Here is a 113809-nt window from a genome sequence, read left to right as displayed (position 1 = left end):
ACGGCGTGACGGCCACGGTCGCCCCGTCCGGTGCGTCCCGGGTCGCTCGGCTGGTCACCGACGGGCTCGATCCCAAGACCTGGATCATCGCCGACAGCGTGCTCATCGGCTGGCACACCGGCCGCCTCGCGGGGGTCGGATGGGGGCTGCTCGGCTGCCTGTTCGCCGCGGGCATCCCGCTGGCCTTCATCACGTACGGGATCCGCCGGGGCCGTTGGGCCGACCGGCACGTCGGGTCGCGGCCGCAGCGCCTTCTCGTGATGGCCTTCGCCAGCGCCTCGGTCGCCACCGGCACCGTGCTGCTGTGGGCCCTCGGCGCGCCCCGGACGATGATCGCGCTGATCGCGGCGATGCTGGTCACCCTGGCGGCCCTCCTCGCCGTCACCCCCGCGTGGAAGATCAGCGTGCACGCGGGCGTGTCCTGCGGGAGCGTGGCCATGCTCGCCATGACCTACGGGTCCTGGGTGCTCCTCGCCTGCCCGGTGGTCGCCGTCGTCGCCTGGTCCCGGGTGGAGCTCCGCGACCACACCCCCGCCCAGGTCCTCGCGGGCGCCGCGATGGGCGGAGCCGTCGCGGCCGCCACGTTCGCCCTGGCCCGGTAAGGGGCGGGGCACGCAGGTGCTCCGGAGAGGGCGTCCTGATCGGATCGGTTCGCAGCGGTCGGGTGCGGCGGGGCGTGCGCTGTCAGGGTGGGAGTCAAAGGAGGCCTCGTGATCTCTGCACTGAACCGGCTGGTCGATCTCGTCGAGGAGAACCTCGCCGAGGAACCCGACGTCCAAGGGCTGGCGGGGGCGCTCGGCACGACCGAGTACCACCTGCGCAGGATGTTCTCGTCCTTGGCCGGCATGCCGCTGTCGGAGTACGTGCGGCGGCGGCGCATGACCGTTGCCGCCGCCGACGTCGTCCGCGGCGACGTGGATCTGCTGGGCATCGCGGTCCGGCACGGATACGGCTCGGGCGAAGCGTTCGGACGGGCGTTCCGCGCGGTCCACGGTGCCGGGCCCGGTGAAGTGCGGCGTACCGGAGGCCCCTTGCGCACACAACCACGGCTCAGGTTCCGCCTGACCGTCGAAGGGAGCACCCCCATGGACACCCGCCTCGTCAGCCGACCCGCGTTCCGGCTCGTCGGACACGCCACCCGCGTCCCGCTCATCCACCAGGGCATCAACCCGCACATCCAGGAGCACATCGCGGCGCTGCCGCCGGAGGAGCACCTGCGGCTGAAGGCCCTGGGCGACACCCAACCGGAGGGCCTGCTCCAGGTCTCCGACGGCGTGGATCCCGATGCCACGGAGGGCAGCGAACTGACCTACCTGCACGGGGTCGCCCTCGGCCGGGACACGCCGGCCCCGGACGGCCTCGACGCCATCGAGGTGCCGGGCGGGACGTGGGCGGTCTTCCGTACGAGCGGACCGCACCCGCAGGCCCTGCAGACGACCTGGGCGGCGACCGCCACCGACTGGTTCCCCTCCAACCCGTGGCGGCTGCGACCGGGTCCCTCGATCATCGCCACCCTGGAGCGCGCGGCCGACTTCAGCACCGCCACCTGCGAGCTGTGGCTGCCCGTCGAACCGGCGTAGCGCCCGCGCCCGCCGGCGTCCGGCGTCCGGCGTCCGGCCGAAGAGGTTCGACGACGCCGAGCCGGGGGGGTAATCGGTGGTTCGGCGCCGGGGGCGTGGCCTACCGTGACGCGATGGTGCGCGTGCGTGAGATGGAAGAGGGCGACATCGAGGCCGTCTCGGCGGTCCGGGTCCGTGGCTGGCAGGCGGCGTACGCCGGCATCGTCCCCCGGAGCTACCTGGACGCGATGACGGTCGAGGACGACGCCGACCGGCGGCGGCAGTGGTTGCGCCACCCCGGGCGCGAGTCCCGGGACCTCGTGGCGATCGGCGACCGCGGTCCGGTGGGGTGGGTCTGCTTCGGGCCGTCCCGGGACGAGGGGTCCGGCGCGACGGGGCGGGGGCGGGGGCGGGCGGGTGAGGTCTACGCGCTGTACGTGGCGCCGGAACTGATCGGCACGGGCATCGGCCGCGAGCTCCTCGGCGAGGCCCACACCGCGATGACGGACCGGGGCTTCGAGACGTCGGCCCTGTGGGTCCTCCAGGACAACCTCCGGGCCCGGCGTTTCTACGAACGGGCCGGGTACCGGGCCGACGGCGCGACACAGGACGACGTCTACGACGACGTCACCCTCTCCGAGCTCCGCTACCGGCGGGGGCTCTGACGGCGTGTTCGAGTACCACGGCTGGATCAGCGTCCAGGAGAGCGCCGGCGCGGACGACAGCGACGACGGGGACGTCCTTCTCGGCCGGATCGCCGAGACCGTCGGGGCCCGGATCAGGGAGATGGACCGTCCCGGTCTGCTCGACCTGCGGTGGATGAACGGCGAGCTGTTCCTCCACCTCGGCGGCTTCCGCAACCACCGCGACCCGGAGGTCCTGGAGCTCTTCGGCGAGGTCGGCCGTCTGGCACCCGGTTCGTACGGGGTGATGCACGTGCGCGATGACGAGGACCCCGGTCGCGAGAACGAGGTCCGTGTCCTGCGGATGGTCCGGGGGAGGGTGCACGAGGACGTGGAGCCGGCGCTGTCGCCGTGCATCCCCGTGCTGGAGGACCCCTACCCGGGATAGAGGGGGCCGGGGCGGTCCGCGTCCCGTCCGCCGGTCCTCGGCGAAGCCGCCGAGCCAGGCCCGCGGGCCGGGCCGATTCGGGCCGATGGGCACGCGGTCTCGCCAGGAGCGGATGGGGGGCGGCAGAATCGGGCTCCGGCAGGGACGAGGGGACGGGCATCGGCATGGCATTCGGCAGAAACGCAGGCGGCGTTGACGTGGGTACGGAGGTTCCCGTGCTCCCCGGGGCGCCGCTGCTCGGATCGCTCCACGACCTGAAGTCGGACTCCCTCGGCACCTACCTGCGGGCGCAGCAGCGGCGCGGTGACGTCGTACGGGTCTCGGCCGGGCCGCCCGGCATACGGGCCGATCTGTACTGCGTGTTCTCCCCCGAGGGCGTGCAGCAGGTGCTCGCCTCCCAGGCGTCCAACTTCCGCAAGGACAACGCCTTCTACCAGGAGGTCCGGGACTCCTTCGGCAACGGGCTGCTGACCAGCCAGGACGAGGACTATCTGCGCCAGCGCCGGCTCGTGCAGCCGCTGTTCACGCGGCGCCGGGTGGACGGGTACGCCGGGGCCGTCACCGCCGAGACCGCGTCGGTCGTCGCCGCCTGGGAGGAGGCCGTGGACGGCGTCGTCGACGTCTCCGACGAGATGACGCACCTCGCGCTGCGTGCGGTCGCCCGGATCCTCTTCGGCACCGACGTCGAGTCCACCGCCGACGTCGTGGCCCGCTGCTTCCCGGTGATCACCGACTACGTGCTGCGCCGCGGCTACTCCCCCGCCAACATCCCGCGCCACTGGCCGACCCCGGGCAACCGGCGGGCGGCCGCCGCGATGGACGAGCTGTACGGGGCATGCGACCAGATCATCGGTCAGCGTCGGCGGGCCGGCGCTGACGTCCGGGACGCCCCGGACGAAGACGCCGCCTCCGCCTCCGGCGAGGACCTGCTGACGCTGCTGGCCGCCGCCCGGAGCACGGACGACGGGGAGTTCGACGCCGCCGAGCTCCGCGACCAGGTGCTGATCTTCCTGCTCGCCGGGCACGAGACGACCGCCACCTCCCTCTGCTTCGCCCTGCACCTGCTGTCCCGCCACCCCGAGCAGCAGGACCGGGCCCGCGAGGAGATCACCCGCGTCCTGGGCGACCGTACGCCGCAGGCCTGCGACCTGGACCGGCTCCCGTACCTCTCGCAGGTGGTCAAGGAGGCCATGCGGCTGTATCCGGCGGCCCCGGTCATCGGCCGCAAGGCAGTCGCCGCCACCCGGATCGGGGAGCACGCCATCCCCGCGGGTGCGGACGTGATCCTGGCTCCCTGGGTGACGCACCGCCACCCGGAGCACTGGCCCGACCCGGACCGCTTCGATCCGGATCGCTTCACCCCGGAGGCGGAGGCCGGGCGGCCGCGCTACGCGTGGTTCCCCTTCGGCGGCGGCCCGCGCGCCTGCATCGGGCAGCACTTCTCGATGCTGGAGTCGGTGATCGCGCTGGCGATGATCCTGCGGGCGTACTCGTTCGAGGCGGTGGACACGGAGGTACCGGTCGGCGCGGGAATCACCCTGCGGACGGAGGGTCCGGCGCGCTGCCGGGTCCGTCGCTTGGACCGGTAGCCGCCGCCCGGCCATCATGGCCGGATGGACGAGGAGATTCCGGGCCGCCTGTCCCCGTACGTACGCAGGCCGAGGCGCGCGTCCCTGCCCGGCTCGCCCGCCCCGCTGCCGCTGCGGCGCCGGATCGGCGGCTTCTTCGTCCTCCGCTTCCTGACCGCGCTGCCCGACGACCTGGCCGACGCCGTGGCCGCGCTGCTCGATCCCTTCGAACGGGCCGCCCGTCTGGCCGGGCGGCTCGTCCACGGCCCGGCCCTGCGCGGCGGCCGGACGAGCGCGGCCGGCCGCTTCGCCCTGGCCCTGCACGGCTTCCACTGGACGCACTGGCAGGCCGAGACCGACGGGCCCGGGGGCATGTTCACCGCCCGGCGCGGCGACGGCCCCGGGGCCGCGGGCACGGTCACCGCCCGGCCCCCGTGGGGCCGCGGCGACCCGGCCCGCGGATCGCACACCGCCGCCTGCAGGCTGCGCCGGGTACCCCGGCTGCGCCGCAGGGCGGCCCGGGTGGACCTGGTCTTCGCCGACGGCTCGTGGCTGGCCCTGCGGATGAACACGCGGGCCGACGCGGCCCGGCTGCGCGCCGCGCTCGGGCCCGCGCGGAGTACGGCCGTGCCGGGCACGGCACCGTCACCGTCACCGTCACGGGCACCCTCACCGTCACCGTCACCGTCACGGGCCTCCGCGACCGAGCCCGAGCCCGACCCGGATATTGGGGTGCGGGCCGGCCGGGGCACGCAATAGGGTCGATGCCCGTGGAACCACTCAATGAGAAACAGATCCGCGCATCCTTCGTGAACTGCACCAAGGGCGAGGCGGCGCGCATGCGCCTGCCCCTCGACTTCGCCGAGCTGCCCTGGGAGGACCTGGATTTCCTCGGCTGGGTGGACCCGGGCGCGCCGCTGCGCGCCCATCTGGTGCTGCCCCGGGACGAGGGCGCGCTGGGTATCTCCCTGCGCGTACCGTCCGTGGGCCGCACCAGCGCCGTGAAGTCCAGCCTGTGCCAGATCTGCCTGACGGGCCACGCCTCCTCCGGCGTCACCCTGCTCGCCGCGCCGCTGGCGGGCGCCCGCGGCCGCGAGGGCAACACGGTCGGCACGTACGTCTGCGCGGACCTGGCGTGCTCCCTGTACGTACGCGGCAAGCGGCAGCCGAAGCTGCGTGCCGGCCGGCAGGAGGAGTCGCTGACCGTGGACGAGCGCGTCGCCCGCATGGAGGCCAACCTGAACGGCTTCGTGTCCCGCGTCACCGGCGTCACGGTGTCCTGAACCGTTCACACCACTCCCCGCGGTCGACGGCTCAGATGCGGTCGGCCGCCGGTGTGTGGTTGCCCTGGAGGCGTTCGAGGTCGGAGGGGCGGACCTGGATGACGAACAGCGCGATCGCCGCCCCGACCAGGGTGAACAGGGCCGCCACCACGAAGGCCGTGCTGATGCCCGAGGTCAGCACCAGGTCGCCCCACGGCTTCGGGAGCTGTCCGGTGCGTTCGAAGAAGGCCTTCTGCACGGGGCCCGCCGTGGCGAGGAAGTCCGGCACCTGTTCCTTGGCCTCGTTGCGGCTGGCCGTGCCGTAGACGGTCACCAGGATCGACAGGCCGAGCGAGCCGCCCACCTGCTGCATCGTGTTCAGTAGTCCGGACGCCGCTCCCGACTCCCGGTCGGCCACGTTGGACAGGGCCATCAGCGTCAGTGAGACGAACTGCAGGCCCATGCCGAGGGCGAAGAACAGCATCGGGCCGAGGATGCTGCCGAGGTAGGTTGAGTGGACGTCGATCTGGGTCAGCCAGGCCAGTCCGATCGCCGAGGACAAAGCGCCGCAGACCATGAACGGTTTGGGCCCGAACTTCGGCAGGAGTTTCGCGGTGAGGCCCGCGCCCACCGCGATCACCGCGCTGACGGGCAGGAAGGCGAGGCCGGCCTGGATCGGGCTGAAGCCGAGCACGATCTGCACGAAGAGCGTCAGGAAGAAGAACATGCCGAAGATCGCGCAGGCGAGCATGAGCATGATCCCGTAGGTCCCGGCCCGGTTGCGGTCGGCGAACATGTGCAGTGGGGTGATCGGCTGCGGCGAGCGCCGCTCGTTGAAGACGAACAGCGTCAGCAGGACGACGGCGGCACCGAACGAGCCGAGCGTGACCGGGTCGCGCCAGCCCTCCTGGGAGGCCCGGATGAAGCCGTAGACGAGCGCGACCATGCCCAGGGTGGACAGCAGCGCGCCGGCGAAGTCGAAGTGTCCGGGGTGGCGTTCGGACTCGCGCAGGACCTTCGAGGCCAGTACGGCGATGACCAGCGCGATGGGGACGTTGACGAAGAGGACCCAGCGCCAGTCGAGCCACTCGACGAGGATGCCGCCGGCGAGGAGTCCGATCGCGCCGCCGGCCGCCGAGACCCCGGCGAACACGCCGAACGCCCGGTTGCGGGCGGGGCCTTCGCGGAAGGTGGTGGTGATCAGCGCGAGGGAGGTCGGCGAGGCGATGGCGCCGCCGACGCCCTGGAGGGCTCGTGCGGCCATCAACTGGCCCTCGTTCTGGGCGAGCCCGCCGAGGAGCGAGGCCACGCCGAAGAGCAGGACGCCGAAGATGAAGACGCGTTTGCGGCCGAGGATGTCGCCGGTGCGGCCGCCGAGGAGCAGCAGGCCGCCGAAGGCGAGGGTGTAGGCGTTGACGACCCAGGAGAGGCTCTCGGTCGAGAAGTTCAGCGCGGTCTGGATGTGCGGCAGGGCGATGTTCACGATCGTGATGTCGAGAACCACCATGAGTTGGCAGGATGCGATGACGAACAGGGCGAGTCCGTTGCCGCTTCCTCGGACCGTGCCGTCCTTGCCGTCGGTCCGTTTGCTGCTCGGCGTTGCGTTCGGGTCCACCCTCCCGACGCTAAGCCCGCACCCCTGGGGTCACCACTCGAACGGCCTAGTGGTGGTGACATTTCACATGTCACACTACGATCATGGATGACTTCCTCAGGCTCTCCGCGAGCACGGCCCGATTCACCTACGGCGCCCCGCGGGCACTGTCCTTCGGGGACGACGGCCGGCTGCTCTGGTTCCTCCGGTCGACCGGAGGAACCGACGCCTTCGACAGCCTCTGGGTGCTCGATACCACCACCGGCGCAGAGATCCGGCTTGCCGACCCCCGCGAGCTGTGCCCCGAGCCCGGCCCCCTCCCCACCGCCGAGCGACGGCTGCGCGAGCGGACCCGGCTCGTCGCCGCCGGGATCGGCTCCTACGCCCTCTCCGGCGACGGGCGCCGCGCCGCCTTCGCGCTGTACGGACGGCTCTTCGAGGTCACCGCCGACGGCCCCGGAACCCTCAGGGAGATCCCCGCCGCCGGCCCCGCCCTGGACCCGCGGCCCGACCGCGACGGCTCACGCACCGCGTACGTCGCCGACGACGCCCTGTACGTCGCCCCGGGCGGCCGGGTGAGCCCTGACGACGGAGCCCGCTGGGGCCTGGCCGAATTCGCCGCCGCCGAGGAGCTCGGCCGCTCCCGGGGCCACTGGTGGTCCCCCGACGGGATCGCCCTGCTCGCCGCCCGCGTCGACGAATCGGCCCTGCAGCGCCGGTGGTTCGCCGACCCCGCCCACCCCGAGCTGCCGGCCGAGGACTTCGCCTACCCGGAGGCGGGCGGCCCCAACGCCGAGGTGCAGCTGTGGGTGCTCGGCGAAGCCCCGGTACGGATCGAGTGGGACGCCGAGAACTACCCCTACGTCTCCGACGCGGGCTGGGACTCGGCCGAGGAGATCCTGCTGACGGTCCAGGACCGGCTCCAGCGCACCGTGCTGCTGCTCTCCGCCGACCCGGCCACCGGCCGCACCCGGGAGCTGTCCCGCACCACGCACCCCCAGTGGGTGGACCCCCTGGTCACCGGCACCCCGGCGCGCCTGCCCGACGGGCGGATGCTGACCTCGGCCGACACCCCCGGCGGGGCCGCCCGCGCCCTCGCCGTGGACGGGGCCCTGCTCACGGGGGACGACGTCCAGATCCGCGGGGTGGCCGGGGTCCACGGAGACCGGCTGCTGGTCGAGGCCGCACTGCGCGACCCGGCCGAGCAGCAGGTGCTGCTGCTGGACACCGCCACCGGGGAGGCGACCCCGCTCGCGGACGGGCCCGGCGTCCACAGCGTGACCGCCTCGGCCGGGTACCTGCTGCTGACCTCCGCCGACGCGGACGGTGTGCGGCGCGTCGTACACACCCCCGACGGGCGGGAGCTGGCCCCCGCGGACCTGTCGCAGCCGCTGCCGTACCGGGTGGCTCCGGTCTTGGAGCGGGTCACCGAGCACGGCGTCCCCACCGCGCTCGTGCTGCCCCGCGGGCACGTCCCCGGGCGCAAGCTGCCCGTCCTGATGGACAGTTACGGCGGCCCCGGCGCCCAGGACATCACCGCCGACCCCCGCCGCTGGCAGCACCGCCAGTGGTGGGCCGATCAGGGCTTCGCGGTGGTGACCGTCGACAACCGCGGCACCGCGCACGTCTCGCCCGCCCACACCCACGCCATGTACCGGGGCTTCTCCGAGGTCACCCTGGACGACCAGGTCGCGGCGCTGCACGCGCTGGCCCGGCGCCACGGCGACCTCGACCTCGGCCGGGTCGGCATCCGCGGCTGGTCCTACGGGGGCTACCTGTCGGCGATGGCCGTGCTGCGCCGCCCCGACGTCTTCCACGCCGCGGCCGCCGGGGCCGCGCCGACCGACTTCCGGCACTACGACACCGCGTACACCGAGCGCTACCTGGGCCTGCCGCAGGAGCACCCGGACGTCTACGAACGGGACTCGCTGCTGCCCGACGCCCCGAAGCTGTCCCGGCCGCTGCTGCTCGTCACCGGCCTCGCCGACGACAACGTCCACCCCTCGCACACCCTGCGCCTGTCCCAGGCCCTGACGGACGCGGGCCGTCCCCACCAGCTGCTGGCCCTCCCGGGCGTGACCCACATGACCCCGGGCGGTACCCGCGAGAAGATCATGGCCCTGGAACTCGACTTCTTCCGCCGCGAACTCGCCTGAGGGTGTTGCGCCACGACCTCGGCCGTGACGGCCGGACACACGGACGGGGCCGACGGCTGCAGCCGTCGGCCCCGTCACTCGGCAGTGGGGATCAGCAGGTACCGGCCGGGCGTTCCCGGACCACCAGGTCGGTGGAGCCGGTCGTCGCGTCCAGCCAGGCGACCTGGCGGCCCGTACCGGCCGCCGGGTAGTTCTGCTCACCGCGGTTGCAGGACACCCGTTCGCGGCGGGAGCCGTCGGTGGTCAGCTGCCACAGCTTCGGCAGCGACTCGTTGCGGTACCGCGTGTCGGGCGTCCGGGCGACCAGGGTCAGCGCGTCCTGTGAGACCGTCAGGTCGGAAGCCATGAACGCGCCCGGCTTCTGCTCGCTGCTGACGATGAAGGCGCCGCGGCCGTCCAGGCCGGCGCTGACGACCGACATCAGACCGCCGTCGCTCTCGTCGCTGTCCGCCAGCCAGAACACGTTCTTGCCGTTGATGCCGGTCTGGCCCATGCTCACCGGCTCGTCCAGCTGTTCGGTCAGGACCGCCTTGCCGGTGGCCAGGTCGACGACCTCCACGCCCAGCCGGTACGCGTCGCCCTGCGGGTACAGCTTCGCGTAGGCGATCCTGTTGTCGCTGATGGAGGGCAGAGCGGTCAGCGTGTTCCACTTCTTCCCGTCGGTGAAGACGGGCGCCTTGTCCGTGGGCCGCATGTAGCCGACATGCCGGCCGCCGAGGATGTCGTACTCCTCGAACACGACCGTGTTCTTCTCCACCCGCAGGCCCGCGACGCCCGTCGTCGAGCTGTGGAGCGTCTTGACCGGGCCGCCCGCCACCGGACGGGAGAGCACGTCGACCGAGGCCGGGCCGTACGCCGTCCACACCACCGTCTTGCCGTCCGTCGCCGGGGCGGTGTGGTAGCGGCCGTCGTTGGGGCTGATCACCTTCGGCGCACCCTTGCCGTCCAGGCGGCCGGCGTAGACCGAGTAGGGCTCGGAGCCGTCGTCGTTGGACTTCGAGGCGGTCCACCAGCCGCCGCCCGCGCCCACCCCGGAGTCCGTGGTGTTCAGCGCCCCGAAAAGGGTGTCGCTGTCGACGCCGAGGGCCTGCTCCCAGCCCGGGACGATGCCGTGGGCGTTGAAGGACCGCTTGACGGTGTTCTGCTGGGCGGAGGTCGCGCCCAGCGCCTTGGCCGCGGCGAGCACCGCGCCCCGGGCCTCGGTGAACCCGTCGATCGGCGTCATGTACTCGGTGACGGCCTTGTAGACGATCTTGTCGGCGAGTTCCCCGCCGAGGTCCTCGCGCATGTCCCACAGCGCGCCGGAGAAGATCGTCGAGTTCAGGTGGACGCCGCCGTTGTCGGTGGCGAACGACACGCCCAGGAAGCTCTTCGACGTGGTGGCCCCGTCGTTGAGGTCGCGCAGCGCGCAGTCGGCGGCGGCCTTCGTGCGGCACAGGTCCTCGCCGATCAGGCCCGCGGCCGGATCGCCCATCGGGGTGCCGCTCGCGGTGACGTCGATGGCGTTGCCGAAGTAGTCGGCCAGGGCCTCGTTCAGGGCGCCGGACTGGCCCGCGTAGACCAGGTTCGCCGTGTGCTCGATGACCCCGTGGGTCATCTCGTGGCCCACGACGTCGGTGTCGGCGGACATCGGCTTGAACTCGTCGTCGCCGTTGCCGTACACCATCTTGGTGCCGTCCCAGAACGCGTTGGCGTAGGGCAGGCCGTAATAGGTCACGCCGACCAGGGAGTTGACCGACCCTCCGGCCCCGTCGAGGCTGTCGCGCCCGAAGTTCTTCTTGTAGAAGTCGTAGACCTGGCCCGCGTTCCAGTGGGCGTCCACGGCCCCCGAGTCCGTCGCCGCCGCGCCGAAGGTGGTGTTCGGGGAGGAGAACATGGTGATGCCCGAAGGCCACTTGCCCGCCGTCTCCGACACCGACTTGCCCCGGGCGTCCCACGTGGACAGCAGGCTCTTCGATGAGGCGCGCATCCGGCCCGCGTCCGCGAGGAGGTAGTTCCCCGCCGCAGGGTCGTAGGCGATGTCCAGCGAGGCCGCGGCGCCGCCGAGCCGGGCGCCGGAACCGGTCTCGGGGACCAGGTTCGGGGGAGCGGCGGGCGGGCCGTCCGCCGTCGCACCCTCCGCGGGCCGACCGGCCGTCCCCGTGGCGGCCTTCGGGGCCGCCAGCGTCTTCAGCGCGCTGTACTGCAGCGCCGGGTAACCCGAGCGGGCGTCCACGTACACCTCGTCCAGAACCGGTGCGCCGGTGCCGGGGGCGGTGCCGCGCACGGTGACGCGGTAGGCGAGCACCCCGCCGCCCTTGGGCAGGACGACGAGCCCCTTGGCCTCACCGGTCATGCCGGTGGCCGCCGGATCGCCCGACTCCGACCGGGGCGCCTGGCTCTTGTCGAGGGTGACCCCCAGCCGGCGGGCCGTGGCGGCGACCGCGCGGCGGACCGCGACGTCCTCGGCGACCTGGGGGGTGACGTCGGTCTTCAGGGCCGTGAAGTAGTGCCCCGAGGTGCCGGTGACCACGCGCTTGCCGTCCTGCTTCTGCATGCGCACGACGTACTGGCCGCCCAGGACGTCGACTCCGCGGTGCTTCTGCTGCAGCCGGACCGTCTCGTCCTTGGACCCGGTGGCAGTCGCCGACAGGGTGGCGAGATCGCTGCCCGCCCGCGGGATCTTGTAGCGGCTCTTGTTGGCCGCGAGGTGCTTGCGGGCCGCGTCGGCCGGGGCGGCCTTGGCGTCCACGGACTCCCGTATGCCCTCGACGAGCACCGGGGTCGCGGTGTCCTGGCCGGGCAGGATGTTCGAGGGGCCGGGGTCCGCGGCCCACGCCGGCGACGCCTGCAAGGTCATTGCGGCGGCCAGCAGAACCGCGATTCCTCCGGCGGATCGGAGCTCTTTCCGCCATATCCGTCGTGCGGTCGGGGTCGGAGCCGACGAACCTGCGCTGTACTTGGGCAAGGGTTCTCCTCAACCATGAGTGCCTGGTGCGTTGCTGTGAGTCGCCGCCATGCAAGCGCCGCAGGCGGCCCGCGGCCAGAGCCGAGAGCCCCTCAGAAGTGGCCATGCACAGTTGTGGGGGCCCTGTGAAGGCGGTCAAAATCCCCGGCATGATCGAAACCGACCCGCACGACCGGACTCCGGCCCGCTCACAGGAAGACAGCGGGGTGACGACCCGCACGGCCGCCGGCCCGGCCACCGCGCCAGTCGTCGGCTCGGCCCCCGGCCAGCCCGTCGATCCGGCCGCCGATCCGGCCGCCGTACTGCGCATCCTCATCCAGCGCCGACAGGCCCTCCTGCACCGCGAATCGGTGGAGCTGAGGTCCCTGCGCACCTACGCCGACCGGCTGGCCCACGAGCTGCCGCCGACGCCCTCCTTACCCCCCGGACCCCCGGCCGGCGTAGAGGTCCTCACCGGCACCGAAGCCGTCACGGCCCGCCTCGACACCATGCTCGACTCCGCCGAGACGGAAGTACTCGTCCTCAACCGCAGCGCGCTGGCGGCGTCCCGGTCCGCGGGAGCGGGCAAGGCCGGCGACGCGGGGGAAGCGGGCGCCGACTGCATACGCCGTCTGCTGGCCCGCGGCGTCGCCGTACGGACCGTCACCGACCGGCGCGGCACCGACTTCCCCGCATGGGCCCGGGAACTGACCGCCCTGACCCGCCTCGGCCTCCAGGCTCGGATCGGACAGCATCTGCCCACCGGGCTCGTCGTCGTGGACCGGCGCACCTGCCTGCTGCCCACACCGCCCTCGCACGACGCAGGAGCCGACGGAGCGGCCCTGGTCTTCGGTGACTCCCTGCTGCACCGCGCCGCACTACCGCTGTTCGAGTCACTGTGGGCACGCGCCACCCCCGTCGGCAGCCCCGGCAGCCCCCTCAGCGCGGAGCAGGGGGAACTCCTCGGGCTGCTCGCTTCCGGCCTGAAGGACGAGACCATCGCCCGCCGACTCGGCGTACACGTGCACACCGCCCGCCGCCGGATTACCCGCATGCTGGAGGAACTCGACGCCGACACCCGCTTCCAGGCCGGAGTCCAGGCCGCCATCCGCGGCTGGCTGCAACCCCACCCCGCCGACCCCCAGGGCGCGCCCCGGCCGGCCGGGGCGAACTGACGGGCGGCCAGGAGGCGTCCCGCGACCGGCGCCGGACCCCGCGCGGCCCTGGCCGCCCCACCGGCGGGGCGGTCAGGGCCGCGGTGCGAACACCATGCGCGCCAGGGCGGTCAGGGCCAGAGCGGCGACCGGCGCGTACCACCAGCGCCGCAGCCGGCCCGTGTTCACACCAGCCGCCGTCGCCGCGAGGGCCAGCAGCTCGACCGCCAGCCCGAGCCCCGCCATCAGCCGCACGGTGCCCGTCACCGTGCGGTCCCAGGGCCCTTCGGAGTGGGTGAGCAGCGCGCTCAGCACGAAGAACCCCGCCAACGCGTGCAGCCCCAGCGGCACGGCCGCCCACACGGCCGTCGCCACCGGACGGCGCCGGGTGGGCGCCGGTGTCCCTGGTATCTCCTGCTCGGTCATGCGACGCCCGCCCCGTTCCGGCTCCACCCGTGGTCCTTCGCCACAGTGTCGCGCCCTCGGCGGCGGTCGGGGGACCCGGGGGCGATCGTGTCGTCCCCGGGTCCCCCTCTTCCCGTGATCCCCGTCAGTCACCCGGGAAGTGGCACGCCACCTCTCGCGAGGCGGCAAGACGCAGCAGCGGACGCTCCGTTCGGCAGATCTCCTGGGCCTTGAAGCAGCGGGGGTGGAAGCTGCAGCCCGGAGGTGGAGCGGCCGGGCTCGGCGGGTCGCCGAGCAGCACGATCCGCTCCCGCCGCCGCTCCGCCGCCGGATCCGGCAGCGGTACGGCGGACAACAGCGCCCGGGTGTAGGGGTGCTGGGGGTTCTCGTACAGGGACTCCTTGTCCCCGATCTCGACGATCCGGCCGAGGTACATGACGGCGACCCGGTCGCTGACCCGCTTGACCACCGACAGGTCGTGCGCGATGAACACGTAGGCGAGGCCCAGTTCCGCGCGCAGCCGCTCCATCAGGTTGACGATCTGGGCCTGGACGGAGACGTCGAGCGCGGACACCGGCTCGTCGGCGACGATCAGCCGCGGGCTGGTGGCCAGCGAGCGGGCGATGCCGATGCGCTGGGCCTGGCCGCCGGAGAACTCGTGCGGGTAGCGGTCGATGTGTTCGGGGATCAGCCCGACGAGCTCCATCAGCTCGGCGGCGCGGCGCCGGGCGTCCCCCGCGCCCATGCCCTGGACCAGCAGCGGTTCGGAGATGATCCGGGCCACGGTCTGGCGGGGGTTGAGCGAGGAGTGCGGGTCCTGGAAGACCATCTGGATGTTCCCCCGCAGCGGGCGCAGGGCCCCCTGCGACATGCGGCTGATGTCCTCGCCCTCGAAGGAGATCCGGCCGGAGGTGGGCTGCAGCAGCCGTACGAGCATCCGCCCGGTGGTGGACTTCCCGCAGCCCGACTCCCCGACCAGGCCGAGGGTCCGGCCGGCCGCCAGGTCGAAGGAGACCCCGTCGACGGCGCGCACGGGCGCCCCCCGGCGCCCGGTCGCGGATCGCCGGCCGGGGAAGGTCATGGTGAGGTCCTGTACGGACAGCAGCGGTGCGGTGGTCCGCTTCGTCGGGTCGGTCGTGGTCCCGGTCATCGGGCCGCCTCCTCTACGGCGCGGGCCCCGGCGTAGTGGCAGGCCACGGTCCGTCCGGGTCCGTCCCCGTAGGCGGCCGGCTCCGGCCGCTCGCCCGTGCAGCGTTCGGCCGCCCGGGGGCAGCGCGGTGAGAAGGCGCAGCCGGGGGCCGGTGCGAGGAGCGACGGCGGGGAGCCGGGGATGAAGGGCAGGGGTTCGTCGTCGGCGGTGTCGAGGCGGGGCAGCGAGTCGAGCAGCCCCCGGGTGTAGGGGTGGGCAGGGTCGGCGAAGAGCGCGTCGACGGGGGCCTGTTCGGCGGCGCGGCCCCCGTACATGACCAGGACCTCGTGGGCGACGCGGGCGACGACGCCCAGGTCGTGGGTGATCATCACGACGCCGAGTCCGCGTTCCTGCTGGAGTTTCGCGATCAGTTCGAGGATCTGGGCCTGCACGGTGACGTCCAGGGCGGTGGTCGGTTCGTCGGCGATCAGCAGGTCGGGCTCGCAGGCCAGGGCCATGGCGATCATCGCGCGCTGGCGCATGCCGCCGGAGAACTGGTGCGGGTACTCCCCCGCCCGGCGCGCCGGTTCCGGGATGCCGACCTCGCCGAGCATGTCGACGGCGCGTTTGCGCGCGGCGGCCCGCCCGGCCTTGAAGTGCACCCTGAAGTGCTCGGCGATCTGCTCGCCGACGGTGTAGTAGGGGTGCAGGCTGGAGAGCGGGTCCTGGAAGATCATGGCCATCCGGCGGCCGCGGACCTTCCCGAGCTCGCGTTCGCTCAGGCCGATGAGCGGTCGTCCGGCGAGGGCGACGGTGCCGCCGACCTCGACGGCGCCGCGGTGCAGGCCCATGACGGCGAGCGAGGTGACGGACTTGCCGGAGCCGGATTCGCCGACGATGCCGAGGGTGCGGCCGGCTTCGACGGTGAAGCCGACGGAGTCGACGGCCCGGACGGCGCCCCGAGGGGTGGTGAAGGTGACGCGCAGGTCGCGTACTTCGAGGAGCGGGGCAGTGGTGGTCGTCATCAGTACCTCACTCTCGGGTCGATGACGGCGTACAGGAGGTCGACGACGAGGTTGGCGACGACGATGAAGAAGGCCGCGAGGAGGGTGACGCCGAGGACCACGGGCTGGTCGGAGTTGACGAGGGCGCCGTAGAAGAGGCGTCCGATGCCCGGGAGTCCGAAGATCGACTCGGTGATGACGGCGCCGGCGAGCAGCCCGCCGAGGTCGATGCCGAAGATGGTCAGGATCGGTGTCATCCCGGAGCGCAGGCCGTGTTTGACGACGACCGTCCGCTCGGGCATGCCCTTGGCGCGGGCGGTGCGGATGTAGGGCTCGGCCATCGCCTCGATCATCGAACCCCGGCTCTGGCGCGCGTACATGGCGGCGTAGAGCAGTGCGAGCGCGGTCCAGGGCAGGAGCAGGTTCGAGGCCCAGCCGAGCGGGTTGTCGGTGAAGGCCTGGTAGGTGGGGTAGGGCAGCAGTCCGGCGATGCGGATGACGCCGTAGATGAGCATCACCGAGGTGAAGTACACGGGCAGGGAGGCGGCGGCGACGGCGCCGACCATCAGGGCTTTGTCGGTGGCGGTGTCCTTGCGCAGGGCGGCGGTGACCCCGGCGCCGAGGCCGAGGAGCAGCCACAGCACGGCGGCTCCGAGGGCGAGGGAGGCGGAGACCGGGAGGCGGTCCATGAGCAGGTCCCACACGGGCAGGGAGCTCTCGTAGGAGTAGCCCAGGCAGGGGAAGTCGCAGGCGACGGCGTACTGGCCGGTGCCGAGGGTGCGGCCGGTGAAGATGCCGGTCAGGAAGTCGGCGAACTGCTTCCACAGGGGCTGGTCGAGGCCCAGGTGGAGGCGTACGTCGGCCAGTCGTTCGGCGCTGCAGGTCTTGCCGCAGGCGGCCGCGGCCGGGTCGGCGGGCAGGACGTAGAAGATGACGAAGGTGACGGCCGCGATGGCGAGGAGCACGCCGGCGAGGGCGAGCAGCCGGCGGGCGAGGTAGAGGATCACGTGCGGCCGCCCCTCGGGTCGAGGATGTCGCGCAGCGCGTCGCCGAGCAGGGTGAAGGCGAGCACGGCGAGGAAGAGGAAGACGCTGGGGATGACGAAGTACATGGGGTCGGTCTCGTAGTAGGCGACGGACTCGGCGATCATCTGGCCCCAGGAGGGGGTGGGCGGGCGGACGCCGACGCCGAGGTAGCTGAGGGCGGCCTCGGTGCTGATCATTCCGGGGATGAGCAGGGTGGTGTAGGCGATGACCGGGCCCGCGACGCCCGGCAGGATCTCGCGGGTGAGGATCCGCCAGGGGCCGGCGCCGCCGACGCGGGCGGCGTCGACGTACTCGCGGTGTTTGAGGGAGAGGGTCTGGCCGCGGACCACGCGGGCGATGCCGGGCCAGCCGAAGACGCCGATGACGGCGGTCATGAGGACGAGCCGGTTGACGTCCTTGGCCACGGACAGCATGGCGATCATGAAGATCAGGGAGGGGAAGGACATGGTCAGGTCCATGAGCCGGGACAGGGCCGCGTCGGTGCGGCCGCCGAAGTAGCCGGCGGCGATTCCGGCGGCGGTGCCGGCGAGGACCACGATGGCGGTGGCGGCGAAGGCGATCAGGAGGGAGACCTGCGCGCCGTGGACGACGCGGGCGAACAGGTCGCGGCCGGTGACGGGTTCCACGCCGAGCCAGTGCTCGGGGCTGATCCCGCCGAGGGCGCCGATGGGCTGGCCGCCGAGGTACGGGTCGACGGCGCTCTTGTCGAACTCGTGCGGGGACCAGCCGCCGAGCGCGCCCAGCCAGGGGGCGGTGACGGCCATCAGGGCGAAGAGGACGACGATGCAGAGGCTGACGCGGACGGCCGGGCGGCGGCCCAGTTCCCGCCGGGCGAGCTGCCAGGGACTGCTGCCGGGCGCCGCCGCGGGTGTGGCCGCGGCGGCGTCGGGGGCCGGTGCTGTGGTGGTCATGGGGTCGGGGCTCCGAGTTCCCTCAGCCCTGGCTCTTCGAGGGGTCCTTCAGGCCGACGGTGGCGTAGTCGATGGTGCCGGTCCACACGGGGTGGCCGAAGGCTCCCGCGATGTTCGTGCCGACGAGGAGCGGCTTGCGCTCCAGCAGGAGCGGGACGTTGGGGGACTTGGCCATCAGGGTCGCGTCGAGGTCGATCCAGGCCTGGTTGGCCTGCTTGGCGTCGGCCATGGCGTTGATCTCGTCGATGCGCTTGATGACGTCCTCGTCGCGGAACTGGCTGTAGTTGCCCTGGTTGCCCTTCGGCTTGATGGTGCGTCCGTCGAAGACGAAGGGGATCCAGGTGGAGCCGGAGGGGTAGTCGGGGCACCAGCCGCTGAGGGTCATGTCGGGGGTGGTGGACAGGTCGCCGATCACGTCGTAGTAGGCGCCCGGGTCGACGGTGTCGATGACGACCTCGATGCCCGCGCGGGACAGGCCCTGCTGGATGGCCTCGGCCTTGCCCTTGTCGCCGGTGGAGACGGAGAGGGAGACCTTCAGGGTCTCCTTGCCGGCGGCCTTGAGGAGTTCCTTGGCCTTGGCCGGGTCGCCGGCCGGGGGGATCTTCAGGGTGTCGGCCTGCTTGCCGCCGGAGAGGGCCGGGGGCAGGTAGGCGGTGGCGATCTCGTTGAGGGCCGGTCCGCCGCCCGCGGTGACGACGGCCTCCTTGTCGACGGCGTACTGCATGGCCTCGCGGACCTTGGGGTCGTCGAAGGGGGCGCGTGAGTTGTTCAGGTGGAGCATCTCGGTGCAGCCCTGGGACTCGGCGAGCAGCCGGGACTTGACCTCGGGCTTGGGCAGCACCTTGGGGGCGCTCTCGGGGCGCATGTCGGCGTACTGCACGGTGGAGGCGTCGGCGCCGTCGCCGGCGATGATCCGGTCGTCGATCTGGCCGCCCTTGAGGCCCATGACGACCACGAACTTGTCCGGGTAGGCCTTGCGGACGGTGTCGGTGCCCGGGTCCCAGTGCTCGTTGCGGACGAGGACGAGCTTCTTGTCGCGGTCGTAGGACTCGATCTTGTACGGGCCGGAGGAGAACGGGCGGGCGTCGTACTGGGTGCCCTTCTCCTGGGACTGGGGCACGGGGGCGAAGGTCGGCAGCGTGGCGGTGGCGGAGAACTCGGCGACGGGTCGCTTCAGTTCGAAGACGATCGTGCGGTCGTCCGGGGTCTTGACGGAGTCGAGGTGCTGCCCCTGGAGGGGCCCCTTGTAGCCCTCGGTGCCGGCCAGGTACTGGGCGGCGTAGTCGGGGCCGCCTGTGAGGTCGGGGGCGAAGGAGCGCTCGACGTTGTACTTGATGTCCTGGGCCTTCACCGGGGTGCCGTCCTCGTACTTCACGCCCTCCTTGAGGGTGAAGGTCCAGGTGCGGCCGCCGTTGGAGGGGGTGCCGAGGTCGGTGGCGAGGTCGGGTACCAGCTCGCTTCCGGCCTTGCCGGGCTCGGCCTTGAAGGTGACGAGCGTGCGGTAGAGCAGGCGGGTGCCGAAGTCCATGGTCGGCATGACCCAGTTGCGGGCGGGGTCGAGGTGCGCGAAGTCCTGGTTGGACAGGACGGTGAGGGTGCCGCCCTTGACCGGGGTGCCGCCGAGGACCTTGCCGTCGTTGGCGGCGGCCGGGTTCTCGGCGCCGGCGCCGTTCGAGCCCTTCTTGGTCCCGGAGCAGCCCGAGGCGCCGAGTGCGAGTGCGGCCACCAGGGCGGTGGCGAGGGCGAGTTGGGTGCGCTTGGTCATGGGTCACTCCAGGGAAGGGCACGCTCAGCGGCTCTACGATGTGACCGGTAACATAGTAATGTGAAATTGCACTGACAAGGGGTTGGGTCCCCCGTTATCCAGCCGTGTCCAACGCCCCTACGCCGTCCCGGGAGATCGCCGCTCGGCGATCTCGTGGAGTTCCTCCTGCGTGAGGGCGATCCCGAACACCTCGCGCAGGGTGGCGTCCAGGGCCTCGGGGGCGATCTCCTCGGTGGTGCTCGTCCCGTCGGGGAGGGTGGTGACGAGCGTCAGGTCGTCCAGACTGCGGTGGGCGGCCGGGGTCATGCGCTGCGCGAAGAGCCGGCGGACGAACGGGGAGCGCGCGTTGGTGCCCACGAAGTGGCTGCCTACGACGTAGTCGATCGGGTACTGGGCGGTGAGGGTGAAGGTGTGCCGGTCGATCCACGGGGTCCGCACCCGCCCGGGGACGTCGTCCGGCCCGGACGGGCCGGGTGAGGTCTGGTACAGCCACCACTGGTCGATGCCGTGGGCGCCGGGGCGCCGTTCCAGCCGGTGGCGCCAGCCGTCGTACGCGGTGTGGGCCCCGTGGGCGAGTTCGATCGGCCCGAGCGGACCGGCCCCGAAGCCGACGTCGCACAGCCACTCGCGCTCGTCGTCGCGGGCGGTCACGGCGAGCAGGCCGTGGGTGGCGGGGAGGACCTTGGGCGCGCCGAGGCTGACCCGCCCGATCATCCCGGTGACGTGGAACCCGATCCTCTCGACCGCGGCGGCGAAGAGGAGGACGTGCTCGAAGCAGTAGCCGCCGCGGCGGTCGCGGACGAGGCGGGCCTCGACGGAGGGCAGGTCGAGCGGCAGGTCCCGGCCGAGGACGGCGTGGATGTTCTCGAAGGGGATGCCGGTGGTGTGGGCGCGCTGGAGGCCGCGCAGGACGGCAAGGGTCGGCTCACGCGGGCCGTCGTACCCGATCCGGGCCAGATAGGCGCCGAGGTCGAGCAGCCCGCCGGACCACCGGTCGGGCCGGTGGTCGGTGGGGCTGGGGCCGGGCGCGGGCGGAAGGTTCATGGTCCCAGCCTGCTACCTCGACCCGCCTTGAGGTCAAGCCGGCATGCGGGCCCCCGGGTACGGCCTCGGGCGGCACGTCCGTGGCGAGCTCGCGGTGCCGGGCCGCGCTGGCCCGGCACACGCACAGGAAACGGCGCGCGCGAAGGAAACGGCGCGCGGGAGACGGTTATCAAGAGAGTGCTGGGGGAAGCTCCTCGCACGCGTCTGACCTGCACACTCGACCCCACCACCAGCCCTCGTGGGGCCACGCGGTCCACGCCGGGTCCACTGCGACCAGCACGGGCGCGATCGCACCGTCCCCAGCAGCCCTACAGGTGAAGCTCAGAGATCCTGCTGAGCAAGAGGTTGGTCTGCTGCTCCATGAGGCCGGCGCGTTCTCGGCTCAGCTCCTCAAACTGCCCATGAGCCGCCGCATTCCGGAGTCCCCCAACTTGCTCAAGATCCTTCGCTTCCTGCTTGGTGATCAGCTCCTCCCGACGGAGAAGCTGCGAGTACGTGCTGAGCGAGGGGCGCTCGGGCAGTTCAAGCCCGCGGGCCTCAATCAGCGCCCGCAGTGCGCTTTCCAATGCTGCACCGCACAGCACGATGGCCGCAGCAGGATGGGTCTGCTTGTCACTCAGTAGCCGCCGCACCTGGCCCATCATGTCCGTGCTGATCAGGCCGACCTCCGACCAAGCGCGAGCACCCACGATTTCGCTGACGCCCGCTTCCACCTGGCGAACCCAGGTGAGCAGGACATCACCGACGGCGCGAGCTCCCGACTCAGTGGACTGGTTATCTCCCTTGCTTTGGTACACCTCAGCAGCACGGGAGGTCCAGAAGCTGTCCTCACCGGCGTACTGGCGCAGAAACTCCATGCCCGCGAACGCGTTCGCCATCCGGGCAGGAAGCTCCTGATGGTCCGATATCTGCCACCAGCCCCGACCGTCCCCGTTCCGACCGGGCTTCCACACCAGACCTTCTTGCAACGTCTGGGCGAGTGAGCGAGCGTACGAGAGGACCTGCTCCTGATTGGGCATATCAACTCCGACTGCAGCGATGGAACTCTCAAGCATCGCTGCCGAAGGTTACGTGGGCATACGGTTTGAGAGTTACAGGAGACTGTCGGTATGGCCAAGGAGTACCGAGTAGGGATCGTATGCACCGATAGGGGCCAGCACGCACGAGTCCGTCTGACGATGGCCCGACGCGAAGCTGATGGCAGACATGGGATGACCCATGCCTTCAGATACTTCGCGTCACCTATGCGGGACGCCGGGCCTGGGTCCATGATGGGTCGCAGTTCATACGTCTTCAGGTGCCCAGCATGCCCGCGCACGCCCCAGGTTGAAGCGACAAGGTGGTGGCAGCTCGTAGACGAGATGCGAGCTGCGGGCTTCACCGAGTTGGACGTCTCGTTGCTACCATGAGTCTGCTGCCGTATGGCTAGGGCAGTCCCTGGGCGAGGACGGGGTCACTTTCCAGTCACGTACGTGACGTTCGCCGCAAGCCCGCTCATCCGGTGGGTAGCTTCAAGCTGCCTCCGGAGACTTCATGCACGGCTTCCTCCTCGACATCCTCGCCAACCTGGCTGCAAGCACGGTCACAACCATCTGCATCCTGACGAGTCGAAACGCACGCGCCCGGTGGCGTGGGCGCCGCAACCAGGAGGACAACAGCGACTCCTGCTAGTTCGGTGATGGTCAGACCCCTCCACCAGTGAGTGGCGTCTTGGCATCAACAGCCCTCGTCCGACGCATCGGACGAGGGCTGTTCCTAGCATTCCTCCAAGGGCACTGCCGACGCTGCTCATCGCCCCATCCCTCCGCGCATCCCGCACCATTTTCGTCACTGTGACGCGAATTTGCTTGAATGTAGGTGCCGTTCAGCCTGGCTCTGCGATGCTGGTGGTCGATCGAGAGGGGCCGCAGAGATGCAGTGGAAGATCCACGGGGAACGTCCGATCTATGAGAACCCATGGGTGAACCTGTGGCTCACCGATGTCGAGACGCCGGACGGGCACCGCTGGGAACACCACGTCGTCAAGCTGCGCCACTTGGCCGTGGCCGCCGTGATCAACGACCGGCAAGAGGTCCTGATGATGTGGCGCCACCGCTTCATCACGGACGCATGGGCTTGGGAACTGCCCATGGGCTTGGTCGAGGCGGACGAGACCCCCGGCGAGGCTGCCGCCCGTGAAGTCCTCGAAGAGACCGGCTGGCGTCCCGGCCCGATGAAGCCGCTGATCTACGCCGAACCGGCGAACGGCATCACGGACTCCCAGCACCACCTGTTCCGCGCCGGCGGCGCCACGTACGACGGGCCGCCGACCGAGAAGAACGAGTCGGACCGGATCGAGTGGATTCCCCTGGCGAACATCCGGGGCATGATCGACCGCCGCGAGATCGTCAGCAGCGGCTCCCTCGTCGGCCTGCTCTACGTCCTGATGGACGAAGGGGTTCGCTGACCCTGTGGGGGAAGCATCACTCGTAGGCGTGCCTCGAAGGCGACTGCGGCCGGCACCTCGCGATACGGCGCAAGCTGCTCGTAGAACTCGCGAAGGTGCCCGGTCACCCGCTCGGACGACACGGCTGCCGCAGGCACCAGTGCCTCAATCGCCGTCTGGCAGGCCTGGTCGAGCTTGCCCCGCTGGAGCTGCGTACGGGCCAGCCAGAAGGCATGGAACGCCCTACCCCGCTGGTTCGCGGGGTCCTCCCGCTCCAGCGCGTCCGCGATCAACGGTTCGGCCATCACTGCCTCGCCGAGGCGGCCGTGCGCGATCCCCGTGTCCACGATGAGCTTCGGCTCGTCGAAGTACGCCACCCATGCCGGGTCCGGGTCGTCCGTCTTGATCCGGCCGTACTGGCTGTGGGCCTCCGCGATCGCGGTGTGGGTCGCTGTCCGGTCGCCCAAGGTCGCGTGGGCGAACGCCTCACGCATGGCCAGCATGGCCCGGACTCTCGGCGTCGTGCCGATGGCCGCTCGGGCCTGGTCTTGGGCGGCAGACACCAGTGCAAGCGCGTCCGCCGGCTTGTCCTGGTAGGTCGCTTGCAGGCTCATGCACGCCAGCACGTTGGCCATAAACGGGTGGTCGTCAATCTGTCGGGCCAGTTGCAGAGCCTCCGAAAAGTATGTGCGGGCCTGGTGGTACTGCCGGGCGTCGAAATACGTCCACCCGGTCAACCGCGCCAGCTCCGCCGCGACGCCGTACAGGCCCTGCTGTATCGGCGCCGGCCGCTGATCCTTCAGTAGCCCCTCGACATATCGCAGCTGGCCGACGACAGCAGGCCGGAGTGTTTCACCCCCGTGCTCGTCGTCGCGACGCCAGTAGTCCTCGATCGAAGAACGCAGGGCGTGCAGCGTGGATGGGCTCGGGTTCGTCCCGGCGGCCAGGGCCAGGATGCTGTCCACCTCCACGCTTGGTAAGGCGCTGAGGGGCTTCGGCTCAACGGCCACGTGACCGAACTCCGGCTGCTCCGGCTGGGCCACGGACAAGACAGCCGGCGTCTCCCACGTGCGACGTGCGAGCCCGAGCATGTGCCCCGGGATGCGCAACCCATCGGCAATCCGCTCGATCACGTCCATGTGGACGAGCTGCCGCTGTCCCGCGATCACCTCTCCCACCCGGCTCGGCGTCAGCTCGCACTGCCGCGCGATCATCGACGGGTAGATACCTGCCCGAGTCTTGACCAGGCGAAAGACCCTCGCGAAGTCGCGCACGCGGCACGCGTCGATCATCTCGGGCTCGGTGAGCAGACTTGCTGGCAGTTCCTTCGTACGACGCGTCTCGGGCATCAGGCACGCTCCGGAGGAAGACTACGGATCGCTTCAAGGTCTCAACCGAGCGTGATGTTACCCAAGTTGGGTAATCCGCTGGACCTTTCTGGCTCGTCGTCCTGATCGCGATCCTTCTGGACATGGCGAAGCGACCGAGGACGACCGCCTTGAACGATTCGGCGGGCACTCCCGACACACAGCGAACGGCCCTTGGGGAGACCCCTGACCTGGGCATAGAGCCCCGCGTCCTGATGAGCATCCGGGTATCGCGGGACTCGGGCCGGACGTGGTCGCCGAGCACGCGGGTCCTGGAAGGCGACCCGTTCGACATCCTCTCCAACCCCGGCCGCTACCCCCCGTGCGAATGCCCCCGCTGCGGCGGTACCGCGTCGTCGGTCCGTGCCCTTCAGCCGGCATCCATCGCGCCGGGGTCGGCGTAGTGGCCGCCTTCCAACGTTGAAAGCTCCCTTGGAACGGAATTCCCGGGTACGTGGTCGAGCTCCGCGGGGCTGGCGCCAACAGCTCGCCGTGCTCCTCTACGCCGCCGTCGTCACCATCCTGGTGGTCACCCTGGCCATCGCCGGTGATCCCGGCCACTGAGTGGCAACCGGCTTCCGGCACGAATTCCGCACTCGCTCAGCGCGTGGCCTCACGCCACCCCCTCTCCTCACCGGCCCGAAATCAACCGCGCTGGTGAGGCACGCCCCATCGGGGCTGGGCCGGCACCCGTCGGCCCTTGACTTCCAGGAAATGGAGACACACATGACAGCACAGAAGGAAGACCTCCTGATTGGAGTCGAGAGCCTGATCAAGGTCCAGGACCGCTTCACCGCTGCGGCGGCGGAGTCCGACTCCACCGGTACCTCCGCGGGTGATGACGGTGAGAACCGCGACGGCCTGAACCTCCCGCAGGAGTAGCACCTCCACAGCACCAACCCGGGGGCCCGTCTTTCACGACGGGCCCCCGGGCCCTCACGCCATGACGCCGACCGGAGGAACACGTGGACCACCACTTCGTCACAGCACTGGAAAAGGCCCTCGGCTGGGACGGGCCCGGTGCACTCGGAGCCGGTTTCGCCCGGGGAACGATCGGGGACCTCGAGCTGCTCGATCGCCTGCTCAACCCTAGGAAGCTGCTGGACCTGGTGATGCGCCGCAGCGTCACTACCCCCCAGTTCCGCATCTTCCAAGACGGGGCCGAACTGCACCCCGGCCTCTACATCCAGCCCTCCGTCACCCGGCGGGGGCAGGCCATCCCCATGGCCGACATGCGCCGCGTCGGCGGGCTGATGCGCGAGGGCTGCACCATGGTCTTGGACGAGGTCGACTTCTTCGATCCGGTCATGGAAGCCACCTGCCGGGCGCTCCAGTGGTGGGTCCGCGAGCTGGTGCAGGTGAACGCCTACCTGACCACCCAGGACGCCAGTGGCTTCAAACTCCACTGGGACGACCACGACACCGTCATCGTCCAGCTCGCCGGCCGCAAGAGCTGGGAAGTCCGCGGTACCTCGCGCAAGGTTCCGATGTACCGCGACGCCGCCCCCAACGCCGAGCCCAGCGGGGAGATCGTGTGGCAGGGCGTCATGGAGCCCGGCGATGTGATGCACATCCCCCGCGGCTTCTGGCACCAGGCCACTCGCGACGACCAGGGCGACGGCTACAGCCTTCACGCCACCTTCGGCATCGTGAAGCGCGTCGGCGTGAACTGGTTGGCTTGGCTCGCCGACCAGGCCCGCACGCAGGAGCTGTTCCGGTACGACCTGGGTCGTTGGAACTCCCCCGGCCAGTGGGAGGGACAGCAGCGGCTCCTGACCGACGCCGTCGCGGAGCTGGCTGCGAAGCTGACTCCGCAGGACTTCTTCGATGCCCGCGAGCGGGAGCGTCTGGCCGCCCGGCACGTGCCGGCCACCGGTCTGTTCGGCAAGGCCGTGGCCGTCGTGTGCGTCACCGACTTCGAGCCCGTGATCGAGAAGCACCACGACACCGTGGACGTGCTCGCCGCCGGCAAGCGACTCACGTTCGCCGGCAAGGCGTACTCCGCCCTGGCCCTGCTGCTGAGCGGCCACCCCGTCGACATCGCCGACGCCGCCGAGAAGACCGGTGTGGACGTGGACCAGCTCGCCGAGATCCTGCTGAAGGAGGAACTGTGCACGGAGCTGACCCCCGCCTTGTCCTCGGCCTACACCGGTCTCGTCACCACCGCGACCTCCTGACGGCCGCACTCGACCTCGGCGTCACAGCCCTGGACACCGCTGCTTCCTACTTCGGTTCTCGCTCGCACCTGGCACTGGCCGAGACGGCCGCCGACCTGCTGCCGAAGTTCTCCCTCTCCACGAAGGTGGGCTTCTTCCCCAGCGCCGGAGGTGCTGAGCACTCGCTTGATCCCGTCCGGCTGCGGCTGGCCGTCGAGCGGGCGGCCAAGGAACTCGGCAGGGAGCCTGACACCGTGTTCCTCCACAACCCCGAACGGAGCCTTGCGGGTCTGTCTCCTGCCAATGGCCACGCCCTCCTCGGCCATGCCTGCACCGCCCTGGCCAGCGCTGCCCGCGACGGTCTGTGCCGCGTCTGGGGCGTGGCCTCCTGGGACACCCGGCCGCTCGGCAGGGTCCGTGTGGAGGGCCTGCCGCCTCCGGACGTCCTCATGGTCCGGGCCGGTCTCCTCGTGGGCATCGACCTCCTCAACGCCACCACCGTCCTGCGCACCGCATGGCAGGCAGGCGAGACCTGGGGCATGAGCCCCTTCGGCGGCGGTCACAGGCAGGTGTGGGAGGACTTCGACCCGCGCCCGTTCCTCCGACCGCCCCACGACGACTTGTCCCGCGTGCAGGCGGCATTCCGGACCGCGTTCCACCTGCCCAGCGCCTCCGCAGTGGCGGTCGGTACTGACGACCCCGGGCACCTGGCCCAGTTGGTCCAGGCGCTGGGCGCGGAGGTGGACACCGCCGCCGTCAGTCAGTACTTGCGGGCTCTCCATGGACACCGTCAGAGCTGAAGCTCGGCCACCAGGCGCTCGGCCTCCTTCCGGGCCGGCGCCAGCAGCGGGTCCTCCTCGTACGCGTAGGGTCCGACGATCTTCGACAGGAAGAACAGCGACATCAGCTTCCCGTCCCGGCTCTCCAGGTCCGCACGCCGCTCCTGGCGGACGCGGTCAGCGAGCCCCGGGACGGCAAGCGCGTTGCCCCACAGCGTTGCGGCGTCCAGGCCCCGGGGCGCCATGCCCCAGTCCTCCCAGTCGATGAGGCAGAACTGCGGGCCCATCACGTTGGCCCAGGTCAGATCCGCATGCGCCGGAGCCCACCGCTCGATCCGCATATCCGCCACCCCGGGGAAGACCGCTCCGAGGGTCTGGGTCACCTGCTCCTGCGTGATCGTCACCGTGTCGGGCGTCGCGATCCGCGGTGTCTGCTGTGAGGCAAGCGCGTCCAGGGAGGCGTTCAGTGCATCCCACCACTCGTCCGGCAGGCCCGGATCTTCGAGCACCAGGGCGCCCTTGCCGACAGACCGCGATGCGATCAGCTCCAGCTCATCCGCGCGCCACATCACCGGCTCGCCCGGCTCTCGCCACGCCAGGCCTCGGTACCACTCGGGCATCGCGACGCCTTGCAGCACGGCGGCGGCCTCGGTCCCGTTCCAGCCCTGCGGGCCGATCCGCTCGAATCCCCGCCGCTCGATACGCACCCACGTCCCCCGCTCCGTACGGCCCCCAAGGGAACGGCGCTTGCGAATGAGCGTCTGCCGGTCCAGTCGCACGTGGAGGGCCTCTTCCACACGCTCCAATACGTCGTCCACCGGTTGACGGCGCAGATCCACCTGGGCAGCTACGGGCAGGGTCCCCTTCATCACGACCTCCTCGGCGAACGAATGACCGTAGCAGGAAGCGGAAACGGGGTGAGGCAGGAACACATGGCGAAGGGGCGCCCCCGGTCGGGACACCCCTTCCGATCAACGCGTTGTCCGACCTGGTGCGGCGGGTGGGAGATTCGGACCCACGGTGGCTCGCGCCGCGACGGGCTAGCGGACCGGGCCCAGGCCGCCCGGGGTGCGGCCCACCGGTTCGTCGCGGCCCTGGGCCCAGAGGGAGCGGACGTGGCCCAGGTGGCGCTGCATGCAGGCCTCCGCCGCCTTCGCGTCGCCGCTGATCATCAGGTCCAGCAGCTCCAGGTGCTCCTCGGCGGAGGAGACCAGCTTGCCCGCCTCGTCCAGGCCGGTCAGCCCGTACAGGCGGGAGCGCTTGCGCAGGTCGCCCACGGTCTCCACGAGCCGTTCGTTGCCCGCGAGGCCCAGCAGCGTGAGGTGGAAGCGGCGGTCGGCCTCCAGGTAGCCGATGAGGTTGTGCTCGCGGGCGCTGGTGACGATCTCCTGCGCGATGGGGCGCAGTTCCTCCAGCTGCTCGGCCGTGGCCGTCTTCGTGATCCGGCCGATGGTCGGCACCTCGATCATGGTGCGCAGCTCGGTGTACTGGTCGAGGTCGCGCTCGCTGACCTCGGTGATCCGGAAGCCCTTGTTGCGCACCGGCTCGACCAGGCCCTCCCGTGCCAGGTCGAGCATGGCCTCGCGCACCGGGGTTGCCGACACGCCGAGTTCGGCCGCGAGGCCGGGGGCGGAGTAGACGCTGCCGGGGCGCAGCTCACCCGCTATCAGAGCGGCTCGGAGGGCGTGGCCGACCTGGTCGCGGAGTCGTTCCTGGGCCTTGATGAGACTGTGCTGCTTCAGGTCACCCATTGCGTTTCCTCCGAGACCCTTTTCACCTGCCGACGAGCAGAGCAACAGCGTACAATGTCACGTTGCGCTGCTCACACCTCAGCGGTCGGCCTCGTACAGCGCGACCGCCACGGCAAGATCTTCCCAGGCCATGCCCACACTCTTGAAGAGCTGTGGACAACCCCGCTCGCCTCCCGCCGGCAGCCGTCCGGCGACCAGGTCCGCGAGCGTGCCCGTGATGTGCCCCGCCCCGATGGCCCCCTCCGCCTCCGGGACGAGCAGGTCGCCGGCCTCCCGCAGCGCCGCCGCACGCGACTCCACGTACACCGCCGCGCGTCGCACGAGGGCGGTGTCGGTCTCCCGGGCGGTCGGCTCGTGCGATCCGACGGCCACGACCACCGCGTCCGACCGCACCAGCCGCCCGTCGAAGAGCGGTTCCCGGGCCGTGGTGCAGCAGATGACGAGGTCGGCCTCGGCCACGTCCGCGGGGGTGCCGGTCCGGGCGGCCGGCACCCCCAGGGTGCGCGCGTGCGCGGCGAGCCGCCCGGCTCGCGCACCGTTGCGGGCGACCACCACGACCTCGGCCAACTCCCGCTCCGCCAACGCTGCTTGCAGGTGCCCGTACGCCTGCGGTCCGGAGCCGAAGAGCACCATTCGGGGCGGCCGCCCGGCCGGCGCCAGGTGGCGCAGTGCGAGGGCGGAGACCGCCGGTGTGCGCAGGGCGGTCAGGGCCGCGCCGTCGAGCAGGGCCAGCGGTCGCAGGCTGGGGCCGTCCAGCAGGAGGTAGGAGCCGGTGATCCGGGGCAGCCCGCGGGCCGGGTTCCCCGGTGCGACCCCGGCGATCTTCACCCCCGCGTACGCCCCGGACGCGGCCGGCATCAGCAGCAGTTCGCCGTCGCCGGCCACGTCGATCGCGGAGCGCGGCGGGCAGCCCTCCGGGTCGAGGCCGCCGCGCAGGGCGGCGGCCAGGGCGTCGGCGGCCGCGGCCGGGCCGAGCGCCGCCGCCATGGCCGCGGCACCGAACTGGGGTATGCCCGTCACAGCAGGAACCCCGTGCCGAGGGCGTCGTACGGGTCCACGGAGAAGGCGTGTTCACCGGTGCGGTGGGCGCTGCCGGTGACCTCGGTGACCCCGCCGTCCAGCATCCGGCCGGTGAACACGGTGCCGGTGACGGACTCGCTCAGCAGGTCCTCGCCCGGGCCGAGCCGTCCGTCCTCCGCGAGCAGCGCCAGCCGCGTCGAGGTGCCGGAGCCGCAGGGCGAGCGGTCGACCTGCCCGTCGGCGAAGACGGTCACGTTGCGCTGGTGCGGCCCGAACGGGGTGTCGGGCAGCTCCTCGTGGAGGATCACCCCGTAGACCCCGGACAGCAGCGGGCCGTCGGGGTGCCAGGTGGCGGGATGGGTGGCGAGCGCGGCCCGGATCTCCTGCCCGGCACGCACCAGCTCGGGCAGTGCGGTGCGCGAGACCTCCAGGCCGAGGTCGCGGGCGCGGACGGAGGCGTAGCAGGCGCCGGCGTGCGCGATGTCCACCTCGGCCAGCCCGAGCGAGGTGGCGACGGGCACCTTGCGGGCGCCGACCCGGGCCGGCACGTTGCGGAAGGTGATCCCGGTGGTGCGGCCCCCGCCGCGGTGGACGGTGGCCGTGACCCGCCCGGACGGTACGTCGATCCGCACCGGGGCGTCCCCGTCGTCCGGGGCGGGGACCCGGCCGCTGTCGACCGCCCAGGCCCCGAGGGCCATGGCGCCGTGGCCGCAGGCTGTCGAGTAGCCGTCCTTGTGCCAGAACAGCACGCCGAAGTGGGCCCCGTCGTCGTCGGCGGGGACCACGAACCCGCCGTACATCCCGGCGTGTCCGCGCGGCTCCTGCACGAGCATCCGCCGTACGTCGTCCAGCGCGCCCCGGCGCGGCGCGGTCCCCGATCCGCCCGGGCCGATGGCGGTGGCGCAGCGCTCGGCGACGGTGTCCCCCGGGGCGGGAGGCATGCCCGCGCCGGCGGTGTCGACGATCCGGAAGGGCTCGCCGGCGGTGTGGTAGTCCACCGTTCGGACGGTGATCACAGGAGGAAGCCTCCGGGGAAGGGGTCGGACGGGTCGAGGAAGTACTGCGCGGTGCCGGTGATCCAGGCCCGGCCGGTGACGGTCGGCACCACGGCGGGCAGGCCGCCGACGGTGGTCCGCTCGACGAGCCGGCCGGTGAACTCGGTCCCGATGAAGGACTCGTTGACGAAGTCGGCGCCGAGTTCGAGGAGGCCGCGGGCGTGCAGCTGGGCCATCCGCGCGCTGGTGCCCGTACCGCAGGGCGAGCGGTCGAACCAGCCGGGGTGGATCGCCATGGCGTGCCGGGAGCGGCGGGCGTCGGAGCCGGGCGCGGCGAGGTAGACGTGCTTGACCCCGGCGATGGAGGGGTTCTCGGGGTGGACGGGCCGGTCCGGGCCGGCGTTGATCGCGTCCATGACGGCCAGCCCGGCGGCGAGCAGGTCGTCCTTGCGGGAGCGGTCGAAGGGCAGCCCGAGGGCCTCCAGTTCGACGAAGGCGTAGAAGTTGCCGCCGTAGGCGAGGTCGTAGGCGACCGTGCCATGGCCGGGCACGTCGGCCTTGAGGTCCAGGCCGACGCTGAAGGAGGGGACGTTGGTGAGGGTGACGGCGGTCGCCGCCCCGTCCTCCACCCGCACGTCGACGCTCACCAGCCCGGCGGGGGTGTCGAGCCGGACGGTGGTGACCGGCTCGACGACGGGCACCATGCCCGTCTCGACGAGCACGGTCGCCACCCCGATGGTGCCGTGCCCGCACATGGGCAGCAGGCCCGACACCTCGATGTAGAGGACGCCGTAGTCCGCGTCGGGCCGGGTCGGGGGCTGCAGGATGGCGCCGCTCATCGCGGAGTGCCCCCGCGGCTCGTACATCAGCAGGGTCCGTACGTGGTCCATGTGCTCGATGAAGTGGAGCCGCTTCTCGGCCATGGTGGCGCCGGGGACCACCCCGACTCCCCCGGTGACGACCCGGGTCGGCATGCCCTCGGTGTGCGAGTCCACCGCGTGGTAGACGTGGCGCGTACGCATCAGGCGTCCCTTCCGGCTGGTTAGTTGAGGCCCTCGGCCAGGGCCTTCTCGGTGGCGGCGCGGACGGCGGCCTCGGTGTCGCCGGTGAGCGGGAAGCGCGGCGGGCGGGTGGCGCCGCCGGGGCGGCCGGCCAGGTCCATGGAGAGCTTGATGGCCTGGACGAACTCGGTCTTGGAGTCCCAGCGCAGCAGGGAGTGCAGGGACTTGTAGAGCGGCAGCGCGGTGTCGAGGTCGCCGGCGACGGCCGCCCGGTAGAGGGTGGCGCAGGACCGCGGCAGGGCGTTGGGGTAGCCGGCGATCCAGCCGACGGCGCCCGCGAGGGCGAGTTCGAGGAGGACGTCGTCGGCGCCGATGAGCAGGTCGAGGCCCGGGGCGAGCTCGGCGATCTCGTAGGCGCGGCGCACGTCCCCGCTGAACTCCTTCACGGCGACGATGGACCCGTCGGCGTGCAGCCGGGCGAGCAGGGAGGGGACCAGGTCCACCTTGGTGTCGATGGGGTTGTTGTACGCGACGACGGGCAGCCCGGCGCGCGCGACCTCGGCGTAGTGGGCGCGTACGGTCTCCTCGTCCGCGCGGAAGGCGTTGGGCGGCAGCAGGAGGACGGAGCCGGCGCCCGCCTCGGCGGCCTGCTCGGCCCAGCGGCGGGCCTCGGCGCTGCCGTAGGCGGCGACGCCGGGCATCACGCGGGCGCCGTCGCCGGCGGCCTCGACGGCGGTACGCACGACCCGCGCCCGCTCCTCGTCGGTGAGGGTCTGGTACTCCCCGAGGGAGCCGTTGGGGACCACGCCGTCGCAGCCGTTGGCGATCAGCCAGGCCACGTGCTCGGCGTAGGCGTCGTGGTCGACGGAGAGGTCCTCGCGCAGGGGGAGCGCGGTGGCGACCATGATTCCGTGCCAGGGACGGGTGCGGGGCGCGGGGGTGTGCGCGTTGGTCATGAGAGGCTCCCTAGTGTGGTGTGTGACATTTTACTAGTGGGTGTGGCGCGGCCACAAGGGCCGGGACACCCCTGATCAGCGGTCGGTGGCGGGAAGTTCGGCGAGGTGGCTCAGCGGAACCGGGCAGGAGAAGGGCCGCCGGTCCGCCGCGGGCTCCCGTCCGGCGAGGGCGGCGACGGCCGGTCCGCACATCCGGCCCTGGCACCAGCCCATCCCGGCCCGGGTGAGGAGTTTGACGGTCCGGGCGTCCCGCGCCCCCAGATCCTCGGCCGCCTCGCGGATCCGGCCGGCCGGAACCTCCTCGCAGCGGCACACGACGGCGTCGTCGCGCAGCCAGCCGGTCCAGCCCTCGCCGGGGCGGTGGGCGGCGCCCATGGCGTCGGCGAAGGCGCGCAGCCGCGCGCGGCGGCGGGCGAGGCGGGTGACGCGGCGGTCGGCGCCCGGGGCCGGGTCCGGCTGCCCGGGGCGCAGCGCGGCGGCCACCGAGTGCGCGGCCAGCTCGCCCTCGGTCAGGGCCAGTCGGGCGCCGCCGATGCCGCCGGTCTCCCCCGCGGACCAGATGCCAGGGACGGTGGTGCGCTGTCCGGCGTCCACCTCCAGGGCGACCGTGCCGTCGGGGGCGGACCGGGTGGCGCAGCCGAGTCCGGTGGCGAGTTCGAGCTGGGGCACCAGCCCGTGGCCGACGGCCAGTGCGTCGCAGGGGATCCGGCGGGCGGTGCCGGGCAGCGGGCGCCAGTCGCGGTCGAGCCGGGCCACGGTGACGGCCTCGATCCGGCCGGTTCCGTGGGCCTCCGTGACGGCGTGGCGGGTCAGCAGCCGGACGTGGTGCCGGGCCAGGGCCCCGCCGTGGACGGCCGCCTCGACGAGCTTGCCGGGGTTGCGCAGCAGGACGGGCACCCGGCCCGCGTACGCGGTGTAGGCGGCGGCCTCCACCACGGCGGGCACGGCGGCTCCGGCGGCGGCCAGCGACCCGGCCACCGCCAGCAGCAGCGGACCGCTCCCGGCGACCACCACGCGCTTGCCCGGCAGCACCAGTCCGCCCTTGAGCATGGCCTGCGCCCCGCCGGCCCCGACCACCCCGGGCAGGGTCCAGCCGGGGAAGGGCAGCTGGCGCTCGTAGGAGCCGGTGGCGATGAGCACGGCGCGGGCCGTGACGAGCGCGGCCCGCTCGTCGGGGGCGTGGCCGGCGACGGCGTGCAGGGTCCACTCCGCGGCGGGCGCGGCATGCCCGCCGTCCGTCCCGGCCGCCTCGCCCGGGACGACCGTCCACACGTGGTGGAGCGGCAGGTACGTGATCCGGCCCGCCGCTTCGTGGGCGCGCAGGGCGGCCTCGCGGGTCGCGAACTCGGCCCAGCCGTGGTGCAGGGCCTCGGGGCGGGCCGCGCCCAGGCCGGGCGCGGGGTGGCGGTAGTACTGCCCGCCGGGGCGGTCGCCCGCGTCGAGGACGGCGACCCGGAGCCCCAGCCCGGCGGCGGTGACAGCCGCGGCCAGCCCGGCCGGCCCGGCCCCGACGACGGCCAGGTCGACCGGCCCCGCCCCGGCGGCCGGCGGCTGCGGGGGGCTGGGCCGTCCCGTGGAGCGGGGCGGCTCGGCGGGGTCAGACGGCGAGGTCGGCATGGCCTGTTCCCTCCTGGGTGGTGACGGCGTCGCCCGGCCGGGCGGGGACCAGGCAGGCGCGCTGGTTCGGCCGGCCGTTGACGGTGACGAGGCAGTCGTAGCAGCTGCCGATCCCGCAGAAGGCCCCGCGCGGCGCGCCGCCCTCGCGGGTGGTGCGCCAGGCGAGGACTCCGGCGCCCCAGAGGACCGCGGCGACGCTCTGGCCCTCCTGCGCGGGCAGTTCACGGCCGTCGAAGTCGACCGTGAAGCGGGACTGCGGGCTGCCGCCCACCAGGGAGCGGGGGCTGCGCATCAGTGGTGCTCCTCGGGGGTGTCGGCGGGGGCGGGTCCGCTGCCGAAGCGGTCCGGGCGGAAGGGGTGCGCGGGCAGTGGGGGTTCGGCCCCCGTCAGGGCGGCGGCGATCATGAGCCCGGTGGCGGGGGCGAGGCCGATGCCCGCGCCCTCGTGGCCGCAGGCGTGCAGCAGCCCGGGGCGGCGGGGGTCGGGGCCGATCGCCGGGAGGTGGTCGGGCAGGTAGGGGCGGAAGCCGTGGTAGGTGCGCAGGACCCGTACGTCGGACAGTACGGGGAAGAGCGCCGCCGCCTGGGAGGCCAGCCGGCGCAGGGCCTCCGTCGAGAGGGAGCGGTCGAAGCCGACCCGTTCGCGGGTGGCGCCGATCAGGACCGGCCCCGCGGGGGTGCCCTCGACCACGGCCGAGGACTGCAGGGCGGCGGAGCCGCTGGCGACGTCCGCGATGTAGTCGGCGGCGTAGACCTTGTGCCGGACCACCCTCGGCAGCGGTTCGGTCACCAGGACGAAGCCGCGGCGCGGGAGGACGGGCAGGTCCGTGCCGGCGAGCCGGGCGATGTGCCCGCCCCAGGTGCCGGCCGCGTTGACCACGGCGGGGGCCAGGAGTTCGCGGCGGGCGGTGCGGACCCCTCGTACGGCGCCCCGGTCCAGCAGGACCTCCGTCACCTCCTCGCCGAGGTACGTCTCGGCACCGGAGGCGGCCAGCAGGCGGGCTGCGGCCTGCGCCGGCTGGACCTGGGCGTCCTGCGGGTAGTGGAATCCCCCCGCGAGACCCGGGGCCAGGTGCGGCTCCAGGTCGTGCAGGGCATGCGCGGGCACCTCGACCGCGTCCACGCCGGCCGCGCGCTGGCCCTCGGCGAAGATCCGCAGGGCCTTCACGGTGGCCTCGTCCGGCGCGACGACGAGCCCGCCCTTGGGCTCGTACTCGACCTCCCGCGGGAGGACCGCGGCCAGTTCGGTCCAGAGCCGTGCGGAGAGCAGGGCGAGGTCGAGCTCGGGGCCCGCCTCCTTGTCGGAGACGAGCAGGTTGCCTTCGCCGGCGCCGGTGGTGCCGCCCGCGACGGGTCCGCGGTCGACCACGGCCACGGAGAGTCCGGCGCGGGCCGCGTAGTGGGCGCAGGCCGCTCCGACGACGCCGGCGCCGATGATCACGGCGTCCAGGGAGTGTCTCTTGAGCACGACAGTAATATGTCACATTCTTTAGTGCCTGCCCAGACCGGCCCTGCGCCCTCCTCAGGCGCAGGGCCGGTCCGGTGCCCGTCAGCTGCGCAGCGGCCCTTCACAGCTGTAACTCGATGTCGCCGCGACCTTGTTGCTCCAGATCTCCGGCGGACCGAAGGAGCAGTTCATGTCGGCGAGGTTGTTGGAGGCGGCGCCCGCCCGGTCGAGGATGAAGTAATCGACCGTCTCCGACATGTCCTTGAAGTTCTGGTCGTCGCTGCGCCAGTTCTTCAGGTTCGCGGTGATCCGGCCCGTACAGGTGAAGCGGCGCTTGCCGGGGTCGCCGTTCTCCACACAGTCCGGGGTGTTGTAGGTGGCCGTGGCGAAGGCCGACTTCACCGGGGCGAGCGCCGCGTCACGCAGCTGCTCGTTGGGGGTGAAGGCGGTGTTCGGCACGAAGAGCTGGTCGACCTTGGCGATCTGCGCGGTCAGGAAGCGGTCGTAGTCGCGCTGGAGGTAGGTGTCCGCGCCCAGCCGGTGGCGCCAGGCGTCGTACGCCGCCACGTCGTTGTTGCGCAGGTGGGTGTACATCTCGCGCAGCAGCGAGGGCTTCTCGGTCCACAGGAACTCGAAGAAGGTGCCTGCGTAGCTGTAGAAGCGGAAGCCGTCGCCTTCGTAGGTGGCGTTCAGCAGCTGCTCGACGGTCATGCGCGGGCCGCCGCCGGCCGTGTCGCTGATGATGGACTTCACGAGGGACTTGCGGACGGCGATGCCGTTGTCGCGGGTGGCGCCGTCGAAGAACTCGGCCGTGCCCTCGTCCATGGCGGTGGTGCGGTCGCCCTCGTACCAGGGGCCCTGGCCGAAGAAGCCGGGGACGGCGAAGCGGCCGTTGAGGTAGTGCGTGTACTCGTGGCGGAAGAGCTCCTCGAGGGTGAGGGAGGAGTCCTGCGGGACCCGGCGCTGGTAGGTGTAGAAAGTGGCGCCGTTCTCGATGTAGATGCCGCCGTTGTTGGTGTCGTAGCCCGTCAGGATCGGGTGGTAGTTGACGTAGTCGGCACGGGAGCCGTAGAGCACGATGTTCAGCGTGGCGTTGGGGTCGCCCGCGAGCGGCTGGTCGGTGCCGAGGACGCGGTGGTACTGGGCCTTGACCTGCTTGCTCGCATAGTAGAGCTGGTCGACGGTGGCCCGGTCCAGGCCGGTGCGGACCTTGATGGCGCCGTTGTCGTAGGTGTAGGTGTAGGGGAAGAGCTGCTTCTCGATGTCCTCCTTGCACACCCCGTACGGCTTGCACGCCTCGTAGAAGTTGAGCCAGGAGACGACCTTGGCCCACGGCTCGCTGCCGTCGCCGAAGCCGGCCTTCAGCGGCCCGAGCATCGCACCGAGGTCGGCGACGACCTGGTCGCGCAGGCCCTGGACCTGGCCGAAGCGGGCGTACTCGCTGAGCGCGTCGCGCACCACCCAGGCGTTGCCCGCGCCCTTGAGGTGCGTGTACGTGGCGAAGTCCTTGAAGGCGGCGCGGTAGGCGGGGTCGGCGGCCACGGCGGCGTGGAAGGCGGTGTCCTGGTTGCCCGGGTAGACGCCGAGGTAGTTGGTGGAGAGCGCGGCCAGCACGGCGCCCGCCCAGGCGGGGTCGAGGTGGGTGGCCGGGTGGGCCGGGTCCATCGTGGCCAGGACCTTCTTCACCAGGCCGAGCTGGTGCTGGCGCAGGCCGGGGCCGGCGGCGTAGAGGGCCTCGCGCAGGGTGCGGGCGTTGGTGGGGGTGACGTCGAAGCTCCGGGCCGCGTTGCCGTAGTCGTCGATGGCCTTGCGTATCGCGGCGGTGGTCGGGGCGTCGGTGACGTCGATCTCGTCGCGTGAGAAGTCGTGGTAGGCGACGGCGTGCAGGTAGGTGAACATCTCCTCCAGGTGGGAGGAGTTGCGGCCGTCGTGGGCCGCCGCCAGGGCGGATATCCGGCGGGACACGGCCTGCACGTGCGCGTCCGACATCACCGGGGCCAGGCGGGCGTCCCAGGTCCAGATCAGGCCGCGCAGGCAGCCGTCGGCCGTGACGGCCTGGTCGGCGAGGAAGTCGGCGAACTGCTCGGGCGTGAGGTTCGCGATCCCGTCGAGGGTGCAGGGTACGCCCGCGGCGACGCTCTTCGCGGTCGGGGCCGACGTGGCCGCCCTGCCGCGCTTCTCCAGCTCCTGGGCGGGCGCGCTGGCGGGGGCCGCGCCGGGGACCTGGCCGGAGAGGTTCAGGCCGCCCGGGGCCGGGGCGGGGGCGGGGGCGTTGTCCTTCGCGTCGGCGAAGCGGTCGACCTCGTCGAACGGGTTCCCCGTGGGGCCGTGGGCCGCGGCGGCGGGTGCGGCGGCCTGGGCGCCGGTGAACGCGGCGGGAGCCGCGGACTCGGCGGCCTGCGTGGTGCCCTGCGCCGCGGTGGCGAGGAGGGTCACCGCCACGGCGGAGGCGAGGAGGGAAGAGCGCACAGCTCTGTGCTTGAGCACCGAGAACTCCTGTTCGGAGAGGGTGAGGTGGGGGGTGGTGCGTGAACTGCCCTGCGTCACGCGGCGTTTGACGGGGATTAACGTGCCGCGGTGTGAGCTGTAACATAGTAATGTGAAATTGCACTGACAAGACCTATGCGCCCACCAGTTCGCGTCTTCCGTGAAGGAGCCCCCGTGACCGACTCCCCCGCCCGCCTCAACACGGGCAGCCACGACCGCCCGGTGTCACCGGAGTTGTCCCGGTTCATGGCGGGCGACTGGGCCGCCTCCCCGCTGCCCGCCTCCGCACGGGTCGCGGCCCACGGCGTCACCCCGGCCCGCCGGGCCCGGCTCTCGGCCCGCTTCCAGGGCGAGCGGCTGATCGTCCCGGCCGGCGAGCTGAAGGTCCGCTCCAACGACTGCGACCACCGGTTCCGCCCGCACAGCGCGTACGCCTGGCTGACCGGCCTCACCGGCGAGGACCAGGCCGGCCACGTCCTGGTCCTGGAGCCGTCGGGCCCGTACGCCCACGAGGCCGTGCTGTACCTGCGCCCCCGCTCACCGCGGGCGGACGGGGACGGGGAGTTCTACCGGGACCGCCGCTACGGGGAGTTCTGGGTGGGCCGCCGCCCGGACCTGGCCGAGGCGGAACGCCTCACCGGCATCCGCTGCGCACACCTGGACTCCCTCGGCGCGCCGGAGGGGCGGCACGCGGCCACCGACGCGGAACTCGCCGCAGCCCTCTCGGAGTTGCGCCTCGTCAAGGACGCCTGGGAGGTCGAGCAGCTCCAGCTGGCCGTCGACCACACGGCGGCGGGCTTCGAGGACGTCGTACGCGCCCTGCCGCGCGCGCTGGCACACCCGCGCGGGGAGCGCTGGATCGAGGGGGTCTTCGGCCTGCGCGCCCGGGCCGAGGGCAACGGCACGGGCTACGAGACGATCGCCGCGTCGGGCGCCCACGCGTGCACCCTGCACTGGATCCGCAACGACGGCCGACTGAACGGGAACGAGCTGCTCCTCCTGGACGCGGGCGTGGAGACGGACACCCTCTACACCGCGGACATCACCCGCACCCTCCCGCTGTCCGGCCGCTTCTCATCCGTCCAGCGACAGGTCTACGAACTGGTGCTGGCCGCCCAGGAGGCGGGCATCGCGGCACTGCGCCCGGGAGCGAGCTTCGGGGACTTCCACCGGGCCGGGATGCGGGTGATCGCCGAAGGCCTGGCGGAATGGGGCGTCCTGAAGAACGCGGAGGGCGACCTGCACCGGCGGTACACGCTGTGCAGCAGCGGGCACATGCTCGGCCTCGACGTGCACGACTGCGCGAAGGCGCGGGCGGAGACCTACCTGGACGGGGTTCTGGAGGAGGGCCAGGTCCTGACGGTGGAGCCCGGCCTGTACCTCCAGCCCGACGACGAGACCCTTCCGGCCGAACTGCGGGGCATCGGCGTCCGCATCGAGGACGACCTGGTGATCACCGCGGACGGCGCCCGCCTGATGTCGGGCGCCCTGCCGCGCACGGTCGCAGGCATCGAGGACTGGATGGCCCGCCTGCTGGAGGGCAGTCACGCCTGAACCAGTGGCGCGCGCACCAGTGGGGTGTACTGGTGGTACACCCCACTGGTGCGTACCATGGTCGCATGCCACTTCCCCGTTTCGACCGCCTGCCCGCCGAGCGCCGGGAGCACATCCTGGGAGTCGCGCGGCGGCACTTCGCCGAACACGGCGCCGAAGGCGCCTCCTACAACAAGATCATCGAGGCTGCCGGGGTCTCCAAGACCGCCGTCTACCACTACTTCGACGGCCGGGAGGACCTGCTCAACGCCGTCCTCGACGGGGTCCAGGACCGTCTGCTCAACGCCCTCGGGCCCTGGACACCGGCCCGCGACGAGGACGACTTCGAAGCCCGGTTCGCCGCCGGCTCCACCGCCCTCGCCACCCACCTGGGCGGCCACCCCGAGGACCTGGCCCTCGCCGACGCAGCCATCGGCCGCACCTCCGGCGGCCCCTGGCTCGACTGGTTCGGCGCCCTGGTCGCCGACGGCCGCCGGATCGGGCTGATCCGTACCGACGTGGACCCCTCGCTGATGGTCGCGGTGACCGCGGCGGTCATCCGCGCGGCCGACGCCTGGGCCCTGGCCCGTATGGCGACCGCCCCCGACCCGGGTGATCCGTCGGGGCAGCTGTGGACCCTGCTGCGCGGCCTGTGGGGCACGGCGCCGACCGGACAGGAGCCCGACCATGCGCTCTGACCTGAGGATCTCCTGGGAGATACCGGCCACCCCGCCCGGCCTCGCCGGACGCCTGGAACGGTTCATGGGTCCGGGGAAGTCCCGCTCCGAGAACGTGGTGGAAGCCATCGGCCTCGTCGGCTGCGCGCTGCTCCTGGCCGCCGGAGTGTGGAACTCGGGGGCGGCGCGCGACTGGTCCACCGCCCAACTCGCCGTGGTGGCCCTGACCGGACTCGACCTGATCGGCGGGGTGCTGACCAACGCCACCAACGCCGCCAAGCGCTGGTACCACCGGCCCGACCCCGCGGCCCGGCGCGCGCGGCTGCTGTTCGTCTCCGCGCACCTGGTCCACCTCGCCGCGATGGGGCTGTTCGTCCTGGACGGCGACCTCGACTGGACGCTGGGCAACGCCGCGCTGCTCCTCGGCGGGGCTGTGGCCGTGGAGTTCGCGCCGGTCCGGCTGCGGCGGCCGGTGGCGATGGCCGTGCTGATGGCGGCCGTCCTGGTCAACCTGTTCTGGCTGCCGGTGGCCACCGCACTCGCCTGGTTCGCCCCGCTGTTCTTCCTCAAGCTGCTCGTCTGCCACCTCGTACCGGAGGCTCCGCTGGAGGAGAGGCGCGATGCCTGAGGCCTCCTGGCGGATCGTCACCGACCCCGATCCGGTCGCCTGCGCCGACCTGCTGGCCGCCGCGTTCGCCCGGGAGCCCGCCGTCTCCTGGATCTGCGGCGACTCGGCCTCCGCGCGCAGCCGCTGGTTCCGCAGCACCCTGCGCACCCACGCCCGCCTCGCCGGTGCCGGTGCCGGTCGGGTCGCGCTCGTGGATCCGGACGGCCGCCTCCTGGCGGTGGCCGTCCTCACCCCGCCGGGCGCGGCTCCGTCGGCCGCGGGCCAGGCCGCGTGGGCGGCCCGGACGGCCCTGCTCTGCGGGCCCCGCGCGCTCGGCCGGACGCTGCGGTACCTGCGCGCCACCGAGGGCGGCGCGCCGCCGGGGGCCGGGACGCTGGAGTTCATCGGCGTCCACCCGGACCTGACCGGCCGCGGAGCCGGCCGCGCCCTCCTCGACCACGTCCTCGCCACCGCGCACGGCCACTACCTGACCACGGCGGACCCGTCGAACGTCCCCCTGTACCGCCACTTCGGCTACACCCCCCTGCGCGAAACCCGGCTGGGCCCGCTGACCATCACCTCGATGACGCGCGCACGACCCCGCTGACCGTGCGGCACGGGCACGCCGCATGCGTGCCGGGAGGGCCCGGAGGATACTGGCCGGTGGAGGACGGCCCGGGCCCCGCGAGACTCCGACAGGAGGAGAACGCCATGGGCACTCTGCGCCTGACCCGCCTGGCGTGCGCCGTCATCTGTGCCGTTCCGGCGGCGCTGATGGCCGGCCCCGGCCCTGCTGCCGCCGTGCCGGCGAAGCAGGCGAGCTTCAGCGAAGTGGTCAAACCCTCGGACTCCATCACCATCCCCGCACTGGCCTGTCCGACGGGGGCGTACCTGGAGAGCACCCACCACGCACCGGGGCGGCTCGTCCCGCCGGGCGTGCAGGTGAGCGAGGCGGGCGGGGTCGGCGTCACGATAGGTGAGGCGGTCTGGGAGAGACTGCCCACCGGCACGTACGCCACCGGCACCCGCCCGGGCACGGCCACGAACTGGGACCCCACCGCGTCGCACGAGGTGACGGTGACCCTGCGCTGCACCACCGACCTGCAGCAGGCCGCCCGCGAAAGCGGGCGTCTGGGCCCGCGCGGCTGACCCCTCCGCTCCCGCGGGGGCAGCGGTTCCCCTGGCGGGGGGGGGCTGGGCAGATCCGGGCGCGGTGCCGTACCCCTCGCGGGGAGCCGGGCCGGATCCGGGCGCGGTGCGGGTTCCCTCGCGGGGCGGCGGGTCGGGGTGCGGGCGCGGTGCCGTACCCCTCGCGGGGAGCCGGGCCGGGATTTTCGGTCGCGGTGCCACATCCCCTCGCGGTGTGGCGGGGCGGGATCCGGGCTCGGTGCGGGCGGGTCGCGGTGCCGCCGAGGGGTATCTCCTCGGCTCGCGCGTGCGAGGGGTTCGTTCTGTGCGGGGTGGTTGCGCGCTCGTCCTGCGGGGACACCCCTCCCCGTCCCCACTCCAGCAGTACGAGCCCGGTTCCGGGGAGCCATCCGCACCCGGCCCGGAGCCCGCAGTACGGGCAGGTCCCCAGAGGTGGCGAAGCACCGGCGTGGGGTGGGGACACGGCGGAGTGTCCCCGCAGGACGAGCGCGCGACCCGAGCCGCCTGGCCGCGACGCACCAGGACGCGCCGAGCCGAGGAGATACTCCGGCGGGGCACCACCCCATCTGTTCCATCCCGCCCCCTGTATCCCGGCCACCCCGGCGGAAGCCCAACCCTGCCATCCCGCCCCGCCGGTACTCGGTCGCCCCCGGCGGGAGCCGAAGGGCCGGACCGTCCCGCCGAGCAACCCGGCCACCCCGGCGGAAGCCCAACCGTGCCATCCCGCCCCGGCGGGAGCCGAAGGGCCGGACCGGCCCGCGGCAACCGGCCGCCCCGGCGGGAGCCGAGCCGCTGGGGGACCGTTACGGGAGGACCGCTACTCCGTCCAGTTCGACCAGCGCCGCCTCGTCCCAGAGGCGGACCGCGCCGATGACGGCCATCGCCGGGTAGTCGCGGCCCGCCAGCCTCCGCCAGATGCGGCCCAGTTCGGCCGCATGGATCCGGTACGCGGCCACGTCGACCGCGTACACCGTCACCCGGGCCAGGTCCGCCGGCGCGCCGCCCGCCGCGGCCAGCGCCGACAGCAGATTGGCCAGGGCCGTCTCGAACTGCTCCGGCAGGGTCTCCCCCACCACCTTGCCCGCGCCGTCGAGCGCCGTCTGCCCCGCCAGGAACACCAGCCGCGAGCCCGTGGCCACCACCGCGTGCGAGAAGCCCGTCGCGGGCGACAACTCCGCCGGGTTGACCCGCCGGAGGCTCATCGCCCGGCCTCCAACGCCCCGTACAGCTCCTTCGCGATGATCGTGCGCTGCACCTCGCTCGCCCCCTCGTAGATCCGCGGCGCCCGCACCTCCCGGTAGAGGTGCTCCAGCAGGTGGCCCCGCCGGAGGGCGACCGCTCCGTGCAGTTGGACCGCGTGGTCCACCACGTACTGGGCCGTCTCCGTGGCCAGCAGCTTCGCCATCGCCGCGCGCCGCGGCACGTCCGCCGCGCCCCGGTCGTAGGCCCCGGCCGCCGCGTACACGAGCAGCCGGGCCGCCTCGGTGCGGGTGGCCATCTCGGCCACCCGGTGCGCCACCGCCTGGAGGTCGCTCAGCGTTCCGCCGAACGCCGTACGGCCCGCCGTGTGGTCGAGCGTCGCGTCCAGCGCGGCCCGGGCCATGCCCACCGCGAACGCCCCGACGCTGGGCCGGAAGAGGTTCAGGGTGTCCATCGCGACGCGGAAGCCCCGCCCCGGCTCGCCGAGCAGGTCGCGCGGTCCGACCGGGACCCCGTCGAAGCGGAGGGACCCGATGGGGTGCGGGGAGAGCATGTCCAGCGGTTCGCCGGTGAGGCCCTCGCGGTCCGCCGGGACCAGGAAGGCCGACACCCCCTTCGCTCCCGGCCCTTCACCCGTCCGGGCGAACACGGTGTAGAAATCCGCCTCGGGGGCGTTGGAGATCCAGCACTTCTCGCCGCTGAGCCGCCATCCGCCCGCCGGATCGGGGACCGCGGCCAGCGCCAGCGCCGCCGCGTCCGAGCCCGCCCCCGGCTCGCTCAGCGCGAAGGCGGCCACGGCCCGCCCCGCCCGCACCTGCGGCAGCCACCGCTCCTTCTGCGCCTCGCTGCCCGCCCGCAGCACCGGATAGGCCCCCAGCCCCTGGAGGGCCAGCGCGGTCTCGGCCTCCGTGCACCCGTAGGCCAGGGACTCCCGCAGCAGGCACAGTTCCAGCGCGCCCGAGGCGAACACCCTCTCCAGCAGCCCCAGCTCACCCAGGGCCAGCAGCAGCGGCCGGTTGACCCGGCCCGGTTCCCCCTTCTCCGCCAGCGGCCTCAGCCGTTCGGCCGACAGTGCGCGCAACCGCCCGCACCACTCCTCCTGGTCCATCCCGAGCGCGAATCCGGTCATCCGAATGTCCCCGCATCTATCGCGTCCTGTTGACTGCCGTCACCATCACGATACGCTCCAAGGAGTACCTCCCGGCGGCCGCCGGGAGAAACGACCGCACGGCCGGCCCCACCCCACTCCGGACCGCTGCAAGGGGGGCGAACCCGCCTTGGAACTCAGGCCTTCCGCTCACATCGACACCTTCGCCCGCGACCGTCTGCCACCTGCGGAAGCCTGGCCGGAGCTCCTCTTCGATCTGCCCGAACTGGCCTATCCGGACCGGCTGAACTGCGGCGCCGAGCTGCTCGACGCCACCATCGCCCGGTTCGGCCCCGAGGGCGCCGACCGCCCGGCCTTCCGCGACGGCTCCGGCGAGGTGTGGACGTACGGCGGGCTGCGCGACCGCGTGGACCGCCTCGCCCACGTGCTCACCGCCGACCTCGGCGTCGTCCCCGGCAACCGGGTGCTCCTGCGCGGCCCCACCGGCCCCTGGCTCGCCGCCTGCTGGCTGGCGGTCATGAAGGCGGGCGCGGTGGCCGTCACCGTGCTGCCCCAGCAGCGCGCGCAGGAGCTGGCGACGGTGTGCGAGATGGCCGAGGTGCGGCACGCCGTGTGCCACGCGGACGTGCTGGACGACCTCGTGAAGGCCGAGGTGCCGGGACTGCGGATCACCGCCTACGGCGGCGCCGGCCCGGACGACCTGCTCCGGCTGACGGAAGCGCACGAGGGGAAGCCCTTCCCCGCCGCCGCGACCTCCGCCGACGACGTCGCCCTGATCGCCTTCACCTCCGGCACCACCGGGCGGCCCAAGGGCTGCATGCACTTCCACCGCGACCTGCTGGCCGTCGCCGACACCTTCTCCCGCCACGTGCTGCGGCCCCGCCCGGACGACGTGTTCGCGGGCAGCCCGCCGCTCGGCTTCACCTTCGGCCTGGGCGGCCTCGTCGTCTTCCCGCTGCGCGCCGGCGCGTCCGCGCTGCTGCTGGAGGACGCGGTGCCCCGCCGGCTGCTGCCCGCGCTCGCGCAGCACCGGGTGACGGTGCTGTTCACCGCGCCCACCGCCTACCGGACGATGCTGGACGCCCTCGGCCCGTACGACGTGGGCATGTACGACCTGTCCGCACTGCGGCGCTGCGTCTCGGCCGGGGAGAACCTGCCCGCCGCCACCTGGCAGGCCTGGTACGAGCGCACCGGCCTGCGCATCATCAACGGCATCGGGGCGACCGAGCTGCTGCACATCTTCATCTCCGCCGCCGACGAGGACATCCGCCCCGGCACGACCGGCCGGGTGGTGCCGGGCTGGGAGGCCCGCGTCGTGGACCGGGCCGGTCGGCCGGTCGCGGACGGCGAGCCGGGGCTGTTGGCCGTGCGCGGGCCGGTGGGCTGCCGCTACCTGGCCGATGCCCGGCAGGCGGAGTACGTACGGGACGGCTGGAACCTGACCGGCGACACCTACGTGCGCGATCCGGACGGCTACTTCCGCTACGTCGCCCGGGCCGACGACATGATCGTCTCCGCCGGCTACAACATCGCGGGCCCGGAGGTGGAGGAGGCCCTGCTGCGCCACCCGGACGTGGTGGAGGCGGCGGTGGTGGGCCGCCCGGACGAGCGACGCGGGCAGGTCGTCGTGGCGTACACCGTCCCCCGCGAGGGAGCGGTCCTGACGGAGGAGGCGCTGCGCACCTTCATGCGGGCGGAACTGGCCCCGCACAAGTGCCCGCGCTCCTTCGTCTTCCTGCCGGCGCTCCCGCGGACCGCCACGGGCAAGCTCCAGCGCTTCCGACTGCGCGATCAAGGAGCGGGGCCGGCCGGTCCGAGCGCCTAGAGTGAAGCCGTGGTCGAGCAGCACACTCCGCGATCCCTGATCGTCACGTTCTACGGAGCCTACGGGCGGGCCTTCGAGGGCCCGGTCCCGGTGTCCGCGCTGGTGCGCCTGCTGGGCGCGGCCGGGGTCGACGCCCCGTCGGTCCGCTCGTCGGTGTCCCGGCTGAAGCGGCGCGGCTTCCTGCTGCCCGCACGCGCCGCGGACGGCGCGGCGGCGTACGAGCTCTCCGGCGAGGCGCGCCGGCTCCTGGACGACGGCGACCGCCGCATCTACGGCGGCCCGCAGTCGTCGGACGAGTGGCTGGTGGCGGTGTTCTCCGTGCCCGAGCAGGAGCGGGCCAAGCGGCACCTGCTGCGCTCCCGGCTGGCCGGCCTCGGCTTCGGCGCGGTGGCGCCGGGGGTGTGGATCGCCCCGGCCCGCCTCGCGGAGGAGACCGCGCACACGCTGGAGCGGCTGCACCTGACGCCGTACGTGGAGCTGTTCCGCGGCAGCCATCTCGGCTTCGCGCCGGGCGCCGAGGCGGTGGCCCGCTGGTGGGACTTGGCCGCGCTGGCCAAGCAGCACGAGGAGTTCCTCGATCTGCACGAGCCGGCCCTGCGCGCCCTCCAGTCGGGCCCCATGCCGACGCCGGAGGAGGCCTACCGCGGCTACCTTCTCGCGCTGGACAGCTGGCGCCGCCTGCCCTACGCCGATCCGGGCCTGCCGCGCGAGCTGCTCCCGGCGGGCTGGCCGGGCGACCGGTCCGCGGCCGTCTTCGCCGAACTCCACGCCCGGCTGCGGGACATCGGGGCGGAGTTCGTGGAACTGTAGCGGTACCCCGGCCCCTGCGGGGTTGCCCGGTGGCTGTGCCTTTCGGCCTGCCCGCCTGGGCGGGGGTGTTGTGCCCGGCCGTGCCTCGTGGGGAGTGGGGGCGTGCAGGGAGGTCCCCGCAGGACGAGCGCGCAACCGTGGCCGTACTGCTGGACCGCGGCCGTACGGCGCGAGCCGAGGAGACCTCCCGGAGGGACCCCACGGTGTACCCGTCGCTGCGGCCCCCGGTCGGGTGGACCGGCCCGTCGGGCTCGGCCGTCGGCCGGTGCTCGGTCCCGGTGGCTGCAGCCTTGCCGACGGGAAGGGGGCGGCCCGAAATGACGGTGCGGGTGGTGGCTCCGCCGCGGCAGGATGAGCCATGACCTGGACCTTCACTTCCGACCTGGCCGCCTACCGGGCCGCGGCGGGCCCGGCCGTGGCCGCGCGGCCCGTTCCCAACACCCTGCTGCTGAGCGTCGCCGACGCACTGGAGCGGCGCGGGCTGCACGCCTTCGGGCCCGCGGCCCCCGTCTTCGGCTGGTGGACCGGGCCCGACGGCGCCGTCGCCGGCGCACTGGTGTGCACCCCGCCGCACCCGCTGCAGCTCGGCGCACTGCCCGGGGAAGCGGTCGGCGCGCTGGCCCGCGCGCTCACCACCGAGCCGCTGCTGGCCGGGCTCGGGGGGATCAACGCCCGCCGCCCGGACGCGGAGGCGCTGGCCCTGGCCTGGGGTCGGCCCACGGTCGTCGCCGAGGAGCACCGGCTGTACCGGCTGGCCGCACTGGTCGCCCCGCAGCCCGCCCCCGCCGGCCGGGCGCGGGCCGCCACCGAGGCCGACCTGCCGCTGCTGGTCGGCTGGCTGGAGGCGTTCCACACGGAGGTGGAGATCCCGGCCGGCCCCTCGGAGGCCCAGGTGCGCGACCGGCTCTCGTACGGGGGTTTCCTGGTGTGGGAGGACGGCGGCGTCCCCGTCTCACTGGCCGCCTTCTCCCGTCCGATCGGGTCCGCCTCCCGCATCGGGCCCGTCTACACTCCGCCCGGGTTCCGGGGCCGCGGGTACGCCGCCGCGGTCACGCACGCGGCGAGCGAGGCGGCGTACGCGGCCGGCGCCGCGGAGGTCGTCCTCTTCACCGACCTGGCCAACCCGACGAGCAACCGCGTCTACCTGCGGCTGGGCTACCGGCCGGTGGAGGACCGGGCCCGGATCGTCCCCGCCTGAACGGTCCGTGGCGGGAGTATCAGCCGCGGCCCGTCGGGGGTTTGCGGCTGCCGGCGCGGTAGGGGGTGGGCCAGGGGGCTGCCGGGCCCTCGTAGGACTGGTCGGCGGCCGCGTGCAGGGTCCAGTGGGGGTCGTAGAGGTGGGGGCGGCCGAGGGCGCACAGGTCCGCCCGGCCGGCCAGCAGCAGGGAGTTGACGTCGTCCCAGGAGGAGATGGCACCGACGGCGATGACGGGGACGCCGAGCGCGTTGCGGATCCGGTCCGCGTACGGGGTCTGGTACGAGCGCCCGTACTCGGGGGCCTCGTCCGCGACGACCTGGCCGGTGGAGACGTCGATGGCGTCGGCGCCGCGGGCGGCGAACGCGGCGGCGATCTCCACCGCCTCCTCGGGCGAGGTGCCGCCCGGTGCCCAGTCGGTGGCCGACAGGCGCACGGTCATGGGCCGGTCCTCGGGCCAGACCGCGCGGACGGCGTCGAAGACCTCCAGCGGGAAGCGCAGGCGGTTCTCCAGGGAGCCTCCGTAGGCGTCGCCGCGGTGGTTGGTCAGCGGCGAGAGGAAGCCGGAGAGCAGGTAGCCGTGGGCGCAGTGCAGTTCGAGCAGGTCGAAGCCGCTGTCGGCGGCGCGTACGGCGGCCGCTGCGAAGTCGGAGCGCAGTGCGGCCAGGTCCGCACGCTCCAGGGCACGCGGGAACGCGGAGACGCCCGGCCGGTAGGGCAGGGCCGAGGCGGCCACCAGCGGCCAGTTGCCGTGCGGGAGGGGGTCGTCCATGCCCTCCCACATGACCTTGGTCGAGCCCTTGCGGCCGGCGTGGCCGAGCTGGACCCCGAGGGCTGCGCCGGGTGCCGAGGTGTGGACGAAGTCGGCGATGCGCCGCCAGGCGTCGGCCTGCTCCTGGGTGTAGAGGCCCGCGCAGCCGGGGGTGATGCGGCCCTCTGCGCTGACGCAGACCATTTCGGTCATCACCAGGCCGGCTCCGCCGAGGGCCCGTGCGCCGAGGTGGACGAGGTGGAAGTCGCCGGGCAGGCCTTCTTCGGCCGAGTACATGTCCATGGGCGAGACGACGACCCGGTTGCGCAGGGTCAGGCCGCGCAGGGTGAGCGGGGTGAACATGGGCGGGGTGGCCTCGTCCGGGCAGCCGAAGTCCCGTTCGACGGCGCGGGTGAACCGCTCGTCGCGCAGCCGCAGGTTGTCGTGCGTGACGCGGCGGCTGCGGGTGAGGAGGTTGAAGGCGAACTGGCGGGCGGGCTGGTCGACGTATCCGGCGAGCTCCTCGAACCAGCGGCTGCTGGCGGCCGCGGCCCGCTGGGTGCTGGCGACGGCGGGCCGGCGGGCCGCCTCGTACGCGGCGAGGGCGGCCGGTACGTCCCCTTCGGCGCCGTCCACCGCTTCGGCGAGGGCGAGGGCGTCCTCGACCGCGAGTTTGGTGCCGGAGCCGATGGAGAAGTGGGCGGTGTGCGCGGCGTCGCCGACGAGCGCCACGTTGCCGTGGGACCAGTGCTCGTTGACGACGGTGCGGAACTGCGTCCAGGCGGAGCGGTTGCCGTGCAGCGGCCGGCCGCGCAGGGCCTCGCTGAAGATCTTGGCGCAGCGGGCCGCCGATTCGTCCTCGTCGCAGAGGTCGAGACCGGCAGCCCGCCAGACCTCCTCGCGCATCTCCACGATGACGGTGGAGGCGTCGGCCGCGTAGGGGTAGGCGTGCAGTTGCATGACGCCGTGCTCGGTCTCCGCGATCTCGAAGCGGAAGGCCTCGAAGGCGAAGTCGGCGGCGAGCCAGATGTAGCGGCAGCGGCCCGCGGTGAGGGTGGGCCGGTAGTGCTCGGCGTCGGCCTCGCGGATCGCGCTGTGCACGCCGTCCGCCGCGACCACCAGGTCGTGGGAGGCGCGCAGGTCGGCGACGTCCGGGGCCTCGGTGCGGAAGCGGAGCCGGACGCCGAGTCCGGCGCAGCGCTCGTGCAGGACCTCCAGCAGCCGGCGTCGCCCGATGGCGGCGAAGCCGTGGCCGCCGGAGGTCAGCAGCCGTCCCCGGTGCACGACGTCGACGTCGTCCCAGCGTACGAACTCCGCGCTCAGGGCGGCGTGGACGACGGTGTCCGCGCGTTCGATGCCGCCGAGGGTCTCGTCGGAGAGCACGACGCCGAAGCCGAAGGTGTCGTTGGGGGCGTTGCGTTCCCACACCTCCACGGCGTGGCCCCGGCGGGCCAGCAGTGCGGCGGCGTACAGCCCTCCCGGTCCGCCTCCGACGACGGCGACCCGCAATGCGCTGCCGAGGGGCATGGCGCTACCTGCCCTTCCACTCCGGCGGCCGCTTCCCGGTGAAGGCCGCGTGGAACTCCGCGTAGTCCTGGCCGTTCATGAGCAGGGCCTGGGTGGCCGCGTCCAGCTCGACGGACGCCGCGAGCGGCATGTCGAGTTCGGCGGTGAGCAGCGCCTTGGTCTGCGCGTGGGCGAGGGAGGGGCCCGCGGCCAGGCGGGCGGCGAGTTCGCCGGCCCGTACATGGGCCTTGCCCTCCTCGGTGAGCTCGCTGAGCAGCCCGATCCGCTCGGCCTCGGGTGCCTGGACGGGCTCGCCGAGCATCAGCAGGCGGGTGGCGTGGCCGAGGCCGACGACGCGGGGCAGCAGGTAGGCGGCGCCCATGTCGCCGCCGGAGAGGCCGACGCGGGTGAAGAGGAAGGCGAAGCGTGCGGTGGGGTCGGCGATCCGGAAGTCGGCGGCGAGCGCGAGGACGGCGCCGGCTCCGGCGGCCACCCCGTGCACGGCGGCGATCACCGGGAAGGGGCATTCGCGGATCGCGCGGACGACCTGCCCGGTCATCCGGTTGAAGTCCAGGAGCTGGGCGGTGTCCATGGCGAGGGTGGCGCCGATGATCTCGTCGACGTCTCCGCCGGAGCAGAAGCCGCGGCCCTCGCCGCCCAGGACGAGGGCGCGCACGGAACGCTCGCGGGACAGTTCGGCGAGGAGATCGCGCAGGTCGGCGTAGGCGCCGAAGGTGAGCGCGTTGATCTTCTCGGGGCGGTCGAAGGTGACGGTGGCGACGCCGTCCTGCCGGGTGACCCGGAGATGGTGCCACCGTTCGGTCGCTGGTGTGGAACCGGTGAAGGGGCTCACAGGACCGACGTTATCACCAGATCGTGACTACCGTCAGAGAAACGCGAGAGACGGGACCTCGGTCCCCCCGTACCGACTGCGGGGTGCCCTACGGGATCGAATTTCGACTCCGTATCGTTGAAAGAGGCAGTTCCCCCCCATGCCCGGACATCCCATGCCCCTCACGCACCCCCGGCGCGAGCCGGCCGGCACGGACCCCGCGCGCGAGTCCCCGGCCCGGCCCCCCGACGCGATGCGGCCCATCACGGAGAGGAAGATCCCGCAGTGCCCGAAAACCCCGCCTGGCGGATCACCCTGCCCCACTCGGCGGCCGCAGTACCCCTCGCCCGCGCCCTCGTCCGCACGGCGCTGGCCGATGCCGACGCGCCCGCCGACAGCGACACGGCGGAGCTGCTGACCGCGGAACTGGTCGCCAACGCCGTCGAGCACACCCCCGCCTGCGACCCCATCGAGCTCGTCGTGGAGCTCCTGGCGAACGGCTGCCAGGTCGAGGTCCACGACGGCGACCCGCAGCCGCTCGGCGAGCTGGCGGCCGGCCCGGACGACGCCCACCCCGACCCCTGGCAGGAGCACGGACGCGGCCTGCTGCTCATCCGGACGCTGAGCTCCACCTGCGGCCACCGCCGCACGCCGCACGGCAAGGCGGTCTGGTTCACCCTGCCCTCGCGGCGGCTCCTGCCGGCCGACGCCTGAAGCCCGGCCCCTCGTACGGCTACGCGTCGGCGGGGCCGGGACGGCCGAGCGTGGCGACGAGCACGGCCTTGATGGTGTGCAGCCGGTTCTCGGCCTCGTCGAAGACGACGGAGTGCTCCGACTCGAACACCTCGTCCGTCACCTCCAGCGAGTCGAGGCCGTGCCGGTCGTGGATCTCCCGGGCCACCTTGGTGCCCAGGTCGTGGAAGGCCGGCAGGCAGTGCATGAACTTCACGTCCGGGTTCCCGGTGGCCCGCAGCACGTCCATGGTGACGGCGTACGGCGACAGCGCCGCGATCCGCTCGTCCCAGATCTCCTTGGGCTCCCCCATGGACACCCATACGTCGGTGACCACGAAGTCGGCCTGGGCGACCCCCTCGGCGACCTCCTCGGTCAGGGTGATGCGCGCGCCGCTGTCCGCCGCGAGCCTGCGCGCCTCGGCCACCACGTGCTCGGCGGGCCAGTAGCTCCTGGGCGCGACGATCCGTACGTCCATGCCCAGCAGGGCGCCGGTCACGAGGTAGGAGTTGCCCATGTTGAAGCGGGCGTCACCGAGGTACGCGAAGGCGATCCGGTGCAGCGGCTCGGCGCTGTGCTCGGTCATCGTGAGGACGTCGGCCAGCATCTGGGTGGGGTGCCAGTCGTCGGTCAGGCCGTTGAAGACCGGCACGCCGGAGTGCGCGGCGAGCTCCTCGACGGCCTCCTGGCTGTCACCCCGGTACTCGATCCCGTCGAACATCCGGCCCAGCACGCGGGCGGTGTCCCGGACCGACTCCTTGTGGCCCATCTGGGAGCCGGCCGGGTCGAGATAGACGGTGTGGGCACCCTGGTCCGCTGCGGCGACCTCGAAGGCGCAGCGGGTGCGCGTCGAGGTCTTCTCGAAGATCAGCGCGATGTTCCTGCCCCGGAGCAGACGCTGCTCGACCCCGGCCTTCTTGGCCGCCTTCAGGTCGGCGGCGAGCTCGACCAGGCCGCGGAACTCGGCGGCCGTGAAGTCCAGCTCCTTGAGAAAACTGCGGCCTTTGAGGTCGGGGGCCATGGGGTCGCTCCAGCGTCACGGTGACAGGGGATGCTGGAAGTCTATACGACACTCTGCATTGATATACAGAGTGGCGGTGTGACGTCTCCCGGTCCGGCCGCGGGCCTGCCTGCTCAGACGGCGTCCCGCTCCACCGGGCAGCTCATACAGCGCGGGCCGCCCCGGCCCCGCCCCAGCTCGCTGCCCGGGATCTCGATCACCTCGAGGCCCTGCTTGCGCAGGTGCGTATTGGTGGTCACGTTCCGCTCGTAGGCGACGACCACCCCCGGCTCGACGGCGAGCACGTTGCACCCGTCGTCCCACTGCTCGCGCTGCGCCGAGTGCACGTCCTGGGTGGCGGTCAGCACCCGGATCGAGTCGAGCGAGAGTGCCGCGGCGATGGCCCGGTGCATGTGCTCGGCGGGATGGTCGGTCACCTTCAGCTCGTTGCCCCCGTCACCCGGCTCGATCGTGTAGGAGGGGAGCATGCCGAGCCCCGCGTACTGAGTGAACGTATCTCCGTCGACCATCGTCATCACCGTGTCCAGGTGCATGAAGGCCCGGTGCTTCGGCATGTCGAGGGCCACGATGGACGTCGCCGACCCGGCGGCGAACAGGCCCCGCGCCAGCATCTCCACCGCCTGCGGCGTGGTCCGCTCGCTCATCCCGATCAGCACCGCGCCGTTGCCGATGACCAGGACGTCCCCTCCCTCGATCGTCGAGGGGTAGTCCGCCTGCCCCTGCGACCAGTAGTGGAAGGCGCCGGACGTGGTGAAGAGCGGGTGGTGTCGGTAGATCGCCTCGAAGTGGACGGTCTCGCGCTGCCGGGCGGGCCAGCGCATCGCGTTGATCGACACCCCGTCGTAGATCCAGGCGGAGGTGTCGCGGGTGAAGAGGTGGTTGGGCAGCGGCCCCAGCAGGAAGTCGTCCAGGTCCAGGGCGTGGAAGCGCACGGACACCGGCTCGGTGTGCCGCTCCAGGAACTCCCGCTTGGTCATCCCGCCGACCAGCGCCTCGGCCAGCTCCGCCGAGGCCAGGCCGTCGAAGGCCGACCGCAGGTGGTCGGTGGCGAGCGGGCCGTATTCCTTCTCGTCGAACACCCGGTCCAGTACGAGGCGCCTGGCCTCCGGGATCCCCAGGACCTCGCACAGCAGGTCCCCGAAGAGGTGGACCTCCACGCCCCGGTCCCGCAGCACGTCCGCGAAGCCGTCGTGCTCCTGACGGGCCCTGCGCACCCACAGCACGTCGTCGAAGAGGAGCGCGTCCTTGTTGCCGGGTGTGAGCCGCTTCAGCTCCAGGTCGGGCCGGTGGAGGATGACGCGGCGAAGCCGCCCGGTCTCGGAGTCGACATGGAATCCCATGCCGTACACGTTCGCAGACCGGGCGGCCTTTTGAGGTGGCGTCGGCTCAGCGGGGCAGGGCCACACCGAGAAGTGCTTCCGGCGCTCCCGTGATCTCCGGCGTGAGCAGGCCCAGCTTGGGCGTGGTCAGGTTCGGCAGCCCGGAGTTGGACGCGTCCGGCATCGTGAGCGGGGAGCCGAGGACCGCGCCCGGGGTACGGGTGCGCACAGTGGTGGACGGCGACTCCAGGGATCCCTGGCCGTCCGTCTCCGGCTTGCCCGCCAGGTTCGGCAGGGGGGAGGTGACCAGGGTCTCGCCGAGCTCGGCGGCGATCGGGACCGCCGGGAGCAGCGGCGTGGGCAGCATGTCCCCCTTGTGCATGCGGGGAGCCTCGGGCGCTCCGACGACCGGCAGCGGCACCGCGGTGGCGATCCGCGGGACGTCCAGGCCCGTCGTGGTCTCCACACCTTCGAGCGGCACACCCACCGGCACCCCGTCTGCCACGGCCGGGGTGGCCACGCCGGCCGCGGCCATACAGGTCAAGAGCGCCGCAATGCTTCCGCGCGCGGTCATCTTCATAGGTGATGTTCCGTCCTTCCAGGGTCACGGTCGTTCCGCTGCTCTGGATGAACGATCCCGCCGGTGGGTTTCCCGGAGTTCTCCGCGAAAGTTCCCCCATACGACCTAATTCGAGGCCGTACGGGGGCTCCGCCTTTACGCCGCGGCCGTCTCTGCGACAGCCGTCGTGGCCGTCACAGCCGCGGGTCGACCGGCTCGGACTCCAGCGCGAGGACCGCGAAGACCGGCTCGTGGACCCGCCACAGCGGCTCGTCGGCCGCCAGCCGGTCCAGCGCCTCCAGTCCGAGCGCGTACTCCCGCAGCGCGAGCGAGCGCTTGTGCCCGAGGAATCGCTCCCGCAGGCGCTCCAGCTGCTCCGGACGCGTGTACTCCGGGCCGTAGATGATGCGCAGGTACTCCCGTCCGCGCACCTTCACCCCGGGCTGGACCAGCCGGCCCTTGCCGTCCCGGGCGTAGGCCCGGAGCGGCTTGACGACCATGCCCTCGCCGCCGGCCGCCGTCAGCTCCAGCCACCAGTCGGTGCCCGCCCGTACGGAGTCCTCGTCCCCGGTGTCCACCAGGATCCGCCCGGTGCGGCGCAGCAGGCCGGTGCCGCCCGGGGTGCCCGGGTCGTCGGCCTCGACCAGCCGGTCCAGCCAGGCCAGCTGCTGGTCGTGGGGGACGGCTGCCAGCGACCTCCCGGCCGCGGCCAGCAGCTGGAACGGCGCGAACCGTACGCCCTCCAGCCCGTCGGTGCTCCAGCAGTAGCGGCGGTAGGCCTCGGTGAAGGCCGCCGCGTCGGCGGCCCGGCCGCGCTGGCGCTCCAGCAGGGCGCCGGTGTCGACGCCGCGGGCGGTCGCCGCCTCCAGGGCGCCGACGGCATCCGGGAAGACGGCGCGCGAGGCGGCGCCCACGGCCGCGTACTGGTTGCGCAGCAGGCCGCCCGACTTCAGCGACCAGGGCAGGAGTTCCCCGTCGAGCAGCACCCAGTCCGTGCCCAGCTCCTCCCAGAGCCCGGCGCCGGTGACCGCCGCGCGCAGCCGCGCCAGTACCTCCTCGGTGACCTCGGCGTCGCGGAAGAAGGGCCGTCCGGTGCGCGTGTAGACGGAACCGGTCGGACCGTCCACGCCGAACCGCTCGCGGGCGGCGTCGGCGTCCTTGCAGACCAGGACGGTGGCGCGGGAGCCCATGTGCTTCTCCTCGCACACCACCCGGTCGATGCCGTCCTTGCGGTACTGGGCGAAGGCCTCGGCCGGGTGCTCCAGGTAGCCGTCCTCGCGGGAGGTCGCGGTCGGCGCCATGGTCGGCGGCAGGTACGGGACCAGCCGCGGGTCGACGGCGAAACGGCTCATGACCTCCAGGGCCGCGGCCGCGTTCTCCTCGCGGACGCCCACGTTGCCCAGGTGCCTGGTCTCCACGACCCGGCGCCCGTGCACGTCGGCCAGGTCCAGCGGGCGCCCGTCCTGCCCGCCCGGCGCCTCGGTGACGAGCGGCTTGACCGGCTCGTACCAGACCTTCTCGGCCGGTATGTCGACGAGTTCGCGCTCGGGCCAGCGCAGGGCGGTCATGCGGCCGCCGAAGACGGCGCCGGTGTCGAGGCAGATCGTGTTGTTGATCCAGGTGGTGTCCGGGACGGGGGTGTGGCCGTAGACCACGACGGCCTTGCCGCGGTAGTCCTCGGCCCACGGGTAGCGCACGGGCAGGCCGAACTCGTCGGTCTCGCCGGTGGTCTCCCCGTACAGGGCGTGCGAGCGGACCCGGCCGGAGGTGCGGCCGTGGTACTTCTCGGGCAGGCCGGCGTGGCAGACCACCAGCTTCCCGCCGTCGAGGACGTAGTGGCTGACGAGGCCGCGGATGAACTCCCGCACCTCCTCGACGAACTCCTGCGGCTCGTGGGAGAGCTGCTCGATCGTCTCGGCGAGGCCGTGGGTCTGCTGGACCTTGGAGCCCTTGAGGTAGCGGCCGAGCTTGTTCTCGTGGTTCCCGGGCACGCACAGGGCGTTGCCGGACTTGACCATGCCCATCACGCGGCGCAGGACGCCCGGGCTGTCGGGGCCGCGGTCGACGAGGTCGCCGACGAAGACGGCCGTGCGGCCCTCGGGGTGGACGCCGTCCTCGTAGCCGAGCTTGCCGAGCAGGGTCTCCAGCTCGGAGGAACAGCCGTGGATGTCACCGACGATGTCGAAGGGGCCGGTGAGGTGGGTGAGGTCGTTGAACCGCTTCTCCAGGACGACCTCGGCGGCCTCGGCCTCCTCGACGGAGCGCAGCACGTGCACCTTGCGGAAGCCCTCGCGCTCCAGGCCGCGCAGGGAGCGGCGCAGGTCGCGGCGGTGCCGCTGGATGACCGCGCGGGGCAGGCCGGCCCGCTCGGGGCGGGCCGCGTTGCGCTCGGCGCAGACCTGTTCGGGCATGTCCAGGACGATGGCGATGGGCAGGACGTCGTGCTCGCGGGCGAGCGCGACGAGCTGCCGGCGGGCGTCGGCCTGCACGCTGGTCGCGTCGACGACGGTCAGGCGGCCTGCGGCGAGGCGCTTGCCGGCGATGTAGTGCAGGACGTCGAAGGCGTCCCGGCTCACGCTCTGGTCGTTCTCGTCGTCGCAGACCAGGCCCCGGCAGTAGTCGGAGGAGATGACCTCGGTGGGCTTGAAGTGCTTGCGGGCGAAGGTGGACTTGCCCGATCCGGTGGCCCCGATCAGGACGACGAGGGACAGGTCGGTGACGGGAAGTGTGCGCCTGGTCTCGGTGGTCATGCTGCCTCGCCCTCCTTCGGGGAGTCGGTGGTGGTGGCGGTTCCGGTGGCCTCGGTGTCGGTGTCGGTTTCGGTGGCGGTGTCGCTGACCGCCCCCTGAGTGAAGACGGCCATCTGCGTCGGCGGCCCGACCTCGGGGTCGTCGTCACCCACGGGGACGTACGCGACCGTGTAGCCGAAGCGCTCCGCGACCCGGCCGGCCCAGGCGCGGAACTCCTCGCGGGTCCACTCGAAGCGGTGGTCGCCGTGCCGGACGTGGCCGGCCGGCAGGGTCTCCCAGCGGACGTTGTACTCGACGTTCGGGGTGGTCACGAGGACCGTGCGGGGACGGGCCGAGCCGAACACCGCGTACTCCAGCGCGGGCAGCCGCTCCAGGTCCAGGTGCTCGATGACCTCGCTCAGTACGGCCGCGTCGTAGCCGGCCAGCCGCTTGTCGGTGTAGGCGAGCGAGCCCTGGAGCAGCGTCACGCGCGACCTCTGCCGCTCGCCCATCCGCTCCAGCCGCAGCCGCCGGGCCGCGACGGTCAGGGCGCGCACGGAGACGTCCATGCCGACGATCTCCGTATACGCGGGGTCCCCCAGCAGCGCCTGCACCAACTGGCCCTGTCCGCAGCCGAGGTCCAGCACGCGCTGGGCTCCGGCGGCGCGCAGGGCGGTGAGGATCGCGTCACGTCGCTGCACGGCGAGCGGCACGGGCCGCTCCTGCGTGTCGCGCGTCTCGTCGACGGCGTTGTCGATCTCCTCGACCTCGCTGCCGTCGGACTCGGCCAAGCGCACCAGTTCCAGGCGCTCCACGGCCTCCTGGGTCAGCCGCTTGTGGCGGGCCAGGTAGCGGGAGCTGATCAGCGCGTGCTCGGGGTGCGCGGCGAGCCAGCCGTCTCCGGCGCGCAGCAGCTTGTCGACCTCGTCGGCCGCGATCCAGTAGTGCTTGGCGTCGTCGAGGACCGGCAGGAGCACGTAGAGCTGGCGCAGGGCGTCGGCGAGGCGCAGCTCGCCCTCCAGCACGAGGCGTACGTAGCGGGAGTCCCCCCACGCGGGGAACTGCTCGTCGAGCGGTACGGCCTCGGCCTGTACGAGGTCCCAGCCGAGCGGGTCGAACAGCCGGTGCACCATCGCGGCGCCGCCGCGTGCGGGGAGCACGGGGATCTCGACGCGCAGCGGGCGCGCCTGTTCCGGAAGCTCCGGGCGCAGGACGCAACTCCCCTTGAGGGCGGTGCGGAACACCGCGCTGAGCGCGACGGCGAGCAGCGAGGAGGCGGCGTACGGCCGGTCGTTGACGTACTGCGCGAGCGCGGCGTCGGGCGCCCCGCCCCGGCCCTTGCCCTTCCCGCGCCGGACGAGCGCGACGGGGTCCACCTCCAACAGCAGGGCCGCCGTGCACCGCTGGGCCGTGGCCTCGGGGTAGAACACGTGGGCGGTGCCGTGGGACTGGTTCTCCACGCGCACCCGGTCCGGGTGCTTGTGCAGGAGAAAGCCCAGGTCAGTCGCCGGATTCTCGGCGGTCCCGGTGGTGGTGATCGTAAGGAACATGCGGTTCAGCATGACGGCCGGATCATCCTCGGGCCAACGGATTTCGAGCGAAAACAAGTACGATCTTCAACCTTCTGGGTAGGCTCGCGCGCCCCGCACCGAGTTCGGCCACCAGGAGCGCCATGTACCCGCCCCCGCACGCCTACGCCCCCGCCCCGATGCCCGCGCCCAGGCCGCCGCGCCGCTGGTGGCAGCACCCCGCCCTGATCATCACGGCGCTCGTCGTCCTTCCGCCCGCGGGGATCGCGCTCGCCTGGACGAGCCAGTGGGAGCGGACGCAGAAGGTCCTCGCCACCGTGCTGTCCGGCGTCTGGTTCCTGATACCGCTGCTGTCGGACTCGCCGGAGAAGCCGGAGACCGACGCAAGACCCCGGGCGGCGGCATCTCCCACGCCCGTCCCGACCGCGACCGCGACCGCGACCCCCGCGCCCACCCCCAGCGCCGAGCCGCTGATGCCCGAGATCACCGGTCAGCCCTTCGGGCAGGCGGAGCGCATGGTGGAAAACCTGATCGACGGCGAACTGAAGGCGCAGAGCGCCTACTCCGACGTCCCCCTCCCCGCCGACCCCGGCACCTGGCAGGTCTGCTTCCAGGACCTGAAGGCCGGTACCGGACTCGCACCGCAGTACGCCTCGCCGACGGCCCACCTCGCGGCTCCCGGTACCGCCTGCCCCGCTGCCCCGGGCACGGAGCTGCACCCGAAGCCGGCCGCCCCGGCCCCCGCCCCCACGACCGCTCCGGCGGCAGCTCCGGAGCCCGACACCGATGACACGGGCGGCGGCGCGAACGTCTCGTACAACAACTGCGCTGCCGTGAGGGCCGCGGGCGCGGCCCCCATCCGCCGCGGCGACCCCGGCTACGGCCGCCACCTCGACCGCGACGGCGACGGCGTCGCCTGCGAACGCTAGTGCTGTGACCGGGGGCGGGAGGAGACGCGGGGCATGGCGACGATGGCCGGGTTGCAGTCCCCGAAGACCACGCGCCGTCCTCCGGCCCCCGACTCGACCAGGATGATCCCGGTCGGGGGCAGTGCCTGCAGTTGCGCCGGAGTCGATGGCATCGGTGAGCCGGGCGACCTCGCGGGGCGTCGAGGCGGCGGGCGACGGTACGGATCAGGGTGGCGTCGATGGTGACGAGGTCGGTGTCGGTGCCCGGCGGCCGCATGGTGGCGAGCGCCGCGGCGAGCGAGTCCGCGAGGCCCTCGGGCGGCCCGCTCCTCGGGGTCCTGGGGCTGTCCCGGCTGGCCGAGAGCGCCTTGGGCGTCCTGGGGGCCGGGGCCGGGGCCGCTCGGATCAGCGTCCCGGCCTTCGAGCCCGGTTGCGTTTTCGGCAGCACTCATCACGACCCCCCGTCCGATGTCGGAGCATCGTGCCCACCCTGGTGGCACCTGTCAGCTCAAGCGCCTGGAGGGAAGCCGGGCCGGAACTGCACGAAGAATGACTGGACTTGACGGTTCATCACATGATCGATTCGCCGGGCCGGCCGGTCTCGCGGGCCAGTTCCGCGATGCGGGTGGGGCCGATGCGGCAGCAGCCGCCGACGAGGCGGGCTCCGGTACGCCGCCAGGCGGCCGTCGGCCAGGGGGGCTCGGCCCCGGGTGCCCGCCAGGTGCCGGTGGCCGCCTCCCAGACGGAGCCGTCGTTGGGGTAGGCCAGCAGGGGTTTGGCGGTGACGGTGGCCGCCGCCTCCAGGGCCGGGAGGACTTCCGCGGGGTCGCAGCAGTTGACCCCGAGGGCAATGACCTGCGGGGCCTGCGCGGCGAGCGCGAAGGCTTCGGGCAGGGGGTGTCCCGACCGGGTGCGGCCTCCGGCCACGGTGTAGCCGACCCAGGCGGGGGCGTTCGTCTCCGCGAGGACGGTGAGCACGGCCTCGGCCTCGTCCGGGTCGGGGAGGGTTTCCACGGCCAGTACGTCGGGGCCCGCGGCGAGCAGGGCCTCGATGCGGGGGCGGTGGAACGCGGCGAGCTCGCGCACGCCCAGGCCGTACCGGCCGCGGTACTCGGAGCCGTCCGCGAGCACCGCTCCGTACGGGCCGACGGAGGCGGCGACCCACACCTCGTGGTCGGCGGCCTCGGCCGCCCGGGCGGCGAGCGCGACGCTGCGGTGCAGCAGGGCGGTGGTCGCGTCGCGGTCGCGGCCCCGGGCGGCGAAGGCCCCGTAGCCGACCTGGTAGCTGGCGGTGATCAGGACCTCGGCGCCGGCCTGCGCGTACGCCGTGTGGGCGGCCTCGACCTGGACCGGCCGCTCGTCGAGCACCCGGCCGGTCCAGAGGCCTCCGGTCAGGTCGCAGCCCTGGGCGGCGAGCTGGTTGCTGAGCCCGCCGTCCAGGACGACGGTCCGCCGGGCCAGGGCCTCGGCGAGCGGGCCGGTCGCGCGTGGCATCGCCTTCCCCTGCCGCTAGCGGAGCTGGGAGAGCACCTGGGCGGAGATCAGCTCCAGGTGGTCCAGGTCGTCGAGGTCGAGCAGCTGGAGGTAGACGCGGGAGGAGCCGACGGCGCCGTAGGCGCCGATCTTCTCGACGACCTCGTCCGGCGAGCCGGCCAGGCCGTTGGCCTTGAGCTCGTCCACGTCCCGGCCGATGGCGGCGGCCCGGCGGGCCACTTCGGCGTCGTCCTTGCCCACGCACACCACGAGGGCGTTGGAGTAGACGAGGTCGTCGGGCCCCCGGCCGGCCTGTTCGGCAGCCTCCCGGACCCGGCCGAACTGCCGCTCGCTGTCCGCGATCGACGCGAACGGCATGTTGAACTCGTCCGCGTACCGCGCGGCGAGCCGCGGGGTGCGCTTGGCGCCGTGGCCGCCGACGAGGACCGGGATCCTGGCCTGGACGGGCTTGGGCAGCGCGGGCGAGTTCTCCACGCGGTAGTGGTCGCCCGCGTAGTCGAAGGTGGCGCCGGGCGCGGTGGCCCACAGGCCGGTGACGATGGCCAGCTGCTCCTCCAGCCGGGACATCCGGTCCGCCGGGAAGGGGATCCCGTAGGCCTTGTGCTCCTCCTCGAACCAGCCCGCGCCCAGGCCCAGCTCGATGCGGCCGCCGGACATCTGGTCGACCTGGGCCACCTGGACGGCGAGGACGCCGGGCAGCCGGAAGGTGCCCGCCGTCATCAGGGTGCCGAGGCGGATCCGCCTGGTCTCCCGGGCCAGGCCCGCCAGGGTGATCCAGGCGTCGGTGGGGCCGGGCAGGCCGTCGGCGGCTCCCATCCTCAGGTAGTGGTCGGAGCGGAAGAACGCGTCGAAGCCCAGGTCCTCGGTGGCCTTGGCGACGCTCAGGAGGGTCTCGTAGCTCGCACCCTGCTGGGGCTCGGTGAAAATGCGAAGATCCATACCTCCCATCCTGCCCCTCCCGCCCCGCCGGGGTGAATCTTCGTCAACCGGACGTGTCGGGGCCCGGGGCCGCCAGTGACCAGCACGGACGGGGATCGTTTGCCCGGACGGAGCCGGACCGCCCGGCCCGCGTGCCGGCGGCTTCCCGCCGGTGCGTCCACCGCCCCCTTCCCCTCGGAAGGGCCAGGGCCCAGGAGGCCGCCATGTCCCACGAGGCCGTGCCGGAGACCCCCCGACAGACCGGCTGGACCGGACAGGCAGCACACGACACCGCACAGCCGGGGTCCGCCGCGGTGTCCGCCCCGGGCGGCGGCGCGCCGAAGGGGCTGCTGCAGCAGATGGAGGAGCTGATGGCCGCGCTGAACGCCGACCTCTCCCAACTCGACGCCGATCTCCAGTCCTCCGCGGACCGCACCGCCGAGAGCGAGCGCCCGTCCCACCGGCCCCGCTGACCGTGCGGGTCCCGTCGCGCACGGCGGGACCCGGCCCGTGCCGCTCTCCGTACCGCCCGGCCGCCCCGCACCGCACCGCCCTTACCGCCCGCCGCCCGTACCGGGCGGTGCCCGGCTCAGGCCACGCCCGAGGCGGAGCCCCTCTCGCGCACCACCATGCGGCGCAGGATCGCCCGTACCCGGTCGCTCGACTCGTCAGCCGCGTCGATCGACTCTATGCACTGCCAGTACAGGGCCTCGTCGTCCGTGCCGCAGGCCACCCCGACCAGGGCTATCCCCACTTCGCCCAGCAGCGCCTGGAGACCCAGCAGCGCCTGGCGGACATCCGCCACCACGCTCAGCTGTGCGGCTCGCGGCGGGTACTCGGGCGCGCTGCCCTCGCCGCGCAGGGCCGCCCGGTCCAGTACCCCGCATCCTCTGCCTCCCGCTTCCCCCAGTCCCCGTGCCTCCGATCTCAGCTCCGGCGGCCCGGTGACCGCCAGCCAGCTCCCGATCCCCTGTGCGAGCGCCTGGGCCTGCCAGGCCTCGCCCACGATGTCCCACTCAGCCCCACTCTGTGCCAGAGCGTGCCGGCCGGCCGCGATGAGCCGTACCGCATCCATATGCCGTCCCCCGTCCGCACGACACCCCGCCGTCCTCACCACTACCCAGAGTGAGGGCAACGGACCAGTAAAGCCAGGGGTATTCGGAAAATGTGGACAGAAACGTGATTGTGGAAGAGTCCATCACTCCGAAGAGTGACGATTCGGTGTCGGACCACCCGTTACGGGGAAGCGCAGTTCATTCCTCTCGATCTTCGCGGCGAGCGCATCCAGCACATCCACCCCGAGAACCTCACAGAACTGCAGCAGGTACGCGAGTACGTCGGCGACCTCATCGGCCACGCGGTGGGCGGATTCCGGCTTCTCCATGACCTTCGCCGACTGTTCCGGCGTCAGCCACTGGAAGACCTCGACCAGTTCGGCCGCCTCCACGCTCAGCGCCACCGCCAGGTTCTTCGGCGTGTGGTACGGCTCCCAGCCGCGCGCCGCCGCGAACTGCGCGAGCCTGCGCTGCAGCAGGTCCAGCCGTTCCTCGGGCCGCCGCTCGGACTGCCGGGGCTCCTGCGTCTCGTTCATGACGACAGGTCTACCACCGACACGCCCTCGAGGCGGCGGGCGGCGGCCGCGGTCCCCTCCCCCACGGCCGCCACCAGCCGGACGTGGCCGCGGCCGCAGGACAGCAGGGCCAGCCGCAGCAGCTCGCCGCCCTGCCCGCCGTCGAGGCCGCGGTCGAGGCCGTCGGCCAGTACGGTCAGCGCCTGCTGCGCGGAGAGCAGTTCGGCGGCCGGGTCCATGTCCAGCACACCCGGCCCGGTGAGCAGGACCAGTGCCAGCGCCAGGAAGCGGAGTTCGCCCGCGCCGAGCCGGGCCAGTTCCGTGGCGGGCCGGCCGGGTCCGCGGTCCAGGGCCGCGGTGACGGCCCCGCCGCCCTCGGCGGCCCGTACGTCCAGGCCGGCAACGGGGCCCGCACAGCCGGTACGGGCGGCCTCGGCCAGCAGCGCGTGGCGGGTCCCGCATTCGTGGCGGGTCCGGCGCAGTACGTCGGCCAGGTTGGCGCAGTCGCCCAGCAGCCGGCCCTCGCCCTGCGGGACGGGTGCGCGCATCAGGTCCGGGCGGGGGTCGCAGGCGAACACCGAGCGCAGGGCCACGATCACCTGCTCGGCGGCGGTCAGCACCTTCCGCTGGCCGGCGGTGGACCCTGCGACCCGCAGCGGGAGCAGCGCGGTGCCGAGGCGGTCGTCGGGCAGCGGGGCCCGGGTGACGCCGACGGCGCCGCCGGTCAGCCAGGAGGCCTGCACCGAGCGCCGGCCGGGGTCGCGCAGGGCGGTGGCGAACAGGACCTGCCCGTCCTGCGAGAGCCGTTCGCCGGCGATCCGCAGGGTGGGTTCGGCCTGGACGGCGAGGTCGAGCCGGACCGGTCCGGCAGGGCCGTCGACCGTGCAGCCCAGGCGGAATCCGCGCCGCCGCTGCGCGTCGGGGACGGCCCTTTCGGGGATGCGGGCGGCGGGGTCGGGGAAGGCCTCCTCGAGAGTGGCGCCCGCGCCCAGTCCGGCCAGGGCCTCGTAGGCGGCCAGGACCTGGGACTTGCCGCTGCCGCTCGGCCCGGCGAAGAGGGTGACGGGCCCGATCGGGAAGGCCGCGCCGCGGTGCCGCCCGAAGGCGGACAGCCGCAGTTCGGTGATCACCGGCCGCGCGTGCCGCTGCGCGGGCCGGGGCGGACGGCCGGACCCACGGTGCGCCGCCTGCGCGGGGACGACGGGGTCACCGCCCGTCGCCGCCGGTGCCGGAGGCGCGTAGGCCGGAGCCCGGTCCGCAGTGGCCGCCGAGACAGGGCCCGGCCGCTCGCCGGCCGCGGCTCCGCCCGCGGAAACGGCCGTCGGCACAGAAGGCTTTGCGGGGTCCGGGGCCGTGGGCGGCAAAGCCGCGGGACCGGTGGGCCCGGCGACCGGGGCGGCCGGGGTGCCGGAGGGCCTGTCGGCGGGTCCGGTCTCGGGGGAATCGGTACGGGCGTCGCCTAACGCGACGTCGGTGGCGTCCATGCGCCGGACGGTACGGGCCGCCGGGCCCCCCGCGGCCCCGGCGAACCGTTCCTTCGTACGAACCTTCCTACGATCGGGGGACGGCCGCGGCCGCGATCCCCTCGACCTCGGTCCCGACGGGCGCGAGCAGGAAGACGTTCCGGTCCACCCGGTGCATCCCGCTGCCCAGCCCGAAGACCACCCCGCTGCTGAAGTCGAGGATCCGCTTGGCCACTTCGCTGTCCGCGCCGGTGAGGTCGAGCAGTACCGGGATCTGCGCGATCAGGTACTCGGCCACCTCCCGCGCGTCCGCGAAGATCTGGACTCTGATCACCACGAAGCGCCGCTGCTCCGCCGCCGTCGCCCCGGGCGACTTGGGAATCGTGCGGTGGTCCACCCGGGAGGGCCATTCGTTGCGACTGCGCAGGGGTACCACCTGCGCGAGCCCCTCCCACTGTTCGTCGGTGACGTCGTACCTGCTCACCGGGCCGCCTCGGCCGCGCGCTTCATGTGCATCCCCCCATCCTCTCGTGTTTCACCCGTTCAGCCCAACAACGACACGAACCGTGCCGGGTACTCTCTGGAGCCAGGATGAGTTAGGTTAGGCATACCTAACCCACACGGACGATGGAGAGATCCGCATGCGCCTGTTCGGTGACCCCGCAACCTCGGCCGCCCTGCCCACCGCCGCCGAGCGGATCCGGTCGATCCTGGCCGCCGCCCACTCCATGACGGTGATCACCGACGGCCTGCGCTCCGAAGTCCGCCACCTCGACGGCGGCGACCCCATGGGCCGGCTGCACCTGCACCCCGCCGAGCCCGGCGGCCACGCCGAGCACCGGCCCGCGATCCGGCTGGAGTTCACCGACGTCGCGCCCACCCCCGTACGGGACCGGGTGCGTGCCCGCGTCACCGTGCTGGGCCGGCTGCTCACCCCCTACTCGGACCTGTCCGCCGAGTCCGGCGCCGAGTCCACCTGCATGGAGTTCGAGCGGGCCGAGCTCGAAACGGCCGAGGGCATCGCGTACGTCGGCCTGGAGGAGCTGGACGAGGCCGGCCCCGACCCGCTCGCCGCCTACGAGGCCGGCATGCTCACGCACCTCCTCGACGACCATCACGAACTCGTCACGCTGCTGCTGCGCCTGGTCCAGCCGCAGCCCACCGCCGCCGTCGTGCGCGCCCTGCCGCTGGCCATGGACCGCTACGGGATCACCCTGCGGCTGGAGGAGCGGCGCGGCCACCGCGACGTGCGGCTGTCCTTCCCCTCGCCCCTCGACGACGTCGAGCAGTCGGGCGCGCAGATCCAGGCGCTGTTCAGCGCGGCGCGCAGGCGCTCGCACCGCAACACGCTGCCGGCCTGATCCCTCCGGAATACCCCGGGCGGGAGCCGCGTTGGGGGCGATCATGAAGGCCATCGCATACAGCGCATACGGAACTCCCGCCTCCCTCAAGGTCGTTGACGTCCCACAGCCCAAGGTGGGGCCGGGCGAGGTACTCGTCCGCGTCAAGGCCGCCGGGGTCAACCCGGTCGACTGGAAGCTCGCTGCCGGCTACCTCGATCCCATCCTCGAAGTCCGCCACCCGGTGATACCCGGCTGGGACGTGGCCGGTGTCGTCGAGGCCGTCGGCCCGGACACCTTCGACTTCGCCGTGGGCGACGAGGTCTTCGGCTACGTCCGCAAGGAATGGGTGGAGCTCGGCACCTACGCCGAACTGGTCGCCGCCCCCGTCCGCACCCTCGCCCGCAAGCCGCGCGGGCTGACCTTCGAGCAGGCCGCGGGCATCCCGCTGGCCGGCCTCACCGCCTACCAGTCGCTGACCCGCGTCGGCGTACGGGCGGGCGAGACCGTCCTCATCCACTCCGCGGCGGGCGGCACGGGATCCTTCGGCGTGCAGATCGCGGTCGCCCTCGGTCTGCGGGTCATCGGTACGGCCGGCGCGCACAACCACGACTACCTGCGCTCGCTCGGCGCGGAGCCCGTGCTGTACGGGGAGGGGCTGGCGGACCGGGTCCGCGAGCTCGCGCCCGAAGGCGTGGACGCGGGCCTGGACTTCTACGGGGACGGCGTCGTCGAGACCCTCCAGTCGCTGGTGCGCCGGCGCGACCGGGTGGTGTCCATCGCCGACTACGAGGCCGCCGCGAAGGGCGCCCACCAGCTGTGGGTGCGCCCGGACACCGCCGACCTGACCTTCCTCGCGGAGCTGGCGGACGCGGGCAGGCTCACGGTGAACGTGGAGCACGCGCTGCCGCTCGCCGAGGCGGCCACGGCCTGGGAGCTGAGCGCCGCGGGCCGCACCCGCGGCAAGATCGTCCTGACGGTCTGAGCGCCGCGTGCGGCCCGGGCCGCACGACCGGCGCGCCGCCGGAGTTCCGACTCCGGCGGCGCGCGCCCGTTCAGACGGTGGGGCGGCCGGTCACGAGGCGGCCGCCGCGTACCGGTTGGCCGGCCGGGGCAGGCCGTAGTTCTCGCGCAGGGTGCGGCCGGTGTACTCGGTGCGGAAGAGGCCGCGGCGCTGGAGGATGGGCACGACCTGGTCGACGAAGTCGGTCAGGCCGGTGGGCAGCACGGGCGCCATGATGTTGAAGCCGTCGGCGGCACCCTGCGTGAACCACTGCTCCAGCTGGTCGGCGATCTGCTCGGGGGTGCCGGCGAAGACGCGGTGGCCGCGGCCGGCGCCGAGGCGTGCGATCAGCCCGCGCAGGTCGAGGCCGTCGCGGCGGGCGAGTTCGGCGACGAGCGTGAAGCGGCTCTTGTTGCCGTTGATGTCCCGCTCCTCGGGCAGGTCGGGCAGCGGGCCGTCCAGGGGGAGGCCGGTGAGGTCCACGCCGAGCATGCCGGAGAGCTGGGCGAGACCGTACTCCGGCACCTGGAGGTCGGTGAGCTCCTGCTCCAGGGCCTTCGCCTCGGCCTCGGTGGAGCCGATGACGGGGGCGATGCCGGGCAGCACGAGCAGGTCGCCCTCGGCGCGGCCGTACCCGGCCAGGCGGGACTTGAGGTCCTTGTAGAAGGTCTGGCCGTCGGCGAGGGTCTGCTGGGCGGTGAAGACCGCCTCGGCGTACTGGGCGGCGAACTCCTTCCCGGATTCGGAGGAGCCCGCCTGTACGAGCAGCGGGTGGCCCTGCGGGGAGCGCGGGACGTTGAGCGGGCCGGCGACGCCGAAGTACTCGCCGCGGTGTGCGGCGGGGTGCAGCTTGTCGGTGTCGGCGTAGATGCCGGCCTGCTTGTCGAGGACGATCGCGTCGTCCTCCCAGCTGTCCCAGAGCTTGGTGGCGACGTCGAGGAACTCGCGGGCCCGGTCGTAGCGGAGGCTGTGTTCCAGGTGCTCGTCCCGATTGAAGTTGCGCGCCTCGTCGAGGGTGCCGGAGGTGACGATGTTCCAGCCGGCCCGGCCGCCGCTGATGTGGTCGAGGGAGGCGAACTTGCGGGCCAGGTTGAAGGGTTCGTTGAAGGTGGTGGAGACGGTGGCGATGAGGCCGATGTGTTCGGTGACCGCGGCGATGGCGGAGAGCAGGGTGAGCGGCTCGAACCCGCCGAGGGCGTTGTAGCGGGCCTTGCCCCACAGGGCGAGCCCGTCGGCGAAGAAGATGGAGTCGAGCCTGCCGCGCTCTGCGGTGCGGGCCAGTTCCTGGAAGTACGTCAGGTCGGTGACGCGTTCGGGGGTGCTGGCGGGGTGGCGCCAGGCTGCGTCGTGGTGCCCGGCGTTCATCAGGAAGGCGTTGAGGTGGAGGGTCCGGGGAGCGGTCATGGCGGGTCCTCGTGGTTCTGGGTCGTGGCGTGGCATGGGGTGGAAAGGGGTACCGGCCGGGGGCCGGGAGGGGCGTGTCCGTCCGGACCGGGCCGGACGGGTGTCAGGAGGGGACGCGCCAGGTGCTCAGGCGGCGTTCGATCGCGACCAGGAGCTGGTTGAAGGCCACGCCGATGGCGGAGATGGTGACGATGCCCGCGTACATCTGCGGGATCGCGAAGTTGAACTGCGAGGCGTTGATCAGGTAGCCCAGGCCCGCCTTCGCGCCGATCATCTCGGCGGCCACGAGGACGAGGATGGAGACGGCGCCGGCGAGCCGGATGCCGGTGAAGACGGCCGGTACGGACGCCGGGAGGATCACCTTCTGGAAGAGCCTCGGGGTGGACAGGTCCATGGAGCGGGCCAGCCGGACGAGGGTGGGGTCGGCGTTCCCGACGGCACTGATGGTGTTCAGCAGGATCGGCCAGACGCAGGCGTAGACGACGATGGACACCTTCGAGGTCTCGCCGATGCCGAGCAGGAGCACGAAGACCGGCAGCAGGGCCAGCGCGGCGGTGTTGCGGAACACCTCCAGCAGGGGGCCGAGCAGGGCGGCGACCGGCCGGTACCAGCCGATGAGCAGCCCCAGCGGGACGGCCACGACGACGGCGATGGCGAACCCGCCGAAGGAGCGGACCAGGCTGGCCCAGGTGTGCTGGCCGAGCTGGCCGTTGAGCAGGAGCTCCCACCAGGCGGCGGCCACCTCGCTGACCGGCGGCAGGAAGGTGGGGTCGGCCAGGCCCAGGCGGGGCGCGACCTCCCACACGGCGAGCAGGGCGAGGACCGCCGCGGACCGCAGGGCGACGGCCCGCAGCCGGCGTCCGAACGCTCCGAGGGGCTGCCGGGCGGGGCGTTCGGCGGGCCCGGTGGCGGGCGCCGGCCGCGGCGGGGGCGCGGACTCCCGGGCCTCCTCGGCGGGGGCCGGGGCGGCGGGCAGCACGGCGGGGGCAGCGGTGTCGGTTCCGGTGGTCATACGGAGGCCTCCTCCTTCTCCAGTTGCTGGGCGCGGGCCACCTCGTCGTGGAGGAGGGTCCAGATCTCGTGGCGGTAGCGGGCGAACTCCGGGCTGGAGCGCAGGTCCTCGCCCTGGGGGCCGGTGGCGGACACCGGGCCGGTGCGGGTGCCGGTGCCGATGGCGGCGGCGGTTCCCGGGCGTTCGCCGAAGGCGACGGGGACGATCTCCTTGATCCGTCCCGGCCGGGAGGTCATGACGGCCACCTTCTGGCCGAGGTACACGGCCTCCTCGATGCCGTGCGTGATGAAGACGACGGTCTTGCCGGTGCGCTGCCAGATGCGGCGCAGTTCGTCCTGGAGGGACTCGCGGGTCTGGGCGTCGAGGGCGGCGAACGGCTCGTCCATCAGCAGCACGTCCGGGTCGTACGCCAGCGAGCGGGCGATGGCCACGCGCTGGCGCATGCCGCCGGACAGCTGGTGCGGGTGCCGGTCCTCGAAGCCGGTCAGGCCGACGAGGTCGAGGAACTCCCTCGCCCGGGACTTGCGTTCACGGCGCGGGACGCCGGTGGCCTCCAGGCCGAACTCGACGTTGCCGAGCGCCGTGCGCCACGGCAGCAGCGCGTACTGCTGGAAGACGATGCCCCGGTCGAGGCCCGGCCCGGTGACCGGCTTGCCGTCGAGCAGGATCCGGCCGGCGGTCGGCGTGGACAGTCCGCCGAGGAGGTCCAGGAGGGTGGACTTGCCGCAGCCGCTGGGTCCGACGACCACCAGGAACTCGCCGCTCTGGATCTCCAGGTCGATGCCGTCGAGGGCCGTGAAGTCCCCGAAGGTCTTGCGTACGCCCTCGAACACGATCTTCGCCATGGCCGTCGTCACCCCTTCCCGTTTCCGTTGAACTCGTTGGTGTAGAGGTCGGTGGCCTTCAGCTGGCCCTCCTTGATGTCGCCGCGCTCGGCGAGCCAGTCCAGCCAGACCTGGAACTCCTTGTCGGATATCCGGCCGCCGGCCTCCGCCACGCCGTACGAGCGCCAGTACTTGAGGGTGGCGGTGTCCTCGTTGCGGCCGCGCTTGGTGACGATCTCCGTCATCCGGGCGATGACCTGCTCGTGCGGGGTGGTGCGGGACCACTCGATGGCCTTGCCCACTCCGGTGACGAAGGTCCGGACGGTGTCGGGGTTCTCCTTGATGAAGCGCTTCGTCATCACGTAGCTGCCCGCGCTGAACGGGCCGAGCAGCTCGAAGTCGGTGAAGAGCGGGCGGATCCCGCCGGCGGCGAGGGCCTTGTCGCGCAGCACCCCGCCGAGCACGGCGACGTCGATCTGCTTCTGCCGCAGGACCTGTTCGGTGTTGACCGGCGGGACCACCAGGGATTCGACCTTGGCCGAGTCCGTCTTCGACACCCCGCCCCGCTTCAGGTAGATCTCCAGCATGGCCTGGGCGTGTGCGCCCAGGGTGTTCATGCCGACCTTCTTGCCGATCAGGTCGCGGGCGGACCGGATGGGGCTGTCCTCGAGGACGTAGTAGCCGCTGTAGGAGTGCTGGTCGGATCCGTAGTAGGAGATGACGGAGGTGATCGGGGCCTTGCTGGCGGCCAGTTTGACCACGGCGCCGTTGAAGGCTCCGCCGAAGTGGATCTGGCCGGTGGCGGCGGACTGGATGTCCTGCGGGCCGCTGATGGTGTTGCCGATCCACTCCAGCTTCAGGTCGCCGAGGTGGCCGAGGTCGGCGGCCAGTTCGGGGAGTGTGACGGCTCCCACGCTGCCCTGGTACTTGAGGGTGGTGACCTGCCCGCCGGAACCGGAGCCGGATCCGCTGCCGGCGGTGGCCGTGCCGCAGCTCACCGCGGCCGCCGAGATGCCGAGCAGGGTCAGGAACTGGCGCCGGGAGGTGGTGGTCGAGGTGAGTGCTGCGGGCATGACGGATCCTTGTCGGTGCGGTTCTTGAAGGGCGGGTACGGGCTTACGGGGCGGCGGTGGCGGTGAGTGCGTCGGCGGTGGTCAGAGCGGTGGCGGGGGTCAGCGCAGTGGCGGGGGTCAGTGGCGCGGCGTCGGCCGGCGGGGTGCCGACGGTGCGCAGGGCGTCCGCGAACTCGTCGACGGCCTGGAGGAGGTCGAGCTCCGCCTCGGGTCGCAGCCGGTCGGGGCCGGAGCCGCGCTCGACGGTGGAGTCCAGGACGAACCGGCCGGCGGTGACGTGCCGGGCGCCGAGGGCGGCGAGCACGGGGCGCAGCGCGTAGTCGATGGTCAGGACGTGGGCGAGGCTGCCGCCGGTGGCGAGCGGCAGAACCGTCTTGCCGGCGAGGCCGTCCTGCGGGAGCAGGTCGAGGAAGGCCTTGAGCAGGCCGGTGTACGAGGCCTTGTACACCGGAGTCGCGATGATCAGGCCGTCGGCCCGGGCGACGGCTTCGAGGGCGCGGCGGATCTCGGGCTCGCCGCGGCGGGCGGCGAGCAGGTCGGCGGCGGGGAGCTCGCGCACGGCGAGGCGGGCGGTCTCGAAGCCGGGGTGGGAACGGGTCAGGTGGCGCAGGGCGTGGTCGGCGACGACGTCGGTGCGGGAGTGGGCGGAGGGGCTGCCGGTGAGGGCGAGCAGGTTGGGCATGGTGACTCCTTGGGCGGCGTACGGTCTGTGCTGGATCGGGCCTCTGCCGGATCAGGCGGCGGTGGAGCCGTCGGAGGTGGAGGCGCCCGAGGCGATGCCGAAGGCCGGATCCGGGACGTCCTCCGGGCTGATCAGGCGGGACGGGGCGCCGTCGGGGCCGACCGGGACGTCGCCGTCGACGGTGACGCGGCGCAGGGTGCGCTCGTGGTCGTCGGAGTCGTCCACGCCGTAGTGCTGGGTGGCGCGGTTGTCCCAGATCGCGACGTCGCCGGGCTGCCACTGCCAGCGGACGGTGTTCTCGGGGCTCTCGATGTGGGCCTGGAACAGGTCGAGCAGCGCGCGGGAGTCGCGGCCGGTGAGGCCCTGGATCCGCTGGACGAAGTTGCCGAGCAGCAGGGTGCGTTCGCCGGTCTCGGGGTGCACGCGGACCACCGGGTGCTCGGTGAGGAACGTGGTGGAGGTGAACACCTCGCGGTACTGGGCCAGGGCCTCGGGGAGGGCGTCGGGCCGCAGGGCGGCGTAGTCGTACTCGTTGGAGTGGACCGCGCGCAGGCCGTCGGCGAGGGCGCGGAGCGGCTCGGGGAGGTTGGTGTAGGCGGTGGCCGTGTTGGCCCAGAGGGTGTCGCCGCCGTACGGGGGGATGGTCACGGCGCGGAGGATGGAGAAGGCGGGGTAGGCGGGGACGAAGGTGACGTCGGTGTGCCACTGGTTGGCGCGGGCGCCGTGGTGGGAGTCGATGCCGAGGGCGTAGCGGCCGTCCGCGGAGGGGACGGTGGGGTGCGCGACCGGCGCGCCGAGCAGCTCGGCGAAGGCTTCGTGGGAGGCCTCGTCGAGGTGCCCCTGGCCGCGGAAGAAGACGACCTTGTGGGCGAGGAGGGCGGCGCGGACGCCGGCGACATCGGCCTCGGACAGGTCGCCGCCGAGCCGGATACCGGCGATTTCGGCGCCGATGCGGCCGCCGATCCTGGTGACGGTGAGCGTGGTGTCGGCGTGGACGTCGGTGCGGGTGGCAGTGGCCATGGTGACTCCCGGGTGCGGCTGCGGAGGTTATTTCCGCAGCGGAAGAAATGGAGCTAGGAGGATCGGACGAGCGGTTGCGCTGCGCTGAGCTGTGCGGATACGGCTTCGTGCGGGTGCGGGTGCCGGTACGAGTGCGGGCCGCGTCGCGGGGCGGGCGTCGGACCGAGGTCGCGGAGGGCCCCCGGTCGGGCGGACCGGTGGTCTGCGGGCCGCCGCCCCGGGCTGGTGGCCCGGCCGGCCCCGCGGCGCGCTGACCGCAGGACCGGCCCGTCTGCGGGCCCGGACCACCTGCTTGCGGACCACCCGCCATGGGTCCGGCGGAGCGGCCCGGCGGCCGGGGCGGTCGAGGGTCCACGGATCTCGGAGCTGCGGTCCGCAGTCCCGACCGGCCGTCGGCGCGGGCCGTACGGCCTGCGGACCACGGGTGCGGGTCCGCCGGACCGGTGGCCTGCGGGCCGGCCCGGCCGGACCGGCCGGACCGGCCGGACCGGCTCGCGCGGGCCGCGGGCCGTCGGCCCGGTCGGCCGCCGGTGGCGCGGTACGCGCCGCGGACGGGCCGGGGCGGTGGGATCAGGGGCGACAGGGGGCCGGACAGCGGCCCGGACACTGGCCCGGCGCGGTGCAGGGGCCGGGGGTGCGGAGCCGCGGGGCGAGGCGTTCGTTCGCGGACATGTCCCGGAGCGTGTCAGCGCCTCAGACCCGGGTCAACCCCCGTCCGCAGCCACCGGGCGCACTCTTCACCGGCCCCCGGGTTCGCCCCGTACACCCCCTATGACCTGCCCGTTTCCCCGTGTTCTGGCCCACTCCCCACCCCACCGCGACGGCCGAAAACCGTGGCCGGATTTCACGGTGCCGCAATGCGGCCGCCACGCGTTCGCCGGGATCCGCCCCCGACCGAGCCCCGGGCGGGCGGGGCGCCGTCTCCCCCGCCGTCTCCCCCGCAGGGGAACCGGCATCATCGGGGGACACACCCCGCCCCCGAGGAGACCGCGTGACGCGTATGGCCGGTGACAGCCGGACGGCCGCCAATGCCGCCACCGTGCTGCGGACGGTGCTGGACCACGGCCCGGTCGCGCGCAGCGCGATCGCCCCGCTCTGCGGTCTGAGCCCCGCCGCCGTGTCCCGGCAGGCCACCGGGCTGCTCCGGGGCGGGCTGCTGCGCGAGCTGCCCGGGCCCGGCGGCGGGGTGGGCCGACCGCGGATCCCCCTGGACCTGCACACCGGGGCGGTCGGCGGGCCGGTCGCCGCCGGGCTGCACATCGGCGTGCCGGCCTCCACCTTCAGCCTCGTCGACCTGCGGGGCCGGCTGCTGGCCCGTCGGGCCTTCCCCCACGAGGGGCGGGACCCGGCCGGGCTGTCCGGCGAGATCACCGCCCAACTGGGCCGGTTCCTCGCCGCGTTCGACTCGGGGCGACCGCTGCTCGGGGTCGGAGCGGCCCTGGGCGGCTGGGTCAGGCCCGACGAGGGCGTCGTCGTGCGCCACCCCGTGCTGCGGTGGCGGCGCAAGCCGCTCGCCGCCGAGCTGTCCGGCGCACTCGGGCTGCCGGTGCGGATCGACAACCACGCCCGGGCCGTCGCACGGGCGGAGATCCTCTTCGGCCGTCCCGAGGCCCGCCGGAGCCTGGTGCACCTGTTCATCGGCAACGTCGTCGACGCCGCCTTCGGGATCGAGGGTGCCGTGCACCAGGGTCCCGGCTCCGCCGCCGGGGACGTGGCGCACCTGCCGGTGCCCGGGGCGACCGTGCCGTGCGCGTGCGGGCGTACGGGCTGCCTGCAGGCGACGGCCTCCGACACGGCGCTGGGCGCCGAGGCGGTGCGCCGCGGCATCGTGCCCGACCCTTCCGTCCCGCTGCTGGTGGACGCGGCGGCGACCGGGGACCCGCGCGCCGACCGACTGCTGCGCGAGCGGGCCCGCGCGGTGGGCCGTGCGGCGTCCCTTCTGTTGGATGTCTTCAATCCGGCGGTCATGGTCGTGACCGAGCTGGCGAGCGTCCTGCACGAGGGTTACCTGGAGGAGCTGCGGGCCGCCGCGCTGGAGCTCTCGCACGTCTGCGACGACCCCGAACGGATCGTGGTCCCGCACGCGGGTCCGGCCGTGCTGCCGGAGGCCGCCGCAACCGTGCTGCTCAGCCGGGTGTTCCAGGACCCTCTCGGTACCCTCCGAGAGGGGGAGATCACACCCGTCGGTATGGTGCCACCTGAGCGCGCTCCCCTACATTCGAGCCATGACGGTCCTGCCTGACGACGGGCTCTCCCTGGCCGCCGAGTTCCCTGACGCGACGCATGAGCAGTGGCAGCGCCTTGTAGAAGGCGTACTGCGCAAGTCGGGCAAGGAAGTCTCCGGCGAGGCCGCAGAAGATGCGCTGTCCACCAAACTCGAGGACGGGCTCACCACCCGCCCGCTGTACACCGCGCCGTCCGACGGGACGGTGCCCGACACCGGTTTTCCCGGCTTCGCCCCCTTCGTCCGCGGAGGCAGGCCGGAAGGCACCACCGCGAACGGCTGGGACGTGCGCCAGCGCCTCGCCGGCACCGACCCGCAGCGCCTGAACGGGGCGGCCCTCGCCGACCTGGAGAACGGGGTCACGTCCCTCTGGCTCACCGTGGGCAGCGGCGGCATCCCGGTCGACGGTCTCGCCCGGGCCCTGGACGGGGTCTACCTGGACCTCGCCCCGATCGCCCTGGACGCCGGCGCCGACTACGCCGGTGCGGCCCGCGCCCTGCTGGACCTGTACGCCGAGCGCTCGGTGGCTCCGGAGGCCGTGCGGGCCTCCCTGGGCGCCGACCCGCTGGGCCACGAGGCCCGCACCGGCGAGGCGCTGGACGAGGCCGCCGCCGTCGAGCTGGCCCGGGAGGCCGCCGCCGGTCTGCCGGGGGTGCGCGCCCTGACCGTGGACGCCCTGCCGTACCACGAGGCCGGCGGCAGCGCCGCCGAGGAGCTGGGGCTCTCGCTGGCCACCGGAGTCGCCTACCTGCGCGCCCTCTCCGCAGGTGGGCTGGGCGTCGAAGCCGCGCTCGGCCAGATCGAGTTCCGGTACGCCGCGACCGCGGACCAGTTCCTCACCATCGCCAAGTTCCGCGCCGCGCGCCGGCTGTGGGCCCGGATCGCCGAGGCCTCGGGGGCCCCGGAGTCCGGTGCCCAACTGCAGCACGCCGTCACCTCGCCGGTGATGATGACCCGCCGCGACCCGTGGGTGAACATGCTGCGCACCACCGTGGCCTGCATGGCCGCGGGCGTCGGCGGTGCCGACTCGGTCACCGTGCTCCCCTTCGACAACGAGCTGGGCCTGCCGGACGCGTTCGCGCGCCGCATCGCCCGCAACACCTCCACGATCCTGCTGGAGGAGTCGCACCTGGCCCGGGTGATCGACCCGGCCGGCGGCTCGTACTACGTCGAGCGCCTCACCGACGAACTCGCCCACGCAGCATGGGAGTTCTTCCGGACACTGGAGAAGGCCGGCGGCATGGCCGCGGCCCTGCGCTCCGGCCTGGTCGCCGAGCGGCTCGCCGCCACCTGGGCGGAGCGTTCCAAGAAGCTGGCCAAGCGCCGCGAACCGATCACCGGCGTCAGCGAGTTCCCGCTGCTCTCGGAGAAGCCGGTCGTCCGCGAGCCGGCGCCCGCCGCCCCCACGGGCGGACTGCCGCGCGTGCGGCGCGACGAGGCGTACGAGGCCCTGCGCGCCCGCAGCGACGCGCACCTGGCGGCGACGGGTGCCCGGCCGAGGATCTTCCTGGCCGCGCTGGGCCCGGCGGCCGCGCACACCGCACGCGCCACCTTCGCCTCGAACCTGTTCCAGGCGGGCGGCGTCGAGCCCGTGCACGACCCGGTGTCGGTGGACCCGGAGTCGGCGGGTGCGGCCTACGCCGCGAGCGGCGCCGACGGCATGGCCGTGCTCTGCTCCAGCGACGCCCTGTACGAGGAGCAGGCCGAGGCGGTGGCCGGGGCGCTGCGCGCCGCGGGGGCCACGACGGTCTTCCTCGCCGGGCGGCCGGGCACCGCTGAGGCTTCCGTGGACGAGTACGTCTTCGCCGGCTGTGACGCCGTCGCCGTGCTGTCCTCCGTACTCGACCGGATGGGAGTGCCCGCATGAGCATCCCCGATTTCTCCGAGCTGGCGCTCGGTCCCACCGCCGCCGGGGTCTCGGAGGAGCAGTGGCGCTCCTCGGTGAAGGAGTCCACCGGCACCGCAGCCGCCGACCTGCTGTGGGAGACGCCCGAGGGCATCGGCGTCAAGCCGCTCTACACCGGGCGGGACGTGGAGGGCCTGGACTTCCTGCGGACGTACCCGGGCGTGGCCCCGTACCTGCGCGGCCCGTACCCGACGATGTACGTCAACCAGCCCTGGACGATCCGGCAGTACGCCGGCTTCTCCACGGCCGAGGAGTCGAACGCCTTCTACCGGCGCAACCTGGCGTCCGGCCAGAAGGGCCTGTCGGTGGCCTTCGACCTGCCGACGCACCGCGGCTACGACAGCGACCACCCGCGCGTGACGGGCGACGTCGGCATGGCGGGCGTGGCGATCGACTCGATCTACGACATGCGGCAGCTGTTCGACGGGATCCCGCTGGACAAGATGTCGGTGTCGATGACGATGAACGGCGCGGTGCTGCCGGTCCTCGCGCTCTACATCGTGGCGGCGGAGGAGCAGGGCGTCTCCCCCGACAAGCTGGCCGGGACCATCCAGAACGACATCCTCAAGGAGTTCATGGTCCGCAACACCTACATCTATCCGCCCAAGCCCTCGATGCGGATCATCTCCGACATCTTCGCGTTCACCTCGCAGAAGATGCCGCGGTACAACTCGATCTCCATCTCCGGCTACCACATCCAGGAGGCCGGGGCCACGGCCGACCTGGAGCTGGCGTACACCCTCGCGGACGGCGTGGAGTACCTGCGGGCCGGGCAGGCGGTGGGGCTGGACGTGGACGCCTTCGCGCCGCGCCTGTCGTTCTTCTGGGCGATCGGCATGAACTTCTTCATGGAGGTCGCGAAGCTGCGCGCGGCCCGCCTGCTGTGGGCGCGCCTGGTCAAGCAGTTCGACCCGAAGAACGCCAAGTCGCTGTCGCTGCGCACGCATTCGCAGACCTCGGGCTGGTCGCTCACCGCGCAGGACGTCTTCAACAACGTGACGCGCACCTGCATCGAGGCGATGGCGGCGACCCAGGGCCACACCCAGTCGCTGCACACCAACGCCCTCGACGAGGCGCTCGCGCTGCCGACGGACTTCTCGGCGCGCATCGCCCGCAACACCCAGCTGCTGCTGCAGCAGGAGTCGGGGACCTGCCGGTCGATCGACCCGTGGGGCGGCAGCGCGTACGTCGAGAAGCTGACGTACGACCTGGCGCGGCGGGCCTGGCAGCACATCGAGGAGGTCGAGGCGGCCGGCGGCATGGCGCAGGCCATCGACGCGGGCATCCCGAAGCTGCGCGTGGAGGAGGCCGCGGCCCGTACGCAGGCCCGCATCGACTCGGGCCGGCAGCCGGTGATCGGCGTCAACAAGTACCGGGTGGAGAACGACGAGGCGATCGACGTCCTCAAGGTCGACAACTCCTCGGTGCGCAGCCAGCAGATCGCCAAGCTGCGGCGGCTGCGCGAGGAGCGCGACGAGGCGGTCACGCAGGACACGCTGCGGGCGCTGACGAACGCGGCGGAGCGCGGCGACGGCAACCTGCTGGCCCTGGCGGTGGACGCGGCGCGCGCCAAGGCGACCGTCGGTGAGATCTCGGACGCACTGGAGAAGGTGTACGGACGGCACGCGAGCCAGATCCGTACGATCGCGGGCGTGTACCGAAACGAAGCAGGCGAGTCCCCGTCGGTGGAGCGCACCCGGGCGCTGGTGGACCGGTTCGAGGAGGCGGAGGGACGTCGTCCGCGCATCCTGGTCGCCAAGATGGGCCAGGACGGCCACGACCGCGGCCAGAAGGTGATCGCGACGGCGTTCGCCGACCTGGGCTTCGACGTGGACGTCGGCCCGCTGTTCCAGACCCCGGCGGAGGTGGCCCGCCAGGCCGTCGAGGCGGACGTCCACGTGGTGGGCGTGTCGTCGCTGGCGGCCGGCCACCTGACCCTCGTACCGGCGCTGCGCGAGCAGCTGGCGGAGGAGGGCCGCGAGGACATCATGATCGTCGTGGGTGGAGTGATCCCGCCGGCCGATGTCCCGACGCTGCTGGAGATGGGCGCCACCGCGGTGTTCCCGCCCGGCACGGTGATCCCGGACGCGGCCCACGACCTGGTGACGCGGCTGGCCGCGGACCTGGGCCACGAGCTGTAGGCGGGCGCCGGTGCCGAAGATCGACATCGAGGCGTACGCGAAGGGGGTGCTCGACGGGAAGCGCGCGTTCATCGCGCGTGCGATCACCCTCGTCGAGTCCACTCTGCCCGCTCACCGGGCGCTCGCGCAGGGCCTGTTGACGGAGCTGCTGCCGCACTCGGGCCGGGCCCGCCGGATCGGCATCAGCGGTGTGCCGGGGGTGGGCAAGTCGACCTTCATCGACGCCTTCGGCACGATGCTGACGGGGCTCGGCCACCGGGTGGCGGTGCTCGCGGTGGACCCGTCGTCGACGCGGACGGGCGGCTCCATCCTGGGTGACAAGACCCGGATGGAGCGGCTGTCGGTGGACCCTGCGGCGTTCGTGCGGCCCTCGCCGTCGGCGGGCACGCTGGGCGGGGTCGCCAAGGCCACCCGCGAGTCGATGATCGTGATGGAGGCGGCGGGCTACGACGTGGTCCTCGTCGAGACGGTCGGCGTGGGCCAGTCGGAGACCACGGTGGCGGGGATGGTCGACTCCTTCCTCCTGCTCTCCCTGGCCCGTACGGGCGACCAGTTGCAGGGCATCAAGAAGGGCGTCCTGGAGCTGGCCGACGTCTTGGCGGTGAACAAGGCGGACGGCCCGCACGAGCGCGACGCGAAGGCGGCGGCCCGGGAACTGTCGGGAGCGCTGCGCCTGATGCACCCGGTGGACGCGGCCTGGACACCGCCGGTCCTGACGTGCAGCGCCCGGGAGTCGACGGGCCTGGACGAGGTGTGGAGCCGCCTGGAGCAGCACCGGACCCTGCTGGACGCGGGCGGCCGGCTGGCGGCGAAGCGGGCGGCGCAGCAGGTGGAGTGGACCTGGTCGATGGTCCGCGACGAACTGCTGGAGCGGCTCCGTGCGAACCCGGCCGTACGGGAGCTCGCGCCGGACCTGGAGGCCGCGGTCCGGGCGGGCTCGCTCACCCCGACCTCGGCGGCGGACCGCATCCTGGCGGCGTTCGGTAGCCCGGGGCGCTGACGGACGACGGACCGGGCGGCACCCCTTCGGGCGCCGCCCGGTCACGTGAAGTACAGCCGTACCGAAGGCGGCAGCAGCTCCGCTCCGCGGACCCGGTCACGGCTCGCGGGGATCTGGATCTCCTTCAGGCCGGGGAGTCCGCCCAGTGGTCCGATGTCGATGCCGGTGTCGCCTTCCGCCGTGAACTTCCCCGGGAAGCGGCACTCGCCGAGCCCGGGGAACGCCAGCGGCAGCCGCCGGATCACCATCCGCAGCACCTTCTCCCCGCACGTGCCGTCCAGGGTGAGGCTGTTGACGCCCGGGAGCGTCATGCCCGCCGGCATGGCTCCGACCGAGGCGGCGGACACCCTGAGGCCGGCAAGGTGGTGCAGGGCCCGGATCTCCTGCCAGTCGGCGGCCGAGGCCGGACTGGACTCGGCGTTGAGCACGAGGCGCACGAGGCCCGGGAGCGAGCCGAGCCCGTCGAGTCCGTGCGCGGGGCTCGTTTCGCCGCGTACCAGCAGTCCCTGGAGCGGGGCGCTCGTGGGCAGCTCGCGGGGGGACCAGCTCAGACCGGCGGGGCCGTCGACGGTGAGCGCCTCCAGGTGGCCAAGCTGTGCGACGGCGCGCAGGTCGAGGTCCGGCCGGGACGTCGCGATGTTCAGTCGCCGGATCGGCAGGCCGCCGATCGCGGAGAGGTCCGCCAGGTCGGGGCAGCCGTCGATCTCGAGCGTGTGCAGGGCGGACTGCCCCCGCAGGCATTCCAGACCGGACACGGTGGATTCGCTCGCGAAGGTGATCGCCTGCAGGCCGTGCCGGCCGAGGTAGGCCGCCAGGGCCCCGGAGGATACGCCGCTCCTGACGATCAGGCCCTCCGGCCGGACGGCGAGCCGTTCCAGCTGGTCCAGCTGGTCGTCGGAGCGGACGGTGTAGTGCAGACCTGCCGGGTCGAGGTGTGCGACGACCTCGTCGGCGTACTCGGCGCTGTCGAAGCGCGGCCAGGCCAGGAGGAGTTCGGAGCGTACCGGCGGCCACGGGTGGGCCACGAACTGCGCGAGGTAGGACACGGCGGAGTCCGATCCGACCCGGGAGGCCGCGATCACCACGTGGTACGCGTCCATGTCGTCCAGCTTCTCCGGACCGGGGAGCAGGCTCAGGACGAGCGGGCCGACCTTCGCCAGGGCGCGGGCCTCCTCCGCGTTCGCCGGGGGGATGAGGGTGGCGGTGCGTGCTTCGACGGCCGCGCGTACCTCGGGGTCGAGGGTGGTGGCGTGTTCGAGGCAGGCGGCGGCGAGCAGGTAGATGCGGGCACGGGTGCGCTGGTCGGTGGAGTTCTCGCCGCGGGCGAGGAGGTCGCGGATGATGGCGACGCGCTCGGCAGGGCGGGCGAGGGCGACGGCCATCCGGATGACGTCCTCCCACTGGTCGTCGTCGGCGTGGCTGGTGAGGAGACCGAAGTCGCTCTCCTCGACCGCGGCCCGCGCGCCGAGGAAGTCCTGGAAGGTGCGGTGGACGAACTCCACCGTGGCGGAAGCCGGTGCCCGCAGGAGTCCGCTGCGCTGGAGGAAGTACTCGAAGACGACGGGCGCCCCGCCCAGGGCGGCCGCCTCCCGCACCGCGGGCAGGGCGCGGGCGATGATCTCCTCCGCGCGGGAACGGTCCATCTCCGTGCGGCCGTTCTTGATCAGCCAGTACGCGAGGCGTTGCAGCAGGTCGAGTTGCGGCTCCTCCCGCAGGTCCGGGACCGCCATGTCGCGTTCCCGGTCGCGGCGGCTCAGCAGCATGGAGAGGGCCGCTTCGTAGAGGTCCTTGCGGCCGTGCGGGAGGTAGCCGCTGCGGTCGCGGTGGAGGGCGCAGATCAGGCCGCACATCAGCGGGTTGGTGGCCAGGCGTCCGAGGTCGGGCTTGGTGCGGACGGCGGTGAGGAGCTGGCTCTCGTACGTGCGGAGTTTCGCGTCCGTGTCCCCGCCCTCGCGGGCGGCGGTGTGCCACCGCCTGATGAAGGTGGCGACCTCCGCCCGGCCCATGGCGGACAGGGTCAGCTCGGTGAAGCCCTCGTCGGCGAGCCAGTCCGCGCCGACGGCGGAGGGGCGGGAGGTGACGAGCCAGCGGTTGTCCCCGCCGTAGGTGTCCATGAGGTCCCGCAGCCAGCCGCGGGCGCGTTCGCGTTCCGCGTCGGGAATCTCGTCGATGCCGTCGACGAGGACGAGGCCGCGGCCCGTCGCCAGGATGCGGTGGGCCCATCCGGCGGGCTGCTCGGCCCCCAGCGGGCAGCCGGAGGCGGCGAGGAAGTCGGCGGGCGCGGGGAGCCGTTCGCCGTGCCGGGTGAGGGTGCGCAGCGGCAGGACGAAGGGGATGCGGTCGTCCAGGTACTCGGTCTGCGGGGTGAGGTCCTGCCGGGCGGCGGTGACGGCCAGCCACTGCACGAGCGTGGTCTTGCCGGATCCGGCTTCGCCGCGGAGCAGCACCCGGGGGCTCCCGGCCAGGGCCTGGTCGGCGGGTCGCGGCTCCAGCGCCGCCCGCAGCCCCCGCGTCACCGTGCGCATGAGCACCGGATCCGGCGCATCGAGCCCGTCCAGGAAGGCGTTCGTGCGGGTTGCCGCACCGGCCGCGGCGGCAGCTGCCGCCGAGGTGCCCCGGGGCTCCGCATGGCGCTCGGTCCGTAACCGCTGCCCGTGCAGCGATGTCGCTTCCAGGCTCAGGTACGCCGTGTCCAGGGGCCACCGTGCCGGGGAGTTGATGAGGTCGACGCCGTAGATGGTCAGTTTGCTGTGCTTGTTCTCCACGTACGGCAGGTACTGCTGCTCGAACGCGGTGTCCTCGGCGCCGGGCAGGGGGGCGCGGCGGATCAGTTCGTCGACCTTGGCGGTCAGTTCGGCGAGGCGGCGGGTCTGCTGGACCAGTGCGTGCGCGACGAACGTCGAGCGCCCCGTGAAGAACTGCAGGACGTGCACGCAGGCGGCCTCGACGAGCCGCTCGTAGAAGTAGGTGGCGTCGGCGCTCAGGTGCTTCTCCGGCCGGCCGGCGGCCCTGCGCAGCTCGCGGGCGAAGTCCGCCGAGCCGAGCCCGACGGCGTCCAGGTCGGTCATCGTGAGGTCGCCGAGGGCGTACAGGGTGGATGCGAGGGCGTCGATGACCGCCAGCTCCTCGTCCCGGAGGACGGGACGTTCACCCGTGCGGAGCGCCTGCTTCACCAGTTTGGCGGCGAGGTCGTGGAGCTCGGCGTCCGTGAGCGTGCGCTTCTCGCCCGTGAAGGACACGTAGCCCGAGATGCGGATCGGTTTGTCGACGAGGCCGGCGCCGCCGCCCTCGCTGACGAACAGCCTCTTGACGAGGGGGCCGACGGCCGCCGAGGCCAGTCGGATGCCGATGGTGCCGGGCTCCATGCAACCCCCCGCAGCGTAGCGACCGTTGACGGGAGCCTAACGGTCGCGTACGCCGCCCGGGGTGTTATGCCTCGACGAGTACCGGGCCCTCCGGGGTCAGGGAGTCGCGCAGGATGCGGGCCTGTTCCGCGGTGTCGTCGGTGGCGAGCAGGGCGGAGAGGACCGCGATGCGGGCCTGGCCGGCGCGGAGGGTGCCGGTGGGGACGGCGCCGGCGGCGACGAGGTCCACCGCGCCGCCGTGCGTGTAGATCTCGGTGACCGGCCCGGCCATGACCCGGGTGGTCAGGGCGACCAGCACCCCGCGCGCCACGGCGGCCCGGACCGCTTCGGCGATCTCCGGGGTGGCGTTGCCCGCGCCGGTCCCGATGAGGACGATGCCGCGGGCGCCGGCCTCGACGGAGGCGTTCAGCAGGACCGGGTCGGCGTCGGCGTGGTGCATCACCATGTCCACGCGCGGCGGGAGTTCGGGCATCGCGGGCAGGGGGAGGGCGGCCGGGCGCTGGGGGGTGCGCAGGACGGTGACCTTGCCGAAGCCGATCTTCCCGAGCAGTTCCTTGGAGGGGTCCGCGAACGCGTCCAGGTCCACGGCCTGTGTCTTCACGGTGCCGCGGGCGGCGTGCACGCGTCCGGCGAAGGCGATCAGGACGCCGAGCCCGCGGGTGGTGGCGGCGGTGAGCAGTGCGTCGTACAGGTTGCCCGGCCCGTCGCCGTCGGCGGTGCCCATGGGCCGCTGCGAGCCGGTGAAGACCACGGGGCGCGGGTCGTGGTGGTGGAGGTCGACGAGGAATGCCGACTCCTCCAGGGTGTCGGTGCCGTGGGTGACGACGATTCCGTCGACGCCGGGGTCGGCGAGCACCTCGTGCACGGTGCGCAGGAGGGTGAGCTGGTGGGCCGTGGTGAGCCGGGGGCTGTTGACGCTGAACAGGTCGACGACCTCGACGGTCATGCCCTCGGGCAGGGGCGCCGTGGCGATGACCTCGTTGCCGTCGGCGTCCGCCGCGAAGCCGGAGCCCTGCCAGCGGCTGGCTATCGTGCCGCCGGTGCTGATGACGACGATCCGTCCCATGCTGCCTGGCCACCCTTCACTCGCACATATGCACTCAAAGCAGCAATGATAGAGCGATCTACGCGCAATATGCTTGCGTCTTCCGCCGGTATGGCCGAGAAGCCGTGGGTGATAATTGCGCCATGGACGCCATTGACCGCGCTATCTTGCGCGAGCTCCAGGCCGACGGGCGGCTCAGCAACCAGGAGCTCGCCCAGCGAGTGGGGCTGACCCCGTCGCCCTGCATGCGCCGGGTGCGCCAGCTGGAGCAGGACGGGGTGATCCAGGGCTATCGGGCCGTGATCGACCCCGAGGCGGTGGAGCGCGGGTTCGAGGTGCTCGTCTCGGTGGAGGTGCGCCGCGACCGCGAGGCGGTCGAGGCCTTCGAGGCCGCCCTCCAGGACATCCCGGACGTCATCGAGGCCTACCGCCTCTTCGGGAGCCCCGGCTGCCTGCTGCGGATCGCCGTCGCCGACCTGCGCGCGTACGAGCGGCTGTGGATCGAGAAGCTGACCGCGCTCACCGGCATCACCGAGGTCAACTCGCAGATCATCATGAAGCGCATCAAGGAGCCGACCGGCCTGCCGGTCACCTGAGCGGGGCGGACGGACGGCAGCGCCCGTACCAGGCGGCTTCGTTGCCGTCGGGTACGGGCGCTGCCGGCCTGCGGCGGGGCGTCAGCGCAGGGCGCCGGCCTCCTGCTCGCGGCGCTGCCGGGCGGGCACGGCGGGAGCGCTGCGGCTCAGCTTCGCGCCCTCGACGTCCATGTCGGGCAGCACCCGGTCGAGCCGGCGGGGCAGCCACCAGGCGGTGCGGCCCAATAGGGCGAACAGGGCGGGCACGAGGGCCATGCGGACCACGAAGGCGTCGAAGAGGACGGCGATGGCGAGGCTGAAGCCGACCATCTTGACGAAGACGTTGTCCTCCATGATGAAGCCGGAGAAGACGCTGACCATGATGACCGCGGCGGCGCCGACCACCCGGCCGCCGTAGCGGAATCCGGTGATCACCGCGTCCTTGGGCCGCGCCCCGTGGACGTACGCCTCCCGCATCCGGGTCACGAGGAAGACCTCGTAGTCCATCGCGAGGCCGAACACCACACCGATCATGAAGATCGGCAGCGTGCTCATGATCGGGCCGGGGTGTTCGACGCCGAAGAACTCCCCGAGCCAGCCCCACTGGAAGACGGCCACGACCGCGCCGAGGGCCGCGCTCACGGAGAGCAGGAAGCCGAGGGCCGCCTTGAGCGGGACGAGCAGCGAGCGGAAGACCAGGACCAGCAGGAGGAAAGCGAGTCCGACGACCAGCCCCAGGTAGGGCAGCATCGCGTCGTCGAGGGTCCGGGAGAAGTCGATGAACAGCGCGGTCTGGCCGGTCACGAGGATCTCGGCGCCGCCGTCCGCTGCCCCGAGCGTGCCCGCGGCGCCGCGGATGTGGCCGACGAGTTCCTCGGTCGCGGTCTCGGTGGGTCCGGTCTTCGGGATGACGGTGAGGACCGCGGTGTCGCCCTTGTCGTTGGGCGTGGCGGGGGTGACCGTGGCGACGCCCTCGATCCTGGCGAGCTCCTTGCCCACGCCGGCCGCGGCGGTCGCCGCGTCCTTGGCCTGGACGGTGACCGTCAGCGGCCCGTTGAACCCGGCCCCGAAGGACTCGGACAGCATGTCGTAGGCCTTGCGCTGGGTGGTCTCCGGCGCCATGGTGCCCTCGCCGGGCAGGCCGAGCTGGAGGCTCGCGACCGGCACCGCGACGGCGCCGAGGCCGACGACGCCGAAGAGGAGGACGACGAGCGGGCGGCGGACGACGAACCGCGCCCAGCGGGTGCCCAGGTTCGGCTTGTGCCCCTTGGCGGCGCGCCGGTCGGCCTTGCGCTGCTGGCGCTCTGTGAGGGGCTTGCCGCTGTACTGCTTGCGGTCGCGGCGGGGCATGACCTTGACCGGTGCGAAGCCGAGGAGGGCCGGGACGAAGGTGACGGCGATGAGGACCGAGACGGCGACCGTGCCGGCGGCGGCGAGGCCCATCTTGGTGAGCATCGGGATGTTCACCACGGTGAGGCCGGCGAGGGCGACGATGACGGTGAGGCCGGCGAAGACGACAGCGGAGCCGGCCGTGCCGACGGCCCGGCCCGCGGCGTCCTGGCGCTCACGGCCTTCGGCCGTCTCGGAGCGGTAGCGGGAGACGATGAAGAGGGCGTAGTCGATGCCGACGGCGAGGCCGATCATCAGCGCGAGGGTGGACGTGGTGCCGGACAGGCCGAGAGTGCTGCCGAGGGCGGTGATGGCCGCGCCGCCGATGGCGACGCCGAGGACGGCCGTGAGCAGGGGCATGCCGGCGGCGATCATCGAGCCGAAGGTGAGGACCAGGACGATGGCGGAGACGAGGATGCCGAGGCCCTCGGCGCCGCCGCCCGGCGCTCCGTCGATCTTGACGGCGTCGCCGCCGGCCTCGACCACGAGACCGGTGGCCCGGGCGTCCGCGAGCACCTTGTCGAGGCCGGCGTGGGCCTCGTCGGTCAGCTTGAGCGCGGTCGGCCTGTAGGTGGCGACAGCGTAGGCCGTGGTGCCGTCCCGGCTGATGGCGTTCGTCTTGAAGGGGTCGGACGCGGAGACCACGTCCGGGGCCTTGGCGAGGGCCCCGACGAGGGTCTCGACCTTGGCTTTCTGCGCGGGGTCGGCGAGCTTCTCGCCGCCGGGCGTACGGACCACCACGCGGGCGGTGGCACCGTCCACGCTCATGGCCGGGAACTTCTCCTTCAGCAGGTCGAAGGCCTTCTGGGACTCCGTACCCGGCATCGAGAACGTATCGGCGGGCGGAGCCGGCGCGGCAGAGGCCGCGAAACCGACGCCGACCAGGACGGCGACCCACAACAGCGCGACCAGACCGCGCCGCCGAAAGGCGAATCGTCCCACTTTGTAAAGGAAGGTGGCCATAGCGAAAGGAACTCCTGTGTGAGTCGATGGCGCGAGCGGGGTGGCTCCGTCGAAGGCCGTGAAGACGGGATCAGGGGATGCGCCGCCCGGACGGGATCGGCGCCGCTTCCGTGATGCCATGATGGCACACTTATGGTGCCACTGTCTCGCCGAATCTGAGCCAGGCAGCGGAAGAGGCCGAAAGGAGCTGGCAGCTTGACCGCCGCACGAGGCGCCCGGCGCGGGCACACCGCCCCCGCCGGCGTGGGCGGCCGGGGCCGCGGCCGGCCCGAATTCCGGTCAAAGACCGGCTTCGACAGCAGGGTTGGTACCAGCCACAGCCCACCCCGACACCCGGGCGGACGCAGTGGCACCGACCGGGGCCATACGGCGCCATGCGGCGTCACCATGATGCCAAACATGGCCGGCGGATGGCCGGGGCGCGGTCGGCCGGGGCGCGGCGAACGCGAACGGGGCTGCCCGGCCTTCCGGCCGGGCAGCCCCGTTCGCGTTGCGGTGTGTGCGCAGGACCGCGCTAGATCTTCGCCTCGCGCTTGAAGGCCGAGCGGGCCCACAGGAAGCCGAGGAGACTGAGGACGACTCCCCAACCCAGCGCCAGCCATGCGCTGTTGCCGATCTCCGTACCCATGAGCAGGCCGCGGAGCGTGTCGGTCATCGGGGTGAAGGGCTGGTACTCGGCGAACCAGCGCAGGCCGACCGGCATGGACTCCGGCGGGACGATCGCGCTGCCGAGGAAGGGCAGGAAGGTCAGCGGCATGGGGGCGTTGCTCGCCGCCTCGACGCTGCTGGAGCCCAGGCCGATGGCCGCGGACAGCCAGCTGAGGCCGAAGGCGAGGAGGGCGAGCATGCCGAGGGCGGCCAGCCACTCGCCGAAGGTGGCGTTGGGGCGGAAGCCCACCAGAAGGGCGACACCGATGACCAGGACCAGGCTGATCATGGTCTGGATGACGTTGCCGACGACGTGCCCGGTCAGCACGGAGGACTTCGAGATCGACATGGTCCGGAAGCGGTTGATGATGCCCTCGGTCATGTCCGTGCAGACGGAGACGGCGGTCGAGACGGCTCCGGCGGTGGCGGCCATCAGGAGGATGCCGGGGGCGACGAAGTCGGTGTAGTCACCCCGGTCCCCCTCGCCGCCGCCCGGCAGTTCGATGCCGGCGCCCAGCGCGCCGCCGAAGACGTAGACGAACAGCAGGAGCATCAGGATCGGCATCGCGACGATCGAGATCGTCATCGAGGGGTAGCGCTGCGCGTGCTTGAGGTTGCGGCGCAGCATCGTCATCGAGTCGCGCATCGCATACGCGGTGCTCATCGGCGGGCCTCCTGTGCCGGGTCGGCCGGGCCGGGAACGGTCGTCGCGTGGTGGCGCGAGCCGTCGCCGGTGAGGGTGAGGAAGACGTCGTCCAGGTCGGGCGTGTGGACGGTGAGCGCGTCCGCGTCGACTCCGGCGCTCTCCAGCAGGTCGAGTACGGAGCGCAGCGCCGGAATGCTGCCGTCGCTGGGGATCTGGAGGGTGAGCCTCTCCTCGTCGCGGGCGCCGGGGCCGAGGGCGAGCCGGCGGGCGGCGGCGTCGAGGCTGGGCACGTCGGAGAACTGGAGGCGGATGTGGCCGCCGGGGATGCGGCGCTTGAGCTCGTCCGCGGTGCCCTCGGCGACGATCCTGCCCTGGTCGAGGACGGCGATCCGGTCGGCGAGCCGGTCGGCCTCCTCCAGGTACTGCGTGGTGAGGAAGATGGTCACGCCCTGGGCGGTGAGCTGCTGGATCAGGTGCCACATGGTGCGGCGGCTGCGGGGGTCGAGGCCGGTGGTCGGCTCGTCGAGGAAGATCAGGTCGGGGTTGCCGACGAGGGTCATCGCCAGGTCCAGCTTGCGGCGCATGCCCCCGGAGAAGGTGGAGGCCATCTTGCCGGCGACCTCGGTGAGTTCGAACTGCCGGAGTAGGTCGGCGGTGCGGCGCCTGCCCTCGGCGCGGTCGAGGTGGTGCAGGTCCGCCATGAGGAGCATGTTCTCCTCGGCGGTCAGCAGCCCGTCGACCGCCGCGAACTGGCCGGTGACACCGATCCTGGCACGAATGGCGTCCGCGCTGCGCTGCAGCGAGTGCCCCGCGACGGTCGCCTCGCCGCCGTCGGCGGAGATGAGCGTCGAGAGGATCTGGACGGTGGTGGTCTTCCCCGCGCCGTTCGGACCGAGGAGCGCGAAGATCGTGCCCGCCTGCACGTGCAGGTCGATCCCGTCGAGTACGCGCTTCTCGCCGTACGACTTGCGCAGGCCGACTGCGCTGATCCCCCGGGGCGGGGCCTTCTGCTCGGTCGCGGCACTCATCGTGCCCCCTCCCTTTCGTAGCTGTTGCGAGACAGAGCTCTGACCTCAGGCGCCGTGCGCACGCTGGATGGTGATGTCGCCGAGGCTGGTCCTCGCGTGCACCTTGACGGTCTCCGCGCCCTCGGTGGGGCCTTCGGCGGCTCCGAGGGTGCTGTAGACCGTTCCGGCCTGGGAGTTGATGTCGAGCCAGGCGGCAGTCCCCTGGCGGATCCCCACTTCGAGGTTGCCGGCTTTGGTCTGGAGCTCGACGGTGCCCCGCGCCACTTCCTCGATGCGTACGTGGCCGTTCGAGCTCTTCGACGACACGGACCCCTGCACCCGGCCGACGGTGATGTTCCCGTTGGCGACCTTCAGTCGCAGATTGCCCGCCACGTCGTCCAGCCACGTGTTGCCGTTGGAGTTCTTGATGTCGGCGTCGCCGCCGACGGTGCGGATCCTGACCTCGCCGGAGCCGGTGGTGACGTCCACGTCGCCCGCGGCCGTGTCGAGCCGGATGTCGCCGTGCTGGGTCTTGAGCTTCGCCGGGCCGCTCTGGTCGAGGCGGATGCTGCCGGCGCTGGTGCGGACCTCGCACTCGCCCAGCGTTCCCTTGCAGGTGATGTCGCCCATCTCCAGCGTGCCGACGAGACGCGAGCCCCGGGGCAGGGCGACGTCGACCGTGACCGAGCCGCGGGCGCTGAACAGGCCGCGCGCCCTCGGGGTACAGATCGTCAGGAGCCCGTCGGCGAAGTCGACCTTCGTCTCCTCGGCGACGCGCTGGTCGTCCTTGTCCCCGGCGGTGCGCGGGTGGATCTCGACGACCGTGTCGGTGCGGTCCGTGGCGCTGATCCGGGCGACTCCGACCTCGACGTGGATGGTCGCGGTGATGGGTCCCTCGGTCTCGTAAGAAGGCATGGCTGTCCCGTCCTCGTGGGTCTGGTGGCCGCCCCCGCTCCGGGGACGTGAAGATGGCGCGGGAGTGGTCGGCCCCCGTACTCCGGTGTCCTGTCCGGCGCCGCCCCCTGCGGCGCCGGGTCGCGGCCCTGGGTCGTCTCTTTCGGATCTTGTCGGTCGGGCCCGCGTCGTCCGGCGCCGTGGCCGGCAAGGCGGAGGGGCGCCCGTGTACTGGACGTACTCGGGCGCCTCGACAACGCGGCCGGGTGCGGTGCCGGGCGGCGCGGGCCCGGCAAGATCCGGAAGAGACGGCCTAGCTCACCCAGCCGGTGAAGCTCCGCCTGCCGCTGCCGCGCCGCGGTGCCTGGGCCTCGGCCGGCGGCCGTCCGCCGCCGGTCTCCAGGGCGCCCGAAACCGCCCTGACGAGCCAGGCGTTGAGGGAGAGCCCCTCGCGCGCCGCCGCCTGCTCGGCACGCGTCTTGACGTGGCCTGGGAGCCGGAGGTTGATGCGTGCGGTGCTGCTGTCCTCCCCTTCCGGCGCGAGCGGTACGGCGGGCAGGGCGGCGGGGGCCTCGTCGAAGCCGCCGGTCTCGAAGGGCTCTTCCCTCGGCGGGGCGGTCACGACGAACTCGGGCTCGAGCCCGCGCAGCCGTACGTCGACCGAGCCGGGAGCGAGCTCCCGGGTGACCTCGCCCATGGCGTCCGACAGGGCGTTGAGGAGGGTGAGCCTGGCTGCCGACTCCAGCGGGGCGGTGATGCGCTCGGCGAGAGCGCGGGCTTCTTCGCCGCCCGCTTCGGCGGCCACCGCGAGCTCGCGCCGAAGATTTGCGACATAGGGGCTGAGGTCCATGCCCTCAGCATGACACACACATGGCGCCATGGCGAGCCAATTTGGCGCCACATTCGCTGGCACTCAAGAAAGCCCAGGTCAAAGCGTGTGCCACTCATGAGCCAAGCTGAGCCACATGGCACCACGCCGGCTCAGGCCCTCCGGATCGGCCGCTCGGGGCCGGCCCCTCGGGATCGGACCCGCGGGATCCACCCTCGGGATCGGCGCCCGTGGCGCCGCCGCGGGAGTCGCGAATTCCACGGAGGCGCCCATTTGAATTATCCGGAGAGGCGCATAAGAATTCACGGCACCCCCATATACGACCGCGGGGTCGTCCTGTCGACAGGACGACCCCGCGGCGGTCCACGGAGAATTGCGGCACTGCGGAAATACCCGTACGAACCATGGGCGCGGGCGGCGGATCGGGCCGGCCGCGTCAGTCGGCGGCTGGCGCCCGACGCAGTTCCAACGTGCAGCACTTGGCGCTGCCGCCGGCCTTGAGCAGTTCGGACAGGTCGACACCGATCGGCTCGAACCCGCGCTCGGCGAGCTGCGCCGCCAGCCCCCGCGCCTGCTCGGGCAGCACCACGTGCAGGCCGTCGGACACGGCGTTCAGCCCGAACGCCACCGCGTCGGCCTCCTCGGCCAGCACCGCGTCGGGGAACCGGTCGGCGAGCACCTCGCGGCTCTCCGGGGAGAAGGCCGCCGGGTAGTACATGACCTCGTCGCGGTCGAGGACCGAGAGCGCGGTGTCGAGGTGGTAGAAACGCGGGTCGACCAGCGTCAGCCCGAGGACCTGCCGCCCGAAGAACTCCTGCGCCTCCTGCTGCGAGCGCGGGTCGCTGCGGAACCCGCTGCCCGCCAGGAGGGTGTCGCCGACGAGCAGGAAGTCGCCCTCGCCCTCGTTCACGTACTCCGCCTGCCGGACCTCGCCCCACCCCCGCTCCGCGAACCAGTCCAGGTACGCCGGGGACTCGCCGGCCCGGTAGTCGTGCCGGAAGCGGGCGACCAGCACCCGCCCGTCCAGCACGGTGGCCCCGTTGGCCGCGAACACCATGTCCGGCAGGTCGGGCACCGGCTCGATGAGGTCGATCCGGTGCCCGAGCTCGACGAACAGGTCGTGCAGCCGCTTCCACTGGGAAAGGCTGGTTTCCGTCACCGTGGGCTTCATCGGATCCATCCACGGATTGATCGAATACCGTACGTCGAAGTAATGCGGACGACACATCAGATAATGCCGCGGCCTTGCCGTTCGCCCTGATTGGCTCATGGTTTCCCTCGATGCGGAGTCGGTTCACGGATACCTCGAGCCACGATATCCAGGCCGCCGCCACACTCAATAGGAGCGGGTGAACAGGTGGCCAATTTCCGGTTTCAGGGCATGGCCTCCAGCAGGGCGTCCAGGGTGAGCTTCCACGCCGGCTCGGCGCCGGTCCCGAACGCCGCGGCGAGCGCGTACCCGACGGCGGCGTCGTACCCCTCCGGCTGCCGGTCCCCCCACTCGGCGGCCACCCGCCCGTCCCCGGTCGAGACGAACACCCCGAGTTCCACGCCGCCGCGCGACAGCCGGCTGCCGTCGAGCGAGACGGGAACGAACCGGTGGTCGCCGACGTCGACCCGGTAGGACGTGCGGGTCAGGAACCCCTTGGAGGGCCGCAGCTCCACCTCCGAGCCGCCGACGCGCATCGTCAGGTGCTCGGGGTCCCGGGTCCCGATCGGCACATGGCTCTCCGCCGCCGCGTCGCCCGTACGCCTCATCTCGACCCGCGGAACACCTTCGCCGTGCACGACGAGGGTGCCCGCACCATGGTCGAGTTCGACGGTGACCGTCCCGAACAGCGGGTCGTCGGCGGGCGGGTACGAGTACGACTGCATCAAAGGGTCCCTGTTCTCTCGTGCTGGGGAAACCATTGTCGGGCCCGCGCGAGCCACAAGATCGACACGCCCGGCCTACCGGAAGGCCTCCGGGCCGGAGTCCTCCCCCGCGGTCCACCGGACGCCGAGCCGCTGGCGGGTCAGGCGCCAGCCGCCGTCGCCGCTCCTGCGGAACTCCCAGTCGTACGGGCCTCCCATGGAGTACGGCGCGGACCTCGTCGCCTCGCCCGTGACGGCGACGAACCACATGTAGCCGATGCCGGTCGCCCGGTCCCCGTCCACCTCGAAGTGCGTGTTGAGGATGTGGTGCTGCATGCTCGGGAAGGGCGCCTCGGCCTCCTCCACCTTCGCCCGGATCGCCTCCCTGCCGCGTATCTCGCCCCACGGCCCGAACTCCAGCACCGCGTCCTCGGCCCAGCACGCGATCCAGGTACGCCAGTCCTTGCGGTCCAGCGCCCGCCACCCCCGGACCAGCAGCCCGCGCAGTGCTTCCTTGTCCTCCAGCACCCGCAGCCGCCGGACCAGGCCTCCGCAGTCGCCCGGGGCGGTCATCGGGCGCTCGCGACAGGCCGCACGACGAGCTCGTTGACATCGACCTCCGGCGGCTGGGACACCGCGTACGCAATGGCGTCCGCGACGGCGGAGGCCGGCAGCGCCACCGCTCGGTAGGCCTTCATGGCCTCCCTCGCCGCAGGATCGCAGATGCCGTCGGCGAGTTCGGACTCGGTCACCCCCGGGGAGACCAGGGTGACCCGGACGCCCCCGCCGGACTCCTGCCGCAGCCCTTCGGAGATCGCCCGTACGGCGAACTTGGTGGCGCAGTACACGGCCGCGGTGGGCGAGACCTCATAGGCGCCCACGGAGGCGATGTTCACGATGTGCCCGGTGCCCTGGGCGCGCATCACGGGCAGCGCGGCGGCGATCCCGTACAGCACTCCCCGTACGTTCACGTCGATCATCCGGTCCCACTCCTCGACCTCCAGCGCGTCCAGTGGCGACAGCGGCATCACCCCGGCGTTGTTGACCACCACGTCCACCCGCCCGTACCGCTCGCCCGCCGCGGCCACGAAGCCGCGTACGTCCCCGGCGTCCGTCACGTCCAGCCGCCGGAACGCCGCCGTCCCGCCCGCCGCGCCGATCTCCTCGCTCAGCGCCTCCAGCCGCTCGACACGCCGCGCCCCGAGGAACACGCGGTGCCCGTCGGCGGCGAGCCGCCGGGCGGCCGCCTCCCCGATCCCGCTGCTCGCTCCGGTGACTGCCACGACCTTGGGTTCGTTGCTCATGCCTGCCCTACTCCTCGACCACGGGTGCAGGTCCGTCCTGCCCGGCCGAGTCTTCGCGAGCCGAAGAGGGCCGACCAGGACGCGAGTTGCCCGGGTGCGGCACACCCAGGCACGGCCCACCCCCGGCGGCCTAACCTGTGGCCATGACCACGACCACGACGGACCGGGCCCTCGGAGAGTTCCTCCACGCGCGCAGGGCGGCCCTGCGGCCGCAGGACATCGGCATGGCGAGCCACGGCGTGCGCAGGGTCGCCGGCCTGCGCCGCGAGGAGGTCGCCGTCCTGGCCGACGTCAACGTGGACTACTACGCCCGCCTGGAGCAGGGCCGCGAGCGCCACCCCTCCCCGCAGGTCCTCGACGCGCTCGCCCGCGCCCTGCGGCTGCACCCCGACGCCCACGCCCACCTGCACCGCCTGGCCGGCTCGCCGCCGGCCGACCGCCCGCCCACCGACCTGGTCGAACCGGCCCTGCGCCGACTCCTCGACGGCTTCCCCGGCTCGCCGGCGTTCGTCGTCAACGCCGCCCTGGACGTCCTGGCGGCCAACGACTGCGCCCGGGCCCTGCATGCGCCGTTCGCCCCGGCGGACAACCTGGCCCGCATGGTCTTCCTCGATCCGGCGGGCCGCCGCTTCTACGCGGACTGGGCCGCCACGTCCCGGGCCACGGCCGGCCACCTCCGCGAGGCCTGCGGCATCACCCCGGACGACCCCCGCCTGCGCGACCTCGTCCGTACCCTCACCGCGCACAGCCCCGACTTCGCCCGCCTGTGGACCACCCACGACGTCCTGGCCAAGACCCGGGACGCGAAGCACCTCCACCACCCGGTGGCCGGCCCCCTGACCCTGACCTACCAGTCCTTCGACGTCCGCGCCGCCCCGGGCCAGCAGCTCATCGTCTACGAGGCCGCCCCCGGCACCCCGACGGCCGAAGCCCTCACCCTGCTCGGCGCCTCCTAGGTCGTCTCTTTCGGATCTTGTCGGTCGGGCCCGCGTCGTCCGGTGCCGTGGCCGGCAAGGCGGAGGGGCGCCCGTGTACCGGACGTACTCGGGCGCTCCGACAACGCGGCCGGGTGCGGTGCCGGGCGGCGCGGGCCCGGCAAGATCCGGAAGAGACGGCCTAGCGACTCCGGGTCCGAACGTCGCCGCCGCGGCCGTACCGGAGGTCCGGTACGGCCGCGGCAGCCGGTCCGTAGTGGTCAGTCGGTGATGGGGATCGCGCCGTTCACGGTGACCGGGACCGTTCCCGCCTCGCGCGCCGTCCCCGTCTCGCCCGCCTTCCCGGCCTTGTCCGCGGCCAGGCTGCGGAGCATCGCTCCGAGGTCGATCCCGGTGGCGGAGCCCAGCAGCTCGACCCCCTGGGCCACGTTGTCCGTGACCGTGCGGGAAAGCTTGGAAGCGCCGTCGGTGGAGATCACGGTCATCCTGTCGATCGCGCCCAGCGGTTCGGCGGCCTTGGCGACGATCTGCGGCAGGGCCTCCACCATCATCTGGAGCATGGCCGCCTCCCCGTACTTCTCGAAGGCGTCGGCCCGCTTCTCCATCGCGTCGGCCTCGGCCGCGCCCCTGGCGGCGATGGCGGCAGCCTCGGCGTCGCCCTCCAGGCGGACGGCGTCGGCGATGGCGGCGCGGCGCGCCCGCTCGGCCTCGCCGCGCTTGGCGCCTTCGATGGCCTCCGCCTCCGCCAGCGCCTGGCGGCGCTGCTTCTCGCCCTGACCGGTCAGGCGGGCGCGCTCCGCCTCCGCCTCGGCGGCCGCGATCCCGGCCAGGCGCTCGCCCTCCGCCTGCTTGACCCGGGCGGTGCGCTGGGCCTCCGCCTGCTGTTCGGCCTCGTACCGCCTGGCGTCGGCGGGCTTGCGTACCTGCGTGTCGAGCTGACGGTCGGTCAGCGCGGCCTGCCGCTCGGCCACCTTCTCCTGCTCGGTGAGGATCTGCTGCTGCCGGTCGGCGTCGGCGAGCGGACCGGCCGCGCTCGCCCGGGCCGCGGCCGCGTCGGTCTCGGCCTTGATCTCCGCCTGGCGCAGGTAGAGCGTGCGCTGCGCGAGCGCGATCTCCTCCTCCGCCTTCAGCCGGGCCTGTTCCGCGGCCCGCCGGGCGTTGGCCTCCGCGATGTCGGCCTCCTGCCGGGCCCGGGCGGCCTCGGGACGGCCCAGGTCCTCCAGGTAGGAGCCCTCGGTGGTGATGTCCTGGATCTGGAAGGCGTCCAGGACCAAGCCCTGCCCGGAGAGGCTGGCCTCCGCCTCCTCCGCGACCTGTCCGGCGAACGCGGCCCGGTCGCGGATGACGTCCTCCACCGACATCCGGCCGACGATCGCCCGCAGCGCGCCGGAGAGCACTTCCTGGGTGAAGCCGACGATCCCGTCCTGCTGGCGCAGGAAGCGCTGGGCGGCGGCCCTGATGGCGTCCTCGGTCCCGCCGACCTTGACGATGGCCACCCCTTCGAGGTTGGCCTTGATGCCGCGCAGGGTGACCGCGCCCCGCACCGCGACGGGGATGTGCCGGCTGGACAGGTCCAGGCTGTACCGCTGCTGGACGAAGGGGACGACGAACACGCCGCCGCCGACAACGACCTTCTGGCCGCTGTTGTCGGTGAAGACCTGCCCGGTGGCCGGGTCGGTGGACCGCTTCCCGCGGCGGCCCGTGATGATGAACGCCTCGCTGGGACCGGCGACCTTGTACCGGGTGACGACGACGAGGGCCAGCAGGACCAGGAGTACGACGATCCCGATGGCTGCTGCGGCGACTGGACTCATGATGGTTCCCCCCTGCCTCCACGAAGGGGCAGATCGGTGATGGGCACGAAGCGGATGAAGCGATGCGTCAGCGCTCGATGGCGCGGACGGCGACCGAGGTGTCCGACGGGGTCGCCGTCACCCAGATCTCGGCCCCGCGCTCCACCGGGGCGTCGGCGGTCGCGGCGTACTTGACCGGCTGCCCGGCCAGCGACAGCAGCACCTCGCCGTAGCCGCCGTGCGGAATGGCGGTGACCACGCGACCGGCGACGCCGACCAGGTCCGCCCGCTGCGGGGCACGCCCGCTGCCGTCACGGAGCAGGGCCCGGCCCAGGCGGTACGTCGCCCAGGCCGCTGCCGCTCCCGCCACGGCCCCCGCGGCAGCCGCCGCTCCGGGCCCGAGTCCCGTGGACCCGAGCACGATCGCCCCCGTGAAACCGAGCATCGATACGAAGCCCGCGACCACCGGAAGCGACAGCCACCCGTCGAACAGTCCGCCCAGAGCGCCGTGGAACACTCCCTCCAGCACTCCGTCGAACACCAGCGCGGTGGCCAGCACCACGATCCCGCCCATGCCGAGCCCCAGAAACCAGCCCATCGGACACCTCCCCCGTCTGGCCACCGTTTCCGCCGGACACCGACAGATTGCCCGGCAACCACACGGACGCACATTGCCTGCCGTCGGCAATCTTTACGCGTCTTTGACGCACGCCGCGGTGCGCTGCGCCGGACGCCGGACCTGCCGGACGCCGGACCTGTCGGACGCCGGGTCTCAGCTTGAGGAGCCGTCGGGCCAGCCGAGGAGGCGCGCCCCGATCGCCGCGGTCTGCAGGGTGTAGCGGTGCCGCGGGTCGGCCGGGTCGTGCCGGGTGAGGACGTGGATGCGCTGGAGGCGGTACGTCAGCGCCCGCACGCTGAGGGACAGCAGCCGGGCAGCCTCGGTGGCCACGCAGCCGGTGTCGAAGTAGGCGTGGAGGGTGTCGAGCAGCGGCCCCGCTCCGCCGCGCGCCTGGCACAGCGGGCCGAGCGTGCTCTCCACCAGGTCCTCCATGGCCTGTCGGTCGCGGCCCAGGACCGGATAGACCAGCAGGTCCGCCGCGTGCAGCACCGGGCCGTCCAGTGCCATCCGCCCGCCGAGGTCGAGGGCGCCCAGCGCCTCCTCGTAGCTGTGGACCACCCCGCCCGGTCCCGGATGGGGGCGGCCGATGCCGACCCGGCCGCCGTCGGTCGCCGCGTACGCCCGCTTGGCGAAGTAGGTGAGGACCTCCGGCTGGTCGCCGGAGGCCACGCAGACCAGCCGGCCCTGCTTGGTGGCCACCAGGATGTGCCGGTTCCCGAACCGTGCGAGCACCGCTTCCTCGATGCCCCGGGCGACGGGGTACCCGTCGCCATAGGGCTCCCGCCCCTCGGCGACGGCCACCGCGTGCGCCTGCGACAGCCGCAGCCCGAAGCGTGCGGCCCGCTCCGCCAGCTTGCCGAGATCGCTGCGCCCGTACAGGAGGTCGTCGATGAACTCCCGCCGCGCCGCCTCCTCCTGGCGCACGGCGTTGCTCTGCGCCCGTTCGTAGCCCTCGACGAAGGCGTCGACCGCCTGTTCCGCGACGGCGAACATGCGCACCGCGGCGGCCGGCGGCGACTGCGCCTGCGTCTCGTGCGACGCGGCGAGATGGGCCCGTATCAGGAGGCGCAGCCGGGCACCGGCCTCGGCCGCCCGTTCGCCCTCCCGCCGGCGGGCCTCCAGCTCGTCGCGCGTGAGACGGCGGCCCGTCGCACCCGCGTCGCCCAGCATCCGCCGGTAGTCCTCCACGAACTCCTCGACCGCCCGCAGGTCAGCCACCGTCCTCCCCCGATCCGAAGTCACGCGGTCCGATCCCGCGTCGTCGACAGGACTCCAGGGTGACACGGCACGGAGGGGTGCGAAGGCACCCGCTGCGGGACGGCAGCCGGCGTCTCAGGGGCCGGGTGCGGTGGCGGCGTGACGGCCGAGGAGCTCGGCCAGCCCGCGACGGGTGGCGGCCAGCACGACCCGGTCCCGGGCCTGCAGGACGTACCCGGGGTGCAACTCCCAGACCAGCCCGGCGGCAGGGGCCGGTTCGCCCTCGGGTGCGGCGGCGGACAGATCGGGGCGGCGGTCCTCCGGAGCACTGGTGTCGAGCGCGATCACCCGCCAGGCCCCGGGGCGGAACGATTCGGCGACGGTCCGCCCCTCCAGCTGCGGGTGCCCGGCCACCTCCAGGGCGGCGAAGAGCAGCACGCGCCGCTCCACCGGTACGGCCCCGAGGATCCGACGGCCCATCATCGCGCTCGCGAAGGCCGGGGCCGACAGGTGCGTGACGCTGCGGCTGCGCGTCAGGGCGTCGGGGTGCGCGGTGCGCAGGGTTCGGTAGACGGCGGTCGCGAAGTCGTCCTCGTACAGCCTCATCACGACCCGCAGGTCCGACCGGACCGCCCTCGCGTACAGGGTGGACTCCAGGTTGGTGGTGTCCGAACTGGTCAGCGCCAGCAGGACGTCCGCCCGGTGGACGCGGGCCGACTCCAGCACCCCTTCCTGCGTGGCGTCGCCGAGGACGACGGGAACGCGCAGCCTGCGGGCCAGCGCGACCCCGCGGGCCTCGGGGTCGGACTCCACGCAGACGACGGGGACCTCCATCTCCCGCAGCCTGGCCAGCACCCTGGTCCCGATCTTGCCCAGTCCGAGCAGCACCACGTGCCCGGACAGAGCGCGGGGCACCCGGCGCAGCGCCGACGCGGTCCGGAACGCGCCCAGCCCCTCCAGGGCCGCGGCCACGAGCACCGGCAGCAGGAGCAGTCCGACGAACCCTGCCAGGATCTGCAGCACCTTCCGCTCGGGCGGCTCCGTCACGGCCGGGTCGTTGATCGCGAAGATGTCGAGCAGGGTGATGTACGCGGCGTGCAGCGGATGGTCCCCGGTGGTCAGCCAGGACGCCACCGCCAGGGCGGCCACGACCGCGACGATGCCGGTGAGCGACCAGCGCAGCCGGCGCGAGAACAGCGAGGCGACCGGCAGCGTGGCGGCACCCCGCCGCAGGGGTGCCGTGGGGCCCGCGCGGGAGACCGCCTCCAGCGCCACGATGCCCCGGCCGGTCGCGGCGGCGACCGACCTGTCGTCGGGGAGGAGTTGCGGCCCGCGGTCCCCGCTCCGCTCGGAGCCCTCCGTGCCGGCCGGGTCGCCGGTGGTGGCCGACAGCAGCGCCAGGGTGCACAGTCCGGGTTCGGCGACGCGGCCGCGCCCCGGAGGGGTGCGCTCGACCGCGCGCAGCAGCAGCCCGTCCGCCTGGACGATCTTGCTGGTCCCCGCGACGGCCGACGCGGCGAGAGCGGGCGCGGCCGTGTCCGCGTCGGACAGGACCGTGGTGGACGCGTCCAGCTCCCGCAGGTCCGCACCCGGCTCGGCGACGACGGCCGCCTGGTCGAGGAGTGCCTCCAGGTGCTGGCCCAGCCGGCGGTTGTAGAGCCGGATCACCAGCCGGAGACGGGGGTTGAGCCTGCGGGCCACCAGCGCGGCCCGCAGGTTCGTCTCGTCGTCCTCGTACACCAGGGCCAGTGCGGCAGCACCCGGGACACCGGCTCCGACCAGGACCTCCTCCTCCGGCTCCGCCGCCTCCACCACCCGCAGGGCCCGCTCGTCAACGCCGCGCGGCTGCCGGCCCACGGGCAGCCGGGCCGACAGCCCGAGACGTGCCACGGCCCGGCGGCCCACGACGGGCTGCGGGGCCCGGGCGGTGGGAACCACGAGCGTCACGCGCTCCCGGTACACGTCCTGGAGCTCGGAGGCCAGCCGCCGGGCCAGCCCGTCGTCTCCGCAGACGACCATCCGACCTTCGGGCGAGGGGAGTTGAGAGGTAGTGGGCACGGTCCAAGAATGCCCGCCGCCGCCTCCCCGCGGCGCCGGAACGATCACACGGGGATCACCGCGCCGGCGGGGCGGCGACGCTGCCGAGCCACAGCAGGTCCCGTGCCCGGGTCATGGCCACGAAGAGCTGGCCGCGCCGGAGCTCCGCACGCTCCCGCGCCGTGTCCGTACCCGGCGCCCCGGCCGCGGACTCGGCGTCGTACCGGGGCAGCAACACGTTCTTGAACTCCAGCCCCTTCGCCCGTCGGTAGGTGCCCAGCTTGACGGCGTCGACGGGATGGCCGTCGTACTGCTCCAGCTGGCACACCGGGATCTCGGCCCGGGCCAGCAGCCGCTGGTAGTGGCCGAGGGCCCGCTTGGAGGCGCACAGCAGGGCGGTGTCGGCGAGCGCACCGTCGGGCAGGGCCTTCAAAGCACCCACCAGCTCCCGGTCGTGGGCCTCCACCGTGGGCTCGGCGACCCGCACGACGTTCCCGTCGTGGTAGGTGAGGTCGACATCGCGGCGGCCCGGCGTGGGTTCCCCGTCGATGTCCTCGAAGGCGTCGTCGGCCACGACCGCGAGGGCGGCGTCAAGGATCTGCCTGCTGTTGCGGTAGTTGGTGCGCAGCACCTGCCCGCGGTCACCGCGGATGTCGATGCCGGCGTCGGTGAGGCGGAAGCCGCCCGGGTACACGGTCTGCTGGCCGTCGCCGACGAGCAGCAGGCCGTTGAGCGCGTCGCCGACGAGCGCGTGCAGCAGGCGCACCCCGACGAGTGTGAGGTCCTGGACCTCGTCCACGATGACGGCCGCGTACGGAAGCCCGCCCCTGTCCTTGGACACCTCGTCGAGGGCGAGCGAGAGCACGTCGTTGAAGTCATGGACGCCGCGCTCGCGGCGCCGCGCCTCGTACTCCTCGTACAGCTCCCACACCGACTGCCGCTGCGTACGGTGAAGGCCCGCCCTGCGCCGCTTCCTGACGACGACCGCGTACTCCTCGAAGCGCGTGATGCCGCGCCCCTTGATGACGTAGTCGATCTCCTCCCGCCAGTACGCCGGGCCCGGGTCGATCTGGGCCAGCCGGCTCTCGCGGCCGTGGTCCTTCCACGCCAGGCTGAAGGCGGTCTCGGCCTTGTCCCCGTTCAACCGCACCGGTACGCCGCGCTCCTGCAGGAACTCCTGGGCCCATGAGTGCAGGCTGCGGAAGTCCACCCGGTCGGCGACGGCGGGGGCCATGGTCCTCAGGAAGGTGCTCTGCACGCGGGGCAGGTTGTTGGCGAAGGTGACGTACAGGATGCGGCCCGTCGTACGCCGGGCCAGATGGGCGGCGCGGTGCAGGGCGACGACGGTCTTGCCGGTCCCCGCCGGTCCGCTGATGCGCGCCGGGCCGGACCAGTTGCGGCGTACGAGCGCCACCTGGTCCGGGTGGAGGAAGGTCATCCACTGCTCGATCGGCGCGCGGCGCGCGCCCTCCAGGGCCGCCTCGCGCAGCCCGTCCACATCGAACAGCCCGTCGGGGGGCGCCTGTCGGCCGCTGTCCGGTACCACGCCCTGTTCGAGCGCGAGCCCTTCGCAGCCGGGGAGGACCCTCTCGAGGTGGTCCGCGATCGCCCGGACGGACTCCGCCCGCAGCCGCCGCGGCTGCGCCAGCAGCACGGGCCCGACCTGCTGCTCGCCCAGCAGCCGTATCCGCCCGAGCCCGCGGTCGAGGCTCTGCCCGGCCAGCACCATGACCGGCTGCACCGCCACCGGCGACATCCCGAGCGACGCGGCGGCGCTCTCGGCGACCTTCGTCGCGGCGAGCAGCCCGGCCGCGCCCTCCTCCTGCGGCGCACCGTCCTTCGTCCGGTCGTCGACGCGGACGACGAAGACCCCGCCGGGCCCCACCAACACCAGGTCCGCACGTCCCACGAGCAACCGCCACCCGCGCGCGGTCAGCACGAGCAGCTGCGCGAGGACCCGCCGCTCCCCCTCCCCGCCCGCCCCCGACCACCGCACCTGCCGCCGGGCGGCCTCCCACTGCTCCCGCAGTAACCGCTCCTGCCGCCGCGCCTCCTGCGATGCCCCAGCCCCCATGCCCAGCCCCCCTCGTACACGGAGTGGCGATCATAGGACGCAAAGCAACCAAACCGGCAGACCGCGTACCCGTCGCGATCGCGGGCTTCGCGCTGCCCGAGGGCCCGACCCGGAGTCCTGGGGATCCGGAATCCAGAGCAGGGCCTTCGCTTCGGCTTCGCCGCCGTTCGGTCGGTTCAGCGCAGGGACACGAACTTGGCTGTGCTCGGCACCCCCCTCTCATCCAGCAGGAAGAGCATGTAATGGCCGGGCGGGGCGTCGTTGGCGGAAGGCGGGGCCTGGAGCGAGAGCGCGTCGCCCTGGCGGTGGGCGATCCGCAGTTCCAGATGGCGCTGGCTGGTGTTGACCGCGTGGGTCGCGGTGGTCGGTGCCAGCAGGACGGCCTTCTTGACCTGACCGGGGGTCGAAGTCGTCACCCTGAACCGGGAGTCGTAGCCGATGGGGCCGCCGGGCACTTGGTCGAGCTGGGGCCTGGCGCCCTGGTGGAGGTAGGCGGGCTCGAAGATCTCGATACTGCCGTTCATCTCGTCGTCGATCTTCGGATCGTTGGCGAGCTGCTGGAGTTCGTCACCGGTGACCAGGACGCGGCCGTCGGGCAGGACGACCGAGTTGGCGTGGTAGCCGCGCGGCAGCCGCTGCACGGGCCCGAGCCGCCACTCCCCGAGTGCGTTGCGGGTCTCGATCTGGCGGTACTTGAGATCGGATTTGGGGTTGTAGTCGCCGTTTCCGTAATCCCGGATCCCGTAGGCGCCGTTGACCGTCAGCAGGCTCGCGTCCGGGAGGATCAGGGTGTTGTCCTGGGTCCGGCCGAAGGCGCGCGGGTGCTTCTTCTCCCAGACCCCTCCTGCGAGCTGGTAGGTGTTGGGGTCGTCGCGGTCACCACCGAGGATCAGTACGGAGTCCGGGCCCCGGAAGCCTGCGGGCAGCGGTACCGCCGACCCGTAGCCGCGGTGAACGCCGTCCGGGCGCGCGGGAAGGTCCGTGCGGGTCTCCGCGACGGGGTCGAAGGCCCACTGTCGAGCGGCGTGGCGGCCCAGGCCGTACACCTTGCCGTCGCGCAGCGTGAACAGGTGCGGGTAGTCGCTGTCCTCGCCGAACGGCGCGTCCACGCGAAGGGTGTCGGTGGGAACGTCCCGCGGGATCAGCGTCTTCTCGAACGGCACCGGGTGGCTCTTGGCAGGGAACCGCTCGACGACCGAGGTGGAGGTGCCCCAGCCCTGTTCGGTGTGGCCGGACATGATGAGCAGGCGCCCGTCGGGGGCGGTGGCGACGGACGGGTACCAACGGCCCACCGCCATGTCCTTGTTGACCGCCCACGACTCGGTCCACGGGTCGAAGACGAGGGACAGCTTCGCTCCGGCGCCTCCGCCGTAGCCGAGGTTGCCGCCGAAGACGCCAAGCATGCCGTTGGGCAGGAAGGCGTGCCCGGCGCAGAAGAACGGGGCCGGACGTTTCACGTCCGTGCCATCCGGCACGACCAGCTCGGGCGGGGTGACCTTGGTGAACGCGTCCGGTCCCGTCCCCTTCCCCGGATCCCACAGGAAGGCACGGCCGGCGTTCTCCGGCCCGAGCGTGTTGGTCGGCGCGGGCTCCTCCGTGGGGTCGGTCTCCACCCGCTCGAAGGAGAACAGCAGCACCTTGCCGGTGGGCAGCATGGCGATGTGGGCGGCGAAGTCGGGCGACTGGAAGTACTCCGCGAACTGCCCGTACGCCTTGGGGTGGAACTTCGAGTTCGCCAGCTCCTGGGACCTGGTCAGGTCGCTGAGGCTCTCGATCCGCGCGAGCTGGGAGTACCCGCCCAGAGCCTGGGCCGCCGCGCGGATCTTGGCATGCTCCTGAGCGTGCCCTGCCCCCAGGGTCGCGGCTTCGGCAGCTTCATCGGGATGGCCGGCTCCGTCATGGGCGGCGGCCGGAACGGCGGCGACGAACAGGGCGGTGGCTGCGAGCGCGGAGAGCGACGCCGCGATCCTCCTGGGGCGGTGCCTGCGTGACATGTGACTCCTCACCTGTGAGCACGAGCGGACAGGCGGGCCGCCTGCCGTGGACGATCAGTCACCCACAGCGACAGATGTATGACGTTATGCATGCATACCGCTTGCTGAAGCCGGGCCCTTGATGCAGGGCCGTCAGTGTCACGGACCAGCGCCAACCCGCCCCAACGCCGCTCTCGAGCCACGGCACGGTCCCCCGCACGGCCGTCACTCTTCGTAGACGAACACGCCGAACGCACCTTCCGACCGCCGCCGCCCACCCTCCGGCGCCGACCGCCCCCGGCGACGAATCAGTTCGCCTTCGCGATGGGCTCCAGGATGGCCACGCACTCCACGTGGTGCGTCATCGGGAAGAGGTCGAAGACGCGGAGGGTGCGGGGCTTGTAGCCCGCCTCCGCGAAGTACGCCAGGTCGCGGGCCAGGGCCGCCGGGTCGCAGGCCACGTAGGCGATGCGGCGGGCCGAGAGGCCGGCCACGTGGCGGACCGTCTGCTTGCCGGCGCCCGCGCGCGGGGGGTCCAGGACGACCAGGTCGCACTCCGTGATGCCGGTCTTCGGGAGGACCGTCTCGACCTTGCCCTGTTCGATGCGGACCCGGGGGAAGTCCGCCAGGTTGTGCCGGGCGTCCTCCACCGCGCGCTTCGTCGACTCGATGCCGAGGACGGCGCCCGTCTCGCCGAGGCGCTCGGCCAGGGCTCCCGCGAAGATGCCGACGCCGCAGTACAGGTCGAGGGCCATCTCGCCCTTGCGCGGCATCAGGCCCTGCATGACGGCCTTGATCAGGGTGTCCGCGGCCTGCGGGTGGACCTGCCAGAAGCCGCCCATGCCGACGCGGTACGTACGGCCGTCCGCCCGCTCCCGGACGAAGGGGCGGCCGTGGACGCGGTGGACGCCGCCGTCCTTCTCCTCCACGCGCAGGACGGAGACCGGCTTGTCCAGCTCGACGAGCGGGAGGCGGCCGCCCGGGCGCGGGGTGAGGACGACCTGGCGGTCCTGGGAGCCGGTCGCGGCGATGGCCTCGACCGTGGCCATCTGGGGCCAGTCCTGCTTCTCGATGCCGAGCTCGCTGACGCCCGGCGCCGCGATCATGCAGTGGTCGATCGGCTCGATCTCGTGCGAGCGGTGCTTGCGCAGGCCGACGGTGCCGTCCTCGTCGACCGCGTACTGCACGCGCGTGCGCCACTGCGGCACCTGCCCGGCCGGCAGCTTGTCGCCCTCGGCCGGCATCACGGTGCCGTCCCAGCCGGCCTCCTCCGCGGTGAGCCCGGCGAGCCGCTTCAGCTGCTCGGCGACGACCTCGCCCTTGAGCCGGCGCTGCGCGCCCGGCTTGGCGTGCTGCCAGTCGCAGCCGCCGCACTTGCCGGGGCCGGCGTACGGGCAGGGGGCCTCGACGCGGTCCTTGGAGGCGTCGAGCACGGTGATCGCGTCGGCGCGCAGGAAGCGGGAGTCGACGTCGCCCTCGGTGACCTTCGCGACGACCTTCTCGCCGGGCAGGGTGTGGCGGACGAACAGGACGCGGCCCTCGGCGGTCCGGGCGATGCAGTGACCGCCGTGCGCGACGGGACCGACTTCGACCTCGTACTCCTCCCCGACCAGTGACTGCTTCTCGTTCTGCTCCGTCATGGCGGGGAGGCTCCAAGGCTAAGAAAGACCAAAAAAAGTGAACGGCCGGACGACCGACCCACCAGTTTACGTGGATCTCGTCCGGCCGTTCACCAACCCGTTCAGCCCTTGCCGGTCGGCGCCTTCGGCGGCCGCGGCGTGTCCACCGGACCGCGGCGGACCGAGCCCGGTGCGTTCCAGTCCTGGCGCTTCTTAGCCCGCCGCTTGGCGAGCTCCGAGGATTCGAGCTGGTAGGGCACCGAGGTGACCATCACACCGGGGGTGAAGAGCAGCCGGCCCTTGAGGCGCAGCGCGCTCTGGTTGTGCAGCAGGTGCTCCCACCAGCGGCCGACGACGTACTCGGGGATGTAGACGCTGACCGCGTCGCGCGGGTTCTCGCTGCGCAGGCCCTTGACGTACTCGACCACCGGGCGGGTGATCTCGCGGTAGGGCGAGTCGAGGATCTTGAGCGGGACGTTGATCCCGCGCCGGTCCCACTCCTCGCGCAGGGCCTTGGTCTCGGCCGTGTCGACGCTGATGCTGACCGCTTCCAGGGTGTCCGAGCGGGTGAGCTTGGCGAAGGCCAGGGCGCGCAGCGTGGGCTTGTGCACCTTGGAGACCAGGACGATCGAGTGGACCCGGGAGGGGCGCACGCTGTCGTCGCTGGGGCCCTCGGCGGCGGCGATCTCGGCGGACACCCGGTCGTAGTGCTTCCGGATCGCGGTCATCGTGCCGTAGAAGATCACCATGCCGAGCAGGGCGACCCAGGCGCCGTGGGTGAACTTGGTGGCCAGGACGATGACCAGGACCATGCCGGTGAAGAAGGCGCCGAAGGTGTTGATCGCCCGGGAGCGGTGCATGCGCCGGCGGGCGGCGACGTCGCGCTCCGTCTTCAGGTGCCGGTTCCAGTGCCGAACCATGCCGATCTGGCTGAGCGTGAAGGACACGAACACGCCGACGATGTAGAGCTGGATCAGCTTCGTCGAGTCCGCGTCGTAGATCCAGACGAGCAGTATGGCGGCGCCGGCGAGGAGCACGATGCCGTTGGAGAAGGCGAGCCGGTCGCCGCGCGTGTGCAGCTGGCGCGGCAGGTAGCGGTCCTGCGCGAGGATCGAGCCGAGCAGCGGGAAGCCGTTGTACGCGGTGTTCGCGGCCAGGAAGAGGACGAGCGCGGTGGCCGTGGCCAGCAGGAGGAAGAGGATGCTGTCGCCGCCGAAGACGGCTTCGCCGACCTGGGAGATCACCGGGTCCTGGACGTACTCGGGGCCGACCGGGACACCGTTGTGCAGCAGGTCCACGGCGGGGTTCTCGGCCATCCGCACATCGGTGGCCATGGCCAGGCCGATGATCCCGCAGAACATGGTGACGGCCAGCCCGCCCATGAGGGCGAGGGTGGTGGCGGCGTTCTTGCTCTTGGGCTTGCGGAAGGCGGGTACGCCGTTGCTGATCGCCTCGACGCCGGTCAGTGCGGCACAGCCCGAGGAGAAGGCGCGCAGCAGTAGGAAGACCATGGCGAAGCCGGCCAGGCCCTTCTGCTCCGGTTCGATCTCGAAGTCGGCCGTCGGCGCCGACATGCTCTCGCCGAGGACGATGCCCTTCCAGGCACCCCAGCCGATCATGACGAAAACCGCGGCGACGAAGACATAGGTCGGGATCGCGAACAGCTTGCCGGACTCCTTCACCCCGCGCAGATTCATCAGCGTGAGCAGAAGGATCATGACGATCGCCGAGAGCACCTTGTGCTCGATGACGAAATGCACGGCGGAGCCGAGGTTCTCCACTCCGGAGGAAATCGATACGGCGACGGTCAGGACGTAGTCGACGAGCAGAGCACTCGCGACGGTCAGGCCGGCCCGGGGTCCGAGGTTGGTGTTGGCCACCTCGTAGTCGCCACCGCCGCTGGGGTAGGCGTGCACGTTCTGCCGGTAGGAGGCGACCACCGTGAACATCAGCACCACGACCGCGAGGGCGATCCAGGGGCTGTACTGGTAGGAGGCGACCCCCGCGATCGACAGGACCAGCAGGACCTCGCCCGGGGCGTAGGCCACGGACGAGAGAGGGTCGGACGCGAAGACGGGAAGGGCGATCCGCTTGGGAAGGAGTGTTTCCCCGAGGCGGTCGCTGTGCAGCGCCCGGCCGATCAGGATCCGTTTGGGCACGTCGGTCAGTTTGGACACGCAGAGGATCGTAAGCGTTCGAAATCAGACTGACGAACCCCCCACCCCCTCATACCGCAATCCCGTTGCATTTCCTCCCCGACCGCACCACGACCGCACCACGAGTGCGCCCCTGATGCGGCCCGGACGCGCTCGGATGCGTCCCGGTGCGGCCCGAGAAGCCCCAAGAGGCCACAGCCATGACCGCCCGTGTGTAGCTTGGGCCATGGTCTGAGACCCTGTTAAACCAGAGCATGCAATGAGGCTGGGAACCAGCGAGTCGCTGACAGCCGGAAGGACGGCCGTGCACATCGTCATCATGGGTTGCGGAAGGGTGGGCTCCGCCCTCGCGCAAACCCTGGAACAGCAGGGTCATACGGTCGCAGTCGTCGACCAGGACCCCACCGCATTCCGCCGGCTGGGCGCCGGTTTCGGCGGCCGCCGCGTCACCGGGGTCGGCTTCGACCAGGACACCCTGCGGGAGGCGGGAATCGAGGACGCGGGCGCGTTCGCGGCCGTCAGCAGTGGTGACAATTCCAACATCATCGCCGCGCGGGTGGCCCGCGAGATGTTCGGCGTCGAGAACGTCGCCGCGCGCATCTACGACCCCAAGCGCGCCGAGGTCTACCAGCGCCTGGGCATCCCCACCGTCGCCACCGTGCGGTGGACCGCCGACCAGATGCTGCGCCGGCTGCTGCCGTCGGGCGCCGAGCCGCTGTGGCGGGACCCGAGCGGTGGCGTGCAGCTCGCCGAGGTGCACACCTCCCCCTCCTGGATCGGCCACAAGGTCAGCAAGATCCAGGAGGAGACCGGTGTCCGTGTCGCGTTCCTCACCCGGCTGGGCGAGGCCATGCTGCCGACGTCGCAGACGGTGCTGCAGGAGGGCGACCTCGTCCACGTGATGATGCGCACGGACGAGATCGACAAGGTCGAGGCGGCTTTCGCCGAGGGGCCTGAGGAGGCACACGCATGAGGGTCGCTATCGCCGGGGCAGGCGCGGTGGGCCGCTCCATCGCGGGCGAGCTGCTGGAGAACGGCCACGAGGTGCTCCTGGTCGACAAGGCGCCGACCGCCATCTCGGTGGAGCGGGTGCCGCAGGCCGAGTGGCTGCTGGCGGACGCCTGCGAGATCACCTCGCTGGACGAGGCGGCGCTGCAGCGCTGCAACGTGGTCATCGCTGCGACCGGCGACGACAAGGTCAACCTCGTCGTCTCGCTGCTCGCGAAGACCGAGTACGGGGTGCCGCGGGTGGTGGCCCGCGTCAACAACCCGAAGAACGAGTGGCTCTTCAACGAGTCCTGGGGCGTGGACGTCGCGGTCTCCACGCCGCGCCTGATGTCGGCCCTGGTCGAGGAGGCCGTGAGCGTCGGCGACCTGGTACGGCTGCTGCGCTTCAGCCACGGCGACGCCAACCTGGTCGAGCTGACCCTGCCGCCCGACTCCTCGGTCGCGGGTACGCAGATCAGCGAGATCAGCTGGCCCGAGGACACCTCGCTCGTCACGATCATCCGGGGCAACCGGGTGCTGACGCCGCACGGCGAGGAGACCCTGGAGCCGGGCGACGAGCTGCTCTTCGTGGCCGCCCAGGCCCGCGAGGAGCAGCTGGAGGACCTCCTCCAGGCCCGCCGCTAGCGCTCGGCCGTGCGGCGGCGGGCTCGACGGGCGAAGGGGGCGCACCCGGCCGGGTGCGCCCCCTTCGCGCTCCCCCGCCGCCGCACGGCCGGGGTCGTCCGGCGAACGGCGCAGGGGCGGGACCGGCCCGATGGCCGGTCCCGCCCCTGCGTGGTTCGCCGTGTGCCGGCCGGTCACGCCTTCCGGTGGGACGGCGCCTTGCGGGCCTCCTCGGCGGCCTCCTTGGCCTCCCACTCCGCGATCACGTCGATCGGCGGCGGCGCCTTCGCCAGGAAGACCCAGGTGAAGTACACCGCGAGGACCATCGGCGGGAGCTTCAGCGCGATCAGCACCCAGCCCAGCTGCGTCGCGTCGCCCCACCAGTACAGCGGGAAGAGGATCGCGTACTTGGCGAGGAAGATCAGCCCCCAGGCCAGGCTGGCCTTGGTGTACGCCTTCTTGCGCCCGGGGTTGCGGGTGCGCCAGGACAGGTTCTCCTTGAAGACCGGTCCGAGGATCACGCCCAGCAGCGGGAAGCCCACCAGCGCCGAGACCGTGAAGGCCACGCCCAGGCCGACGCCGTAGATCATGCCCGGCAGGTAGAAGCCCTTCGCGCTGCCCGTGAAGAGGGCGAAGGCCACGCCCACGCCCACGCCGAAGACGCCGCTGAAGGCGTGCTTGACCGTGTCCTTGCGCAGCAGCCGCACGATCACCAGCAGCACGGCGACCGCGCCCGCCGCGATGGCGGACATCTTCACGTCCTTGTTGATCGTGTAGATCATCACGAAGAGCAGCCCGGGGAGCATCGTCTCGATGGTGCCCCGGACACCTCCGAACGCGTCGAACAGCGCCGCCTGCGTCACAGCCTTCTGGTCCTCGGACGGCTCGGCGCCGGGCTCCGGGTTGGTCGGTTTGTCGAGTGACATCGCCGGTTACTGCTCCTGTCCGAGCGGTCGGAGTTCGTACTTCGGGTTGAACAGCACCCGACGGCCGTGACTCAGCGAGATGCGCCCGGAGGCGATCATGCGTCTCCCGGGCTCGATTCCCACGATCGAGCGACGCCCGAGCCAGACCACGTCCAGTGCGCCGGAGCCGTCGAACAGCTCGGCCTCCAGGGCGGGGACTCCGGCCCGCGGCCGCAGGGTGACCGTGCGGAGGGTGCCGGTCACCTTGACTATCTGGCGGTCGTCGCAGTCGCAGATCCGCGTACACCCCGCGGCTTCTGCGTCCTCCTGCAGCTCCGCGGAGTGCAGGTCCTCCTGCGAGGTCGACAGCCGCTCGATCATCCGGCGGAACCGGCCCGCCGGCCTGGCCGGCTTCGCGGGCTTCTCGGGACGCGGTTCAGCACTCATACAGGAAAGCCTACCGGCGCGCCCACTACCTCTCGAAGCGGTATCCCATGCCCGGTTCGGTGATGAAGTGCCGCGGATGCGAGGGATCCGCCTCCAGCTTGCGCCGCAACTGGGCCATGTAGACCCGCAGGTAGTTCGTCTCGGTGCCGTAACTGGGCCCCCAGACCTCCTGGAGCAGCTGCTTCTGGCTGACCAGCTTGCCGCCGTTGCGGACCAGCACCTCCAGCAGGTGCCACTCGGTGGGGGTCAGCCGTACGTCGCGCCCC

General features: G+C 72.7%; 99 protein-coding genes and 1 pseudogene (1 of these 100 cut by a window edge). 35 read left to right on the top strand and 65 right to left on the bottom strand.

Features of this window, described 5'->3' with window-relative positions:
* Window positions 1–5: 5 nt before the first annotated feature.
* The 7 genes from E6U81_RS08825 (at window position 6) to E6U81_RS08800 (ending at window position 5481) form a co-directional block, all read left to right on the top strand.
* Window positions 6–602, top strand: coding sequence for a hypothetical protein (locus tag E6U81_RS08825; protein ID WP_136229530.1), 597 nt, complete (start codon window positions 6–8; stop codon window positions 600–602).
* 108 nt (window positions 603–710) lie between these two features.
* A complete protein-coding gene (locus E6U81_RS08820) occupies window positions 711–1580 on the top strand; it encodes an AraC family transcriptional regulator (protein WP_136229529.1) in 870 nt (289 codons plus the stop codon).
* A 113-nt stretch (window positions 1581–1693) separates the two neighbouring features.
* The gene (locus E6U81_RS08815) at window positions 1694–2224 is read left to right on the top strand and encodes a GNAT family N-acetyltransferase (RefSeq protein WP_136229528.1); all 531 of its coding nucleotides are present in this window, start codon (window positions 1694–1696) and stop codon (window positions 2222–2224) included.
* A 4-nt stretch (window positions 2225–2228) separates the two neighbouring features.
* Window positions 2229–2630 (top strand): Imm7 family immunity protein, encoded by a 402-nt coding sequence (locus tag E6U81_RS08810; protein WP_136229527.1) that lies wholly within the window; start codon window positions 2229–2231, stop codon window positions 2628–2630.
* A 164-nt stretch (window positions 2631–2794) separates the two neighbouring features.
* Window positions 2795–4219, top strand: a complete 1425-nt coding sequence (locus tag E6U81_RS08805) for a cytochrome P450 (protein WP_136229526.1) — start codon at window positions 2795–2797, stop codon at window positions 4217–4219.
* A gap of 24 nt (window positions 4220–4243) precedes the next feature.
* Window positions 4244–4957 (top strand): hypothetical protein, encoded by a 714-nt coding sequence (locus tag E6U81_RS39725; RefSeq protein WP_168714582.1) that lies wholly within the window; start codon window positions 4244–4246, stop codon window positions 4955–4957.
* 11 nt (window positions 4958–4968) lie between these two features.
* Entirely contained in the window at window positions 4969–5481 is a 513-nt protein-coding gene (locus E6U81_RS08800) for an FBP domain-containing protein (protein WP_136229525.1), read from the top strand.
* A gap of 31 nt (window positions 5482–5512) precedes the next feature.
* Here E6U81_RS08800 and E6U81_RS08795 read toward each other — a convergent pair whose 3' ends face one another.
* Window positions 5513–7075 carry an MFS transporter gene (locus tag E6U81_RS08795; protein WP_240803718.1) on the bottom strand — a complete coding sequence of 521 codons (1563 nt, stop codon included), beginning with the start codon at window positions 7073–7075 and terminating at the stop codon, window positions 5513–5515.
* An 83-nt stretch (window positions 7076–7158) separates the two neighbouring features.
* Here E6U81_RS08795 and E6U81_RS08790 point away from each other — a divergent pair, with 83 nt between their 5' ends.
* Window positions 7159–9210, top strand: coding sequence for a prolyl oligopeptidase family serine peptidase (locus E6U81_RS08790; RefSeq protein WP_136229524.1), 2052 nt, complete (start codon window positions 7159–7161; stop codon window positions 9208–9210).
* A gap of 91 nt (window positions 9211–9301) precedes the next feature.
* On the opposite strand, the gene E6U81_RS08785 is transcribed toward E6U81_RS08790, so the two are convergent.
* Window positions 9302–12049 (bottom strand): M4 family metallopeptidase, encoded by a 2748-nt coding sequence (locus tag E6U81_RS08785; RefSeq protein WP_136229523.1) that lies wholly within the window; start codon window positions 12047–12049, stop codon window positions 9302–9304.
* Window positions 12050–12306: 257 nt separating this feature from the next.
* Between E6U81_RS08785 and E6U81_RS08780 the strand changes: the two genes are divergently transcribed.
* The gene (locus E6U81_RS08780; RefSeq protein ID WP_136229522.1) at window positions 12307–13311 is read left to right on the top strand and encodes a hypothetical protein; all 1005 of its coding nucleotides are present in this window, start codon (window positions 12307–12309) and stop codon (window positions 13309–13311) included.
* A 72-nt stretch (window positions 13312–13383) separates the two neighbouring features.
* Here E6U81_RS08780 and E6U81_RS08775 read toward each other — a convergent pair whose 3' ends face one another.
* The 8 genes from E6U81_RS08775 to E6U81_RS08740 form a co-directional block, all read right to left on the bottom strand.
* A complete protein-coding gene (locus tag E6U81_RS08775; protein WP_136229521.1) occupies window positions 13384–13716 on the bottom strand; it encodes a hypothetical protein in 333 nt (110 codons plus the stop codon).
* Between the two features lie 124 nt (window positions 13717–13840).
* The gene (locus E6U81_RS08770; protein ID WP_136229520.1) at window positions 13841–14845 is read right to left on the bottom strand and encodes an oligopeptide/dipeptide ABC transporter ATP-binding protein; all 1005 of its coding nucleotides are present in this window, start codon (window positions 14843–14845) and stop codon (window positions 13841–13843) included.
* Complete coding sequence (locus E6U81_RS08765; RefSeq protein ID WP_136229519.1) at window positions 14842–15849, bottom strand: ABC transporter ATP-binding protein; 1008 nt, start codon at window positions 15847–15849, stop codon at window positions 14842–14844. Before E6U81_RS08765 ends, E6U81_RS08770 begins: the two co-directional genes overlap by 4 nt.
* The gene (locus E6U81_RS08760) at window positions 15849–16835 is read right to left on the bottom strand and encodes an ABC transporter permease (RefSeq protein ID WP_136229518.1); all 987 of its coding nucleotides are present in this window, start codon (window positions 16833–16835) and stop codon (window positions 15849–15851) included. Before E6U81_RS08760 ends, E6U81_RS08765 begins: the two co-directional genes overlap by 1 nt.
* Window positions 16832–17785 (bottom strand): ABC transporter permease, encoded by a 954-nt coding sequence (locus E6U81_RS08755; protein WP_136229517.1) that lies wholly within the window; start codon window positions 17783–17785, stop codon window positions 16832–16834. The genes E6U81_RS08760 and E6U81_RS08755 overlap by 4 nt, the downstream gene beginning before the upstream one ends.
* Before the next feature lie 22 nt (window positions 17786–17807).
* Window positions 17808–19550 carry an ABC transporter substrate-binding protein gene (locus E6U81_RS08750; RefSeq protein WP_136229516.1) on the bottom strand — a complete coding sequence of 581 codons (1743 nt, stop codon included), beginning with the start codon at window positions 19548–19550 and terminating at the stop codon, window positions 17808–17810.
* A 117-nt stretch (window positions 19551–19667) separates the two neighbouring features.
* Window positions 19668–20594 carry an arylamine N-acetyltransferase gene (locus E6U81_RS08745; protein WP_136229515.1) on the bottom strand — a complete coding sequence of 309 codons (927 nt, stop codon included), beginning with the start codon at window positions 20592–20594 and terminating at the stop codon, window positions 19668–19670.
* Window positions 20595–20902: 308 nt separating this feature from the next.
* Window positions 20903–21472 (bottom strand): DUF4145 domain-containing protein, encoded by a 570-nt coding sequence (locus tag E6U81_RS08740; protein WP_168714588.1) that lies wholly within the window; start codon window positions 21470–21472, stop codon window positions 20903–20905.
* Window positions 21473–22506: 1034 nt separating this feature from the next.
* On the opposite strand from E6U81_RS08740, the gene E6U81_RS08735 reads away from it, so the two are divergent.
* Window positions 22507–23040, top strand: coding sequence for an NUDIX hydrolase (locus tag E6U81_RS08735; protein WP_136229513.1), 534 nt, complete (start codon window positions 22507–22509; stop codon window positions 23038–23040).
* Here the strand turns inward: E6U81_RS08735 and E6U81_RS08730 are convergent.
* Window positions 23010–24368, bottom strand: coding sequence for a helix-turn-helix domain-containing protein (locus tag E6U81_RS08730; protein WP_136229512.1), 1359 nt, complete (start codon window positions 24366–24368; stop codon window positions 23010–23012). The genes E6U81_RS08735 and E6U81_RS08730 overlap by 31 nt on opposite strands.
* A gap of 450 nt (window positions 24369–24818) precedes the next feature.
* On the opposite strand from E6U81_RS08730, the gene E6U81_RS41675 reads away from it, so the two are divergent.
* From E6U81_RS41675 to E6U81_RS08715, 4 genes are all read left to right on the top strand, one after another.
* On the top strand, window positions 24819–24950 hold the full coding sequence (locus E6U81_RS41675) for a hypothetical protein (RefSeq protein ID WP_276615799.1): 132 nt from the start codon (window positions 24819–24821) through the stop codon (window positions 24948–24950).
* Between the two features lie 162 nt (window positions 24951–25112).
* Window positions 25113–25268, top strand: coding sequence for a hypothetical protein (locus E6U81_RS39720; RefSeq protein ID WP_168714587.1), 156 nt, complete (start codon window positions 25113–25115; stop codon window positions 25266–25268).
* Between the two features lie 83 nt (window positions 25269–25351).
* Complete coding sequence (locus tag E6U81_RS08720) at window positions 25352–26563, top strand: cupin domain-containing protein (RefSeq protein ID WP_136229510.1); 1212 nt, start codon at window positions 25352–25354, stop codon at window positions 26561–26563.
* Window positions 26497–27342: an aldo/keto reductase gene (locus E6U81_RS08715; RefSeq protein ID WP_136229509.1), complete on the top strand. Its 846-nt coding sequence runs from the start codon at window positions 26497–26499 to the stop codon at window positions 27340–27342. The genes E6U81_RS08720 and E6U81_RS08715 overlap by 67 nt, the downstream gene beginning before the upstream one ends.
* On the opposite strand, the gene E6U81_RS08710 is transcribed toward E6U81_RS08715, so the two are convergent.
* From E6U81_RS08710 to E6U81_RS08665, 10 genes are all read right to left on the bottom strand, one after another.
* A complete protein-coding gene (locus E6U81_RS08710; protein ID WP_136229508.1) occupies window positions 27333–28190 on the bottom strand; it encodes a hypothetical protein in 858 nt (285 codons plus the stop codon). The two genes, E6U81_RS08715 and E6U81_RS08710, sit on opposite strands and share 10 nt — an antisense overlap.
* A gap of 171 nt (window positions 28191–28361) precedes the next feature.
* Entirely contained in the window at window positions 28362–29072 is a 711-nt protein-coding gene (locus E6U81_RS08705) for a GntR family transcriptional regulator (protein ID WP_136229507.1), read from the bottom strand.
* Window positions 29073–29150: 78 nt separating this feature from the next.
* On the bottom strand, window positions 29151–30092 hold the full coding sequence (locus tag E6U81_RS08700; protein ID WP_346766134.1) for an ornithine cyclodeaminase family protein: 942 nt from the start codon (window positions 30090–30092) through the stop codon (window positions 29151–29153).
* The gene (locus E6U81_RS08695; RefSeq protein WP_240803717.1) at window positions 30089–31108 is read right to left on the bottom strand and encodes a proline racemase family protein; all 1020 of its coding nucleotides are present in this window, start codon (window positions 31106–31108) and stop codon (window positions 30089–30091) included. Before E6U81_RS08695 ends, E6U81_RS08700 begins: the two co-directional genes overlap by 4 nt.
* On the bottom strand, window positions 31105–32109 hold the full coding sequence (locus tag E6U81_RS08690; RefSeq protein WP_136229506.1) for a proline racemase family protein: 1005 nt from the start codon (window positions 32107–32109) through the stop codon (window positions 31105–31107). The genes E6U81_RS08695 and E6U81_RS08690 overlap by 4 nt, the downstream gene beginning before the upstream one ends.
* 20 nt (window positions 32110–32129) lie before the next feature.
* Window positions 32130–33044 carry a dihydrodipicolinate synthase family protein gene (locus E6U81_RS08685; RefSeq protein ID WP_136229505.1) on the bottom strand — a complete coding sequence of 305 codons (915 nt, stop codon included), beginning with the start codon at window positions 33042–33044 and terminating at the stop codon, window positions 32130–32132.
* Window positions 33045–33119: 75 nt separating this feature from the next.
* Window positions 33120–34661, bottom strand: coding sequence for an NAD(P)/FAD-dependent oxidoreductase (locus E6U81_RS08680; protein WP_136229504.1), 1542 nt, complete (start codon window positions 34659–34661; stop codon window positions 33120–33122).
* A complete protein-coding gene (locus E6U81_RS08675) occupies window positions 34642–34953 on the bottom strand; it encodes a (2Fe-2S)-binding protein (protein ID WP_136229503.1) in 312 nt (103 codons plus the stop codon). The genes E6U81_RS08680 and E6U81_RS08675 overlap by 20 nt, the downstream gene beginning before the upstream one ends.
* Window positions 34953–36128 (bottom strand): FAD-binding oxidoreductase, encoded by a 1176-nt coding sequence (locus tag E6U81_RS08670; protein ID WP_136229502.1) that lies wholly within the window; start codon window positions 36126–36128, stop codon window positions 34953–34955. The genes E6U81_RS08675 and E6U81_RS08670 overlap by 1 nt, the downstream gene beginning before the upstream one ends.
* Window positions 36129–36209: 81 nt before the next feature.
* Window positions 36210–38594, bottom strand: a complete 2385-nt coding sequence (locus tag E6U81_RS08665; protein ID WP_136229616.1) for a collagenase — start codon at window positions 38592–38594, stop codon at window positions 36210–36212.
* A 174-nt stretch (window positions 38595–38768) separates the two neighbouring features.
* On the opposite strand from E6U81_RS08665, the gene E6U81_RS08660 reads away from it, so the two are divergent.
* The 5 genes from E6U81_RS08660 to E6U81_RS08640 all read left to right on the top strand — a co-directional run bounded on the left by E6U81_RS08660 (window position 38769) and on the right by E6U81_RS08640 (window position 42560).
* On the top strand, window positions 38769–40148 hold the full coding sequence (locus E6U81_RS08660) for an aminopeptidase P family protein (protein ID WP_240803716.1): 1380 nt from the start codon (window positions 38769–38771) through the stop codon (window positions 40146–40148).
* A 65-nt stretch (window positions 40149–40213) separates the two neighbouring features.
* Window positions 40214–40825: a TetR/AcrR family transcriptional regulator gene (locus E6U81_RS08655; protein WP_136229500.1), complete on the top strand. Its 612-nt coding sequence runs from the start codon at window positions 40214–40216 to the stop codon at window positions 40823–40825.
* Window positions 40815–41432, top strand: coding sequence for a hypothetical protein (locus tag E6U81_RS08650; protein ID WP_136229499.1), 618 nt, complete (start codon window positions 40815–40817; stop codon window positions 41430–41432). Before E6U81_RS08655 ends, E6U81_RS08650 begins: the two co-directional genes overlap by 11 nt.
* Complete coding sequence (locus E6U81_RS41670; RefSeq protein WP_136229498.1) at window positions 41425–42018, top strand: GNAT family N-acetyltransferase; 594 nt, start codon at window positions 41425–41427, stop codon at window positions 42016–42018. Before E6U81_RS08650 ends, E6U81_RS41670 begins: the two co-directional genes overlap by 8 nt.
* A 104-nt stretch (window positions 42019–42122) precedes the next feature.
* Complete coding sequence (locus E6U81_RS08640; RefSeq protein ID WP_136229497.1) at window positions 42123–42560, top strand: hypothetical protein; 438 nt, start codon at window positions 42123–42125, stop codon at window positions 42558–42560.
* 803 nt (window positions 42561–43363) lie between these two features.
* Here E6U81_RS08640 and E6U81_RS08635 read toward each other — a convergent pair.
* Both E6U81_RS08635 and E6U81_RS08630 read right to left on the bottom strand, forming a co-directional pair.
* Window positions 43364–43762: a RidA family protein gene (locus E6U81_RS08635; RefSeq protein WP_136229496.1), complete on the bottom strand. Its 399-nt coding sequence runs from the start codon at window positions 43760–43762 to the stop codon at window positions 43364–43366.
* Window positions 43759–44889 carry an acyl-CoA dehydrogenase family protein gene (locus E6U81_RS08630; protein ID WP_136229495.1) on the bottom strand — a complete coding sequence of 377 codons (1131 nt, stop codon included), beginning with the start codon at window positions 44887–44889 and terminating at the stop codon, window positions 43759–43761. The genes E6U81_RS08635 and E6U81_RS08630 overlap by 4 nt, the downstream gene beginning before the upstream one ends.
* Before the next feature lie 148 nt (window positions 44890–45037).
* Here E6U81_RS08630 and E6U81_RS08625 point away from each other — a divergent pair, with 148 nt between their 5' ends.
* The 3 genes from E6U81_RS08625 to E6U81_RS08615 all read left to right on the top strand — a co-directional run bounded on the left by E6U81_RS08625 (window position 45038) and on the right by E6U81_RS08615 (window position 48701).
* Window positions 45038–46693 (top strand): AMP-binding protein, encoded by a 1656-nt coding sequence (locus E6U81_RS08625; RefSeq protein WP_136229494.1) that lies wholly within the window; start codon window positions 45038–45040, stop codon window positions 46691–46693.
* 9 nt (window positions 46694–46702) lie between these two features.
* Window positions 46703–47503: a PaaX family transcriptional regulator C-terminal domain-containing protein gene (locus E6U81_RS08620; protein ID WP_136229493.1), complete on the top strand. Its 801-nt coding sequence runs from the start codon at window positions 46703–46705 to the stop codon at window positions 47501–47503.
* Between the two features lie 358 nt (window positions 47504–47861).
* Window positions 47862–48701 carry a GNAT family N-acetyltransferase gene (locus tag E6U81_RS08615; RefSeq protein ID WP_136229492.1) on the top strand — a complete coding sequence of 280 codons (840 nt, stop codon included), beginning with the start codon at window positions 47862–47864 and terminating at the stop codon, window positions 48699–48701.
* Between the two features lie 19 nt (window positions 48702–48720).
* On the opposite strand, the gene E6U81_RS08610 is transcribed toward E6U81_RS08615, so the two are convergent.
* Both E6U81_RS08610 and E6U81_RS08605 read right to left on the bottom strand, forming a co-directional pair.
* Window positions 48721–50976 (bottom strand): bifunctional salicylyl-CoA 5-hydroxylase/oxidoreductase, encoded by a 2256-nt coding sequence (locus E6U81_RS08610; protein ID WP_136229491.1) that lies wholly within the window; start codon window positions 50974–50976, stop codon window positions 48721–48723.
* Between the two features lie 4 nt (window positions 50977–50980).
* On the bottom strand, window positions 50981–51808 hold the full coding sequence (locus E6U81_RS08605; protein WP_136229490.1) for an enoyl-CoA hydratase family protein: 828 nt from the start codon (window positions 51806–51808) through the stop codon (window positions 50981–50983).
* Window positions 51809–52072: 264 nt separating this feature from the next.
* On the opposite strand from E6U81_RS08605, the gene E6U81_RS08600 reads away from it, so the two are divergent.
* A complete protein-coding gene (locus E6U81_RS08600; RefSeq protein WP_136229489.1) occupies window positions 52073–52501 on the top strand; it encodes an ATP-binding protein in 429 nt (142 codons plus the stop codon).
* A gap of 19 nt (window positions 52502–52520) precedes the next feature.
* Here the strand turns inward: E6U81_RS08600 and argF are convergent, their stop codons facing one another.
* The 5 genes from argF to E6U81_RS08575 all read right to left on the bottom strand — a co-directional run bounded on the left by argF (window position 52521) and on the right by E6U81_RS08575 (window position 59697).
* The gene (argF, locus tag E6U81_RS08595) at window positions 52521–53540 is read right to left on the bottom strand and encodes an ornithine carbamoyltransferase (protein ID WP_136229488.1); all 1020 of its coding nucleotides are present in this window, start codon (window positions 53538–53540) and stop codon (window positions 52521–52523) included.
* A 113-nt stretch (window positions 53541–53653) separates the two neighbouring features.
* Window positions 53654–54880, bottom strand: a complete 1227-nt coding sequence (locus E6U81_RS08590) for an arginine deiminase (RefSeq protein WP_136229487.1) — start codon at window positions 54878–54880, stop codon at window positions 53654–53656.
* Between the two features lie 46 nt (window positions 54881–54926).
* A complete protein-coding gene (locus E6U81_RS08585) occupies window positions 54927–55394 on the bottom strand; it encodes a hypothetical protein (RefSeq protein WP_240803726.1) in 468 nt (155 codons plus the stop codon).
* Between the two features lie 218 nt (window positions 55395–55612).
* Complete coding sequence (locus tag E6U81_RS08580; RefSeq protein WP_136229485.1) at window positions 55613–58168, bottom strand: polynucleotide kinase-phosphatase; 2556 nt, start codon at window positions 58166–58168, stop codon at window positions 55613–55615.
* Entirely contained in the window at window positions 58165–59697 is a 1533-nt protein-coding gene (locus tag E6U81_RS08575; protein ID WP_136229484.1) for a 3' terminal RNA ribose 2'-O-methyltransferase Hen1, read from the bottom strand. Before E6U81_RS08575 ends, E6U81_RS08580 begins: the two co-directional genes overlap by 4 nt.
* Window positions 59698–60473: 776 nt before the next feature.
* On the opposite strand from E6U81_RS08575, the pseudogene E6U81_RS41900 reads away from it, so the two are divergent.
* Window positions 60474–60605, top strand: a pseudogene (locus E6U81_RS41900) (excalibur calcium-binding domain-containing protein); the annotation flags it as partial.
* Here E6U81_RS41900 and E6U81_RS39715 read toward each other — a convergent pair.
* The 3 genes from E6U81_RS39715 to E6U81_RS08560 form a co-directional block, all read right to left on the bottom strand.
* Window positions 60602–60757, bottom strand: a complete 156-nt coding sequence (locus tag E6U81_RS39715; RefSeq protein WP_168714586.1) for a hypothetical protein — start codon at window positions 60755–60757, stop codon at window positions 60602–60604. The pseudogene E6U81_RS41900 and the gene E6U81_RS39715 overlap by 4 nt on opposite strands.
* Before the next feature lie 397 nt (window positions 60758–61154).
* Window positions 61155–62078: a homocysteine S-methyltransferase gene (mmuM, locus tag E6U81_RS08565; protein ID WP_136229483.1), complete on the bottom strand. Its 924-nt coding sequence runs from the start codon at window positions 62076–62078 to the stop codon at window positions 61155–61157.
* Between the two features lie 15 nt (window positions 62079–62093).
* The gene (locus E6U81_RS08560) at window positions 62094–63017 is read right to left on the bottom strand and encodes an LLM class F420-dependent oxidoreductase (RefSeq protein WP_136229482.1); all 924 of its coding nucleotides are present in this window, start codon (window positions 63015–63017) and stop codon (window positions 62094–62096) included.
* Window positions 63018–63220: 203 nt separating this feature from the next.
* Between E6U81_RS08560 and E6U81_RS08555 the strand changes: the two genes are divergently transcribed.
* Window positions 63221–63469 (top strand): hypothetical protein, encoded by a 249-nt coding sequence (locus E6U81_RS08555; RefSeq protein ID WP_136229481.1) that lies wholly within the window; start codon window positions 63221–63223, stop codon window positions 63467–63469.
* A gap of 116 nt (window positions 63470–63585) precedes the next feature.
* Here E6U81_RS08555 and E6U81_RS08550 read toward each other — a convergent pair whose 3' ends face one another.
* The 4 genes from E6U81_RS08550 to E6U81_RS08535 all read right to left on the bottom strand — a co-directional run bounded on the left by E6U81_RS08550 (window position 63586) and on the right by E6U81_RS08535 (window position 66513).
* Window positions 63586–64071: a DUF6099 family protein gene (locus tag E6U81_RS08550; RefSeq protein WP_136229480.1), complete on the bottom strand. Its 486-nt coding sequence runs from the start codon at window positions 64069–64071 to the stop codon at window positions 63586–63588.
* 123 nt (window positions 64072–64194) lie between these two features.
* Complete coding sequence (locus tag E6U81_RS08545; protein ID WP_136229479.1) at window positions 64195–64587, bottom strand: nucleotide pyrophosphohydrolase; 393 nt, start codon at window positions 64585–64587, stop codon at window positions 64195–64197.
* Window positions 64584–65696 (bottom strand): ATP-binding protein, encoded by a 1113-nt coding sequence (locus E6U81_RS08540; protein WP_136229614.1) that lies wholly within the window; start codon window positions 65694–65696, stop codon window positions 64584–64586. The genes E6U81_RS08545 and E6U81_RS08540 overlap by 4 nt, the downstream gene beginning before the upstream one ends.
* A gap of 421 nt (window positions 65697–66117) precedes the next feature.
* The gene (locus tag E6U81_RS08535) at window positions 66118–66513 is read right to left on the bottom strand and encodes a cell division protein SepF (RefSeq protein WP_030651331.1); all 396 of its coding nucleotides are present in this window, start codon (window positions 66511–66513) and stop codon (window positions 66118–66120) included.
* Between the two features lie 157 nt (window positions 66514–66670).
* Between E6U81_RS08535 and E6U81_RS08530 the strand changes: the two genes are divergently transcribed.
* Window positions 66671–67390, top strand: coding sequence for a DUF2470 domain-containing protein (locus E6U81_RS08530; RefSeq protein WP_136229478.1), 720 nt, complete (start codon window positions 66671–66673; stop codon window positions 67388–67390).
* Window positions 67391–67433: 43 nt separating this feature from the next.
* Complete coding sequence (locus E6U81_RS08525) at window positions 67434–68354, top strand: NADP-dependent oxidoreductase (protein ID WP_136229477.1); 921 nt, start codon at window positions 67434–67436, stop codon at window positions 68352–68354.
* 90 nt (window positions 68355–68444) lie between these two features.
* Here E6U81_RS08525 and E6U81_RS08520 read toward each other — a convergent pair whose 3' ends face one another.
* The 6 genes from E6U81_RS08520 to E6U81_RS08495 all read right to left on the bottom strand — a co-directional run bounded on the left by E6U81_RS08520 (window position 68445) and on the right by E6U81_RS08495 (window position 74387).
* Window positions 68445–69776 carry an LLM class flavin-dependent oxidoreductase gene (locus E6U81_RS08520; protein WP_136229476.1) on the bottom strand — a complete coding sequence of 444 codons (1332 nt, stop codon included), beginning with the start codon at window positions 69774–69776 and terminating at the stop codon, window positions 68445–68447.
* A 103-nt stretch (window positions 69777–69879) separates the two neighbouring features.
* Window positions 69880–70788: an ABC transporter permease gene (locus tag E6U81_RS08515; protein ID WP_168714585.1), complete on the bottom strand. Its 909-nt coding sequence runs from the start codon at window positions 70786–70788 to the stop codon at window positions 69880–69882.
* Complete coding sequence (locus E6U81_RS08510; RefSeq protein WP_136229475.1) at window positions 70785–71633, bottom strand: ABC transporter ATP-binding protein; 849 nt, start codon at window positions 71631–71633, stop codon at window positions 70785–70787. Before E6U81_RS08510 ends, E6U81_RS08515 begins: the two co-directional genes overlap by 4 nt.
* A gap of 8 nt (window positions 71634–71641) precedes the next feature.
* Window positions 71642–72685 (bottom strand): ABC transporter substrate-binding protein, encoded by a 1044-nt coding sequence (locus E6U81_RS08505; RefSeq protein WP_136229474.1) that lies wholly within the window; start codon window positions 72683–72685, stop codon window positions 71642–71644.
* A 43-nt stretch (window positions 72686–72728) separates the two neighbouring features.
* Window positions 72729–73367: an NADPH-dependent FMN reductase gene (gene ssuE, locus E6U81_RS08500; protein ID WP_136229473.1), complete on the bottom strand. Its 639-nt coding sequence runs from the start codon at window positions 73365–73367 to the stop codon at window positions 72729–72731.
* A 51-nt stretch (window positions 73368–73418) separates the two neighbouring features.
* Entirely contained in the window at window positions 73419–74387 is a 969-nt protein-coding gene (locus tag E6U81_RS08495) for a TauD/TfdA family dioxygenase (RefSeq protein WP_136229472.1), read from the bottom strand.
* Window positions 74388–75387: 1000 nt separating this feature from the next.
* On the opposite strand from E6U81_RS08495, the gene E6U81_RS08490 reads away from it, so the two are divergent.
* From E6U81_RS08490 to meaB, 4 genes are read left to right on the top strand one after another with little or no spacing between them, the layout of a single operon-like run.
* Entirely contained in the window at window positions 75388–76629 is a 1242-nt protein-coding gene (locus E6U81_RS08490; RefSeq protein WP_136229612.1) for an ROK family protein, read from the top strand.
* Window positions 76613–78478: a methylmalonyl-CoA mutase small subunit gene (gene mutA / locus E6U81_RS08485; RefSeq protein WP_136229471.1), complete on the top strand. Its 1866-nt coding sequence runs from the start codon at window positions 76613–76615 to the stop codon at window positions 78476–78478. The genes E6U81_RS08490 and mutA overlap by 17 nt, the downstream gene beginning before the upstream one ends.
* On the top strand, window positions 78475–80658 hold the full coding sequence (gene scpA / locus E6U81_RS08480) for a methylmalonyl-CoA mutase (protein WP_136229470.1): 2184 nt from the start codon (window positions 78475–78477) through the stop codon (window positions 80656–80658). The genes mutA and scpA overlap by 4 nt, the downstream gene beginning before the upstream one ends.
* Before the next feature lie 10 nt (window positions 80659–80668).
* Entirely contained in the window at window positions 80669–81658 is a 990-nt protein-coding gene (gene meaB / locus E6U81_RS08475) for a methylmalonyl Co-A mutase-associated GTPase MeaB (protein ID WP_136229469.1), read from the top strand.
* Window positions 81659–81699: 41 nt separating this feature from the next.
* Here the strand turns inward: meaB and E6U81_RS08470 are convergent, their stop codons facing one another.
* Together E6U81_RS08470 and E6U81_RS08465 are read right to left on the bottom strand one after the other, a co-directional pair.
* Complete coding sequence (locus tag E6U81_RS08470) at window positions 81700–85023, bottom strand: NACHT domain-containing protein (RefSeq protein WP_136229468.1); 3324 nt, start codon at window positions 85021–85023, stop codon at window positions 81700–81702.
* 64 nt (window positions 85024–85087) lie between these two features.
* Entirely contained in the window at window positions 85088–86089 is a 1002-nt protein-coding gene (locus E6U81_RS08465) for an asparaginase (RefSeq protein ID WP_136229467.1), read from the bottom strand.
* A 122-nt stretch (window positions 86090–86211) separates the two neighbouring features.
* Here E6U81_RS08465 and E6U81_RS08460 point away from each other — a divergent pair, with 122 nt between their 5' ends.
* Window positions 86212–86664: an Lrp/AsnC family transcriptional regulator gene (locus tag E6U81_RS08460; protein WP_136229466.1), complete on the top strand. Its 453-nt coding sequence runs from the start codon at window positions 86212–86214 to the stop codon at window positions 86662–86664.
* 81 nt (window positions 86665–86745) lie between these two features.
* On the opposite strand, the gene E6U81_RS08455 is transcribed toward E6U81_RS08460, so the two are convergent.
* From E6U81_RS08455 to E6U81_RS08415, 9 genes are all read right to left on the bottom strand, one after another.
* Window positions 86746–88995 (bottom strand): MMPL family transporter, encoded by a 2250-nt coding sequence (locus tag E6U81_RS08455; protein ID WP_136229465.1) that lies wholly within the window; start codon window positions 88993–88995, stop codon window positions 86746–86748.
* 514 nt (window positions 88996–89509) lie between these two features.
* Window positions 89510–90307 (bottom strand): ABC transporter permease, encoded by a 798-nt coding sequence (locus E6U81_RS08450; RefSeq protein ID WP_136229464.1) that lies wholly within the window; start codon window positions 90305–90307, stop codon window positions 89510–89512.
* Window positions 90304–91317 (bottom strand): ATP-binding cassette domain-containing protein, encoded by a 1014-nt coding sequence (locus E6U81_RS08445; RefSeq protein ID WP_136229463.1) that lies wholly within the window; start codon window positions 91315–91317, stop codon window positions 90304–90306. The genes E6U81_RS08450 and E6U81_RS08445 overlap by 4 nt, the downstream gene beginning before the upstream one ends.
* A gap of 45 nt (window positions 91318–91362) precedes the next feature.
* The gene (locus tag E6U81_RS08440; protein WP_136229462.1) at window positions 91363–92211 is read right to left on the bottom strand and encodes a DUF4097 family beta strand repeat-containing protein; all 849 of its coding nucleotides are present in this window, start codon (window positions 92209–92211) and stop codon (window positions 91363–91365) included.
* A 292-nt stretch (window positions 92212–92503) separates the two neighbouring features.
* On the bottom strand, window positions 92504–93040 hold the full coding sequence (locus tag E6U81_RS08435; protein ID WP_136229461.1) for a toxin-antitoxin system HicB family antitoxin: 537 nt from the start codon (window positions 93038–93040) through the stop codon (window positions 92504–92506).
* 415 nt (window positions 93041–93455) lie between these two features.
* Window positions 93456–94289 carry a dimethylargininase gene (gene ddaH / locus E6U81_RS08430; protein ID WP_206309879.1) on the bottom strand — a complete coding sequence of 278 codons (834 nt, stop codon included), beginning with the start codon at window positions 94287–94289 and terminating at the stop codon, window positions 93456–93458.
* 104 nt (window positions 94290–94393) lie between these two features.
* On the bottom strand, window positions 94394–94894 hold the full coding sequence (locus E6U81_RS08425; protein ID WP_136229459.1) for a hypothetical protein: 501 nt from the start codon (window positions 94892–94894) through the stop codon (window positions 94394–94396).
* Between the two features lie 75 nt (window positions 94895–94969).
* Window positions 94970–95446 carry a nuclear transport factor 2 family protein gene (locus E6U81_RS08420; RefSeq protein WP_136229458.1) on the bottom strand — a complete coding sequence of 159 codons (477 nt, stop codon included), beginning with the start codon at window positions 95444–95446 and terminating at the stop codon, window positions 94970–94972.
* Complete coding sequence (locus tag E6U81_RS08415) at window positions 95443–96177, bottom strand: SDR family oxidoreductase (protein WP_136229457.1); 735 nt, start codon at window positions 96175–96177, stop codon at window positions 95443–95445. The genes E6U81_RS08420 and E6U81_RS08415 overlap by 4 nt, the downstream gene beginning before the upstream one ends.
* 143 nt (window positions 96178–96320) lie before the next feature.
* On the opposite strand from E6U81_RS08415, the gene E6U81_RS08410 reads away from it, so the two are divergent.
* Window positions 96321–97133 carry a helix-turn-helix transcriptional regulator gene (locus E6U81_RS08410; protein WP_136229456.1) on the top strand — a complete coding sequence of 271 codons (813 nt, stop codon included), beginning with the start codon at window positions 96321–96323 and terminating at the stop codon, window positions 97131–97133.
* 239 nt (window positions 97134–97372) lie between these two features.
* On the opposite strand, the gene E6U81_RS08405 is transcribed toward E6U81_RS08410, so the two are convergent.
* The 8 genes from E6U81_RS08405 to E6U81_RS08370 form a co-directional block, all read right to left on the bottom strand.
* Entirely contained in the window at window positions 97373–98926 is a 1554-nt protein-coding gene (locus E6U81_RS08405) for a flotillin family protein (protein WP_136229455.1), read from the bottom strand.
* A gap of 67 nt (window positions 98927–98993) precedes the next feature.
* Window positions 98994–99503 (bottom strand): hypothetical protein, encoded by a 510-nt coding sequence (locus E6U81_RS08400; protein WP_136229454.1) that lies wholly within the window; start codon window positions 99501–99503, stop codon window positions 98994–98996.
* A gap of 174 nt (window positions 99504–99677) precedes the next feature.
* Window positions 99678–100694 carry a helix-turn-helix domain-containing protein gene (locus E6U81_RS08395; RefSeq protein ID WP_136229611.1) on the bottom strand — a complete coding sequence of 339 codons (1017 nt, stop codon included), beginning with the start codon at window positions 100692–100694 and terminating at the stop codon, window positions 99678–99680.
* A gap of 162 nt (window positions 100695–100856) precedes the next feature.
* Window positions 100857–102740 carry an NAD(P)-binding protein gene (locus E6U81_RS08390; protein ID WP_136229610.1) on the bottom strand — a complete coding sequence of 628 codons (1884 nt, stop codon included), beginning with the start codon at window positions 102738–102740 and terminating at the stop codon, window positions 100857–100859.
* A 94-nt stretch (window positions 102741–102834) separates the two neighbouring features.
* Entirely contained in the window at window positions 102835–104832 is a 1998-nt protein-coding gene (locus tag E6U81_RS08385; protein WP_136229453.1) for a UvrD-helicase domain-containing protein, read from the bottom strand.
* 176 nt (window positions 104833–105008) lie between these two features.
* Complete coding sequence (locus E6U81_RS08380) at window positions 105009–106826, bottom strand: glyoxal oxidase (RefSeq protein ID WP_136229452.1); 1818 nt, start codon at window positions 106824–106826, stop codon at window positions 105009–105011.
* 287 nt (window positions 106827–107113) lie between these two features.
* Complete coding sequence (locus E6U81_RS08375; protein ID WP_136229451.1) at window positions 107114–108445, bottom strand: TRAM domain-containing protein; 1332 nt, start codon at window positions 108443–108445, stop codon at window positions 107114–107116.
* A 101-nt stretch (window positions 108446–108546) separates the two neighbouring features.
* A complete protein-coding gene (locus tag E6U81_RS08370; RefSeq protein ID WP_136229450.1) occupies window positions 108547–110601 on the bottom strand; it encodes an APC family permease in 2055 nt (684 codons plus the stop codon).
* 283 nt (window positions 110602–110884) lie between these two features.
* Here E6U81_RS08370 and E6U81_RS08365 point away from each other — a divergent pair, with 283 nt between their 5' ends.
* Together E6U81_RS08365 and E6U81_RS08360 are read left to right on the top strand one after the other, a co-directional pair.
* The gene (locus E6U81_RS08365; protein ID WP_136229449.1) at window positions 110885–111553 is read left to right on the top strand and encodes a TrkA family potassium uptake protein; all 669 of its coding nucleotides are present in this window, start codon (window positions 110885–110887) and stop codon (window positions 111551–111553) included.
* On the top strand, window positions 111550–112212 hold the full coding sequence (locus E6U81_RS08360) for a TrkA family potassium uptake protein (RefSeq protein WP_030766264.1): 663 nt from the start codon (window positions 111550–111552) through the stop codon (window positions 112210–112212). The genes E6U81_RS08365 and E6U81_RS08360 overlap by 4 nt, the downstream gene beginning before the upstream one ends.
* Window positions 112213–112385: 173 nt before the next feature.
* Here the strand turns inward: E6U81_RS08360 and E6U81_RS08355 are convergent, their stop codons facing one another.
* The 3 genes in view from E6U81_RS08355 to E6U81_RS08345 are tightly spaced (at most 25 nt apart) and all read right to left on the bottom strand, a layout consistent with a single transcriptional unit that may run on beyond the window.
* On the bottom strand, window positions 112386–113117 hold the full coding sequence (locus tag E6U81_RS08355) for a DUF3159 domain-containing protein (protein WP_136229448.1): 732 nt from the start codon (window positions 113115–113117) through the stop codon (window positions 112386–112388).
* 6 nt (window positions 113118–113123) lie between these two features.
* Window positions 113124–113543 (bottom strand): OB-fold nucleic acid binding domain-containing protein, encoded by a 420-nt coding sequence (locus E6U81_RS08350; RefSeq protein WP_136229447.1) that lies wholly within the window; start codon window positions 113541–113543, stop codon window positions 113124–113126.
* Window positions 113544–113568: 25 nt separating this feature from the next.
* Window positions 113569–113809: the 3' portion of a response regulator gene (locus tag E6U81_RS08345; RefSeq protein WP_136229446.1), read on the bottom strand. Its footprint extends 446 nt past the window's final position; the window shows 241 of its 687 coding nt (coding positions 447–687); its start codon lies beyond the right edge, outside the window; it ends in the stop codon at window positions 113569–113571.

The sequence above is a fragment of the Streptomyces sp. A0592 genome (assembly GCF_004795115.1).
Classification (GTDB): Bacteria; Actinomycetota; Actinomycetes; order Streptomycetales; family Streptomycetaceae; genus Streptomyces; species Streptomyces erythrochromogenes.
Note: the sequence above shows the minus strand (reverse complement) of the source record. Positions and strands in the feature narration are given on the sequence as shown.

Coding starts and splice junctions, on each gene's coding strand:
- E6U81_RS08765 (WP_136229519.1), bottom strand. CDS start 15,849: ATGACGACCACCACTGCCCCGCTCCTCGAAGTACGCGACCTGCGCGTC.
- E6U81_RS08615 (WP_136229492.1), top strand. CDS start 47,862: ATGACCTGGACCTTCACTTCCGACCTGGCCGCCTACCGGGCCGCGGCG.
- E6U81_RS08675 (WP_136229503.1), bottom strand. CDS start 34,953: ATGCGCAGCCCCCGCTCCCTGGTGGGCGGCAGCCCGCAGTCCCGCTTC.
- E6U81_RS08460 (WP_136229466.1), top strand. CDS start 86,212: ATGGACGCCATTGACCGCGCTATCTTGCGCGAGCTCCAGGCCGACGGG.
- E6U81_RS08640 (WP_136229497.1), top strand. CDS start 42,123: ATGGGCACTCTGCGCCTGACCCGCCTGGCGTGCGCCGTCATCTGTGCC.
- mmuM (WP_136229483.1), bottom strand. CDS start 62,078: ATGCCACGCGCGACCGGCCCGCTCGCCGAGGCCCTGGCCCGGCGGACC.
- E6U81_RS08440 (WP_136229462.1), bottom strand. CDS start 92,211: ATGCCTTCTTACGAGACCGAGGGACCCATCACCGCGACCATCCACGTC.
- E6U81_RS08390 (WP_136229610.1), bottom strand. CDS start 102,740: ATGGTCGTCTGCGGAGACGACGGGCTGGCCCGGCGGCTGGCCTCCGAG.
- E6U81_RS08580 (WP_136229485.1), bottom strand. CDS start 58,168: ATGACCACCGAGACCAGGCGCACACTTCCCGTCACCGACCTGTCCCTC.
- E6U81_RS39715 (WP_168714586.1), bottom strand. CDS start 60,757: ATGCCATCGACTCCGGCGCAACTGCAGGCACTGCCCCCGACCGGGATC.
- E6U81_RS08650 (WP_136229499.1), top strand. CDS start 40,815: ATGCGCTCTGACCTGAGGATCTCCTGGGAGATACCGGCCACCCCGCCC.
- E6U81_RS08630 (WP_136229495.1), bottom strand. CDS start 44,889: ATGACCGGATTCGCGCTCGGGATGGACCAGGAGGAGTGGTGCGGGCGG.
- E6U81_RS08705 (WP_136229507.1), bottom strand. CDS start 29,072: ATGGGTGACCTGAAGCAGCACAGTCTCATCAAGGCCCAGGAACGACTC.
- scpA (WP_136229470.1), top strand. CDS start 78,475: ATGAGCATCCCCGATTTCTCCGAGCTGGCGCTCGGTCCCACCGCCGCC.
- E6U81_RS08750 (WP_136229516.1), bottom strand. CDS start 19,550: ATGACCAAGCGCACCCAACTCGCCCTCGCCACCGCCCTGGTGGCCGCA.
- E6U81_RS08355 (WP_136229448.1), bottom strand. CDS start 113,117: ATGTCACTCGACAAACCGACCAACCCGGAGCCCGGCGCCGAGCCGTCC.
- E6U81_RS08420 (WP_136229458.1), bottom strand. CDS start 95,446: ATGACCGCCCCGGGCGACTGCGGAGGCCTGGTCCGGCGGCTGCGGGTG.
- E6U81_RS08585 (WP_240803726.1), bottom strand. CDS start 55,394: ATGGCCGCGGCCGGCGTGGCCACCCCGGCCGTGGCAGACGGGGTGCCG.
- E6U81_RS08385 (WP_136229453.1), bottom strand. CDS start 104,832: ATGGGGGCTGGGGCATCGCAGGAGGCGCGGCGGCAGGAGCGGTTACTG.
- E6U81_RS08805 (WP_136229526.1), top strand. CDS start 2,795: ATGGCATTCGGCAGAAACGCAGGCGGCGTTGACGTGGGTACGGAGGTT.
- E6U81_RS08505 (WP_136229474.1), bottom strand. CDS start 72,685: ATGCCCGCAGCACTCACCTCGACCACCACCTCCCGGCGCCAGTTCCTG.
- E6U81_RS08770 (WP_136229520.1), bottom strand. CDS start 14,845: ATGACCGGGACCACGACCGACCCGACGAAGCGGACCACCGCACCGCTG.
- E6U81_RS08530 (WP_136229478.1), top strand. CDS start 66,671: ATGCGCCTGTTCGGTGACCCCGCAACCTCGGCCGCCCTGCCCACCGCC.
- E6U81_RS08555 (WP_136229481.1), top strand. CDS start 63,221: ATGTCCCACGAGGCCGTGCCGGAGACCCCCCGACAGACCGGCTGGACC.
- E6U81_RS08525 (WP_136229477.1), top strand. CDS start 67,434: ATGAAGGCCATCGCATACAGCGCATACGGAACTCCCGCCTCCCTCAAG.
- E6U81_RS08395 (WP_136229611.1), bottom strand. CDS start 100,694: ATGCTGGGCGACGCGGGTGCGACGGGCCGCCGTCTCACGCGCGACGAG.
- E6U81_RS08735 (WP_136229513.1), top strand. CDS start 22,507: ATGCAGTGGAAGATCCACGGGGAACGTCCGATCTATGAGAACCCATGG.
- E6U81_RS08560 (WP_136229482.1), bottom strand. CDS start 63,017: ATGGATCTTCGCATTTTCACCGAGCCCCAGCAGGGTGCGAGCTACGAG.
- E6U81_RS08510 (WP_136229475.1), bottom strand. CDS start 71,633: ATGGCGAAGATCGTGTTCGAGGGCGTACGCAAGACCTTCGGGGACTTC.
- E6U81_RS08350 (WP_136229447.1), bottom strand. CDS start 113,543: ATGAGTGCTGAACCGCGTCCCGAGAAGCCCGCGAAGCCGGCCAGGCCG.
- E6U81_RS08405 (WP_136229455.1), bottom strand. CDS start 98,926: ATGAGTCCAGTCGCCGCAGCAGCCATCGGGATCGTCGTACTCCTGGTC.
- E6U81_RS08690 (WP_136229506.1), bottom strand. CDS start 32,109: ATGCGTACGCGCCACGTCTACCACGCGGTGGACTCGCACACCGAGGGC.
- mutA (WP_136229471.1), top strand. CDS start 76,613: ATGACGGTCCTGCCTGACGACGGGCTCTCCCTGGCCGCCGAGTTCCCT.
- E6U81_RS08755 (WP_136229517.1), bottom strand. CDS start 17,785: ATGACCACCACAGCACCGGCCCCCGACGCCGCCGCGGCCACACCCGCG.
- E6U81_RS08425 (WP_136229459.1), bottom strand. CDS start 94,894: ATGCAGTCGTACTCGTACCCGCCCGCCGACGACCCGCTGTTCGGGACG.
- E6U81_RS08410 (WP_136229456.1), top strand. CDS start 96,321: ATGACCACGACCACGACGGACCGGGCCCTCGGAGAGTTCCTCCACGCG.
- argF (WP_136229488.1), bottom strand. CDS start 53,540: ATGGCCCCCGACCTCAAAGGCCGCAGTTTTCTCAAGGAGCTGGACTTC.
- E6U81_RS08465 (WP_136229467.1), bottom strand. CDS start 86,089: ATGGGACGGATCGTCGTCATCAGCACCGGCGGCACGATAGCCAGCCGC.
- E6U81_RS08520 (WP_136229476.1), bottom strand. CDS start 69,776: ATGACCGCTCCCCGGACCCTCCACCTCAACGCCTTCCTGATGAACGCC.
- E6U81_RS08685 (WP_136229505.1), bottom strand. CDS start 33,044: ATGACCAACGCGCACACCCCCGCGCCCCGCACCCGTCCCTGGCACGGA.
- E6U81_RS08590 (WP_136229487.1), bottom strand. CDS start 54,880: ATGGGATTCCATGTCGACTCCGAGACCGGGCGGCTTCGCCGCGTCATC.
- E6U81_RS08515 (WP_168714585.1), bottom strand. CDS start 70,788: ATGACCACCGGAACCGACACCGCTGCCCCCGCCGTGCTGCCCGCCGCC.
- E6U81_RS08490 (WP_136229612.1), top strand. CDS start 75,388: ATGGCCGGTGACAGCCGGACGGCCGCCAATGCCGCCACCGTGCTGCGG.
- E6U81_RS08655 (WP_136229500.1), top strand. CDS start 40,214: ATGCCACTTCCCCGTTTCGACCGCCTGCCCGCCGAGCGCCGGGAGCAC.
- E6U81_RS08545 (WP_136229479.1), bottom strand. CDS start 64,587: ATGAACGAGACGCAGGAGCCCCGGCAGTCCGAGCGGCGGCCCGAGGAA.
- E6U81_RS08450 (WP_136229464.1), bottom strand. CDS start 90,307: ATGAGCACCGCGTATGCGATGCGCGACTCGATGACGATGCTGCGCCGC.
- E6U81_RS08360 (WP_030766264.1), top strand. CDS start 111,550: ATGAGGGTCGCTATCGCCGGGGCAGGCGCGGTGGGCCGCTCCATCGCG.
- E6U81_RS08435 (WP_136229461.1), bottom strand. CDS start 93,040: ATGGACCTCAGCCCCTATGTCGCAAATCTTCGGCGCGAGCTCGCGGTG.
- E6U81_RS08455 (WP_136229465.1), bottom strand. CDS start 88,995: ATGGCCACCTTCCTTTACAAAGTGGGACGATTCGCCTTTCGGCGGCGC.
- E6U81_RS08710 (WP_136229508.1), bottom strand. CDS start 28,190: ATGAAGGGGACCCTGCCCGTAGCTGCCCAGGTGGATCTGCGCCGTCAA.
- E6U81_RS08780 (WP_136229522.1), top strand. CDS start 12,307: ATGATCGAAACCGACCCGCACGACCGGACTCCGGCCCGCTCACAGGAA.
- E6U81_RS08635 (WP_136229496.1), bottom strand. CDS start 43,762: ATGAGCCTCCGGCGGGTCAACCCGGCGGAGTTGTCGCCCGCGACGGGC.
- E6U81_RS08380 (WP_136229452.1), bottom strand. CDS start 106,826: ATGTCACGCAGGCACCGCCCCAGGAGGATCGCGGCGTCGCTCTCCGCG.
- E6U81_RS08740 (WP_168714588.1), bottom strand. CDS start 21,472: ATGGCGAACGCGTTCGCGGGCATGGAGTTTCTGCGCCAGTACGCCGGT.
- E6U81_RS08680 (WP_136229504.1), bottom strand. CDS start 34,661: ATGCCGACCTCGCCGTCTGACCCCGCCGAGCCGCCCCGCTCCACGGGA.
- E6U81_RS08550 (WP_136229480.1), bottom strand. CDS start 64,071: ATGGATGCGGTACGGCTCATCGCGGCCGGCCGGCACGCTCTGGCACAG.
- E6U81_RS08790 (WP_136229524.1), top strand. CDS start 7,159: ATGGATGACTTCCTCAGGCTCTCCGCGAGCACGGCCCGATTCACCTAC.
- E6U81_RS08400 (WP_136229454.1), bottom strand. CDS start 99,503: ATGGGCTGGTTTCTGGGGCTCGGCATGGGCGGGATCGTGGTGCTGGCC.
- ddaH (WP_206309879.1), bottom strand. CDS start 94,289: ATGAGCCAATCAGGGCGAACGGCAAGGCCGCGGCATTATCTGATGTGT.
- E6U81_RS08495 (WP_136229472.1), bottom strand. CDS start 74,387: ATGGCCACTGCCACCCGCACCGACGTCCACGCCGACACCACGCTCACC.
- E6U81_RS08575 (WP_136229484.1), bottom strand. CDS start 59,697: ATGTTCCTTACGATCACCACCACCGGGACCGCCGAGAATCCGGCGACT.
- E6U81_RS41670 (WP_136229498.1), top strand. CDS start 41,425: ATGCCTGAGGCCTCCTGGCGGATCGTCACCGACCCCGATCCGGTCGCC.
- E6U81_RS39720 (WP_168714587.1), top strand. CDS start 25,113: ATGACAGCACAGAAGGAAGACCTCCTGATTGGAGTCGAGAGCCTGATC.
- E6U81_RS08815 (WP_136229528.1), top strand. CDS start 1,694: ATGGTGCGCGTGCGTGAGATGGAAGAGGGCGACATCGAGGCCGTCTCG.
- E6U81_RS08375 (WP_136229451.1), bottom strand. CDS start 108,445: ATGACGGAGCAGAACGAGAAGCAGTCACTGGTCGGGGAGGAGTACGAG.
- E6U81_RS08745 (WP_136229515.1), bottom strand. CDS start 20,594: ATGAACCTTCCGCCCGCGCCCGGCCCCAGCCCCACCGACCACCGGCCC.
- E6U81_RS08730 (WP_136229512.1), bottom strand. CDS start 24,368: ATGCCCGAGACGCGTCGTACGAAGGAACTGCCAGCAAGTCTGCTCACC.
- E6U81_RS08470 (WP_136229468.1), bottom strand. CDS start 85,023: ATGGAGCCCGGCACCATCGGCATCCGACTGGCCTCGGCGGCCGTCGGC.
- E6U81_RS08775 (WP_136229521.1), bottom strand. CDS start 13,716: ATGACCGAGCAGGAGATACCAGGGACACCGGCGCCCACCCGGCGCCGT.
- ssuE (WP_136229473.1), bottom strand. CDS start 73,367: ATGCCCAACCTGCTCGCCCTCACCGGCAGCCCCTCCGCCCACTCCCGC.
- E6U81_RS39725 (WP_168714582.1), top strand. CDS start 4,244: ATGGACGAGGAGATTCCGGGCCGCCTGTCCCCGTACGTACGCAGGCCG.
- E6U81_RS08445 (WP_136229463.1), bottom strand. CDS start 91,317: ATGAGTGCCGCGACCGAGCAGAAGGCCCCGCCCCGGGGGATCAGCGCA.
- E6U81_RS08785 (WP_136229523.1), bottom strand. CDS start 12,049: ATGACCTTGCAGGCGTCGCCGGCGTGGGCCGCGGACCCCGGCCCCTCG.
- E6U81_RS08415 (WP_136229457.1), bottom strand. CDS start 96,177: ATGAGCAACGAACCCAAGGTCGTGGCAGTCACCGGAGCGAGCAGCGGG.
- E6U81_RS08610 (WP_136229491.1), bottom strand. CDS start 50,976: ATGCCCCTCGGCAGCGCATTGCGGGTCGCCGTCGTCGGAGGCGGACCG.